This window comes from Marinobacter sp. L-46, assembly GCF_056859535.1.
Map to the genome: position 1 here is coordinate 1 of NZ_JBSXOP010000077.1, position 113,826 is coordinate 113,826.

The 113,826-nt window shown below is 59.4% G+C and carries 104 protein-coding genes, 1 tRNA gene, 1 other RNA gene and 1 pseudogene (1 of these 107 only partly in view); 78 read left to right on the plus strand and 29 right to left on the minus strand.

Translation table 11 applies throughout. The features are described 5' to 3' along the window. Window positions 1-270: 270 nt before the first annotated feature. A complete protein-coding gene (gene nadA / locus AC13DJ_RS13200) occupies window positions 271-1,332 on the plus strand; it encodes a quinolinate synthase NadA (RefSeq protein WP_199457925.1) in 1,062 nt (353 codons plus the stop codon). Window positions 1,333-1,350: 18 nt separating this feature from the next. Here the strand turns inward: nadA and AC13DJ_RS13205 are convergent, their stop codons facing one another. Further along, the gene (locus AC13DJ_RS13205) at window positions 1,351-2,820 is read right to left on the minus strand and encodes a M48 family metalloprotease (protein WP_199457926.1); all 1,470 of its coding nucleotides are present in this window, start codon (window positions 2,818-2,820) and stop codon (window positions 1,351-1,353) included. Window positions 2,821-2,976: 156 nt separating this feature from the next. Between AC13DJ_RS13205 and AC13DJ_RS13210 the strand changes: the two genes are divergently transcribed. Next, entirely contained in the window at window positions 2,977-3,204 is a 228-nt protein-coding gene (locus AC13DJ_RS13210; protein ID WP_022989098.1) for a sulfurtransferase TusA family protein, read from the plus strand. A gap of 15 nt (window positions 3,205-3,219) precedes the next feature. Further along, entirely contained in the window at window positions 3,220-4,296 is a 1,077-nt protein-coding gene (locus tag AC13DJ_RS13215; protein ID WP_199457927.1) for an AI-2E family transporter, read from the plus strand. A 1-nt stretch (window position 4,297) separates the two neighbouring features. Here AC13DJ_RS13215 and AC13DJ_RS13220 read toward each other — a convergent pair whose 3' ends face one another. Further along, window positions 4,298-4,765: a peroxiredoxin gene (locus tag AC13DJ_RS13220; RefSeq protein WP_286815749.1), complete on the minus strand. Its 468-nt coding sequence runs from the start codon at window positions 4,763-4,765 to the stop codon at window positions 4,298-4,300. Between the two features lie 74 nt (window positions 4,766-4,839). Here AC13DJ_RS13220 and dapA point away from each other — a divergent pair, with 74 nt between their 5' ends. From dapA to AC13DJ_RS13245, 5 genes are read left to right on the plus strand one after another with little or no spacing between them, the layout of a single operon-like run. Beyond that, complete coding sequence (gene dapA, locus AC13DJ_RS13225; protein ID WP_058340732.1) at window positions 4,840-5,718, plus strand: 4-hydroxy-tetrahydrodipicolinate synthase; 879 nt, start codon at window positions 4,840-4,842, stop codon at window positions 5,716-5,718. A gap of 34 nt (window positions 5,719-5,752) precedes the next feature. Then, complete coding sequence (gene bamC / locus AC13DJ_RS13230) at window positions 5,753-6,847, plus strand: outer membrane protein assembly factor BamC (protein WP_058340733.1); 1,095 nt, start codon at window positions 5,753-5,755, stop codon at window positions 6,845-6,847. Between the two features lie 42 nt (window positions 6,848-6,889). Then, window positions 6,890-7,603: a phosphoribosylaminoimidazolesuccinocarboxamide synthase gene (gene purC / locus AC13DJ_RS13235; protein WP_058340734.1), complete on the plus strand. Its 714-nt coding sequence runs from the start codon at window positions 6,890-6,892 to the stop codon at window positions 7,601-7,603. Between the two features lie 29 nt (window positions 7,604-7,632). Continuing rightward, window positions 7,633-8,367: a TIGR04219 family outer membrane beta-barrel protein gene (locus tag AC13DJ_RS13240; protein ID WP_058340735.1), complete on the plus strand. Its 735-nt coding sequence runs from the start codon at window positions 7,633-7,635 to the stop codon at window positions 8,365-8,367. Window positions 8,368-8,417: 50 nt separating this feature from the next. Next, entirely contained in the window at window positions 8,418-9,425 is a 1,008-nt protein-coding gene (locus AC13DJ_RS13245) for an NAD-dependent epimerase (protein WP_058340736.1), read from the plus strand. A gap of 48 nt (window positions 9,426-9,473) precedes the next feature. On the opposite strand, the gene AC13DJ_RS13250 is transcribed toward AC13DJ_RS13245, so the two are convergent. Continuing rightward, the gene (locus AC13DJ_RS13250; RefSeq protein ID WP_482933448.1) at window positions 9,474-10,277 is read right to left on the minus strand and encodes an RluA family pseudouridine synthase; all 804 of its coding nucleotides are present in this window, start codon (window positions 10,275-10,277) and stop codon (window positions 9,474-9,476) included. Between the two features lie 123 nt (window positions 10,278-10,400). On the opposite strand from AC13DJ_RS13250, the gene AC13DJ_RS13255 reads away from it, so the two are divergent. Both AC13DJ_RS13255 and AC13DJ_RS13260 read left to right on the plus strand, forming a co-directional pair. Next, window positions 10,401-10,574: a DUF2897 family protein gene (locus tag AC13DJ_RS13255; protein ID WP_022989089.1), complete on the plus strand. Its 174-nt coding sequence runs from the start codon at window positions 10,401-10,403 to the stop codon at window positions 10,572-10,574. Window positions 10,575-10,781: 207 nt separating this feature from the next. Beyond that, window positions 10,782-11,849 carry a BMP family ABC transporter substrate-binding protein gene (locus tag AC13DJ_RS13260; RefSeq protein ID WP_022989088.1) on the plus strand — a complete coding sequence of 356 codons (1,068 nt, stop codon included), beginning with the start codon at window positions 10,782-10,784 and terminating at the stop codon, window positions 11,847-11,849. 72 nt (window positions 11,850-11,921) lie between these two features. Here the strand turns inward: AC13DJ_RS13260 and AC13DJ_RS13265 are convergent, their stop codons facing one another. The 10 genes from AC13DJ_RS13265 to xdhA form a co-directional block, all read right to left on the minus strand. Further along, the gene (locus AC13DJ_RS13265; protein WP_022989087.1) at window positions 11,922-12,704 is read right to left on the minus strand and encodes an ABC transporter permease; all 783 of its coding nucleotides are present in this window, start codon (window positions 12,702-12,704) and stop codon (window positions 11,922-11,924) included. Beyond that, on the minus strand, window positions 12,704-13,486 hold the full coding sequence (locus tag AC13DJ_RS13270; RefSeq protein WP_286894606.1) for an ABC transporter ATP-binding protein: 783 nt from the start codon (window positions 13,484-13,486) through the stop codon (window positions 12,704-12,706). Before AC13DJ_RS13270 ends, AC13DJ_RS13265 begins: the two co-directional genes overlap by 1 nt. 55 nt (window positions 13,487-13,541) lie before the next feature. Beyond that, window positions 13,542-14,582, minus strand: a complete 1,041-nt coding sequence (locus AC13DJ_RS13275; protein ID WP_199453912.1) for an ABC transporter substrate-binding protein — start codon at window positions 14,580-14,582, stop codon at window positions 13,542-13,544. A gap of 215 nt (window positions 14,583-14,797) precedes the next feature. Further along, window positions 14,798-16,000, minus strand: a complete 1,203-nt coding sequence (locus tag AC13DJ_RS13280) for a urate hydroxylase PuuD (RefSeq protein ID WP_199457931.1) — start codon at window positions 15,998-16,000, stop codon at window positions 14,798-14,800. Between the two features lie 4 nt (window positions 16,001-16,004). Further along, the gene (gene guaD, locus AC13DJ_RS13285) at window positions 16,005-17,384 is read right to left on the minus strand and encodes a guanine deaminase (protein ID WP_482933449.1); all 1,380 of its coding nucleotides are present in this window, start codon (window positions 17,382-17,384) and stop codon (window positions 16,005-16,007) included. A 5-nt stretch (window positions 17,385-17,389) separates the two neighbouring features. Further along, entirely contained in the window at window positions 17,390-17,725 is a 336-nt protein-coding gene (gene uraH / locus AC13DJ_RS13290) for a hydroxyisourate hydrolase (RefSeq protein WP_022989082.1), read from the minus strand. Further along, the gene (uraD, locus tag AC13DJ_RS13295; protein ID WP_482933450.1) at window positions 17,722-18,222 is read right to left on the minus strand and encodes a 2-oxo-4-hydroxy-4-carboxy-5-ureidoimidazoline decarboxylase; all 501 of its coding nucleotides are present in this window, start codon (window positions 18,220-18,222) and stop codon (window positions 17,722-17,724) included. The genes uraH and uraD overlap by 4 nt, the downstream gene beginning before the upstream one ends. Continuing rightward, window positions 18,219-19,082, minus strand: a complete 864-nt coding sequence (xdhC, locus tag AC13DJ_RS13300) for a xanthine dehydrogenase accessory protein XdhC (RefSeq protein ID WP_482933451.1) — start codon at window positions 19,080-19,082, stop codon at window positions 18,219-18,221. Before xdhC ends, uraD begins: the two co-directional genes overlap by 4 nt. After that, entirely contained in the window at window positions 19,079-21,433 is a 2,355-nt protein-coding gene (xdhB, locus tag AC13DJ_RS13305) for a xanthine dehydrogenase molybdopterin binding subunit (protein ID WP_094624142.1), read from the minus strand. Before xdhB ends, xdhC begins: the two co-directional genes overlap by 4 nt. Further along, on the minus strand, window positions 21,426-22,901 hold the full coding sequence (gene xdhA, locus AC13DJ_RS13310) for a xanthine dehydrogenase small subunit (RefSeq protein WP_094624141.1): 1,476 nt from the start codon (window positions 22,899-22,901) through the stop codon (window positions 21,426-21,428). The genes xdhB and xdhA overlap by 8 nt, the downstream gene beginning before the upstream one ends. A gap of 235 nt (window positions 22,902-23,136) precedes the next feature. Here xdhA and AC13DJ_RS13315 point away from each other — a divergent pair, with 235 nt between their 5' ends. The 9 genes from AC13DJ_RS13315 (at window position 23,137) to AC13DJ_RS13355 (ending at window position 31,682) form a co-directional block, all read left to right on the plus strand. Then, entirely contained in the window at window positions 23,137-24,675 is a 1,539-nt protein-coding gene (locus AC13DJ_RS13315; protein ID WP_482933452.1) for an ABC transporter ATP-binding protein, read from the plus strand. Then, on the plus strand, window positions 24,659-25,768 hold the full coding sequence (locus AC13DJ_RS13320; protein ID WP_227548814.1) for an ABC transporter permease: 1,110 nt from the start codon (window positions 24,659-24,661) through the stop codon (window positions 25,766-25,768). The genes AC13DJ_RS13315 and AC13DJ_RS13320 overlap by 17 nt, the downstream gene beginning before the upstream one ends. 1 nt (window position 25,769) lies before the next feature. Then, window positions 25,770-26,690, plus strand: coding sequence for an ABC transporter permease (locus AC13DJ_RS13325; protein ID WP_199453898.1), 921 nt, complete (start codon window positions 25,770-25,772; stop codon window positions 26,688-26,690). Between the two features lie 59 nt (window positions 26,691-26,749). Further along, the gene (locus AC13DJ_RS13330) at window positions 26,750-27,526 is read left to right on the plus strand and encodes an outer membrane protein OmpK (protein ID WP_286815738.1); all 777 of its coding nucleotides are present in this window, start codon (window positions 26,750-26,752) and stop codon (window positions 27,524-27,526) included. Between the two features lie 69 nt (window positions 27,527-27,595). Then, window positions 27,596-28,267 (plus strand): TetR/AcrR family transcriptional regulator, encoded by a 672-nt coding sequence (locus AC13DJ_RS13335; protein ID WP_153739990.1) that lies wholly within the window; start codon window positions 27,596-27,598, stop codon window positions 28,265-28,267. After that, window positions 28,264-29,220, plus strand: coding sequence for an allantoinase PuuE (gene puuE, locus AC13DJ_RS13340; RefSeq protein WP_199457935.1), 957 nt, complete (start codon window positions 28,264-28,266; stop codon window positions 29,218-29,220). Before AC13DJ_RS13335 ends, puuE begins: the two co-directional genes overlap by 4 nt. Beyond that, window positions 29,213-30,235, plus strand: coding sequence for an allantoicase (alc, locus tag AC13DJ_RS13345; protein ID WP_286815737.1), 1,023 nt, complete (start codon window positions 29,213-29,215; stop codon window positions 30,233-30,235). The genes puuE and alc overlap by 8 nt, the downstream gene beginning before the upstream one ends. After that, window positions 30,232-30,741 carry an ureidoglycolate lyase gene (locus AC13DJ_RS13350; protein ID WP_286815736.1) on the plus strand — a complete coding sequence of 170 codons (510 nt, stop codon included), beginning with the start codon at window positions 30,232-30,234 and terminating at the stop codon, window positions 30,739-30,741. Before alc ends, AC13DJ_RS13350 begins: the two co-directional genes overlap by 4 nt. Beyond that, on the plus strand, window positions 30,738-31,682 hold the full coding sequence (locus AC13DJ_RS13355; protein ID WP_286815735.1) for an isopenicillin N synthase family dioxygenase: 945 nt from the start codon (window positions 30,738-30,740) through the stop codon (window positions 31,680-31,682). The genes AC13DJ_RS13350 and AC13DJ_RS13355 overlap by 4 nt, the downstream gene beginning before the upstream one ends. A 96-nt stretch (window positions 31,683-31,778) precedes the next feature. Here AC13DJ_RS13355 and AC13DJ_RS13360 read toward each other — a convergent pair. From AC13DJ_RS13360 to AC13DJ_RS13370, 3 genes are all read right to left on the minus strand, one after another. Then, window positions 31,779-31,855: transfer RNA gene (locus AC13DJ_RS13360), tRNA-Val, on the minus strand. Between the two features lie 43 nt (window positions 31,856-31,898). Further along, window positions 31,899-32,858, minus strand: coding sequence for a DMT family transporter (locus tag AC13DJ_RS13365; RefSeq protein WP_022989067.1), 960 nt, complete (start codon window positions 32,856-32,858; stop codon window positions 31,899-31,901). 101 nt (window positions 32,859-32,959) lie between these two features. Beyond that, on the minus strand, window positions 32,960-33,562 hold the full coding sequence (locus tag AC13DJ_RS13370) for a YceI family protein (protein ID WP_482933453.1): 603 nt from the start codon (window positions 33,560-33,562) through the stop codon (window positions 32,960-32,962). Between the two features lie 49 nt (window positions 33,563-33,611). On the opposite strand from AC13DJ_RS13370, the gene AC13DJ_RS13375 reads away from it, so the two are divergent. Together AC13DJ_RS13375 and AC13DJ_RS13380 are read left to right on the plus strand one after the other, a co-directional pair. Further along, complete coding sequence (locus tag AC13DJ_RS13375; protein ID WP_482933454.1) at window positions 33,612-34,520, plus strand: MDR/zinc-dependent alcohol dehydrogenase-like family protein; 909 nt, start codon at window positions 33,612-33,614, stop codon at window positions 34,518-34,520. Between the two features lie 80 nt (window positions 34,521-34,600). Then, complete coding sequence (locus AC13DJ_RS13380) at window positions 34,601-35,017, plus strand: helix-turn-helix domain-containing protein (RefSeq protein WP_273134653.1); 417 nt, start codon at window positions 34,601-34,603, stop codon at window positions 35,015-35,017. Window positions 35,018-35,035: 18 nt separating this feature from the next. On the opposite strand, the gene galU is transcribed toward AC13DJ_RS13380, so the two are convergent. Further along, complete coding sequence (galU, locus tag AC13DJ_RS13385; RefSeq protein ID WP_058340761.1) at window positions 35,036-35,872, minus strand: UTP--glucose-1-phosphate uridylyltransferase GalU; 837 nt, start codon at window positions 35,870-35,872, stop codon at window positions 35,036-35,038. Between the two features lie 231 nt (window positions 35,873-36,103). On the opposite strand from galU, the gene AC13DJ_RS13390 reads away from it, so the two are divergent. The 5 genes from AC13DJ_RS13390 to prpF are packed head-to-tail and all read left to right on the plus strand — an operon-like array spanning window position 36,104 to window position 42,683. Next, a complete protein-coding gene (locus AC13DJ_RS13390) occupies window positions 36,104-36,784 on the plus strand; it encodes a GntR family transcriptional regulator (RefSeq protein ID WP_482933455.1) in 681 nt (226 codons plus the stop codon). 17 nt (window positions 36,785-36,801) lie between these two features. Beyond that, entirely contained in the window at window positions 36,802-37,689 is an 888-nt protein-coding gene (gene prpB, locus AC13DJ_RS13395; protein ID WP_058340762.1) for a methylisocitrate lyase, read from the plus strand. Between the two features lie 47 nt (window positions 37,690-37,736). After that, a complete protein-coding gene (gene prpC, locus AC13DJ_RS13400) occupies window positions 37,737-38,870 on the plus strand; it encodes a bifunctional 2-methylcitrate synthase/citrate synthase (protein ID WP_482933456.1) in 1,134 nt (377 codons plus the stop codon). A gap of 13 nt (window positions 38,871-38,883) precedes the next feature. Then, window positions 38,884-41,508 carry a Fe/S-dependent 2-methylisocitrate dehydratase AcnD gene (gene acnD / locus AC13DJ_RS13405; RefSeq protein ID WP_482933457.1) on the plus strand — a complete coding sequence of 875 codons (2,625 nt, stop codon included), beginning with the start codon at window positions 38,884-38,886 and terminating at the stop codon, window positions 41,506-41,508. Beyond that, the gene (gene prpF, locus AC13DJ_RS13410; RefSeq protein ID WP_482933458.1) at window positions 41,505-42,683 is read left to right on the plus strand and encodes a 2-methylaconitate cis-trans isomerase PrpF; all 1,179 of its coding nucleotides are present in this window, start codon (window positions 41,505-41,507) and stop codon (window positions 42,681-42,683) included. Before acnD ends, prpF begins: the two co-directional genes overlap by 4 nt. A 21-nt stretch (window positions 42,684-42,704) precedes the next feature. Here the strand turns inward: prpF and AC13DJ_RS13415 are convergent, their stop codons facing one another. The 4 genes from AC13DJ_RS13415 to AC13DJ_RS13430 all read right to left on the minus strand — a co-directional run bounded on the left by AC13DJ_RS13415 (window position 42,705) and on the right by AC13DJ_RS13430 (window position 45,723). Continuing rightward, on the minus strand, window positions 42,705-42,887 hold the full coding sequence (locus AC13DJ_RS13415; RefSeq protein ID WP_482933459.1) for a hypothetical protein: 183 nt from the start codon (window positions 42,885-42,887) through the stop codon (window positions 42,705-42,707). Window positions 42,888-42,999: 112 nt separating this feature from the next. Then, window positions 43,000-43,947 carry an SDR family oxidoreductase gene (locus AC13DJ_RS13420; RefSeq protein WP_482933460.1) on the minus strand — a complete coding sequence of 316 codons (948 nt, stop codon included), beginning with the start codon at window positions 43,945-43,947 and terminating at the stop codon, window positions 43,000-43,002. Beyond that, the gene (locus tag AC13DJ_RS13425) at window positions 43,947-44,762 is read right to left on the minus strand and encodes a lysophospholipid acyltransferase family protein (protein WP_482933461.1); all 816 of its coding nucleotides are present in this window, start codon (window positions 44,760-44,762) and stop codon (window positions 43,947-43,949) included. The genes AC13DJ_RS13420 and AC13DJ_RS13425 overlap by 1 nt, the downstream gene beginning before the upstream one ends. Before the next feature lie 40 nt (window positions 44,763-44,802). Beyond that, window positions 44,803-45,723: a D-hexose-6-phosphate mutarotase gene (locus AC13DJ_RS13430; protein WP_482933462.1), complete on the minus strand. Its 921-nt coding sequence runs from the start codon at window positions 45,721-45,723 to the stop codon at window positions 44,803-44,805. A gap of 109 nt (window positions 45,724-45,832) precedes the next feature. On the opposite strand from AC13DJ_RS13430, the gene AC13DJ_RS13435 reads away from it, so the two are divergent. The 21 genes from AC13DJ_RS13435 (at window position 45,833) to AC13DJ_RS13535 (ending at window position 64,516) form a co-directional block, all read left to right on the plus strand. Continuing rightward, window positions 45,833-46,594 carry a 2OG-Fe(II) oxygenase gene (locus AC13DJ_RS13435; protein ID WP_482933463.1) on the plus strand — a complete coding sequence of 254 codons (762 nt, stop codon included), beginning with the start codon at window positions 45,833-45,835 and terminating at the stop codon, window positions 46,592-46,594. Between the two features lie 80 nt (window positions 46,595-46,674). After that, window positions 46,675-46,771: signal recognition particle sRNA small type (gene ffs / locus AC13DJ_RS13440), an RNA gene on the plus strand. Window positions 46,772-46,965: 194 nt separating this feature from the next. Continuing rightward, window positions 46,966-47,895, plus strand: coding sequence for an esterase/lipase family protein (locus AC13DJ_RS13445; RefSeq protein ID WP_482933464.1), 930 nt, complete (start codon window positions 46,966-46,968; stop codon window positions 47,893-47,895). 51 nt (window positions 47,896-47,946) lie between these two features. Beyond that, window positions 47,947-48,981 (plus strand): lipase secretion chaperone, encoded by a 1,035-nt coding sequence (locus AC13DJ_RS13450; protein WP_482933465.1) that lies wholly within the window; start codon window positions 47,947-47,949, stop codon window positions 48,979-48,981. Window positions 48,982-49,052: 71 nt separating this feature from the next. Beyond that, window positions 49,053-50,939 carry a DNA polymerase III subunit gamma/tau gene (gene dnaX / locus AC13DJ_RS13455; RefSeq protein WP_482933466.1) on the plus strand — a complete coding sequence of 629 codons (1,887 nt, stop codon included), beginning with the start codon at window positions 49,053-49,055 and terminating at the stop codon, window positions 50,937-50,939. A gap of 4 nt (window positions 50,940-50,943) precedes the next feature. Continuing rightward, a complete protein-coding gene (locus tag AC13DJ_RS13460) occupies window positions 50,944-51,267 on the plus strand; it encodes a YbaB/EbfC family nucleoid-associated protein (protein ID WP_022989044.1) in 324 nt (107 codons plus the stop codon). 32 nt (window positions 51,268-51,299) lie between these two features. Further along, window positions 51,300-51,902, plus strand: a complete 603-nt coding sequence (gene recR, locus AC13DJ_RS13465; RefSeq protein ID WP_022989043.1) for a recombination mediator RecR — start codon at window positions 51,300-51,302, stop codon at window positions 51,900-51,902. Between the two features lie 14 nt (window positions 51,903-51,916). Further along, window positions 51,917-53,068, plus strand: a complete 1,152-nt coding sequence (locus tag AC13DJ_RS13470; protein ID WP_289101765.1) for a ribonuclease D — start codon at window positions 51,917-51,919, stop codon at window positions 53,066-53,068. Further along, window positions 53,065-53,358, plus strand: a complete 294-nt coding sequence (locus AC13DJ_RS13475; RefSeq protein WP_094624090.1) for a YcgL domain-containing protein — start codon at window positions 53,065-53,067, stop codon at window positions 53,356-53,358. The genes AC13DJ_RS13470 and AC13DJ_RS13475 overlap by 4 nt, the downstream gene beginning before the upstream one ends. Next, complete coding sequence (locus AC13DJ_RS13480; protein WP_094624089.1) at window positions 53,355-53,801, plus strand: YcgN family cysteine cluster protein; 447 nt, start codon at window positions 53,355-53,357, stop codon at window positions 53,799-53,801. The genes AC13DJ_RS13475 and AC13DJ_RS13480 overlap by 4 nt, the downstream gene beginning before the upstream one ends. Then, the gene (locus tag AC13DJ_RS13485; RefSeq protein WP_094624088.1) at window positions 53,801-54,145 is read left to right on the plus strand and encodes a hypothetical protein; all 345 of its coding nucleotides are present in this window, start codon (window positions 53,801-53,803) and stop codon (window positions 54,143-54,145) included. The genes AC13DJ_RS13480 and AC13DJ_RS13485 overlap by 1 nt, the downstream gene beginning before the upstream one ends. A 31-nt stretch (window positions 54,146-54,176) precedes the next feature. Next, complete coding sequence (locus tag AC13DJ_RS13490; protein ID WP_058340807.1) at window positions 54,177-55,019, plus strand: AAA family ATPase; 843 nt, start codon at window positions 54,177-54,179, stop codon at window positions 55,017-55,019. A 22-nt stretch (window positions 55,020-55,041) separates the two neighbouring features. Next, window positions 55,042-56,220: a vWA domain-containing protein gene (locus tag AC13DJ_RS13495; protein ID WP_058340808.1), complete on the plus strand. Its 1,179-nt coding sequence runs from the start codon at window positions 55,042-55,044 to the stop codon at window positions 56,218-56,220. A 380-nt stretch (window positions 56,221-56,600) separates the two neighbouring features. Next, window positions 56,601-58,205, plus strand: a complete 1,605-nt coding sequence (locus tag AC13DJ_RS13500) for a hypothetical protein (RefSeq protein ID WP_482933467.1) — start codon at window positions 56,601-56,603, stop codon at window positions 58,203-58,205. Window positions 58,206-58,210: 5 nt separating this feature from the next. Continuing rightward, the gene (locus AC13DJ_RS13505; protein ID WP_482933468.1) at window positions 58,211-60,991 is read left to right on the plus strand and encodes a tetratricopeptide repeat protein; all 2,781 of its coding nucleotides are present in this window, start codon (window positions 58,211-58,213) and stop codon (window positions 60,989-60,991) included. Beyond that, window positions 60,984-61,472 carry a tetratricopeptide repeat protein gene (locus AC13DJ_RS13510; RefSeq protein ID WP_482933469.1) on the plus strand — a complete coding sequence of 163 codons (489 nt, stop codon included), beginning with the start codon at window positions 60,984-60,986 and terminating at the stop codon, window positions 61,470-61,472. Before AC13DJ_RS13505 ends, AC13DJ_RS13510 begins: the two co-directional genes overlap by 8 nt. After that, the gene (locus tag AC13DJ_RS13515; RefSeq protein ID WP_482933470.1) at window positions 61,469-61,819 is read left to right on the plus strand and encodes a hypothetical protein; all 351 of its coding nucleotides are present in this window, start codon (window positions 61,469-61,471) and stop codon (window positions 61,817-61,819) included. The genes AC13DJ_RS13510 and AC13DJ_RS13515 overlap by 4 nt, the downstream gene beginning before the upstream one ends. Before the next feature lie 26 nt (window positions 61,820-61,845). Further along, window positions 61,846-62,490: a MotA/TolQ/ExbB proton channel family protein gene (locus AC13DJ_RS13520; RefSeq protein WP_022989032.1), complete on the plus strand. Its 645-nt coding sequence runs from the start codon at window positions 61,846-61,848 to the stop codon at window positions 62,488-62,490. A gap of 40 nt (window positions 62,491-62,530) precedes the next feature. Further along, window positions 62,531-63,061, plus strand: a complete 531-nt coding sequence (locus AC13DJ_RS13525; protein ID WP_482933471.1) for an ExbD/TolR family protein — start codon at window positions 62,531-62,533, stop codon at window positions 63,059-63,061. Continuing rightward, complete coding sequence (locus AC13DJ_RS13530) at window positions 63,058-63,546, plus strand: ExbD/TolR family protein (RefSeq protein ID WP_036219463.1); 489 nt, start codon at window positions 63,058-63,060, stop codon at window positions 63,544-63,546. Before AC13DJ_RS13525 ends, AC13DJ_RS13530 begins: the two co-directional genes overlap by 4 nt. After that, window positions 63,539-64,516 (plus strand): AgmX/PglI C-terminal domain-containing protein, encoded by a 978-nt coding sequence (locus AC13DJ_RS13535; protein ID WP_482933472.1) that lies wholly within the window; start codon window positions 63,539-63,541, stop codon window positions 64,514-64,516. Before AC13DJ_RS13530 ends, AC13DJ_RS13535 begins: the two co-directional genes overlap by 8 nt. A gap of 11 nt (window positions 64,517-64,527) precedes the next feature. On the opposite strand, the gene AC13DJ_RS13540 is transcribed toward AC13DJ_RS13535, so the two are convergent. After that, window positions 64,528-65,013 carry a MaoC/PaaZ C-terminal domain-containing protein gene (locus AC13DJ_RS13540; protein WP_482933473.1) on the minus strand — a complete coding sequence of 162 codons (486 nt, stop codon included), beginning with the start codon at window positions 65,011-65,013 and terminating at the stop codon, window positions 64,528-64,530. A gap of 165 nt (window positions 65,014-65,178) precedes the next feature. Here AC13DJ_RS13540 and AC13DJ_RS13545 point away from each other — a divergent pair, with 165 nt between their 5' ends. The 3 genes from AC13DJ_RS13545 to AC13DJ_RS13555 all read left to right on the plus strand — a co-directional run bounded on the left by AC13DJ_RS13545 (window position 65,179) and on the right by AC13DJ_RS13555 (window position 72,164). After that, window positions 65,179-66,852, plus strand: coding sequence for an AMP-binding protein (locus tag AC13DJ_RS13545; RefSeq protein WP_482933474.1), 1,674 nt, complete (start codon window positions 65,179-65,181; stop codon window positions 66,850-66,852). Between the two features lie 140 nt (window positions 66,853-66,992). Further along, window positions 66,993-70,925 (plus strand): ATP-dependent RNA helicase HrpA, encoded by a 3,933-nt coding sequence (gene hrpA, locus AC13DJ_RS13550; RefSeq protein ID WP_482933475.1) that lies wholly within the window; start codon window positions 66,993-66,995, stop codon window positions 70,923-70,925. Window positions 70,926-71,042: 117 nt separating this feature from the next. Continuing rightward, window positions 71,043-72,164 (plus strand): beta-ketoacyl-ACP synthase III, encoded by a 1,122-nt coding sequence (locus AC13DJ_RS13555; RefSeq protein WP_058340816.1) that lies wholly within the window; start codon window positions 71,043-71,045, stop codon window positions 72,162-72,164. A gap of 6 nt (window positions 72,165-72,170) precedes the next feature. Here AC13DJ_RS13555 and AC13DJ_RS13560 read toward each other — a convergent pair whose 3' ends face one another. Then, on the minus strand, window positions 72,171-72,578 hold the full coding sequence (locus AC13DJ_RS13560; protein WP_482933476.1) for an acyl-CoA thioesterase: 408 nt from the start codon (window positions 72,576-72,578) through the stop codon (window positions 72,171-72,173). Between the two features lie 90 nt (window positions 72,579-72,668). Here AC13DJ_RS13560 and AC13DJ_RS13565 point away from each other — a divergent pair, with 90 nt between their 5' ends. From AC13DJ_RS13565 to dinG, 5 genes are read left to right on the plus strand one after another with little or no spacing between them, the layout of a single operon-like run. Beyond that, window positions 72,669-73,448 (plus strand): MlaA family lipoprotein, encoded by a 780-nt coding sequence (locus AC13DJ_RS13565; RefSeq protein WP_482933477.1) that lies wholly within the window; start codon window positions 72,669-72,671, stop codon window positions 73,446-73,448. 23 nt (window positions 73,449-73,471) lie between these two features. Further along, window positions 73,472-74,956 (plus strand): DUF3336 domain-containing protein, encoded by a 1,485-nt coding sequence (locus AC13DJ_RS13570; protein WP_288370750.1) that lies wholly within the window; start codon window positions 73,472-73,474, stop codon window positions 74,954-74,956. A 6-nt stretch (window positions 74,957-74,962) separates the two neighbouring features. Further along, window positions 74,963-76,651, plus strand: a complete 1,689-nt coding sequence (locus AC13DJ_RS13575; RefSeq protein ID WP_482933478.1) for an ExeA family protein — start codon at window positions 74,963-74,965, stop codon at window positions 76,649-76,651. A gap of 3 nt (window positions 76,652-76,654) precedes the next feature. After that, window positions 76,655-77,362, plus strand: a complete 708-nt coding sequence (locus tag AC13DJ_RS13580; protein ID WP_482933479.1) for a general secretion pathway protein GspB — start codon at window positions 76,655-76,657, stop codon at window positions 77,360-77,362. After that, a complete protein-coding gene (gene dinG / locus AC13DJ_RS13585; protein ID WP_482933480.1) occupies window positions 77,362-79,548 on the plus strand; it encodes an ATP-dependent DNA helicase DinG in 2,187 nt (728 codons plus the stop codon). Before AC13DJ_RS13580 ends, dinG begins: the two co-directional genes overlap by 1 nt. 248 nt (window positions 79,549-79,796) lie before the next feature. Here the strand turns inward: dinG and AC13DJ_RS13590 are convergent, their stop codons facing one another. Continuing rightward, window positions 79,797-82,541 carry a winged helix-turn-helix domain-containing protein gene (locus tag AC13DJ_RS13590; protein ID WP_482933481.1) on the minus strand — a complete coding sequence of 915 codons (2,745 nt, stop codon included), beginning with the start codon at window positions 82,539-82,541 and terminating at the stop codon, window positions 79,797-79,799. Between the two features lie 214 nt (window positions 82,542-82,755). On the opposite strand from AC13DJ_RS13590, the gene cysB reads away from it, so the two are divergent. Next, entirely contained in the window at window positions 82,756-83,733 is a 978-nt protein-coding gene (gene cysB / locus AC13DJ_RS13595; protein ID WP_022989017.1) for an HTH-type transcriptional regulator CysB, read from the plus strand. A 66-nt stretch (window positions 83,734-83,799) separates the two neighbouring features. On the opposite strand, the gene AC13DJ_RS13600 is transcribed toward cysB, so the two are convergent. Continuing rightward, complete coding sequence (locus AC13DJ_RS13600; protein WP_273134584.1) at window positions 83,800-84,525, minus strand: phosphoadenylyl-sulfate reductase; 726 nt, start codon at window positions 84,523-84,525, stop codon at window positions 83,800-83,802. 209 nt (window positions 84,526-84,734) lie between these two features. Between AC13DJ_RS13600 and thrH the strand changes: the two genes are divergently transcribed. Then, window positions 84,735-85,349, plus strand: a complete 615-nt coding sequence (thrH, locus tag AC13DJ_RS13605) for a bifunctional phosphoserine phosphatase/homoserine phosphotransferase ThrH (protein ID WP_094624072.1) — start codon at window positions 84,735-84,737, stop codon at window positions 85,347-85,349. Between the two features lie 59 nt (window positions 85,350-85,408). Here the strand turns inward: thrH and pabB are convergent, their stop codons facing one another. Continuing rightward, entirely contained in the window at window positions 85,409-86,770 is a 1,362-nt protein-coding gene (pabB, locus tag AC13DJ_RS13610; RefSeq protein WP_482933482.1) for an aminodeoxychorismate synthase component I, read from the minus strand. A gap of 159 nt (window positions 86,771-86,929) precedes the next feature. Here pabB and AC13DJ_RS13615 point away from each other — a divergent pair, with 159 nt between their 5' ends. Then, on the plus strand, window positions 86,930-87,499 hold the full coding sequence (locus AC13DJ_RS13615) for a hypothetical protein (RefSeq protein ID WP_094624071.1): 570 nt from the start codon (window positions 86,930-86,932) through the stop codon (window positions 87,497-87,499). A gap of 141 nt (window positions 87,500-87,640) precedes the next feature. Continuing rightward, window positions 87,641-88,666: a DUF6160 family protein gene (locus AC13DJ_RS13620; RefSeq protein WP_482933483.1), complete on the plus strand. Its 1,026-nt coding sequence runs from the start codon at window positions 87,641-87,643 to the stop codon at window positions 88,664-88,666. A 134-nt stretch (window positions 88,667-88,800) separates the two neighbouring features. On the opposite strand, the gene AC13DJ_RS13625 is transcribed toward AC13DJ_RS13620, so the two are convergent. After that, window positions 88,801-89,415, minus strand: coding sequence for a hypothetical protein (locus AC13DJ_RS13625; protein WP_022990102.1), 615 nt, complete (start codon window positions 89,413-89,415; stop codon window positions 88,801-88,803). A 251-nt stretch (window positions 89,416-89,666) separates the two neighbouring features. Between AC13DJ_RS13625 and AC13DJ_RS13630 the strand changes: the two genes are divergently transcribed. From AC13DJ_RS13630 to AC13DJ_RS13675, 10 genes are all read left to right on the plus strand, one after another. After that, window positions 89,667-90,695: a DUF58 domain-containing protein gene (locus AC13DJ_RS13630; RefSeq protein ID WP_482933516.1), complete on the plus strand. Its 1,029-nt coding sequence runs from the start codon at window positions 89,667-89,669 to the stop codon at window positions 90,693-90,695. Continuing rightward, the gene (locus AC13DJ_RS13635; RefSeq protein WP_482933484.1) at window positions 90,692-92,788 is read left to right on the plus strand and encodes a transglutaminase TgpA family protein; all 2,097 of its coding nucleotides are present in this window, start codon (window positions 90,692-90,694) and stop codon (window positions 92,786-92,788) included. The genes AC13DJ_RS13630 and AC13DJ_RS13635 overlap by 4 nt, the downstream gene beginning before the upstream one ends. After that, the gene (holB, locus tag AC13DJ_RS13640) at window positions 92,781-93,812 is read left to right on the plus strand and encodes a DNA polymerase III subunit delta' (RefSeq protein WP_482933485.1); all 1,032 of its coding nucleotides are present in this window, start codon (window positions 92,781-92,783) and stop codon (window positions 93,810-93,812) included. The genes AC13DJ_RS13635 and holB overlap by 8 nt, the downstream gene beginning before the upstream one ends. A gap of 59 nt (window positions 93,813-93,871) precedes the next feature. Continuing rightward, window positions 93,872-94,222 carry a PilZ domain-containing protein gene (locus AC13DJ_RS13645; protein ID WP_022990106.1) on the plus strand — a complete coding sequence of 117 codons (351 nt, stop codon included), beginning with the start codon at window positions 93,872-93,874 and terminating at the stop codon, window positions 94,220-94,222. Window positions 94,223-94,234: 12 nt separating this feature from the next. Continuing rightward, complete coding sequence (locus AC13DJ_RS13650) at window positions 94,235-95,155, plus strand: alpha/beta fold hydrolase (protein ID WP_482933486.1); 921 nt, start codon at window positions 94,235-94,237, stop codon at window positions 95,153-95,155. A 94-nt stretch (window positions 95,156-95,249) separates the two neighbouring features. Beyond that, window positions 95,250-96,059, plus strand: coding sequence for a DUF4892 domain-containing protein (locus AC13DJ_RS13655; protein WP_227508260.1), 810 nt, complete (start codon window positions 95,250-95,252; stop codon window positions 96,057-96,059). Between the two features lie 3 nt (window positions 96,060-96,062). Further along, entirely contained in the window at window positions 96,063-97,259 is a 1,197-nt protein-coding gene (locus tag AC13DJ_RS13660) for a patatin-like phospholipase family protein (RefSeq protein WP_094624065.1), read from the plus strand. A gap of 84 nt (window positions 97,260-97,343) precedes the next feature. Continuing rightward, window positions 97,344-98,249: a 50S ribosomal protein L3 N(5)-glutamine methyltransferase gene (prmB, locus tag AC13DJ_RS13665; protein WP_482933487.1), complete on the plus strand. Its 906-nt coding sequence runs from the start codon at window positions 97,344-97,346 to the stop codon at window positions 98,247-98,249. A 37-nt stretch (window positions 98,250-98,286) separates the two neighbouring features. After that, a complete protein-coding gene (aroC, locus tag AC13DJ_RS13670; RefSeq protein WP_474539095.1) occupies window positions 98,287-99,381 on the plus strand; it encodes a chorismate synthase in 1,095 nt (364 codons plus the stop codon). 18 nt (window positions 99,382-99,399) lie between these two features. Beyond that, window positions 99,400-100,542, plus strand: a complete 1,143-nt coding sequence (locus AC13DJ_RS13675) for an MFS transporter (protein WP_482933517.1) — start codon at window positions 99,400-99,402, stop codon at window positions 100,540-100,542. 8 nt (window positions 100,543-100,550) lie between these two features. On the opposite strand, the pseudogene AC13DJ_RS13680 reads toward AC13DJ_RS13675, so the two are convergent. Together AC13DJ_RS13680 and AC13DJ_RS13685 are read right to left on the minus strand one after the other, a co-directional pair. Continuing rightward, window positions 100,551-101,265 (minus strand): annotated as a pseudogene (locus AC13DJ_RS13680) (ATPase, T2SS/T4P/T4SS family). Window positions 101,266-101,289: 24 nt separating this feature from the next. Then, window positions 101,290-102,171: a LysR family transcriptional regulator gene (locus AC13DJ_RS13685; RefSeq protein ID WP_482933488.1), complete on the minus strand. Its 882-nt coding sequence runs from the start codon at window positions 102,169-102,171 to the stop codon at window positions 101,290-101,292. Between the two features lie 489 nt (window positions 102,172-102,660). Here AC13DJ_RS13685 and leuC point away from each other — a divergent pair, with 489 nt between their 5' ends. The 9 genes from leuC to trpA form a co-directional block, all read left to right on the plus strand. Further along, window positions 102,661-104,079, plus strand: coding sequence for a 3-isopropylmalate dehydratase large subunit (gene leuC, locus AC13DJ_RS13690; protein ID WP_199457586.1), 1,419 nt, complete (start codon window positions 102,661-102,663; stop codon window positions 104,077-104,079). A 17-nt stretch (window positions 104,080-104,096) separates the two neighbouring features. Continuing rightward, on the plus strand, window positions 104,097-104,744 hold the full coding sequence (leuD, locus tag AC13DJ_RS13695; protein WP_058340841.1) for a 3-isopropylmalate dehydratase small subunit: 648 nt from the start codon (window positions 104,097-104,099) through the stop codon (window positions 104,742-104,744). Between the two features lie 17 nt (window positions 104,745-104,761). Further along, on the plus strand, window positions 104,762-105,835 hold the full coding sequence (gene leuB / locus AC13DJ_RS13700; protein ID WP_022991172.1) for a 3-isopropylmalate dehydrogenase: 1,074 nt from the start codon (window positions 104,762-104,764) through the stop codon (window positions 105,833-105,835). Between the two features lie 126 nt (window positions 105,836-105,961). Next, a complete protein-coding gene (gene asd / locus AC13DJ_RS13705; RefSeq protein WP_289101738.1) occupies window positions 105,962-107,077 on the plus strand; it encodes an aspartate-semialdehyde dehydrogenase in 1,116 nt (371 codons plus the stop codon). A gap of 313 nt (window positions 107,078-107,390) precedes the next feature. Continuing rightward, the gene (locus tag AC13DJ_RS13710; protein WP_482933489.1) at window positions 107,391-110,351 is read left to right on the plus strand and encodes a FimV/HubP family polar landmark protein; all 2,961 of its coding nucleotides are present in this window, start codon (window positions 107,391-107,393) and stop codon (window positions 110,349-110,351) included. A gap of 87 nt (window positions 110,352-110,438) precedes the next feature. Then, window positions 110,439-111,347, plus strand: a complete 909-nt coding sequence (truA, locus tag AC13DJ_RS13715; RefSeq protein ID WP_482933490.1) for a tRNA pseudouridine(38-40) synthase TruA — start codon at window positions 110,439-110,441, stop codon at window positions 111,345-111,347. Next, window positions 111,344-111,973, plus strand: a complete 630-nt coding sequence (locus AC13DJ_RS13720; protein WP_474539104.1) for a phosphoribosylanthranilate isomerase — start codon at window positions 111,344-111,346, stop codon at window positions 111,971-111,973. The genes truA and AC13DJ_RS13720 overlap by 4 nt, the downstream gene beginning before the upstream one ends. Window positions 111,974-111,977: 4 nt before the next feature. After that, window positions 111,978-113,174 (plus strand): tryptophan synthase subunit beta, encoded by a 1,197-nt coding sequence (trpB, locus tag AC13DJ_RS13725; RefSeq protein ID WP_244177307.1) that lies wholly within the window; start codon window positions 111,978-111,980, stop codon window positions 113,172-113,174. A 17-nt stretch (window positions 113,175-113,191) separates the two neighbouring features. Continuing rightward, window positions 113,192-113,826, plus strand: partial view of a tryptophan synthase subunit alpha gene (gene trpA, locus AC13DJ_RS13730; protein WP_094624052.1) — the 5' portion only. 175 nt of this gene lie beyond the right edge of the window; only the first 635 of its 810 coding nucleotides appear in the window; it begins with the start codon at window positions 113,192-113,194; the stop codon falls past the right edge of the window.

Genomic DNA, 113,826 nt, shown 5'->3' on the forward strand with positions numbered 1-113,826 from the left:
GTTGATGGATCTTGCGAAGGTCAAAACCGGCATCACTGTCCCCGAGTTCGGGGTAAGTTAATGGCATGAGCCGTATACGTGGCCCGTATGTACGGTTCTGTGAGAGGGATGAGGCGGTAACGCCTCACCCTACTCGCTGCCTGTCGGGCCACCATCTTTCAATCAGCCCCGGCAGCCACTCAGGGCTTTATCACGGGTATATTGCAGGCCGATGAAATGCGGTGGGGAAGTGATATACTCTGGCGGTAAACGTATTTCAGAGATCCAGCGATGACACGAGCGCAAGACCGTATCCTTGTTCAGGAACACCTGGCCCACCAGGCCGAGCCCAAGCCTTTGAGCGACAGTGAAAAGGCCGACCTCGAGGCGCGCATCAAAGATGCCCTCAAGGCGAAGGATGCCGTGCTGGTTGCGCATTACTACACAGACCCGGACATCCAGCGACTGGCTGAGGAAACCGGCGGCTGTGTGGCAGACTCGCTGGAAATGGCCCGCTTTGGCAATCAGCATCCCGCGTCTACGGTTGTGGTGGCAGGCGTCCGCTTCATGGGCGAGACCGCCAAGATCCTTAACCCGGAAAAGCGTGTGCTTATGCCCACCCTGGAGGCGACCTGCTCGCTGGATGTGGGCTGCCCGGCGGACGAGTTCTCCGAGTTCTGCGACCAGCATCCGGACCGGACCGTGGTGGTCTACGCCAATACTTCGGCGGCCGTGAAGGCGAGGGCAGACTGGGTGGTTACCTCCAGCTGTGCCCAGGCTATTGTTGAGCACCTGGATGCCCGGGGCGAGAAAATCCTGTGGGCGCCAGACAAACACCTTGGCCACTACGTGCAGAAGACTACGGGCGCCGATGTGCTGCTGTGGGACGGCTCCTGCATTGTGCACGAGGAATTCAAGTTCCGCGGCCTGGAAGACCTCAAGGCCCTGTACCCGGATGCCGCCGTGCTGGTGCACCCGGAATCACCGGATGCCGTGGTGCAGATGGCGGATGTGGTGGGTTCAACGTCCCAGCTGATTCACGCGGTGCAGACCCTGCCGAATGAAGAGTTCATTGTCGCCACCGACAACGGTATCTTCTACAAGATGCAGCAGCTGGCGCCGAACAAGACTTTGATTGAAGCTCCGACTGCCGGAAACGGTGCTACCTGCCGCAGCTGTGCCCATTGCCCCTGGATGGCCATGAACGGGCTCGAGAACCTGCTGCATGTCCTGGAAACCGGTGACCAGGAAGTGCTGGTAGACGATGCATTGCGTGAGGATGCCTTGCGCCCCCTGCGCCGTATGCTGGACTTTACTGCCAATATGAACCTGAAGGCCGCAGGCAACGCCTGATTTCAGCCTTGCCCGTCCTTACTGGCGGGCCTCCTGAAGGCGGCTGGCAATTTCGCCCAGACGCTGGTTGATCACCTGCCGTTCGGTAGACCCGGCCGGCAGCAGTTCCTGGGCCTGGCGCAACTGGCGCTGGGCCGCACGCCAGTCTCCCATCAATACCTCATACTCTGCCCGTGCCCGATGCACGCCCACAATATTGCGGGCCATACCTTCCGCTTCTGCCAGTCGCAGCCAGACCTGTTCCTGGTGCGGATATTGTCGGCTCATATCCCTGAGTACAGACGCTGCTGCAGAGCCGTTACCGTCACCGATTTCGGCGCTGGCCAGCATCATGCTGATCGGGTAGTTGCCCGGATTGCGTGACAGCGCACCCTGCAACAGGTTTCTGGCCTCGGCAAAGCGCTGCTGGCTGATTTGTGTTTCGGCCAGGGAGACCTGAAACGTGATGCGCCCCGGATTGTCTTCCAGCAGCTCCCTCAGGATGTTTTCTGCCTTCTGGTACTGCCTGGCTTCGTGATAGGCCACGGCCAGGCCATAGCGGATAGCATCGTTGCGCTGGGCGTCGTCCCGGTTCAGGTAGGCCTCGAAGGTTTCGATCGCAATCTCCGGGGATTGGGCGTAGTGCACCTGCAGCCGGCTGCGCACAAGGTGGTATTCCTGGCCATCCCGCACTCGTTCGTCAGGGTATTGCTCGGCCCGGTTGCGGGTGTCGGCTACCCGGCTCTGGGTGAGCGGGTGCGTGGAAAGGTATTCCGGCAGCCGGTTACCTTGCAGACGGTTCTGGCGCATCATGATCTCGAACATTTCCGGCATGCCCCGCGGATCCATGCCGGCGCTGGCCAGGATGTCCAGGCCCACACGGTCAGCTTCCTGTTCGTGGGATCGGCTGTAGGCCAGCATGTTCTGCATGGAGATGGCCTGGGTGCCGGCAATGGCGGCGATGCCGATGTCTGACTGGGTCACTGCCGATAACACAATGCCGGCAATCATGCCGGCGAGGGTCAGCGGTGCGCTGGTTTCCTGCTGCTGCATGCGCCGGGCAAAGTGACGCTGGCTCAGGTGCGCCAGTTCGTGGGCGAGTACCGAAGCAAACTGCTGCTCGGTGGCGGCGTTCAAAAACAGGCCGCCATTCACGCCAACGATACCGCCGGGCACGGCAAAGGCGTTCAGGGCAGGGCTGTCGATCAGTACCAGGCTGAGATTGCGATCATCCAGCGGAGCCGAGGGCACCAGCCGGTAAATCATTGAACTGAGATAGTCGTAAACCAGCGGGTCCTGGATCTGCGGGGCCGAGCGCCGGATGGAGGTCATCACCTGCTGGCCGATGTCGGCCTCCTGCTGGCCGGAAATCAGGCCACCGCTGCCGCCAATGCTGGGCAGTGTGGAGTTGTCGGCGGTCAGCGCAGCCGGTGTGGCCAGCAGGCTGGCGGCCAGGGTCAGGGCCAGGCTTGAACGCGATCTGCTTCGGCGATTTTTGGAGTGCGTCATGGATTCCGATACTGCCCCGGTTTCAGATGGCCGTTAGACCAGTGGTGCCCTTCGAAGTTCTGGTTTGGATTACCAACTCTTGAGGTGCAATAGGGTAACACCACCGGCATAATGCGTGCCTGAATACTGACTGAATGTTAATGGTAACTTTTTCTTATGGCTGACCGAAGTCTGGACGCAAGCGGCCTGCGCTGCCCGATGCCGTTACTGAAGACCAAGCTTGAGCTCAACAGCATGTCGCCGGGTGAGCAGCTGGAAGTGCTGGCTACCGATGCCGGCTCTAACCGGGACATTCCCGCCTATGTTGCCATGTCGCCCCACCGGCTTGTCAGCCAATCGGAGAGTAATGGCGTCTATCGTTTCATGATAGAGTGCGGCGGTTAATTTCCGGAGATTTTCATGGTCAGAATTTTACGGGGCCTGGCCCACAAGTATTTCTCGGACGAAGAAGCGGTCATCCTTTTTTTGCTGCTGGTGACAGGAACAATTTTCGTCATCTGGTTCGGTGCCATGCTGGCGCCGGCCATTGCATCACTGATCGTCGCTTTTATCCTGCAAGGGCTGGTGTCCAAGCTGAATCGCATGGGGGTTCCCCAGACGGTTGCGGTTATTTCGGTGTTCCTGATGTTTATGGGTGTGCTGATCGGGTTTATCTTCGGCCTGCTGCCGCTTATCTGGACGCAGGTGAGCACCCTGGCCGGCGAAGCGCCCCGGATTATCCGCGAGCTGCAGTCGTATCTTTCACTGTTGCCGCAGGAATATCCCCATCTGGTCTCCGAAGAGGCGGTGAACCTGATCTACGCGGAAATCTCTGCGGAAGTAGGGCACGCAACCCAGTGGCTGGTGTCTTTCTCGCTTTCCAGTATTCCGGACCTGGTGGCCCTGCTGATTTATATGGTGCTGGTGCCGATCCTGGTGTTTTTCTTCCTGAAAGACCGGGAGCTCATCGTCAATTCCATTGGCCGCCTGCTGCCGCCGCAACGCCCGATGATGGTTCGTATCTGGCACGAAGTTAACCTGCAATGTGCCAACTATGTGCGCGGTAAAGCCGTGGAAATCCTGATCGTTGGCGGGACCACCTACGTGGCGTTCAAGTTGCTGGGCATGCCCTATGCTGCGCTGCTCTCTTTGCTGGTGGGGCTGAGCGTGGTGATTCCCTATATCGGTGCCGCCGTGGTGACCGTGCCGGTCGCCGTGATCGGCTTGTTCGCCTTTGGCTGGAGCAGCCAGTTTATCTGGATCATGGTGGTTTACGGCATTATCCAGGCGTTGGATGGCAACGTGCTTGTTCCGGTACTGTTTTCAGAGGTTAACAACCTGCACCCGGTGGCCATTATCGTGGCGGTACTGTTCTTCGGAGGTATCTGGGGCTTGTGGGGTGTGTTCTTTGCGATTCCGCTGGCAACCATGCTGAAAGCCGTGTTTGCCGCGTGGCCGGTGCAGGAAGACATACCCGCACCGGCACAGGAAACCTGATTCAGAGCGCCTTGACGGCCTCGAGCACTTCGTCAACGTGGCCGGGTACTTTTACGCCCCGCCACTCCTGGCGCAGCACACCTTTCTTGTCGAACAGGAAGGTGCTGCGTTCGATGCCAAGATGCTCCTTGCCATAGAGCTTTTTCAGTTTGATGACGTCAAACAGCTTGCACAGGGTTTCATCTTTGTCTGAGATCAGGTGAAAGGGGAAATCGTATTTCGCCCGAAAGTTCTCGTGAGCCTTCAGGCCATCCCGGGAAACACCAAAGATTTCGGTGTCCAGCTCCGCGAACTGTGACATGCGATCGCGGAAGTCCTGGCCCTCGGTGGTGCAGCCGGGTGTATTGTCTTTCGGGTAGAAATAGATAACGATGTTTTTGCCCTTGAGGTCGGCTGGCCGGATGACCTGTTCACCGGTGGCCGAGGCTTCAAAATCAGGGATGGGTTGGTTCAATGCTACAGATGACATGAGTTCTCCTTGAATTCCCTTGTGTCGTTACGAGCCCAACATTACCATATCGGTTTTATTCGGACGGAGCTTTTATGATTACGGGTAGCCTTGTCGCACTGGTCACGCCCATGCATCCAGACGGTGAGATTCACTGGGAGGATTTGGACAAACTGGTGGACTTTCACATCGAAAACGGCACTCACGGTATTGTTGCTGTGGGTACCACCGGCGAATCCGCAACCCTGGACCCGAAAGAGCATTGTCGGGTTATCGGGCATATCATAAAACGGGTGGCCGGCCGGATTCCTGTGATTGCCGGTACCGGTGGTAATAGTACGCGCGAAGCGATCGAACTGACCACTGAAGCCCATAAACTGGGTGCCGATGCCTGTCTGCTTGTGGTGCCTTACTACAACAAGCCGACCCAGGAAGGCCTGTACCAGCACTTCAAGACCATCGCCGAAGCTGTACCGGGCATGAACCAGATTCTGTACAACGTGCCGGGCCGTACCGCCTGCGACATGTTGAACGAGACCGTTGAACGCCTGGCTGACATTCCCAATATTGTCGGTATTAAAGACGCTACCGGTAACATTCCCCGCGGCAGCGAACTGATCGAGGCTGTTAAAGGCCGCCTGGCGGTTTACTCCGGTGACGACGCCACAGCCGCAGACCTGATGCTGGCCGGCGCCAAGGGTAACGTTTCGGTAACCGCGAACGTGGCTCCGAAAGCCATGTCCCAGCTGTGTGAAGCGGCGGTTGCCGGTGATCAGGGCGAAACCGCTCGCCTTAACGAGCTGCTGATGCCGCTGAACCGCAAGCTGTTCCTGGAAGCCAATCCGATTCCGGTGAAATGGGCCTTGCAGCGCATGGGCATGATTGGTGAAGGCATCCGATTGCCGCTGACACCGCTCAGCGAGAAGTTCCACGGCGAGGTGGAAGACGCCCTCAGAGCCGCTGGTGTTCTCTGAAGCCGTAAGAATCACCCGCTAACCGGAGTTGCCGATGCAGTTTCTTGCACGAGCCCGCAGTAAAACCCCGCAGATGTCCCGGCCAGTGGCCGGGATTCTGCTTGTAACCAGCCTGGCTGGTTGCAGCTTGCTGGAAGACCGTTCCCAGCGCTACGTGGATGCGCCCGAAGGGCAGCCCATTGAAATCCCGGAGAGCGCAGACCAGTCCCGTTTTTCTGAAATCATGCCGGTACGGAGCATCAATACCGATGATTCCCGCCGGATGTATCCGTCGTCGATTCCCAAACCCCCGGACATGACCTCCGAAATTCTCGATCAGAACTATGTGATCGAAGAGCTGGATGGTCGGGCCTGGCTGCTGGTGAACGAAGTGCCGGGCCGGCTGTGGCCTGTGGTCAGCGCCTGGATGAACCAGTCAGGCCTGGGCATGGCCCACGACAGCCCCCAGCTGGGCGTTATGCAGAGTGAGCTGGCCAACTTCAGCAAGCGCAGCCGTGAGCTTCTCGGCCTGGATAACACCCCGGCCGCCGACGAGCCGCGGGTGCTGGTACAGACCCGCCTGGCTCCGGGTATCCGCCGCAAGACCACCGAGATTCGTGTCCGCACGGTTGAACTGGCAGAGAACCCTGAGGGCCTGGTCAGCTGGGATGACGGTGCTGCCGGTTCTGAATCGGCCCTGGAGCGCCAGAAAGCCCTGCTGGGTGAACTGGGCGAGTTCCTGAAAGCCCGTGAAGACAACAAGTCCTTCTCCCGGGCAGCGTCTGGCATGGTAGCCGAGCCTTTGGTGCGACTGTTGTCGGAAGGCGACGTTGCCACTGCGGTGAGGGTAGAGCTGGATTACGGCCGGACCTGGGCTGAGGTAAACCGTTCCCTGACCGAGATCGACGCTGAGGTAATGGATCTTAACCGCAGTGCCGGTTGGTTCCAGGTGGATTTCCGCACCGAAGACGAGCGCTCGCCCGGCTGGTTCTCCTGGTTCAGCAGTAAAGACGAACCCACTCACACCCATACTGTGCGGGTTGAGCAGCAAGACGACGCCGTGTTTGTAACGGCCGAGCAGCAGGACAACTACACGGGTGAGTACAGCGCATCTGACTTGCTCACCCGTTTGTTTGAACAACTGTATTGATCAACGGGGCGGCTGACAGGTCGCCCGCGTTTGGAGACCCCAATGGAAAAGCGTGAAGAACTCTACGCCGGCAAGGCAAAATCCGTATATCGCACTGACGACCCCGAGCGTTTTGTTCTGGTATTCCGGGATGACACCTCGGCCTTTGACGGCGAGAAGAAAGAACAGCTGAACCGCAAAGGCATGGTGAACAACAAGTTCAACGCCTTCATCATGGAGAAGCTGGAAGCAGCCGGTGTACCGACTCACTTCGAGGGCCTGCTGTCGGACACCGAATCGCTGGTCAAGAAGCTGGACATGATTCCGGTGGAGTGTGTGGTTCGCAATATTTCCGCCGGCAGCCTGTGCCGTCGCCTGGGTGTAGAAGAAGGCCAGGAGCTGAATCCGCCTACGTTCGAACTGTTCCTGAAGAACGATGCCCTGCACGATCCGATGGTAAACGAATCCCTGGCGGTCAGCTTCGGCTGGGCCGGCGAGCAGGAACTGGCCAGGATGAAAGAGCTCACCTACAAGGTGAACGACGTACTGAAGGCCCTGTTTGATGACGCCGGCATGCTGCTGGTGGACTACAAGCTGGAATTCGGCCGCAGCGGTGGCGAGATTGTACTGGGTGACGAGTTCAGCCCCGACGGCTGCCGTATCTGGGACAAGGAAACCCGCAAGAAGATGGACAAGGACCGTTTCCGTCAAGGGCTTGGTGATGTCATCGAAACCTATGAGGAAGTTGGTCGCCGTCTTGGCATCAACTTTGACTGAATAAAGCACAACAAGCAGAAAGGTGATGTATGCGTAAGTTGATGATTGCTGTAGGTGGTTCGCTGGTACTGGCGGCCCCGTTGGCCAATGCCGACATTCTGGGCGTGGGCGCAAACGTAAGCTACTGGGATTCCGATTTCTCCGGTGAGGTGGTGAACAAAGGCTCTGCCGTTGATATCGAGAATGATCTCAATATGGACAGCGACAGCAACGCCAACTTCACGGCTTACTTCGAGCATCCGGTGCCGCTGCTGCCGAACGTGCGGGTGAACTACACCAGCATTTCCGAGAGTGGGAGCGGTAAGATTGGTCCCGAAGGCTTTGATGACATCATCAACGCCGACGTTAACTCCGATCTGGATCTCGACCAACTGGACGCCACCTTCTACTACGAAGTGCTGGATAACTGGGTAAACCTGGATCTCGGCCTGACCGCTCGCAAGTTTGATGGTGAGCTGATCGTTCGGGACCAGACCAATACCGCCAACGTCAGTAAAACCACCGTCGATGCCGTGGTACCCATGGGCTACCTGGCCGCCCGCTTCGACCTGCCGTTCACCGGTGTATCTGTGGGCGCTGACGGTAACTTTGTAAGCTACAGCGGCGACTCCCTGCACGATGTGAACGTGTACGGCCAGTTCGAGATTGCCATGCTGCAGCTGCGTGCAGGCTACCGCGAAATGGCGATTGATTACGAAGATGACGACGACAAGCTGGACGTGGAGCTCTCCGGCCCCTTCGCCAGCGTCGGCTTCACCTTCTGAGCGAGCATTAAAAGGCGCCTCCGGGCGCCATTTTTCATGGAGAACAGATCTTGAAAATCCTCGTTACGGGAACCGCCGGTTTTATCGGCTCACACCTGGCCCATCGACTGCTGGATCGCGGTGATGAAGTCATCGGCGTGGACAACGTAAACGACTATTACGATGTGAACCTGAAAGAGGCTCGCCTGGCCCGGCTAACCGGCAAGGTGGGGTTCACCGAAGTGCGCCAGGACGTAGCAGACCGGGCCGCTATGGAAGCCCTGTTCCGGGAACACAAGCCCGAGCGGGTGGTGCACCTGGCCGCCCAGGCCGGCGTACGCTATTCCCTGGAGAACCCCCACGCCTACGTAGAGGCCAACCTGGTTGGCTTTATGAACATCCTGGAAGGCTGCCGCCATAACGACGTGAAGCACCTGGTGTACGCCTCCAGCAGTTCGGTATACGGCGCTAACGAGACCATGCCGTTCTCCGTGCATGACAACGTAGACCACCCCCTGAGCCTGTACGCGGCCTCCAAGAAGGCCAATGAGCTGATGGCTCACACCTACAGCCACCTGTACAACCTGCCCACCACCGGCCTGCGGTTCTTTACCGTATACGGTCCCTGGGGCCGGCCGGATATGGCGCTGTTTATCTTCACCAAGAAGATCCTGGCGGGCGAGCCGATTGATGTGTTCAACCACGGCCATCACAAGCGGGATTTCACCTACATCGACGATATCGTAGAGGGTGTCATCCGTACGCTGGACAACGTCGCCCAGCCCAACGAAGACTGGAGCGGTGCCCAGCCGGACCCGGGTACCAGCAAGGCGCCGTACCGCATCTACAACATCGGCAGCAATAACCCGGTGGAGCTGTCCCGGTTTATCGAGATCATCGAAGAGCGGGTCGGCAAAAAGGCCGAGAAGAACCTGTTGCCCATGCAGCCCGGTGACGTGCCGGCGACCTACGCCAATGTGGATGACCTGATCAATGATGTGGACTACAAGCCGTCTACCACCGTGGAAGAGGGCATAGCCAACTTCGTGGACTGGTACCGGGATTTCTACAAGGTCTGATCGCCACTGCACAGAAAGAAGGCCAGCATCGTTGCTGGCCTTCTTTGTTTATGAGACCTGGTTGGTTAGCGCAAAAGATACCGGTCTGCCGGTGACCGGGCAGTGGAAGGCCAGTTCAACTGCGGTCAGTTGCAGCCCGGCAGAATCTGCTGTTCCGTAAAGCCTGTCTCCGACAATCGGGTGATCAATACCGGACAGGTGTCGCCGTATCTGGTGTTTCCGGCCAGTTTCGATGCGGACTTCCAACTCGGTGGTATCGGAATCTGCATCATAGCTGAGGGTAGTCACGCGACTGACCGAGGCTTTGCCGTCCAGGGGCGTGTCGATCCGCAGGTCGTCTGCAACCAGGTTGCCGGTTACCCGGGCCCGGTAGATCTTGGTCATGGTTCGTCCGGAGAAAAGTTGGGACAGCGCTGCCGCGGCTTTACCATCGTGGGCGATCAACATGATGCCCGCGGCATCCCCGTCCAGCCGGTGCACCAGAAAACAGGGTTTGTTCAGTTCGGTTTCAGCCAGACGCAGCAAGCAGCAGTGGTCGCCCCACTGCGAACCCTGGGACAGCAACCCGTGCGGCTTGAACCAGACAGTGTAACGGCCTTTGTTCTCCAGCAATTCGGGTTCTTCCGGTTGGCGCGCCAGAACCTGGTCATCATAGAACAGCTGGATACGAGTGCCCGGTTTCAGCTCCCGCTTGGCCTTCCGCAACCGCACCTGCTTGCCTTTCTGGGTCCACCAGCAGGCGCCCTTGGCCATGGCATCCTTGATGCGCTGCTTGGGCAGGCCGGATGCTTCCGCCAGCGCATCTACCGCAAGCCGGGAGCTTTCAACAGTCAGGTCGATGGTCTGGCGCATGGTGGCTGGAGTACTCCGGTTTCAGGTAAGCAGGCCGGGCATTATAGCGGAAACGGCTACGGGAGCGCGCCTTTACCGGCTGTGCTACTGTTCGTAAAGGCCGATATTCAAGGAGACCGTATTATGCCGCTCATTGGCTGGCTATTTCTTTTCGCTGCATTCGCATTGGTTGTCGGCAGCCTGCTGTTTTTGCGTGATAGCGCCAATATGAAGATTCCCAAGGAAAAGCTGGAGAAGATTCGGGAGCGTAAGGCGGAGCAGGAGAAGGCAGACGAGGAGGAAAGGGATCGCTGGTGATTATTGCCCCGGGGCTTGCCTGTCGGTGTGGCGTTGCGCACCGGTGTAGTGCAGGCCTTTTAAATTCTGGCAAAGCGACAATGGAAAATGCATTAAAAACAATGCATTGAAAAACCTGAACAATTGGCCAGCTTTTTGCTCCATCTGAAGTTGTTACCCGCTTAGGGCGGTGCAACACAACTTCAGAATGGTTCAGGAGAACGATGCATGAGCATGAAACGCAGTCTGGCAGCGGCCATTGCCCTGACTTTATCTTCTTCCGTAATGGCAGAAGACCCGATGAAAATCGGATTTGTCTACGTTGGCCCCATCGGGGATCACGGCTGGAGTTACCAGCACGATCTGGGCCGCAAAGCCGTTGAGGCGCACTTCGGTGACCAGGTTCAAACCACCTATGTGGAAAACGTGGCCGAAGGTGCCGACGCCGAGCGCACCATCCGCATGCTGGCCCAGGCCGGCAACGACGTTATCTTCACCACGTCGTTCGGTTTTATGAACCCCACCATCCGGGTTGCCGAACAGTTCCCTGATATCACCTTCATGCATGCCACCGGCTATAAGCAGGCGGATAACGTGGGTACCTATCTGTCCAAGACCTACGAGGGGCGTTATGTAACGGGAGTGGCGGCCGGGTTGGTGACCGAGTCGAATGTGCTGGGTTACATTGCCTCGTTCCCGATTCCGGAAGTCATTCGCGATATCAACGCGGTGTATCTGGGGGCTAAGTCGGTGAACCCCGATATCGAGATCAAGGTGGTGTGGGCCAACACCTGGTTTGATCCGGCCAAAGAGGCCGATGCTGCCAACGCCATGATGGATCAGGGGGCCGATGTGGTGATTCAGCACACCGACAGCCCTGCGCCTCTGATGTCCGCCTTGCGCCGGGGTAACTGGGGTGTCGGGCAGGCATCTGATATGCGGGAGTTTGGCAAGGAGGCCCACCTGTTATCCGTCGCCAATAACTGGGGGCCTTATTACGTTGAGCAGGTTCAGAAGGTCATGGATGACAGCTGGGTGCCAGAGGATCACTGGGGTGGCATTGACGAGGATATGATCCAGATTATCGGCCTGAGCGACCGCCTGAGCGAGGAGCAGTCGGCGGCCGTGAACCAGGTGATTGAGGCTATTGGTGCCGGTGAGTTGCATCCGTTTACCGGTCCTTTGAAAGACCAGGCCGGCGAGCTGAAAGTGGCAGACGGGGTGACCATGACCGAGCAGGAACTGGCGGGTATGAACTGGTTCGTGGAAGGCGTCGGGGCAACACTGCCGCAGTAACGATTCTGATCAGACACTGACAAAAGAGCCCCGATCAATGGGGCTCTTTATTGGCTGACTGGCGGGTGTGTTTCAGAACGCAGGGTCGGAACCGCGCGTGGCCCAGCCGGTCATCCGTCGCTCGACCAGTGCGAAGAGTTCGTACATCACCACGCCCATGACGCCGATCACCACCAGGCCTGCAAACACCAGCCCCATATCCATCGTCGAGCTTGCCGACAGCATCAGGTACCCGATGCCAACGTTGGACGCTACGGTTTCAGAGATGACCGAACCGACAAAGGCCAGAGTGATAGCAACCTTGAGTGAAGCGAAGAAGTATGGCATGGAGCGGGGCAGGGCGACTTTCTTCAGGATATCGATGCGGCTGGCGCCGAGCGAACGCATAACGTCCTGCAGCTCTGGCTCCAGCGTCGCCAGGCCGGTGGCCATATTCACCACCACCGGGAAGAACGAGATCAGAAATGCGGTGAGTATGGCGGGCACTGTGCCAATGCCAAACCAGACTACCAGCACTGGCACGAAAGCCACTTTCGGGATGCTGTTGAAGCCCACCATCAACGGATAGACGGCCTTGTAGATTACCGGTGAGGAACCCACCAGCATGCCCAGAACCAGCCCGAATACCACGGCAAGGGCGAATCCGACAACGGTGGTGAACAGTGTCTGGGTGGCATGCTCAATGATTTGTGGCCGGTATTCCAGCCAGGAGCGCCAGATATCGGTGGGGGCGGGAAACAGGTAGTCAGGAATCTGGAAAGCAAAGCAAAGCAGCTCCCAGAACAGCCCCAGAAACAGGAGCAATAGCCAGGGCGAGGCTTTCATCAACAGGCGTTTGCGCTGAGCCAGGGTCATCAGGATCCCTCCCGGATTCGGCCAATGTGGTCACGTAATTCGAACACCAGGTCGGCAAAGGGATCGGTGTAGGTGACGGAAAGCTCTCTGGGCCGGGGCAGGTTTACCGGCTTGCGAACCAGTATCCGGCCCGGGCCCTTGCTCATGACGTATACGGTATCGGCCAGAAAAACCGCTTCGCGAAGGTCGTGGGTTACCAGAACCACGGTAAAGGGCTCTTCCTGCCATAAATCCCGGACCATGCACCAGAGTTCCTCACGGGTGAAGGCATCCAGTGCGCCAAACGGTTCGTCCAGCATCAGCAGGGAGGGGCGGTGGATCAGTGCGCGGCAGATTGACGCCCGCTGCTGCATGCCGCCGGACAGCTCCCAGGGATATTTGTGTTCGCAGCCGGCAAGGCCAACCCGCTTGAGCAGGGCGCGCCCCAGTTCTTCGAACTGTGTTTTTTCCCGGCGGAACTTGTGGCGGTACTCCGCCACTATCTCAAGTGGCAGCAGCACGTTTTCAAGGGTCGTGCGCCACGGCAGCAGGTTGGAGGCCTGGAACGCCATGCCAACACCCTTCTGCGGGCCCGCCACTTGCTTGCCCCCCAGATAGACATAGCCATCGCTCGGTGGCGCAAGCCCGGTGACCAGCTTCATCAGGGTGGACTTGCCACAGCCCGAAGGGCCCACCACCGCCACAAACTCATTTTCTTTCACGCTCAGGGAGATGTTTTCGATCGCCAGCGGGCCATCCTCTCCGTAACGCATGCTTACATTCTCAAACTCGACAAGGTTCATCTGGTACTCCGGTAGGCCAGGGAGCCCGGGTGCGCGGTACCCGGGCACAGGTGCGTCAATCGATCGAGCGCTCTGCCTGTGATGGCAGGTAGCTGCTGTCGAACAACTGCGTGAGTTGGTCTGACGGTTCCAGGTTATAGGAGGCCACCATGTCCGCCACGGCCCGCTCCATGCGCGCTTCGGTGATGGCGCCCAGACCTTCCGCGCGGGTTTCTTCGGTGATCACGTGGTTGTCCATGGCCAGTTTAAGGCGGCGCAGCTCCAGGTCCTGTTTGATCAGGCCATCCCGTTTTTTTACATAGGTAATCGCGGTTTCAGGATCTTCGATGGTTTCTTTCAGGGCTTTGTTGAAGGCTCTCAGAAACCCTTTGACCGCCTCCGGGTTCTGTTCGAGCAAGGCATCCTGGGCAATGATGGTGTTGCCGTAGAACTCCACTCCGTAATCCGGGTATTTCAGCGCCACGATGTTGTCCGGCGCAACGCCGCGGGCTTCTAGGTTCAGCAGGCTGGTGAAGTAGAAACCGGTAATGGCGTCTACCTCACCCCGGGCCAGCAGGGTTTCCCGGATGGCAGGATCGGCTGATTGCCACTCAACGGAGTCCACGGCCAGGTTGTTATGCCGGGCAAACGACGGCCAGGCTTTGCGGCCGCCATCGAACACGGGGGCGCCCAGAGTCTTGCCTGCCAGGTCTTCGGGTTTTTCAATGCCGGATTCTTTCAGGGCAAACACCGCTGCAGGCATGGTGTTGTAGACCATATAAACGGCGGTTACACCGGTTTCCGGGTTTTTGGAGGTGGTTTCTGTCAGCGCGCTGAAGTCGGCAAAGCCCATGTCGTAGGCGTTGGTGGCTACGCGGGTAACCGCACCTGCCGAGCCATTGCCGGCATCAATGGTGACGTTGAGCCCCTCACTCTTGAAATAGCCCTTATCGAGAGCCATCAGGAAAGGCGCAGAGGGCCCTTCAAAACGCCAGTCCAGGGTAAACCGAATGTTGGTGTCAGCCTGGGCTAAGGTGCTCGCGGCCAAGGCGCCTGCCAGAGTGACGGCTTTTGACAGCCCCCTGAACAGGCCGGGCTTTTGCTGTTTTGCTTTCATGGAGGTGTTCCTCGCTGTGTTTGGAATAGAGGTTTTGCGTACTCACAGGGAAAGTGCAATTGCCGTACCAGAGTCCCGGAACACCGGCCCGAGTGGCGTAAAACCTGACCACATGGTCTATTTTGTTGGCTTCCGGGCTCCACCGGGTGTTAAGAGAGTGCCCTGAAATGGCGCTCCGGCCTGGCCCTGTGGACCAAACCGGTGCCGCCAGGGCGTTATTGGCCAGCGTTATCCAGCCAGCCCCCCAGTGCGGTGCGTTCCTGCTCGGTCATGCCGCTGGCATTGCCCAGGGGCATGTAATGGGTGCGGACGGCTGCTTGCTGCACCCGGGCGGAATGGGCCAGCAGGTCAGTCAGCTGTTCCAGTACGATGCCGGCAGGCGGTGCCTGAAAGCCCGGATGCGCCGGCTCCCGGGCATGGCAGGCGGTACAGTGCTGGCGGAGCAGACCGGAAACCTCGGTATCGGTAGCCACAACGCGTTCAACAGCGGCGTCAGAATTGCGGTTGTCAGGGGCGAGGGCCCATACCAGAGCCAGGGTCAGCAAGGCAGAAAGCACCAGTATTCCGGGCTTATGGATGCCCCGGTGTTTCAGGTTGAAATAGTGACGGGCAAAGGCGGTGATAAAACCGATGGCCGCCAGAATGGCCCAGCCTTCGGGGTGGCCATACAACATGGGGTAGTGGTTGCTGATCATGATGAACAGCACCGGCAGGGTCAGGTAATTGTTGTGAGTGGAACGCAGCTTGGCGAGGCCTGCCAGCCGGGCAACCTCCGGCCCCGGTGTTTTGCCCTCGCGAACCGCGCTCACCAGGGCGCGCTGTGAGGGCATGATGCCCAGAAACACGTTGGCTACCATCAGGGTGCCGATCATCGCTCCGATATGAATGAACGCGCCCCGGCCACTGAAGATCTGGAACAGGCCCCAGGCAGCAAACACCAGGAGTGCGTAGAGCAGGGCGCCGAACAGCTTGCCATTGCCGGCCAGCGGGCTGCGGATCATCAGCTCATAAATGCCAAGCATCGCGGCGATACTGGCCAGCCCGAGGGCGGCGCCGGTGCCGGCGCCGAGACCGGCTTTGGCCGGGTCCAGCAGGTAGCCGGGGCTGCCTAGATAGTAAACCAACAGCAGCAGGGCCATGCCGCTGAGCCAGGTGCTGTAGGCTTCCCATTTGAACCAGTGCAGTTCCCTGGGCATCTGCTCCGGGCCCAGGTGGTATTTGGCCACTTCGTAAAAGCCACCGCCGTGTATGGCCCAAAGGTCACCCTTGATGCCCCTGGCTTGCTTCCATTCCGGCGGCTCGCGCAGGTGGTTGTCCAGCCAGATAAAATAGAAAGATGCGCCAATCCAGGCGACGCCGGCAATCACATGAAACCAGCGAATAATCAGCCCAAGCCATTCGGTGAGATACGCCTCCATAGGGTCAGGCTCCTGTTGCCGTCAAAGAAAGGGGGGCAGGTTGTTCGTCTGCGTCAGGGCGCTGCCAGAGAAGCTGGCCGGCGACGGCAGTTGCGGCAATGGCCCGGTCATCGCCCAGAATCATCAGGTCAAAGAGCAATTCCTGCAGACTTTGGCCGGCACGGTGTTTCATCGCCGTGATGGGTGCGCCAAGCGGGTCCAGAACCACAAAATCGGCCTGGTTACCGGGGCGGAAATTACCGGTCTGGTCTTCCTGCTGCAGAACCCTGGCATTGCCCAATGTGGCCAGATAGAAGGCCAGCCAGGGTGTCAGTGTCTGGCCCCTGAGCCGGCACACCTTGTAGGCCTCTGCCATGGTGGCCAGCATGGACAGGCTGGTGCCGCCGCCGACGTCTGACGCCAGCCCGACCTGGACACCGGCAGCGCGGGCGGCGCCCAGATCGAACAGGCCGCTGCCCAGAAAGGTGTTAGAGGTGGGGCAGAAAGCGATAGACGCGCCGGTTTGCGCCAGCCGGTGGCGGTCCTGGTCGCCAATGTGGATGCCGTGGGCAAGCACCGTATTCCGGCCCAGCAAACCATAGTGGTCGTACACATCCAGGTAGCTGTGGCGCTCCGGGAACAGTTGCCGGGTGAGCTCGATTTCACCGGTATTCTCAGCCCAGTGGGTCTGGATCAGGGCGTCCGGGAATGCCTGTGCCAGTTCACCAGCCAGCTGCAGTTGTGCCGGGCTTGAGGTAATGGCAAATCTGGGGGTGATGGCGTAGCGAAGGCGACCGCGGTTGTGCCAGCGTTTGGCCAGTTCGCAGCTGTCCCGATAACTTTCCCGGGCTGTGTCGGTCAGGTTCGCCGGCGCGTTCCGGTCCATCATGACCTTGCCGGCAGTCAGGGCCATGCCCCGGCTTTGTGCGCCCTCAAACACCGCATTAACCGAGGCCGGGTGCGAGGTGCAGAACACCAGGGCAGAGGTGGTGCCATGGCGCAACAGCAAATCCAGAAACCGGTCGGCTTCGCCCCTGGCCCAGCCGGCCTCACAGAACCTTGCTTCATGAGGGAAGGTATAGGTCTCCAGCCAGTCCAGAAGCTGGGTGCCGTAACTGGCCATCACCGCCAGTTGCGGCATATGCACGTGGGTGTCGATAAAGCCCGGCATAATCAGGCGGTCGGGCCAGTGCCGGATATCGGTTCCGCCGGGCAGGAGTGACATGAGTTCGGGGGCCGGCCCCGTGGCCAGTACCCGGCCCTGGTGAACGATCAGCAGGCCATCAGGGTAGTACTCGTAACTGTCAGGTTCGGGCTGCAGGGCGTTGCCCGGGTCGTCGAGAAAATGGAGGATGTTGCCTCGGTAAGCCTGGCATCCGGCCGGAAACGCAAGTTGTTGTTCCACCCTCATCAGCTCCCCCGGTACGTGGAATAGCCCCACTGGTTCAACAGCAGGGGCACGTGGTAGTGGCTATCGGTATCAGCAATGGTGAAGTCGATAGCCACTTCCGGGTAGAAGCAGTCCAGTTTGCGCTTGTGATACCAGTCGCCGGTGGCAAAGCGCAGCCGGTAATGACCGGAATCGACCGGGCCGGATAGCCATGAGGTGATCCGGCCATCCTGGTCGGTAGCGCCTTCGGCCATGAGTTCGGGGCCGCCTTCGATGATCCGTTCCAGCACAACCAGAACCCCTGCGGCCGGTTTGCCGCTGCCGATATCGAGAACGTGGGTGGTGATCGGGCTCATAGCAGTTTCTCCAGTCGTAATTCGGTAATTTTTGCCTGCTCGTGCGCGGCGTTCTGCAGCTCTTCAGCCCGTGTGTTAGTGAGACGCTGTTCCAGCAAGGCCAGCATCTCCTGGGCAGTTTTGCCGGTGGCGCAGACAATGAAAATGAACCCGAACTTGTCCAGATAAGCCTGGTTGCCGGTGCTCAGTCTTTGCAGGGTGTCTTCATCCGCCTGCCGGGTGCCGGCTTGTTCGTCGCCGGCCAGGGTGCGGGTGCTGGCGTATTTTTTTCGAAGGCTGTCAAGGTTGCCGATTCTGGGATGGGCCTCGAACGCCTGCAGCCAGTCGGCTTCCGTCAACTGCGGCCAGAGTTGCCGGCACGCGGCGTAGAGGCTGTCGCGATCCATGAAAGGGCGGGCGTTAAGCATGCCTTGCACCCAGGTCTCTGCTGCGCAGCAGTTCCGCAGCAGTGGTTCCGCCTCGGCTGCTGGCAGTTGATTGAAATCGCCAAGGTTCATGAAGGGAGGTCTCCGGTTTCTTTTTCGGGCAGCAGGCCTTTGAGTTGTTGCCAGGAAATGCCCCGTTTGGACGCAGGGTTATCGGGCTGTGCTGTCAGGGTGAGCAGTTCAGCCATGATGGAAACTGCTACTTCCATAGGGCGTTTGCCCGGCACGTCGGACCGCCCCACAGGACAGCGGATGCGGGCAATGTCGGTATGCGAAAAGCCGCGATGGGCCAGGCGCTGACGAAAACGTTCGGCCTTGGTGGCAGAGCCGATCAGGCCGATACCGGCGGGGGTACCGGCCGTGAGCAGAGCCCGGCAAAGCTCGAAATCCAGGTGGTGATTGTGGGTGACAATCAACACCTGTTGCTGGTTGCACAGTTCAGGCGCATCGCCGGCGGGGTCATCGGTGTGGTGAATCCGGACATTGGCCGGTGGTCCGGCTGGAAACTGTTCTGGTCGCGGGTCAACCCAGGTAACGCGCCAGGGCAGTTCCGCCAGGATGGTCACCAGGGCCCTGGCCACGTGGCCGGCGCCAAAGACCACCAGTTGTTGCTGGCTGCCCGGATGGGTTTCCAGAAGCACCGACACACTGCCGCCGCAGCACTGGCCAAGGCTTGCGCCCAGGGGAAAATGCGCCAGTTCGCTCTGGTAAAGCCCCTTGGCCAGACGCTCCCGGGCCTGCTGGCAGATGCGGTGCTCCAGATGGCCGCCGCCAATGGTGTCGTAACAGTGTTCACCGGTGATCACCATTTTGGTGGCGGGCTCCCGCGGTACCGAGCCGGTCACACCCAGCACGGTCACCAGGGCATAGGGCTCACCACGCTGCTCACAGAGGGCGACCGCCTGGTGCCAGTTAAGGGGCGTTGCCATCATTGTCCGTTCTCCTGTTGGTTTACCCAGCGCCGGGTTTCGGTAACGGCATTCAGTACACGTTCCGGTGTGGCCGGCGTGTCCAGTGGCGGGCTGAAGCGGTAGTCGCTGAGGCTGGATACCGCGTCGCGAAGCGCGCTCCACACTGAAATGCCAAGCATGAACGGGGGTTCGCCCACGGCTTTGGAGTGGAATACCGTGGCTTCGTGGTTGGGGCTGTCTTTCAGTAACGCTACCCGCAGGTCTGGCGGGCAATCGGAAACGGCGGGAATTTTGTAGGTGGCTGGGCCGGTGGTCAGTAACCGGCCTTCGGCGCTGTACACCAGCTCTTCCGTGGTGAGCCAGCCCATGCCCTGAATGAAGCCGCCTTCAATCTGACCCATGTCGATGGCCGGGTTCAGGGAGCGCCCGGCATCGTGCAGAATGTCGGTACGCAGCACCCGGTATTCACCAGTCAAGGTGTCGACTACGACCTCGGAGCAGGCGGCACTGTTGGTGTAGTACAGAAACGGCCGGCCCTGACCGGCGTCGTGGTCATAGTGGATCTTCGGTGTGGCATAGAAGCCGCTGGAGGACAGGGATATCCGGTGCATGTAGGCGGTCTGGATAAAGTCTTCCCAACTCAGGCAGTGGTCTCCGATATGAACCTGGTTAGCATGGAACCGCACGTGCTCTTCCGGCACATTCCAGTGGGATGAAGCAAAGGCGGTCAGGCCACCCAGTATCTTTTCGCAGGCATCAAGCGCAGCCATGCCATTGAGGTCGGAACCGGAAGAGGCCGCCGTGGGGGAGGTGTTCGGTACCTTATCGGTGCGGGTAGCGGAAACCTTGACCCGCGCCACGTCCACCTGAAAGGCGGTTGCGACCACCTGCGCTACCTTGATGTACAGGCCCTGGCCCATCTCGGTACCACCGTGATTTACCTGAATGCTGCCATCGGTGTAGATGTGCACCAGTGCACCGGCCTGGTTCAGGTGTTTTGCGGTAAAGGAGATGCCGAACTGCACCGGGGTCAGCGCCAGCCCGCGTTTCAGCACCGGGTTGCGGGCATTCAGGGCAATGATTTCCTGGCGCCGCTGGCGGTAAGCGGAGCTGCGTTCCAGTTGTGCGATCAGTTCCGGCAGCACCTGTTGTTCGATGGTCTGGCCATAGTGGCTGACATCGCGGCCGGGGCCGAACAGGTTGAGTTTGCGGATATCCAGGGGGTCTTTGCCCAGATGGCGGGCAATGTCGTCCATGGCCTGTTCGATGATCATCATGCCCTGGGGGCCACCAAAGCCCCGGAACGCGGTGTTCGATACCGTGTGGGTCTTGCACCGGTGGCCAACCACCCGGGCCTGGTCCAGGTAGTAGGCGTTGCAGGCATGGAACATGGCCCGGTCGACAATGGCATCTGAAAGGTCCGGAGAATAACCGCAGCGCCCGGCCACCATGAGGTCCGCGCCTTTGATCAGCCCCGAGTCGTCAAAACCGATGTGGTAGGTGTTGAAGAAATCATGGCGTTTGCCGGTTTGCACCATGTCGTCTGAGCGCGACAAGCGGTATTTGACCGGGCAGCCGGTCACCCGGGCCAGCAGTGCCGCCACGCAGGCCAGCGGTGCTGCCTGGGTTTCCTTGCCACCAAAGCCGCCCCCCATGCGGCGTACTTCGGCCTGCACGCAATGGATGGGCAGGCCCAGCACTTCAGCCACCAGCTTCTGCACCTCACTGGGGTGCTGGCTGGAGGTATGGACGAACATGCCGCCATCTTCGGTGGGCTCCACCAGGCAGGCCTGGCTCTCCAGATAAAAGTGCTCCTGACCGCCGATGTGTTGCTGGCCTTTAAGCTGGTGGCAGGCGCCGGCGATGGCCTGGTCCGGGTCGCCCCGTTGCTGGCGCCGGCCCGGCCGCACAAACAGCTGCTGCTCCAGGGCATCCTGAACGGTGATGACGGCTTCCAGTGGCTGATACTTCACGATGGCTTTGCGGGCCGCTTTGCGAGCCGCCTCGTGACTGGTGGCGGCAACGGCGAACAGGGGTTGGCCAATGTGTTCAACCGTGTCCTGGGCCAGCACCGGATCGCCGGGGAACACCGGGCCGATATCCAGGTGGCCGGGTACATCGGCTGCGGTAATCACGGCGACAACGCCAGGGGACGCATGAACCCGGGACAGGTCCAGCTCCAGAATCCAGGCATGGGCCTGTTCGCTATGGCCCACGGCCGCGTGCAACAGGCCTTCCGGTGCTGGCAGGTCATCGATATACCGGGCCTGGCCACTGGTATGCAGCCAGGCACTGTCGTGTTCGACGCCGGTGCCCACTACGCCCAGAGCGCTGTGGGCCGGGGTGGGGGTATTGAGCGGAAGTTTACGCATAGTCGGTCACCATGAGCGGGGTATCCAGGTGATGCAGGTCGGAGTTTTCGAGTAGTGCCCTGTAAAGCAGATTGCCCGCGACCTGTAACCGGTAAGCGGAAGAAGCCCGCACGTCGGTCAACGGCGAGAAGTCGTCGCTCAGCGCTGTTATAGCCTGCTCAACCGAACGCTGATTCCAGGGTTTGCCCAGCAGCGCGGCTTCTGTAAGGCGTGCGCGGGCAGGGGTTGCGGCCATACCGCCGTAGGCGAGCCGGCAATCCTGAACCACACCGTTCCGAAGGGTCAGCCGGAAAGCTCCGAGCACCGCGGAGATATCGTCATCGAGCCGTTTTGAAACCTTATAGATGAACAGGCGCTGGTTGGGCTCGGGAACGGGGATGTGGATGGAATGGATAAACTCGCCGGGCTGCAGGTCGGTTTGCCGGTAGCCCTTGAAGAACTGTTCTGCCGGGAGTTCCCTGGCCCCCTCCGGGCCTTCCAGTTCCAGGGTGGCATCGAGCGCTATCAAGGCGGGCGGCATATCGCCAATGGGGGAGGCGTTGGCAATGTTGCCGCCGAGGGTGCCCCGGTTGCGCACCTGCAATGAGCCCAGCCGTTCCAGCAGATGGTCAAAGGCCGGCCAGAGCCCGGACAGCTGGCTGTGGAACTGCCGGTAGGGGGTGGCTGCACCGACCACCAGGTGGTTTTCTTCCAGCTGGCAGCCATTCAGTTCCCGCACCCGCTCCAGGCTGATCAGCTTGGGCAGGGTTTTCAGCTGTTGGGTGATCTCCAGCACAAGGTCCGTACCTCCAGCAATCAGCCGGGCATCCGGGTGAGCGCGCAACAGGCGTTTGAGCTGAGGCAGGGTTGCCGGGGCGTAGTATTGATTGCCGTTCCGGGCTTCCAGACTGGTCATCGAGGTGTCGTCAGCTGTAGCGAGCCCATCCGCTTGATCGGCCCTGGCCAGATACCGGGCAGGGTGGTTATCGGACCCTGGTTGCCAGCTTTGCACCAGCGCCTGCCGGCCGGCTTCCATGATCGGCCGGTAGCCGGTACAGCGACACAGGTTTCCGGCCAGGGCCTCCATCAGTTTGTGGTCGTCGGCGTCGCCCGGTGCAGATTCGCTGTGCAGGGCAATCAATGACATGACAATGCCGGGGGTGCAAAAACCGCACTGTGCACCGTGGCAGTCCATCAGGCTCTGCTGAACCGGGTGTGCCGGCTGTTCCCGAAAGGCTTCAATGGTCAGCAGGTGTTTGCCCTGCAGGCTGCCAATCAGGGTGATGCAACTGTTAATGGCTTCATAGCGAATTTGACCGTTATTGTCTGGCGCCCCGGTAATCACGGTGCAGGCGCCGCAATCTCCGGAGCCGCAACCTTCCTTGGTGCCGGTAAGCCGCTTTTTGGTGCGTAGCCACTCCAGAATGCTCTGGTTTGGGTCGGCCTGGTCAATTTTTTCGGCACGGCCGTTGAGAACAAATTCGATCACCTTGGTCTCCGCTTCTGCTGTCTGGAAAGGGGATTCCGGGGCCTTGCACTTATAAGGCGGGCGCCCGGATCAGGTTCTTTTCCAGAGCTTCTGCAAAAAGCTGACCAACTGGTTAGCTCTGCTCAAATCGAGCACCAATTCATTTTTGGCAAGGTTATTGCTCAGCTACCAAATGTTGATTGGTTGGTCAGATTCTTTATGGCCGGACCTGACCCAGACTACGAGGAGACCGGGAATGGCAGTTTCTGCTCAGAGGTTAAAGCTGCAGGGGATCGTGAAAGATTACCCGGGGTGTCGGGCTAACGACGGCGTAGACCTTACTGTGGGCGCCGGCGAGATCCACGCCCTGCTGGGGGAGAATGGCGCGGGCAAAAGCACGCTGATGAAAATCATCTATGGCGTGGTTCAGCCGGATGCCGGTCGTATTGTCTGGAATGGCCACCCGGTGACAGTGGAGAATCCGGCCCGAGCCCGGCAACTGGGCATAGGCATGGTCTTTCAGCACTTCTCTCTGTTTGAAACCCTGACTGTGGCGGAAAACATTGCGCTGGGCCTGCCGGCAGACGAGGTTCGCGACCGGGGCGCACTGGAGCAGCGTATCCGGGAGGTGTCCGAACACTATGGGATGGCCCTGGACCCCCGGCGCTTTGTCAGCACCTTGTCTATGGGGGAGCGGCAACGGGTGGAGATTGTCCGCTGCCTGGTTCAGGAAAGTACCCTGCTGATTCTGGACGAACCCACCTCGGTACTCACCCCCCAGGAAGTGGCCACACTGTTCAAAACGTTGCGCAAACTGGCAAGGGACGGCTGCAGCATTCTGTTTATCAGTCACAAGCTGGAGGAAGTCAGGAGCCTGTGCGATCAGGCCACGGTGTTGCGCCAGGGCCGGGTGAGCGGACATTGCCAGCCGAAAGACTTATCTGCCTCAGACATCGCCCGCCTGATGGTGGGCGACGATACCCCGATTGCAACCCAGGTCAGCGCTGCCGAACCCGGTGACACCCTGCTGCAGGTGCAGGAGCTGAGCTGGCAAACGGATGACCCTTTCGGCACCAGCCTGAAGAACATCGGTTTTTCCTTGCGCGCTGGCGAGATCGTCGGCATTGCCGGGGTGGCCGGAAACGGCCAGGAGGAACTGCTCAAGGTTTTGTCCGGAGAGATCACCCTCAAGGGCGAGGCCATTCGTTTCACCGGCGAGGCGATTGACCGCCTGCCTCCCGGGGCACGGCGAGCCCGGGGGCTGGCTGTGGTGCCCGAGGAGCGGCTGGGCCGGGGTGCAGTGCCGGTGATGTCGCTGGCCGACAATGCGTTGCTGACCGCTGCAGGGCAGGGCCTGGTGCGGAGTGGTGTGATTCGGCGGCAACGGGTTCGGGAGTTTGCCAGAGACGTCATTTCACGCTTTGGCGTGCGCTGCTCTGGCGAGCAAAGCAGCGCCTCGAGCTTATCCGGCGGCAACCTGCAGAAATACATCCTCGGCCGCGAAGCCTGTCAGTCACCAAGGCTTCTGGTGGCCTCCCACCCAACCTGGGGTGTGGATGTGGGCTCGGCGGTGGCTATTCATCAGGCGCTGGTAAAACTGCGCGATGAGGGCGCCGCCATCCTGCTGATATCCGAAGACCTGGATGAGCTCTATCAGCTCTGTCACCGGATGGGCGCCATCTGTAATGGCCGGCTGTCACCATTGGCCCCGGCTTCTGAGTTGAGCATAAATCAACTCGGGCAGTGGATGGCGGGAAACTTCAAGGCGGAGGAGTTTGCTGATGCTGCAGCTTGAGCGCCGCCCTGAAGCCTCTACCACCCTGCGCTGGTTATCGCCTCTGCTGGCCCTGGCCCTGACGGTCGCAACCGGCTTCCTGTTATTCCTCGGCATGGGTAAAGACCCGATCCAGGCCCTGACCTTCTTCTTTATCACGCCGATCAGTGACCTCACCGGACTTGCCGAGCTGGGCCTGAAAACCGCGCCTTTGTTGCTGTGTGCCGCCGGGCTGACGGTCTGCTTCCGGGCCAGAATCTGGAATATCGGTGCCGAGGGCCATTTCCTGATTGGCGCGGTGGCGGCCAGTGCTGTTGCGGTTTCGGTGGGGGAGGCCGGTGGATTCCTGGTTTTGCCGGCGGTTCTGCTGGCGGGCATTGCCGGTGGTATGGCATGGGCGGCGATTGCGGCGTTTCTCAAGACTCACCTGAACTGCAACGAAATCCTCACCACCATCATGCTCAATTACATCGCCCTGAACCTGCTGCTCTATGCGGTGCACGGGCCCCTGAAAGATCCCTACGGGTTTGGCTTTCCCCAGTCGGTGATGTTTGCCGATGCGGCTTTGTTGCCAGCGCTGATTAACGGCACGCGGCTGCACATCGGCCTGGCCTTCGGGTTGCTGGCGGCTGTCGCAGTATGGGTGCTGTTTGCCCGCAGCTTCATCGGCTACCAGTTGAACGTGGTGGGTGAGGATCATCGGGCGGCGGCGTTTGCCGGGTTCAGTGCCAGACGGCTGACCTGGTTTGCGCTGCTGGTTGGTGGCGCAACTGCGGGGCTGGCTGGCGCCGCGGAAGTGACCGGGCCGATCGGACAGCTGGTGCCCCAGGTGTCGCCGGGCTATGGCTACACCGCGATCATTGTGGTGTTTCTGGGCCGGATGCATGCCCTGGGCATTATTGCCGCCAGTGCCTTGCTGGCTCTGACCTTTATTGGCGGCGAGATGTTGCAGATTGCCATGAACATGCCCAAGGCGGTGACCGCCATGTTCCAGGGAATGCTGCTGTTCTACCTGCTCACCTGCGATGCCTTTATTCACTACCGGATTCGTTTTCGCCGGCCTTTACCGGCAGGCCTGTCCCAACCCGCCGCCCCGGCCGGCCAGGAGCTCTGATATGGACCTGTTGACCAACATTCTTGCCGCCACGATGGTGGCCGGCACCCCGCTGCTGCTGGTGGCCCTGGGCGAACTGATCTGTGAGCGCTCCGGCGTTCTCAACCTGGGGCAGGAGGGCATGATGCTGATGGGCGCGGTGGCCGGGTTCATCGCGACCTTGTCTACCGGCAGCCTGGCCGCCGGGGTTGTTGTCGCCATGCTGACCGGGCTGGCGATGTCGATGTTGTTCGCCGTTATGGCAGTGACCCTCTCCGCCAACCAGTACGCCGCCGGGCTGGCGTTAACCATCTTCGGCACGGGCCTGAGCGCCTTCGTGGGTGCCGGCTTTGTCGGCCAGTCCATCGAGGGTTTTGAAAAAATTGCGATCCCCCTGTTGAGTGATCTTCCAGTGCTGGGTCGGGCGCTTTTCACCCAGGATTTGCTGGTGTATTTTTCCTGGCTGGTGTTTGCAGGTGTTGCTCTGTTCCTGCGCTTCAGCCGCGGCGGCCTGGTTCTGAGGGCCGTTGGGGAGTCGCCAGGTGCGGCCAACGCCAATGGCTTGCGGGTACTCACCGTGCGTTACCTTGCGGTGGCCTTTGGCGGGGCCATGGCCGGCCTTGCCGGTGCCTATCTGTCGCTGGCCTACACCCCAATGTGGACCGAGAACATGACCTCAGGCCGGGGCTGGATAGCGCTGGCGCTGGTGGTGTTTGCCAGCTGGCGCCCCGGGCGCTTGCTGTTGGGTGCTTACCTGTTCGGGGCGGCCTCCATTCTTCACCTGGTGCTCCAGGGGCTGGGCTGGCGCAGCCCCACCGAGTTGCTGGCGATGCTGCCCTACGTGGTCACCATCCTGATGCTGATTCTTTTGTCGTTCGACCCGGTACGCACCCGGTTGAACACCCCGCTGTCTCTTGGCCAGCCCTACCGGCCGGGACATTAACTAAAACGATGTACTGCTAACAACCGATGACCCAAAAAAGTAACCAGAGAGGCTATGCCATGAAAGCACTTCGTAAAATCCTGATCGCAAGCTGCGTTGCTGCAGCCTGTTTTGCGCCTGCTGCCCATGCCGAGAAGTTCTTCGGTGGCTCCAGTATCTCCATCCTGCACAGTGCCGATTACCAGGGCGTTCAGTTCGACGCCGGTGGTAACGGGGGAGTGGAATACGAGGCGACCTACTTTACGTTCGAGAACGTGACCGCCCACAACTGGGGTGGCACCTTCTTCTTTATCGACCGGGAGCAGCCTCAGGGAGACCTTGAAGGTACCGACAACGTATACGGTGAATTCGCGCCCAATATCAGCGGCAGCTGGCTGACAGGCCAGGATTTGTCGTTCGGGCCGGTGAAAGACATCACCCTGGCCGGGCAGTACGAATTTGGCGGCGGTACCGAGGCAAACAACTACATGTACGGTTTCGGCCTGGCGTGGGACGTGCCTGCGTTCCGTTACTTCGCTACATCTTTCTACTACGTTGATAACAGCGAGATCAGTGATGACTGGCAGATGACGGTCACCTGGGGCCTGCCGTTTGATGTGGGTGCGGCGAAATTCCTGGTGGATGGTTACATCGACTGGTCCACCTCGGCCAGTGATCACGAGTCCGAGTTCCAGTTCACGCCCCAGATCAAGCTGGACGTGGGTAACTTCATGGGCAACCCGGGCGTGCTCTACGCCGGTATTGAGTACCAGTACTGGAACAACAAGTTTGGCCTGAACGAGACGCTGGTAGACACCCAGAGTTCAGTCAGCGCACTGGTGAAATTCCACTTTTGATCCATTTCAGGAGTCCATCGGAATGGAAAGTGTGGACTCCTGAATCACCGGACAACAAGTGAGTGAACCATGACCAGATCACTGTCAGTGCAGCAGAACACATCTGAAGCGGGCCGGAGCTACCGGCCTGGCCGGATCCGGGAGCGGAACCGGGAAGCCATTCTGCAGGCGGCCGAGCAGGAGTTTGCCCTGCACGGCTACAAGGGCACCACCATCCAGAATATTGCTGAACGGGCCGGCTTGCCGAAGTCCAACGTGCTTTATTACTTCAGCAACAAAAAACGCATGTACAGCGCCATGTTCGACGACATTCTGCTGCGCTGGAACAAAGTATTCTCGGAAATAAAACCGGACGACGATCCGGCTACTGCACTGGAAACCTTTATTCGCACCAAGGTGAACATGTCGCAGCAATACCCGCTAGCGTCACGATTGTTTGCCATGGAAATCATTCAGGGCGCGCCCTTCTTGCTCGACCACCTGCGCACCAACATGCGCGAGTGGGTGCGGGGCAGGGCGTCGGTAATCCAGCACTGGATTGATGAGGGCAGGATGGCGCCGGTGGATCCGGTACAGCTGATTTTCCTGATCTGGTCGTCGACCCAGCATTATGCCGATTTTCAGGTGCAAATCCTGATGGTGGAAAACAAGGCAGAGTACGAGCCAAGGGACTTCGGGCATGCCGCGGATTTTCTTGTTGACGTTATTCTCAGAGGCTGTGGCCTGGAGCGACCTGGATGAATGAAGGTAAAACCTACCCAAGGGATATGCGCGGTTACGGTGAACATCCGCCCCACGCGCAGTGGCCCGGTAACGCCCGTATCGCGGTGCAGTTTGTGTTGAATTACGAAGAAGGCGGTGAGAACTGCGTGCTGCACGGCGACGAGCACTCGGAAACCTTTCTGTCCGACATCATCGGCGCCGCACCCTATCGTGACCGGCACCTGAGCATGGAATCGCTCTATGAGTACGGCTCCCGGGCCGGGGTCTGGCGGGTATTGCGGGAGTTTCGTCGCCGCGGGCTGCCGCTGACCGTATTCGGTGTGACCATGGCCATGGCCCGCAACCCGGAGGTGGTCAGAGCGTTTATTGAAGACGGCCACGAAATCGCCTGCCATGGCATGCGCTGGATTCACTATCAGGAGATGAGCGAGTCCGAAGAGCGGTGCTATATGCAGCTGGCCATAGAGCAGCACCAGGCACTCACCGGTGAGCGCCCGCAAGGCTGGTATACCGGCCGCGACAGCCCCAATACCCGGCGGCTGGTGGTCGAGGAGGGCGGCTTTCTGTACGACAGCGATTATTACGGTGATGACCTGCCGTTCTGGACACAGGTGATCGACTCCGCTGGCACACAGCAGCCCCACCTGGTGGTTCCCTACACCCTTGAAGCCAATGATATGCGCTTTGCCTCGCCCCAGGGCTTCAATACCGGCGAGCAGTTCTTCCAGTATTTAAAAGACAGTTTCGATGTGCTGTACGCCGAAGGCCTGGAAGCCCCGAAGATGCTGTCGGTGGGGCTGCATTGCCGGTTAATCGGACGGCCGGGAAAATTCCGCGCCCTGCAGCGATTTCTGGATTACCTGGAACAGCACGACCGGGTGTGGGTGTGCCGCCGGGTCGACATTGCCCGGCACTGGCGCACGCACCATCCCTTTGAGTCTCAACCTACCTCGAGTATCTGCCATGACTGATGTAGTGATTGCCCCGGTACCGGAAGGCCCGGAGTTTGCCCGGCTGGGACTGAACCTGGCGGACAGTTCTCTGGGAGCCGAAGTACTGGAAGTCACCGACGAGTTTTTTGCACCCCGGGCGCGAATGCTGGCACCTGGGCCGGCCGCTTTCTACCCTGACCGCTACGATGACCACGGCAAGTGGATGGACGGCTGGGAAACCCGCCGGCGCCGGACCACCGGCCACGACTGGTGCATTGTGCGGCTGGCCATGCCGGGGGTACTGACCGGCGTGGACTTTGACACCAGTTTCTTTACCGGCAACTTCCCACCGGCGGCATCATTGGAAGCCTGTTACAGCCCGGCAGCTGTGCCTGATGGCAACAGCGAGTGGGTTCCCCTGGTGCCGGCTACCAAGCTTGCCGGCAATGATCATCGGTTCTGCGCCATCACTTCTGACCGGCCCTGGACCCATGTGCGTTTGCATATCTACCCGGACGGCGGGCTTGCGCGCCTGCGGGTTTATGGCAGGCCGTGGATGGACTGGCGCCGGGCAGCCCCCAACCAATCCATCAACTTGCTGGCGCTGGAATGCGGTGCCGACCAGGTGGCCTGGAGCGACGCCCACTATGGTGAACCCAGAAAGCTGCTGCGCCCCGGGCGAGGCATCAATATGGGCGACGGCTGGGAAACACGGCGTAGGAGAGAGCCAGGCAACGACTGGTGCATTCTGGCCCTCGGCCACAAAGGTATTCCGGAAAGCATCGAGGTAGATACTGCTCACTTCAAGGGCAACTTCCCGGCCGCCTGCTCGGTACAGGCCGCCTGTGTGGAAGCCGGGGCGGGCACGGCGGCGTCGCTGATCACCCAGAGCATGTTCTGGCCGACCTTGCTGGAGCCCCAACCCCTTGAGGCCGACGCCATACTTAAGTTCACGGATCTCAAGGAGCTTGGAGCCATTACCCACATTCGCTTCAACATGATTCCTGACGGCGGGGTGAGTCGGGTGCGGTTATTCGGGGAGCCGGTTCTGTGAGCGTGTTACGACTGATAGCGGTTGAGCGGCTTACCCGCGAAGCTTTCGAACCCTTCGGTGATGTCATTGACACTCACGGCCCGGCACCTTTGTTGATTAATCAGGGGCGCACCGAGCGTTTCCACCAGCTGGCAGGTGCTGAGTGCCTGGGCGAGGGCGCCCGGGCTATCCTCTCCATTTTCCGGGGCCAGCCGCTTTTACCGTTGGAGATCCACATGATGGAACGACACCCCCTCGGGAGCCAGGCATTTGTGCCAATGAACGGTAGAGATTTCCTGGCGGTGGTGGCGCCCCCCGGCGACTTTAATGAAACGGAGGTTCGGGCTTTTTGGGCCAGGGGCGGGCAAGGCGTGAACTACCGGCCGGGCACCTGGCACGCGCCGCTACTGCCGCTGGCGGCTGACTCCGATTACCTGGTGGTGGATCGCGCCGGCCCGGGCGTTAACTGCGACGAAGTGCTGCTGAACACCCCCATACAACCGGTTTTGCCTGAGGAAGGTTCATGAATGAGTTACCTGTGATTTCACTACAAGGTTTGCGGAGCCCGTACCTGACCGAGCGCCAGGCAACGGCGGCAGAACTGGGGCGGGCCTGCAGGGATATCGGCTTTTTTTACGTCAGTGACCACGGCATCCCGGCGGAGGTCTGTGAGGGCGTATTTGATCTGGCCAGGCAGTTATTCCAGTTGCCAGCCGAGCAGAAGCAGCAGATGTCGATCAAGCGGTCGCCACACAATCGCGGCTATGTGGCGCTGGCGGATGAAAGATTGAACCCGCAAGCCGGCGCAGACCGGAAAGAGGCCTTTAATATAGGCACTGATTTCCCTGAAGATCACCCGGATGTACTGGCAGGAAAGCCGTTCCGGGGTGTTAATTTCTGGCCACCGATTGAGGGCTGGAAGGCCGGGGCGCTGGATTACTTTGCGGAATGCTTGGCGCTTGGCCGGTTGATCCATCGCGGCTTCAGCCTGGATCTCGGGCTGGCTGAAGACTTTTTCGAACCCCACCTGAAGCAGCCAATTGCAACCCTGAGAATGCTGCGTTATCCGCCGGGTTCGGATGTGCATGCCCGGGAAGATGCGGGGGCAGGCACTCATACCGATTATGGCAACATCACCATTCTGGCGACGGACGGTGTAGCGGGGCTTCAGGTGCGCAGCCGACAAGGGCACTGGCTGGAAGCTCCCCATGTTCCAGGCGCGTTTGTCTGTAACATTGGTGATTGCCTGATGCGCTGGACCAACGATACCTATCTTTCGACACCACACAGGGTGAAGGCGCCAGAGCGGGAACGCTATTCAGTGGCCTTCTTTCTGGAAGTGGACCCGGATGCGGTGGTGGACCCCCGGGATGTAAAGCCGAACGAAGCGCCCAAATATGAGCCGATCACCTGTTCGGACTATCTTGCGGGAAGGTTGAATGCCACCTATGAACACAGGAAGGGGTGATGTTTACTTTTTGGTGACCAAGCCGGGGAGTTGCTGCAGAAACAAAAAAAGCCAGTGCTTACGGGAATCGTAAGTGACTGACTTTTCAGGCAAGATTGGTAGGACCACGCGGATTCGAACCGCGGACCTCTACCATGTCAAGGTAGCGCTCTAACCAACTGAGCTATGGTCCTGTCTCGCAACGGAGACGAAATATACGGATTTCGCGGGGGTTGGTCAACCTCTTTGAGGCTGATTTTTGGCTTTCAGCAGGCCTTTGATGGCGCGGCTCAGGGCACCCCAACGGTTCACCAGCAGTGCTGCGAAGATCAGGCCGCAACCGGCCATTTGCAGGGCGGTCATGCTTTCGCCAAACCAGGCGGTGGCGAACAGTGCTACCCACACCGGTTCCAGTACCAGTATCACCACTCCGTGGCTGTGTATCGAAAGGCTCTGGGCATAGGTTTGCAGCAGAAAGCGCCCCGCAGTGGCGACGACTGCGCTGGCCAGTACCCATACATAAAGCATGGGGGGCGGGTTGGTCAGGGTGGGCGCCCAGGGCTCACTGATGGCGGATTCAGCCAGGGTAACCAATCCCACGGTCAGCAACGCCATGGCCGTTAGCGGTAATGCCGGTACCTTTTGTTTCTGGATGGTTTCGCCGCGCTTGTTGACCACGGTGCGCTGGTTGGCGGCCCGGGTATTCAGGGTGAAATACAGCGCGAAGATGAACGCTGCGGCCACGAAATAGAGTTGCCCGGGGTCTGGCCGGAAGCCGTTTTCCAGGGAAAGCAATGCCAGGCCGGAGACGGCGATGGGGATGGCCAGCCAGGTGCTGATGGGTTGTGGTTCGCCGAATACCAGTCGCGCCAGTACCGGCACAATCACCACACCCAGGCTGGTCAGAAAGGCACCTTCGCCCATGCTCTCGGCGTGGAACAGGCCCATAATCCAGCAAGTCATCGCGATGCCGAACACGGCGCCCACGCCAACGGCGCGGCCAAGCTGGTCTGCGCTCAGGCGCAGGAGTGACGGCAGGGCGATAAGGGCCAGCACACTGCCTGCTATAAGAAACCGGGCTGCCATGAACATTAACGGTGGCATCATCAGCACGGCTTCTTTGGAGAACATCCAGCCGAATGCTGCGAACAGGGTAACGACAACAAGCAGCAGATCGGATTTGTGGGCGTCAGACATGATCGAACCAGGCCAGCTGTATGGGAAAGGTTGATCAATCTATCGTTAGGGTACTAAAAAATAAAGCAGCGAAAACCGAGGGGTAGCAATTCGCACAATGATCAAAACCAGCCACCGTCTTTAATAGCTTCAAAACCGAACCGCAGCGTTACTTCATCGCCCACCATGCCGTTGTCGACACCGTAGGTCATACCCCAGTCGCTGCGTTTGATGACGGTTTCTGCGCTGATACCCAGTGTGTACTCCTCATGGCCGAAGGGGTATTCGGCCGCTTTGTTCAGGGTGACGTCTATATCCACGGGGCGGGTCTGGCCCAGGAGGGTCAGGTCGCCGGTTACGGTGCCGGTGTTGTCTCCGGTTTTTTCAAAGCCGGTGACCACAAAGGTGATGTCGGGATGAGCTCCGGCGTTCAGGAAGTCCTTGTTACGCACGTGGTCATCACGTTTTTCGTGGTTGGTGAACACGCTGGCGGCTTTGAACATCAGTTTGCCTGAGCTGAGCTCTCCGGTTTCCTCGTCGTATTCAAACTCTCCTTCAACGTCCCGGAACATGCCCATAACCGGGGCATAGCCCACGTGCATGATTTCGAAACTCATGGAGAAATGCTCTTCATCCACGACAAATTTAGCGGGCTCCGCTTGCAGGGCCAGCGGCAGGAGCAGAAGGGCAGAGGCGGTGATTGCTTTAAGGTTTGGCAGAGTCATGATTGTGTCTCCGTTGATAGAGCCAGCACACGTCCACAAAAAACGACCCATGCAACTAAATAAGAACGAAGGCTTCTGGATAACCGGGTTTCAGGCATCGGAACTGCGGCCGGCTCCGGAGCCGGAGCGCTCTCAACCAGGCTCCGGGCAGGTGGTGGTTCAGGCCCTTTATTCGGCGATCAGCCGGGGGACGGAATCTCTGGTATACAACCAGCGGGTGCCGGTCACCGAGCACCAGCGGCGTTATTCTGTGCCGGCCGTGGCCGTTATTCCGGTGCCTCCCACAGTGCCGCCGGCCAGGGCGATACTGGCCGCCAATATGGAAACGGCGGTCAACGGCGTTTGGGATGCCCAGCCGGCGGTCGGGGACCGCGTTGCCGTGGTTGGCCTGGGTGTGGTGGGGCTACTGGCTGCATGGCTGGTTAGCCGGATTCCCGGTGTGGAACTGCTGGCCATCGACCCGAACGGGCAACGGCAGGCAGTGGCCGAACGGCTGGGCTTTGCTTTCTCTGCTGAACCGGATATTGCCGATTGTGACCTTGTGATTCACGCGTCTGGCCAACCCGGCGGGCTGGCGACGGCATTGGCCCTGGCTGGGCCAGAGGCGCGGGTGATTGAACTCAGCTGGTATGGAGACCAGCCCGTTCAGGTACCCTTGGGGCAGGCCTTCCATCCCGGGCGCCTGACGCTGAAATCCAGCCAGGTTGGCCAGCTGCCGGCAGAACGCCGCCCCCGCTGGGACCATCGCAGGCGCCTGGCGCTGGTGGTTCACCGCCCGCCGGCTCGGGGTTTCTCTGAGCTATCCGGTGGCAGTGCTGGCGATGGCGGTGCCTGTCACCATTTCCGGTTGGGGTGTTCGCGAGGGCGCCGCCGAGAATCAGCTGCCATGCGATGTCGGTGTCCAGTGCGTTCCTGCCATGAGCTACCTGCGAATCTGTTTATTGTGTTTTCAGTATAGGAACATTGTGTGCAAAGCTATAGGTACGTTACATTTTCCAATTGATTCACTTTTCCTCAATTTTTCAGGGGCATTCAGCCATGCGCTACCTGCAATCGTTCAACAGGCGCCTGCGGCACGTACGGGAGCAGGGGCAGCTGTCTTTGGCCGATATCGCTGAAATCTGCGGTGTAGACGAGGCGCGGGTACGCAGCTGGGAGGCGGAAGATGGCCGCCAGCGGGGCTTTCCCGGGGTTACCGAATTGCTGGATCTGTGCCTCAGGACGGAGACGCCCCTTGAACAGCTGCTCGATATGGAAGAGGCCGGAGACAGTGACCAGCTGGAGCTGCCAGGCCTGGCCTTCAGTAACAGTGATGATCTTTCGGTAGCGCTGCAGGAGCTGGAGCAGGAAATCAGCCGGGTTCAGCTGACAGACGGCGAGGCGGAACTGCTGCGCCGGTTCCGCAAGACAACAGACGATAACCGGCGCATGGTTCTGCAGTTGCTGGGGCGCTAGGCGCCCCGGATTCCGCTTTTAGTTCTCTTTCTTGTAGATGTTCTCGTAAACGTAGTTGGTGGCCTCTACAAAGCCATCAATGCTGCCGCAGTCAAAACGCTGGCCCTTGAACTGGTACGCCAGCACACAGCCATTCTTCGCCTGCTCCAGCAGGGCATCGGTAATCTGGACTTCGCCGTTCTTGCCCGGAGGCGTGCGCTCCAGGATGTCGAAAATGTCCGGAGTCAGGATGTAACGGCCAATGATCGCCAGGTTACTGGGCGCATCTTCCGGGGCCGGCTTTTCCACCATGTCGGTAATGCGGTACAGGCCGTCTTTCATGGACTCACCGGCAATCACGCCGTATTTGTGAGTCTCGTCCTGCGGTACTTCTTCGATCGCCACGATGGAGCAGCGGAACTGGTTATACAGTTTCACCATCTGGGTCAGCACGCCCTCGCCATCTTCCGGGCCCACGCAAAAGTCATCCGCGAGCACCACGGCAAACGGGTTGTCGCCCACCAGGTTGCGGCCGGTGAGGATGGCGTGGCCCAACCCCTTCATCTCGTTCTGGCGGGTGAAGGCAAAGGTGTTGTTGTCGATCAGGTCCCGGATCGAGGTGAGCAGGCCTTCTTTGCCGGAGCCGGCAATCTGGTGCTCCAGCTCGTAGCTGATATCGAAATGGTCTTCGATCGCACGCTTGCCCCGGCCGGTTACAAATCCGAATTCGTGGATTCCGGCATCAGCCGCTTCTTCTACCCCGTACTGCACCAGCGGTTTGTTAACAACCGGCAGGATTTCCTTGGGCATGGCCTTGGTGGCCGGAAGAAAGCGGGTGCCGTAGCCGGCAACGGGGAACAGGCACTTCCTGATCATGTGGGCGTCCTTAGTATTGATCCGGTGATACACAGAAAATGATTCACAAGTCCGAGAGTTTACCGGACTTGTCGGGCAAGGGGGAGGGCGCGTGGGTGTTCCGGTAGCCCTGTGTAATAAAGGTCGCAGTCATTGTTAGCAAATAGTCTAACCAGAAAATCAGTATTGTTGACAATCCGGGGTTTGATGCGTAAATTCCAGAACAATTCAACAGATATTGTTAACAAACCTATGAGCCAGCCTGCGATTCAATCGTTAACCCGCGCCGATGAGGCTTTTGATTGTCTGCAAACTGCTATTGTTACCGGAGACCTTGCGCCCGGTGAGAAGATCGGTGAGGTAGAGCTGTGCTCCCGCTTTAACCTGACCCGAGGCCCGCTGCGTGAAGCACTGGGCCGGCTGGAGTCTCGCGGCCTGCTGGTTCGCCGGCCCCATGCCGGGGTTAAGGTGGTGTCTGTCAGCGCTGATGAGCTGATTGAACTCTACCGGATTCGCGAAGTGATGGAAGGGCTGGCGGCGCGCCAGGCTGCCGAGCGGATGACCGATGAAGAAATCCGTGACTTGAAAGCGACCCTGGACAGTCATGAAAAGATGATAGAAGAAGCTCAGGGGCAAGCTTATTACCAGGCTGAAGGTGACTACGATTTCCACCACCGGATCGCCACCGGCAGCCGCAATGCCAAGCTGGCCCAGATGCTGCTGGGCGATCTGTATTACATGGTGCGCATGTACCGTTACCGGTTAAGCACCTCCGCCGGGCGCCCGCACATGGCGCTGGGTGAACACCGCCGTATCGTCGAAGCCATTGCCCAGCGCGATGGGGAACTCGCCGAATTCCTGATGAAAAGACACATCAACGCCGCCCGCAAGAATATTGAGAAAAAGATTCAAGAAGGCGTTCTAACTATCTGAACAAAGAGGTAAATGACATGGCTAACAAACTATCCCCCGGTGCCCGTTTCCGCAAGGCCCTGAAAGAAAACCAGCCGCTGCAAATTGTTGGTACTATCAATGCCTACGCCGCCATGATGGCAGAGCGGGTAGGGCACCAGGCCATTTACCTTTCCGGTGGTGGTGTGGCTAACGCCTCCTACGGCCTGCCGGACCTGGGCATGACCACCATGAACGATGTGGTGGAAGATGTGCGCCGCATTACGGCTGCCACAGACGTACCGCTGCTGGTGGATATCGACACCGGTTGGGGCGGAGCCTTCAACATCGGCCGTACCATCCGTGAAATGGAACGCGCCGGTGCTGCTGCGGTTCATATCGAAGACCAGGTTGCCCAGAAACGCTGTGGCCACCGTCCGAACAAGGAAATCGTTTCCAAAGAGGAAATGGTTGACCGCATCAAGGCTGCTGCCGATGCCCGGGAAGACAAAGATTTCTTCATCATGGCCCGTACCGATGCCTTCCAGAAAGAAGGTCTGGAAGCTGCGATTGACCGCGCCAAGGCCTGCATTGAAGCCGGTGCAGACGGTATCTTCGCCGAAGCAGTACACGAGCTGAGCGACTACAAAGCCTTCGCCGAAGCCATTGATGCGCCGATCCTGGCTAACATCACTGAGTTCGGTGCCACGCCGCTTTACAACAAGTCGGAACTGGCCGAAGCCGGCGCCGCCATGGTGCTGTACCCGCTGAGCGCCTTCCGCGCCATGAACAAGGCCGCGCTGACGGTGTACCAGAACATCCTCGAGAAAGGCGATCAGAAAGACGTGGTAGACCTGATGCAGACCCGCATGGAGCTGTACGATTTCCTGAACTACCACGATTTCGAGCAGAAGCTGGACCAGCTGTTTGCTCAGAAAAAGGACTGATTGCGTTAAACTGAACAAAATATAAACAGAAAATCTGGGAGACCAACATGGCTGAAGCAAAGAAACTAGGTGGAGCAGGCCTGCGCGGCCAGGTGGCTGGCGAAACCGCCCTGTGTACCGTTGGCAAAACCGGTACCGGCCTGACCTACCGCGGCTATGACATCACTGATCTGGCTGACAATGCCCAGTTCGAAGAAGTGGCCTACCTGCTGCTGCGTGGCAAGCTGCCGAACCAGGCCGAGCTGGATGCCTACAAGACCAAGCTCAAGAGCCTGCGCACCCTGCCGGATGCCCTGAAACTGGTGCTGGAGCAGATCCCCAAAGACGCCCACCCGATGGACGTGATGCGTACCGGTTGCTCCATGCTGGGTAACCTGGAAACCGAGCAGGACTTCAGCGAGCAGGACGACAAGATCGACCGTATGCTGGCGGTGTTCCCGGCCATCATCACCTACTGGTACCGCTTCGCCCACGAAGGCGTACGTATCGATACCGCCAACACCGAAAGCGATTCCATCGGCGGCGTGTTCCTGGAGCTGCTGCACGGCAAGAAGCCCAGCGAGCTGCACGAGCAGGTGATGAACGTTTCCCTGATTCTGTACGCCGAGCACGAATTCAACGCATCGACCTTCACCGCTCGCGTTTGTGCCTCCACGCTGTCTGACATCCACAGCTGCGTAACCGGCGCCATCGGTTCCCTGCGCGGCCCGCTGCACGGCGGTGCCAACGAAGCGGCCATGGAGCTGATCCAGAAGTTCCAGGCTCCGGAAGAAGCCGAAGCCGGCCTGATGGGCATGCTGGAGCGCAAAGAGAAGATCATGGGCTTCGGGCACGCTATCTACAGCGAATCCGACCCGCGCAACGCCATTATCAAGAAGTGGTCCGAGAAGCTGGCCAAGGAAGTGGGCGACACCGTGCTGTACCCGGTATCTGTTCGCTGCGAAGAAGTTATGTGGCGCGAGAAGAAGCTGTTCTGTAACGCCGACTTCTTCCACGCATCTGCCTATCACTTCATGGGCATCCCGACCGAGCTGTTCACCCCGATCTTCGTAATGTCCCGGGTTTCCGGCTGGACCGCCCACGTAAAAGAGCAACGCGCCAACAACCGAATCATCCGCCCGAGTGCCGAATACACTGGCCCTGAGCACCAGGATTGGTTGCCGATTGGCGAGCGTTCTTAAGAGGTTTTAAACCATGAATACCGAATTCAGAAAAGCCCTTCCAGGCACCGACCTGGAATACTACGACACCCGCCAGGCGGTAGAGGCCATTCAGCCGGGCTCCTATGCCAAGCTGCCGTACACCTCCAAGATCCTGGCCGAGCAGCTGGTGCGTCGTTGTGACAAGGAATCCCTGACCGATTCCCTCAAGCAGCTGATCGAGCGCCGCCGTGACCTGGATTTCCCCTGGTACCCGGCCCGTGTGGTGTGCCACGACATCCTGGGCCAGACCGCCCTGGTAGACCTGGCCGGCCTGCGTGATGCCATCGCGGAGAAGGGCGGTGATCCTTCTAAAGTTAACCCGGTGGTGCCCACCCAGCTGATCGTGGATCACTCCCTGGCGGTGGAAGCACCGGGCTTTGATCCGGACGCTTTCGAAAAGAACCGTGCCATCGAAGACCGCCGCAACGAAGACCGTTTCCACTTTATCAACTGGACCCGCACCGCGTTCCGTAACGTGGATGTGATTCCGGCCGGTAACGGCATCATGCACCAGATCAACCTGGAGAAAATGTCTCCGGTGATCCAGAACCGCCCGGACGAAGATGGCCATCCGATCGCCTTCCCGGACACCTGCGTAGGTACTGATAGCCACACCCCGCACATTGATGCCCTGGGTGTTATTGCTGTGGGCGTGGGTGGTCTGGAAGCCGAAACTGTTATGCTGGGCCAGCCTTCCATGATGCGCCTTCCGGATATCGTGGGTGTGAAGCTCACTGGCAAGCGTCAGCCGGGCATCACCGCCACCGATATCGTTCTGGCGATTACCGAGTTCCTGCGTAAGGAACGCGTTGTTGGTGCCTATCTGGAATTCTTCGGTGAAGGCGCTTCCAGCCTGACCATCGGCGACCGTGCCACCATTTCCAACATGACTCCGGAATACGGTGCCACCGCCGCGATGTTCTACATCGACGAGCAGACCATCGACTACCTGAAACTGACCGGCCGTGAGCCCGAGCAGGTAGACCTGGTTGAGAAGTACGCTAAAGAAACCGGCCTGTGGGCGACCGAAATGACCGAAGCCCAGTACGAGCGTGTGCTGGAATTTGATCTTTCAACCGTTGTGCGTAACGTGGCTGGCCCGTCTAACCCGCACCGCCGTGTGGCGACTTCCGACCTGCACGATCGCGGCATTGCCGTGAATCTGGACAAGGCCCTGGAAGAAGAGAAAAAGGGCCTGATGCCCGATGGCGCGGTGATTATCGCGGCGATCACTTCCTGCACCAACACCTCCAACCCCCGCAACGTGGTGGCGGCCGGCTTGTTGGCCAAGAAAGCCAACGAGCTGGGCCTGGTCCGCAAGCCGTGGGTGAAGTCGTCCTTCGCACCGGGCTCCAAGGTTGCCCGACTGTACCTGGAAGAAGCCGGACTGCTGCCGGAGCTGGAAAAGCTGGGCTTCGGCATCGTGGCCTACGCCTGCACCACCTGTAACGGTATGTCTGGCGCCCTGGACCCGAAAATCCAGCAGGAAATTATCGACCGCGACCTGTACTCCACTGCGGTGTTGTCTGGTAACCGTAACTTCGACGGCCGGATTCACCCCTACGCCAAGCAGGCGTTCCTGGCGTCTCCGCCACTGGTTGTGGCCTACGCCATCGCCGGTACTGTGCGTTTCGACATCGAACAGGACGCCCTGGGCTACGACAAGGATGGCAAGCCGGTCACCCTGAAAGACCTGTGGCCGTCTGACGAAGAAATCGACCGCATTGTTGGCGAGTTCGTTAAGCCGGAGCAGTTCAAGCAGGTATACATCCCGATGTTCAACCTGGATGAAGCCGAGCAGGCCAAGAGCCCGCTGTATGAGTGGCGCCCGCAGTCCACCTACATTCGCCGCCCGCCTTATTGGGAAGGCACCATGGCGGCCGAGCGCCAGCTCAAGGGCATGCGCCCGCTGGCGATCCTGCCGGACAACATCACCACCGACCACCTGTCGCCGTCCAACGCCATCATGATGGACTCCGCCGCCGGTGAGTACCTGCATAAGATGGGCCTGCCGGAGGAAGACTTTAACTCCTACGCTACCCACCGGGGTGATCACCTGACCGCCCAGCGTGCCACCCTGGCCAACCCGAAACTGTTCAACGAAATGGTTCGGGACGAAAACGGCGAAGTGGTGCAGGGCTCCCTGGCCCGTGTGGAGCCGGAAGGCAAGACCATGCGCATGTGGGAAGCCATCGAAACCTACATGGAGCGCAAGCAGCCGCTGATCATCATCGCTGGCGCTGACTATGGTCAGGGTTCTTCCCGTGACTGGGCCGCCAAGGGTGTAGCCCTGGCGGGTGTGGAAGCCATCGTTGCTGAAGGCTTCGAGCGCATTCACCGTACCAACCTGATCGGCATGGGTGTGATGCCCCTGCAGTTCGAAGAAGGCACCACACGCCAGACCCTGCATCTGGACGGTACCGAAACCTACGACGTAGAAGGTGCCGCAGCTCCGGGTACGAAGCTGGAACTGGTCATCCACCGCAAGACCGGTGAAGAAGACCGGGTACCGGTAATCTGCCGACTGGATACCGCGGAAGAAGTCACCGTGTACTCCGCCGGCGGCGTACTGCAGCGCTTCGCCCAGAACTTCCTGGCGTCTGAGGGGGCGGCATGAGCTTCCCCCCACAGATAAAGGTTCCAGCCACCTACATGCGTGGCGGTACCAGTAAAGGCGTGTTTTTCCGGCTGCAAGACCTGCCGGAAGCGTGTCAGGTGCCCGGCGAGGCCCGCGATAAGCTGCTGCTTCGGGTGATCGGCAGTCCCGATCCCTATGAAAAGCAGATCGACGGTCTGGGTAACGCCACCTCCAGTACCAGTAAAACGGTGATTCTGGCCGCACCGACGCAGCCGGACCACGATGTTGACTACCTGTTCGGTCAGGTAGCGATCGACAAGCCGTTTGTGGACTGGAGCGGTAACTGCGGCAACCTGACCGCAGCCGTCGGTGCCTTTGCTATCAACGGTGGCTTTGTCTCTAAAGACCGCATCCCGGAAAACGGCACCTGCGTGGTCCGCATCTGGCAGGCCAACATCAAGAAAACCATCGTGGCCCATGTACCCATCACCAATGGTGAAGTGCAGGAGACCGGTGATTTCGAACTGGATGGCGTGACCTTCCCGGCCGCGGAAGTGAAGATCGAATTCATGGATCCGGCCGATGGTGAAGGTTCCATGTTCCCCACCGGCAACCTGGTGGATGACCTGGACGTGCCGGGTATCGGAACCCTGAAAGCGACCATGATCAACGCCGGAATACCGACCATCTTCCTGAATGCGGAAGACATCGGTTATAAAGGCACGGAGCTGCAGAACGACATCAACAGCGACCCGAAAGCGCTGGCCATGTTCGAGACCATCCGTGCCCATGGCGCAGTGAAAATGGGCTTGATCAAGGATGTTGCCGAGGCGGCTAACCGTCAACACACGCCGAAGGTGGCGTTTGTGGCCAGGCCGGCGGATTATGTGTCTTCCAGCGGCAAGCAGATCAATGCGGCCGACATCGACGTGCTGGTTCGCGCCTTGTCTATGGGCAAGCTTCACCACGCCATGATGGGTACCGCAGCCGTCGCTATCGCAACGGCTTCCGCGATTCCCGGAACACTGGTGAACCTGGCCGCCGGCGGCGGTGACCGTACCGAAGTGACGTTCGGCCACCCCTCCGGAACTCTGGGTGTGGGAGCTGAAGCGAAAGAAGTGAACGGCGAATGGACTGCCACCAAGGCCATCATGAGCCGCAGTGCGCGGGTTATCATGGAAGGCTGGGTGAGGGTGCCCGGCGATACCTTCTGATGTGCTATAGCCCGGGCCTGATCAGGCCCGGGTTCTTCGACGACTATCGATCGCTTCAAGGGCCGTGAGCCCCTCGAGGTGGAAAAACAGTTTCACCCTTTGGGCCAACTGCGGAATTGATGTTATGGCCTGTCTCAGTTCCGGCTGGCCGAGCAGGATGACCCGCATGGATGGCCCGCCCATACTTTCCATGCCGGTGAGCATGCGGATATCTTCCAGGTTCTCACGGGTCAGGTTCTAGTAGTTTGTACAGAGTATCCCTGTTCACCGCTTTCGCCACGGGATTCCGAAAAACGGCGCCCGTTCACCGTCAAGGCTACACCGGGCGCTTGTTGTTGCGATAGTAGCGGAAGATTTCTTTCAGGGGGCGCCTGGGCTTGAAGCCGAACTCCCTGGCAAAGGTTCGCCCGTCAATCACCACCGGGTACTTGAAGAAAGCCAGCAGGTAGTGTGGGAAGCTTTTCAGGTTCAACAGCCGGGCAATGGTTTTCGGCACAATGGGCGGCACAGACAGAATCGGAATACGCTTGCAGCCGCACATTTTCAGGGCTTGCTGATAGGCTACCCAATCGTGGGGCGCCACGTTGAACACGCCTTTGACCGGCTTTTGCCAGGCCAGCACGATGGCATCGGCCATGTCGTCAATATGGATGAACTGCATCATCGGCGAAAAACCTGCCAGCACCGGCGCCCGTTCGCTGGAGAGCAGGGCGCTCATGGTGTTGCGTACACCCGGGCCGACGATGTTGCAGGGCCGCAGAATGGTGATGTTCAGCTCCGGATACCGCCATAGGTAAATGTTGGCCAGGTTTTCCAGCTCCACGGAATCCACCAGGTCTGCGCTCAGCCCGGCACTTTTCAGGGGGGCTGCTTCGTCAATCAGCGCCGGGTTGTAGGCCATGGCGCCATACACGTGGAAGGTAGAGAGGATAATCACCCGTTTGATGCCGTATTTGTGGGAGAGGTCCAGGAGCCTCTGGGTGCCCAGTACGTTGGCGTTGTAGCGGCGCATCCGGGTCAGCTCACTGGTCATCAGCCGGCCCAGGTGGATAACGCCGTCAAACCGGTATTGCCGGAACAGGTCTTCAAAGCCCCGCTTGTTCAGGTCGATGCAGTAGCTGGGAATGTCATCGCTGAGGTACACCTGCTGTCGGAAGTCCACCGCCACAATGTCGCAGTTATCGCTCAGGCGGTTGATTACTTGCTGGGTGAGGGCGCCGGCTGCACCGGTCACCAGGATTCTGGGCTTGCGTTGTTCAGACATCAGAACAGCCCCTCCCGCTCGCTCAGGCCCTTGTCGATCAGTTTGCGGATTTCTGCCTTGACCGCTTCAACCCGTTCAGTCACCTGTTCTTCCGGGATCTCGCTGTTGTCGAAGTACATGGGTTCGCCAAAGTTCAGGCGCACTTTCACCGGGAAGATCACTGGTAGCGCCACCGGTACGTAGGGCACGCCCAACGCCCTGGCCAGGGGTTTGATGTTGGCGATGGCCGGAATGGTTTCTTCGCAGCCGACAACACCCACCGGCACAATCGGAGTGTTGTATTTCATCGCCAGGTGCATGAATCCGTTGCCAAAGCGTTTGAGCTGGTAGCGGTCCCGGTAGAGTTTGCCGGAGCCCCGAACCCCTTCAGGAAACACGATGACGGCTTCATCGTTCTCCAGCATCTTGGCGCAGTTGATGGGGTCGCCCAGCACAGCGCCCACATCGTTGAGCAGGTTGCCCAGCCATGGGACGGTCGGGAAGAAGCGCTCGATCATGGCTCTGGGTATGCGAGGCTGGTCCGGGCGGGAAGCCAGTGCATAGCCGATCAGCAGGCCGTCCAGGGGCAGCTGGCCGGAATGGTTGGCGATCAGCAATACCGGGCCTTCCGCTGGAACCTTCTCCACGCCGGAGGCCTCTACTCGAAAGTATTTCTCGTAGATTTGCCGGGTGAGGGTGAAGCCGTACTTAACGGCATCGTTGTTGAATCCCCAGGGGTCGTAGCCAAGGCTGCCGATGGGTTTGCGAATTCGGTTCAACTGCGCTTCCAGCTCCGCCGGAACCAGTCGGGATTTCAGATAAGATGCCAGGCCCATACCCATACCCGCTCCCTGTGTTGACGATTGCTTCAGGCCGTCAGCCGCGACCAATTACAACGCCAAGCGTGTGGCTTTGGCCCTCATTTAATACCCGGTAGTCCGTGGCTGCATTGGCCGTTTCGACACACACCATTTTTTGCCAGCCTGTGCCCGGAAAGTCAGAAAGTCTTAAGGCTTTCTCGGGGCCGGGGTTCCACACTACCGTGGAATCACTGCCAACAGATGTCAGTTTGCGTTTTCCCGCGGGGGTGACCAGGGTCAGTGGCTCTGCCGATTCGTAGATGCGATCAGTTTCACCGTCGAAATAAACCGGGCCTTCCTGTTCAAAGTAGTCCCAGTCTTTCAGGGTATCCATATATTGGCTGTGGCCCAGCCCCAGCAGCCGGGTGCGGCTGATGTCCGAGGTTGGCAGATAGGTGTGCAGGGCCTGGCTCAGCGCCAGCGGGTCTTTGGATAGATTGGTGGTGGTCAGGGCGATCTGGCAGCCGCGGACTGAAAAGCTGAAGGTCATCAGCGCCAGCACGTGGCCATCCCACTGGTCTGCAAAGTCTTCATTGGCATTTAGCGACAGGCTGATTTCCACTTTATGGGCACTTTCCCGGACATCTTCCAGCCGCCAAAGGGCAGTGCGGGCGAAGCCATGGGCTGAGGGGGTATGCACCCGTTTGCGGATCTCCGGCGGGTTGCGGGCCGGGTCGCCAAACCAGGGCCAGCACACAGGAATGCCGCCACGGATGGCACGGCCCGGTTCAAATCGGGCGGTATCACTCAGCCACAGCCAGTTGGTGTCGTCGTTTACGGCAAAGTGGGTGAGGTGCGCGCCCTGCAGAAATACCGTAGCGCTGAATACCGGATGATGAACCTCCAGGGCTTCCAGCTGGCCAATGGTCTTCCAGCGGGTGAACGACCATTGGCCCGGGGTGACGGAGACCGGCGGAGTGTGACTGCTTTCAGGCATGGCGGGTGGCTTCTCCTTAAGTGTATCTTCTTATCCGTAGATTAAATTAAATACGGCTTGCCGGCGAGTTTGACCCTACAATAGCCGGAAAATTCCGCGAGGCCCCACCATGCATTCAGACAGCGACCAGGCCATTATCATTCCGTTTCCGGACCCTGTGCTGGAACGTGCTGCCGATCAGCTCGAACAGGTTGCCGGTGACGAACTAATAAGCACCGTTACCGGGGCAGATGTTCAGCCAGCGATTGATGACTTCTGGCTGGATGAGCTGGCGGATGGTTTGAGTGAATCGGCCTGGATGGAGCTGGACCTTACCCCCCGGTTGCCGGCTGGTTTGCTGGCGGCGTTGCGCAACGAAGTAGCCATCCTGGATAAAACCGAGGCCATGAGCCGCGCCGGTATCGGCCGGGGTAGGGACCTGGTGAAAGACCGCAGTGTGCGTCGCGACAAGATTGCCTGGATGGATGGTAACAGTGAACCGCAGCGCCTGTTGTTCGAATGCCTGGAACAGATAAGGGAAGGTCTGAACCGGCGCCTGTATCTGGGGCTCAAGCGGTTTGAGGCCCATTACGCCACCTATCACCCCGGCGATTTCTATAAGCGCCACCTGGACAGCTTTCGTGGCCGTGCCTCCCGGGTGGTCAGCCTGGTGTTGTACCTGAACGAGGATTGGGGGCTGGAAGATGGCGGAGAACTGCGGGTGTTCTCTGCAGCTGATTCCGGGCAGATGGTCGGGCAGGTGCGTCCGGAAGCAGGCAGGGCGGTGCTGTTCCTGAGCGAGCAGGTGCCCCATGAGGTTCTGCCGGCAAGGCGCACCCGTTACAGCATTGCCTGCTGGTTCCGGCAGGATGAAGTGCCATTACCGCTATAGGCCGTTGTAGTCCTGAAACCCTTCTGATACTATTCGCGCCGCTTTCGGGGAAATGTCCCGAAACGCCGTTATGGTGGCCCCATTGGTGCCTCCGCAACATGAAACCGTGAACCCGGTCAGGCCCGGAAGGGAGCAGCCGAAGCGGTGGATGTGTGTGCCGGGGGATTGCTGGTGGGGTCACCCCCAGATTTTCCCCTCGTTGTTCTTTCTTTCCGATTTTCTCTGTTTTCCTGTATCGCTTTGTGATCCGTTTCACAATTGAGCGTTATGTGGCCCTGTTGGCACTTATCCCTGTCTATAGTGTTTTTGGCATGCTGCCCATTGGGTATTGTGCCGTTGCCCGAACACAACAAAGACAAAAAGGGAAACACATGAAAAGTGCCAAAACAAAAGCAGTTGTAACGGCGGGTGTACTGGCGGCAGCAATGACTGCCCAGCCGGCTTCCGCATGGTGGTTCAGTAAGCAGGATACCTATACCCAGACCGAGCATCCGATTGTCCTGGTGCACGGGTTGTCAGGCTTCAATAAGCTGTTTGGCCTGGTCTCCTATTTCAACGGAGTGCCGGATGAACTGGCGGAAAGCGGGGCGGAAGTCTTTGTTCCCCAGGTGTCTGCTGCCAACTCTACCGAGATCCGTGGTGAGCAGTTGCTGGCCCAGATTGAAGAATATATAGCAGTAACCGGGGCCGAGAAGGTGCACCTGATTGGCCACAGCCATGGCGGCCCAACCATTCGCTATGTGGCGGGCGTTCGACCAGACCTGGTGGCTTCGGTATCCAGTGTCGGTGGCGTTAACTGGGGCACCCCGCTGGCAGATACCATGAATAATGGCAGCCTGGACGGCCTGGGAGACTGGTTCTTCGGCTTGATCGATACCTTCTCCGGTGGTGGCGGCCTGCCGCAAGACACCGCCGCTGCCATCCAGTCACTGAGCACGGAAGGCAGTATTGCCTTCAACGCAGACTTCCCGGCAGGCCTTCCTTCTTCTTATTGCGGTAATGATGGCGCACAAGTGGCCAACGGCATCCGCTACTACTCCTGGGGCGGCAACAAAGCGATCACCAATGTTCTGGACCCGAGCGACCTGCTGCTGGGTGCCCTGACTCCCGTCTTTGACGAACCCTCCGACGGCATGGTGCCGTCCTGCAGCATGAAGCTTGGCAAGGTGCTGGGTGTGGATTACCGCCACAACCACCTGGACGAAGTGAACCAGGTGTTGGGGCTGGTAGGGCCGTTTGTGACAGATCCGGTTCAGCTGTACCGGCAACAGGCAAACCGTCTTAAGAATCTTGGCCTCTGACACTGCCGATAACCGAAGGCGGGCCCCTGCGGCCCGCCACGGATCGATTTTATGAACCATAAACGATTTGCTGTATTGGCCGGCCTGCTGCTTGTATGCGGAGCGGCCGGCTGGTGGCTTATGCCGGGTCCTGTCAAGACGGCCCCGAAGCCAGTCTCATCGGTCGTGGAGCAGGAGCAGGAGCAACCGGCAGCTACTGCTGGTTCATCGGGTTCCGCGCTGGTGCCTGGTAATGTGAATCATCCTGCCTTACCCCGTGATGAACGCGTTTCTGACATTGAAGTGGACGGACAGGTGCGCCTTGATATGAATGGCAACCTGGTGCTGGACCGCCAGCTGCGCCGTTACCTGGATTTCTTTATCGGGCTGACGGGGGGCGCCTCCCATTACGAAACCCTGAAGGCCCGCCTGGCGTCTGAGCTCAAGGCACAGGATTTACCTCCGGAGATTCAGCGACAGGTGCTCGCCATTCTTGATGACTACCTGTCGTACCGGAAAGCAGCGGAAGCGATGGCCAGTAACGAACACCACAGCGTTGACGACGTTCGCCAGGCCCTGGGCCAGATTCATGACCTGCGCCGGGAGCATCTCGGCCCGGATGTGGCGGAAGGCTTTTTTGGTGAAGAAGAGCGCCGGTTGCAGGTGATGCTCGACCGCCAGAAGATTCTCAGCGACGAAAGCCTGACAGCTTCCGAGCGTGACCGCGCCCTGGCGCAGCTGGGCCAGCTGTTGCCAGAGTATTCCCGTGAACTCCGTCGCCGGTCCCGAACCGTGGTCGAAACGGCTATGCAGGTGCAGCAACTGCGGGAGCAGGGAGCTTCGGAAGCCGAAGTGCGGGAGTTGCGTTTAAAGGCCTATGGTGCGGAAGCTACCGAACGCCTGGCACGGCTCGACCAGCAGCGGAATCAGTGGCAGAACCGGCTGGGTGAATACCGGCAGCAAAAGGCCCTGATCGACAATAACGAAGGCCTGGCTCCGGCCGACCGGCAGGCTGCGGTGGAAGCCCTGCGGGAACGGATCTTCACCGAAGAGCATGAACGCCGGCGAATTCGCGCCCTGGAGCGCACGGCCGGCATGGATTCATAGCCACGTCATCCTTCTTCTGAAACCGGGTCCATGCTAGAGTTAAGCGCATTTTTCACAGCAGTTGACGGAACATGAGCTATCAGGTTTTAGCCCGGAAATGGCGCCCCCGTACGTTTGAAGACATGGTTGGGCAGGAACACGTGCTGCAGGCACTTGTTCACGCACTGGAACACCAGCGCCTGCACCATGCGTATCTGTTCACCGGTACCCGGGGTGTGGGTAAAACCACCATTGGCCGCCTGCTGGCCCGGTGCCTTAACTGTGAAACCGGCATTACCCCGAACCCTTGCGGCGAATGTGACAGCTGTAAGGAGATCCTGGAAGGCCGGTTTGTCGATCTTATCGAAATCGACGCCGCATCCCGCACCGGCGTGGATGACATGCGCGAACTGACCGATAACGTTCAGTACGCACCCAGTCGTGGCCGCTTCAAGGTGTACCTCATCGACGAGGTGCACATGCTCACCAACCAGTCCTTCAACGCGTTTCTGAAAACCCTGGAAGAGCCGCCGGAGCACGTGAAGTTCCTGCTGGCCACCACCGATCCCCAGAAACTGCCGGTTACCGTGCTGTCCCGCTGTTTGCAGTTCAACCTCAAACGGATGACGCCGGAACACATTGTCGGCCACCTGAAACACGTGCTGACAGAAGAAACCATTCCTTTTGAAGAGCCGGCCCTGTGGCTGCTGGCCCGGGCAGCCGACGGCAGTATGCGGGATGCCCTGAGCCTGACCGACCAGGCCATCGCCTTTGGCAATGAGAACCTCAGCGCCAGCGATGTCAGTAATATGCTGGGCACCATCGACCAGCGGGACATTGAACGGATAGTCAGTACCCTGGTAGAGCGGGACGGCCCCGGGTTGCTGGCGGAAATCAGCCGGATTTCGGAATTTGCGCCGGATTACGGGGTCATCCTGGCAGACCTGCTTTCCCTGTTCCATCGCGTGACTATGGAGCAGGTAGTGCCGGGCAGTGCCGATAACGCGCTGGGTGATGCCGCCCAGGTGCAGGCCCTGGCCAGGCAGCTGAGTGCCGAGGATGCTCAGTTGTTTTACCAGACCGCCCTGATCGGCCGCAAAGACCTCGCGGTAACGCCAGACGCCCGCATGGGTTTTGAAATGACCATGCTGCGCATGCTCGCGTTCCGGCCCGGGGCTGACCGTCGCGAGCCGCCGGCAGTGACTTCCGGTAACGCTGAAAGCACCGCCCGCGCCGAACCGGAGCCCGACCCCGACCCTGGCCCGGTATCGCCCCCGGTTGCGGAACATCCGCAACCTGAGCCGCCGCCTGTAGCGCCATCACCGCAACCGGAGCCGGAACCTGCGCCTGTGCCCGCACCGGAGCCAGCGGCAGAATCCATGCCGGAACCACCGGTTATGGATACCCCGCCCTGGGAGGATGAGCCAGAGCCCCCGTATTATGATGAGGTGGCGCCGGAGCCACCGGTCGCGCAGGAGCCGGTAAGCGAACCGGAACCCCGTAGCCCGCAGCCTGTCGAAATACCGCAGGCTGTAATCGAGCCGGATCCGGAGCCCGAAGCCGTAGCGCCGGCCGAACCGGTTAACCCGGACGGCTTTGTCTGGGAACGTGACTACCGGCAACTGGAAATTACCGGCATGCCCGGCAACCTGGCCAGCTACAGCGCCATGGCCATGGACGGGCAAACCGTTGTGCTTACCCTGGATGAAGGCCATGCCCGGCTGCTGAACGCGCGACACGAAGAAAAAATTGTGGCGGCCTTGAGATCCTACTTTGGCGACGCCACACAGTTAAAGATAGAGCAGGGCATTCCCGGGCCCCATACTCCGGCGGCATTTGAAGAGCGCCAGCGGGTCGCCCGGCAGAAAGCCGCAGAAGCTGCCATCCGGCAAGATCCGGTGGTGCAGAGCATCGTTGAACGATTTGAAGGACGGGTGGTAGAAGAATCCATCCGCCCCGCAGAGACAGGCAGGAGATAAGCAGATGATGAACAATATGGGCGACCTGATGAAAAAGGCCCAGCAGATGCAAGAGCAGATGCAGAAGGCCCAGGAAGAAATCGCCAAGGCGGAAGTGACTGGAGAATCCGGCGCCGGGCTGGTGAAAGTCACCATGAACGGTCGACACGACGTCAAAAAGGTAGAGATCGATCCTTCCTTGCTGTCCGAAGACAAGGAAATCCTGGAAGACCTGCTGGCAGCCGCAGTGAACGATGCCGTTCGCCGGGTAGAGGCCAACCAGAAGGACAAAATGTCCGGCATGATGTCTGGCATGGGCATGCCGCCCGGCTTCAAGATGCCGTTCTGACGCCAGCCTGCCATCGGAATTGAGGAGTATTCATGGCATTCAGCCCCCTGGTTGATGAATTGGTGGAATCACTCCGGTGTTTACCCGGAGTAGGCCAGAAAACCGCCCAGCGTATGGCCTTTCATCTGCTGGAACGGGGACGTTCCGGCGGCACCCGGCTGGCCGGCGCCCTGAGCCAGGCTATGGACGGTGTGCGCCGCTGTGACAGCTGCCAGAACTTTTCCGATACCGACATCTGCCAGATCTGCGAAAAGCCCGAACGCCGCACCGGTACCCTGTGTGTGGTAGAGAGCCCGTCAGATCTGCTGGCTATCGAGCAGGCCGGTGACTACCGGGGCAGCTACTTTGTGTTGATGGGACACTTGTCGCCCATCGATGGCGTTGGCCCGGAAGAAATCGGCATTGAACGTTTGCTCCGGCGGGTGCGCGAAGAAGGCGTTACCGAGCTGATCCTGGCCACCAACCCCACGGTGGAAGGTGAAGCCACAGCCCACTATATTGCCGACCGACTGGATGGCCAGAATATCCTCATTACCCGGCTGGCCCACGGTATTCCGGTGGGTGGTGAGCTGGGTTACGTCGACGGTTTTACCCTCACACACGCCTTCCGGGGCCGTAAACCCCTTTCCGAATAACTCCAGGTTTTCCTATGACAGATAGCCCATTGGCCGCACCGGTTCCCCCGGCCCCCGAGACTGTCCGCTGGCTCAGCAGCCCGGCGGAGCTTGATCAGTGGCTGGAGCAGCTGGCGCCCGGCGCGCCGGTGGCGCTGGATACTGAATTTGAACGGGTCTCCACCTTTTACCCCATCCCCGGCCTGGTGCAATTGGGCGGGCAAGGGGAGTACTGGCTGATTGACCCGGACGTAGCCGAAGGCTCGGCTGGGTTCCGCACTATGCTGGCAGATCCGGCTCGCCCGAAGCTGCTGTACGCCATGAGCGAAGACCTGGAACTGTTCCGCCACTGGCTGAACGTGGCACCGGCCGGGCTGCTGGACCTGCAGATTGGCGCCGCCATGGCCGGTGCCGGGTTCTCGCTCGGTTACGCCAAACTGGTGGAAACCCTGTTCGGAGAAGCTCTCGATAAATCCGTTACCCGCTCAGACTGGGTGTCCCGCCCGCTGTCACCGGAGCAACAGCGGTATGCCATAGACGACATCCGTTTCCTGGAGCCCCTGTGGAACTGGGTGATTGAAAAGCTGAAGCAGCGGAACCTGGAACAGGCCCTGGCCGAGGAATCCCAGCGCTTTGCCGATGAAGCCGCAGGCCAGGAAGATCCGGAGCAGCATTACCTGAAACTTCGCGGTGGCTGGACTCTCACCCGGGAGCAACAGGCCGTTTTGCGGTTGCTGGTGGCCTGGCGAGAGCGGGAATGCCAGAAGGTCGACCGCCCCCGAAACCGGGTGCTGAACGATGGCCTGCTGATTGCCATCGCTGAACGCCTGCCGGGTTCACTGAGAACGCTGAACGACATCCAGGGCGTTCCCGGCGGTATCGTAAAACGCTATGGCGAGCACCTGCTGGAACTTGTCCGCGAAGGTCGGGAAGCCGATAATGCCAACCTCGAGCCAATCCCCCGGCCCCTGAGCCGGGACCAGCAAGCTGTCTATAAAAAGGTAAAGCGTTGCTTTAATAAAGTGGCGGAAGATCTTGATATTCCAATAGAACTTATGGCTCCCAGGAAGCGTATCGAGAAGGTGTTGCAAGACGGCACCCTGGCCGGAAACGAATTTTTTCAAGGCTGGCGAGGCGAATTGCTGAAGCCGGTAGAAACAGACATCGAGGAACTTCTCAGACCATGACAGACCGTGAATTCGTTTCGGTGTTTCGTAGCAGCAAGAAGATGGACACCTATATCTACGTACGCCGCGGCCAGGTTTGGGACGATCTGCCGGAAGCATTGCGGAGCATCTTCGGAAAGCCGGTCCATTCGATGGACCTGCTGCTGACACCGGACAAGAAACTGGCCCGCACGACCGGGAAAGAAGTCCTTGAAGCTATCCACGATAAATCCTTTTTCCTTCAGATGCCGGAAGAGCAGGAAACCTATATCGTCGATTTCAAGCGCAAGATCGAGCAGCGTCAAAAATGATTGCCGAGATTCCCTTCTGGCAGCGCAAGCGCCTGGATGAAATGACGCCGGCCGAATGGGAATCCCTGTGCGATGGCTGCGGCCTGTGCTGCCTGCAGAAGCTGGAAGATGAAGACACCGGCGAGGTGTACCATACCGACCTCGCGTGCCGGTATATGGACCTGGAAACCTGCCGCTGCACGGTTTACAGCGAGCGCCTGAAAAAGGTACCGGCGTGCACGGTGCTGACGCCGGACACGGTGAACGAGTACCACTGGATGCCGCAAACCTGTGCTTATCGCACCCTGGCAGAAGGCCGGCCGCTGGCGGACTGGCACCCGCTGCGAAGCGGCGATCCGGATTCCGTGCACAGGGCCGGTGTTTCAGTACGGGGCAAGGTGGTCTCTGAAGACGACGTTGCCGAACAAGACTGGGAAGAACATATCATTCACTGGATTTTGTAATGATGGATACTGACGCCTCACTGGCATACGGGATTTTCTGGGCGGCCTACGCCGTTGCGTTTGTCGTGTTTTTCTACATGATGAAAGCGCTGTTCCGCCTGCTGCCACTTTACGGGCTGCGCACCTTGCTGCTGGCAGCACTGGTTGTGTTGCTGCTGACGCCCGTGGAATCACCGGAAGTGGCAGGCTGGTATATCCCGGCCTGGTTGTTCGCCGGCTACGAGCTGATCCTTGGCGACATCAGCGCGGCCGGTTCCGCCATATTCAACTTCACCGTGGCATCGCTGGTGATGCTGCTGGTGTGGATACTGGATCTCGTTCGCTACCGCCTGGTACGCAAATAATTTTCAAAGAAACCAAACAGGACACAGACCCATGAAGTTTACCGGTACCGAAAAATACGTAGCCACCGATGACCTGCAGATGGCTGTTAACGCAGCGATCGCGCTTCAGCGCCCGTTGCTGATCAAAGGCGAGCCCGGCACCGGCAAAACCCTGCTGGCGGAAGAAATGGCGGCGGCCCTGGGCATGCGCCTGATTCCCTGGCACATCAAGTCCACCACCAAGGCCCAGCAGGGCCTGTACGAGTACGACGCGGTCTCCCGCCTGCGGGATTCCCAGCTGGGCGATGAGAAGGTCAAAGACATTCGTAATTACATCGTTAAAGGCAAGCTGTGGGAAGCCTTTGAGGCCGACGACCAGGTGGTGCTGCTGATCGACGAAATCGACAAGGCCGACATCGAATTCCCGAACGACCTGCTGCTGGAACTCGACCGGATGGAGTTCTTCGTTTACGAAACCCAGGAGTTCGTCAAAGCGAAGAAACGCCCCATCGTGGTCATCACCAGTAACAACGAAAAAGAACTGCCAGACGCTTTCCTGCGCCGTTGCTTCTTCCACTACATCAGCTTCCCGGACCACGACACCATGCAGGAAATCGTGGACGTGCATTTCCCAGGGCTGCAGCAGCAAGTGGTGCGGGACGCGCTGGAAGTGTTCTTTGACGTGCGCAAGGTGCCCGGCCTGAAGAAAAAACCGTCTACCTCCGAGCTGATCGACTGGCTGAAGCTGCTGATGGCCGATGAACTGTCTGCCAAGGCACTGCAGGAAAAAGACAGCAGCTCGGCACTGCCGCCGCTGTACGGCGCGCTGGTGAAGAACGAGCAAGACGTGCACCTGCTGCAGAAGCTGGCGTTCATGGCGCGCCGCCGCAACTGATCTCTGGCAAGAGTTTCGCTTTATGTTGATCGACTTTTTTCTCGAAGTGCGCCGGGCCAAGGTTCCGGCCAGCCTGCGGGAATTCCTGGACCTGCTGGAAGCCCTCCAGCAGCGCCTGGCCTTTGCTGATATGGAAGAATTCTACTACCTTGCGCGAGTGTGCCTGGTGAAAGACGAGCGCCATTTCGACAAGTTCGACCGGGCGTTCAAGGCGTATTTCGAAGGCATCGAAAACCTGGATGACCTGCTCGAGGCACTGATTCCGGACGACTGGCTGCGGGCCGAGTTCGAGAAGCATTTGTCCGAGGAAGAGAAGGCGAAAATCGAATCCCTGGGCGGCCTCGAGGAGCTGATCGAAACCTTCAAGAAACGCATGGAAGAGCAGAAAGAACGCCATGCCGGTGGCAACAAGTGGATTGGAACGGGTGGCACCTCGCCATTCGGCGCCAACGGCTACAACCCCGAGGGTTTCCGCATCGGCCAGAAAGACGGTCGTCAGGGCAGGGCGGTTAAGGTCTGGGAAAAACGCGAATTCAAAGACCTGGACGACAGCATCACCCTGGGCATTCGCAACATCAAAGTGGCCCTGCGCCGGTTGCGTAAATTTGCTCGACAGGGGGCGGCCGATCAGCTGGATATGGACGACACCATCCGCTCTACCGCCCGTAACGCCGGTTACCTCGACCTGAAGATGGTTCCGGAGCGGCATAATGCCGTTAAAGTGCTGATTTTCTTCGATGTGGGTGGTTCCATGGACCCGCACATCCGGGTCTGCGAGGAGCTGTTCTCGGCGGCGCGGCTGGAATTCAAGCACATGGAGTATTTCTACTTTCACAACTTCGTGTACGAGAGTGTGTGGAAGAACAATATTCGCCGCATGAATGAAACCAGTAGCACCTGGGACATCCTTCACAAGTACACGCCGGACTACAAAGTGATCTTTGTGGGTGATGCCACCATGGCACCCTATGAGATTACCCACCCGGGCGGCTCCATCGAGCACTGGAACGAAGAAGCCGGTGCCACATGGATGCAGCGGATTACCGAGCACTTCAACAAGGTGGTCTGGCTGAATCCGCTACCGGAGAGCTATTGGGGTACCGGAGGGTCGCTGGGGATTACCCGGCAGCTGGTGGAAGACCACATGTACCCGCTTACCATTGAAGGCCTGGAATCGGCCATGAAGCAGCTGAGCAAATAAAAAAAGCCGATGCGCGGTTAACGCATCGGCAAAAGCTCGGCATATTCAAGCGGGGGTTGCCCATTCAGCGCTCCCGCCCCTTCCGTTAAAGCAAGTCAGGGGCCAACCCTTTCCCTTCTGAAGCAAGATCAATAAGTTAACCGGAAAATCGCTGTCTGGTTACTCCCTCTGGCCCCGTCATCTGTCAAATAAACCGACACTTTTGCTGTCTGACCCAAAATGCCATTTGGTGAATTGGATACCGTTCTTGGTTTGTAGCCGGTGTTACTCTTCCTTTCGAATTGTTACACAGCAGGATCAGCATGTTCGGCAGACAAAAATCACAACAGTGCCGGATACCCCCACGGAGCAGGGGGCTTTGGATATCCGGTCTTCCTGTTATGTTGATGATTGCAGCCATGGCCCAGGCCAGTGCTGCGGCCATCGACAATGCCATCAGTGGCCTGGAGGCTGAGGTCTCACGCCACGCTGCCAGCGTGCACACCCTTGAGAAACAGCTGCGCAAGACCATCGATACCCGCGTTGCGGTATCCCTCTCCCTCGCCAATCCGGAAGCACTGGACCTGGATTCTGTCGAACTGTTCCTGAATGGCCGGCCGGTTGGTAATCACCTCTTTACCCTTTCCGAGAGGGAATCCCTTGAAGCCGGCCGCAGCTACCCCCTGTTTACTGGCTATATGGCGGATGGCAACCATCAGCTGACCGCCGTTATCAATGCCAGGGCGGTGAACAAGCGGTTTGTCCGTCGTGAGGTGGTACACCCGTTCCGCAAAGTGTCGGGTGCGATGCAGCTGCAGATGAGCATCGACGCGACCGGGCCGGATTACGAGCCCCGGGTTAGCCTGGACAAACAGCCCTGGGCCGGGGCGGCGACCTCTGAAGCCGGGAACGCGGCTATTGCCCGGCCCAACCGGCAAAAGGAATTACTGCAGGATGCCGAGCAGGCCCGGCAGCAGGGCAGGCTCGATAAGGCCGGTCAGGTTCTGGCCGGGATGAAGGAAGGTTACCTGGCCGCAGTGGGTTACATGAACCTGGCGGCTGACTTTGCCGAGACCGACCTTGATCCGTCCCGGGCGCTGGTTGCCCTGCGGGTGGCTATGTCGATGGCGGCCCATGATACCGAGTCGGCACGCAGCCGTGATCTACTCGACCAGCTGCATCTGCGCGCCGGTTACCTGGCCCTGAATAACGAGGAATACGACAAGGCGTTGGGGTTTCTGGAAAAGGTCTCGCTCGACAGTTACCACGCTCCAAGGGCGCTTTACCTGCATGGCCTCGCTCTTTCCGGCAAGGAAAACCACCGGGGCGCCATGCAGAGCTGGCACCGGGCCAAGAAATTCCCCCTGGCGTTTCCCGGTGTGGCGGAAGCCTGGATTGGCATGGGGCGGGGCTACGACATTGCCGGTTATCCCGGCCAGGCCGGGGAGTCCTGGCTGGCCGCCAACGTGGCCTTTGAAGGAGAGCGGACAACCCTTTCAAAGCTGGCAGGTGGCATCAAAAGCGATGGCGCCTATAAAACCCTGGTAACCGATGCCCGCGGCCCGCAGACACAGTGGTTCCTTTCGGACAGCCGAACCCTGACCCAGCCACGCATGGCCTATTTGCTTCGTTTCCTGGAAAAAGCCGACACCCAGATCGGGGTACGCCGGGTAGCCGGGCTGGACGAGATGTCGGCAATACTTGAAGAGAACCGGCACAACCTTGAAGTATTTGCGCAGGTCATCGAACACCACGGTGGCATGAACGATCTGTTGGTAGCAGCCCGGGAACTGGCCACCACTGGCCGGGCGCTTGGCCAGCAGGTTCTGCAAGCCCGGCAGCAGGCGTCCGGCCAGCTGGATGAACTGGCCCTGGCCTTTGTGGCCAACGAAGACAGGCGCATGGAACACGCCATAGACAGAACCGAACAACAAGTGGCGCACCTGTACGAATACCTGGCACTGGAAAAGCTGGCTTATGAAGCCGGCGGGGAGGGCGCCCAGTGACCCCGATGGCCCCAATGAAAAGCACCGCCCGGCTGAAGTTACGTACCTGCTTGCTGATGGCAGCGCTGGTATCGGCACCGGCTCTGGGCCAGGAATCCTTCCGGGTGGAGCTTGGTCGCGACGGGGAAACCCTGGGCGATATGCGCCCGGTGTTCCTGAAATTCGAAAGCCGGCCATTACCGGCCATTTCGCCTGCCGAAGTTGCTCGCCGCTACCAGAAGTTGTTCGAGAGTTCTGACGAACCTGAAGTGCGCATCGATGCCCTCAACCGCCTGAACAACATCCGTGACCGCTCCGGCCAGGAGGTGGGTTTTTCCGCCGAACAGGAGGCGGGTATCTACGAGGACGTGCTGGAGAGCTATGAAGACATCCTGGCCAGGGGGTCTTTCTCCGGCCGGCTGGATGAACTCCTGTACCAGATGGCGAAAGCCCACGCGCTGACCGGCCAGCACCAGCAATCCATCGACCGGCTTGAGCAGCTGATTGGCCTGTATCCGAAATCCCCGCTGGTGCCGGAAGCCCGGTTCCGGGTTGCTGAAGCCGACTTTTCCGCCGGTCGTTACCGGGAAGCCGAAGCGGGGTATCGCCAACTGCTTGATGGTGATGGTAAACAGGATATCGCCTCAAAAGCCCGCTACATGATGGGCTGGAGCCAGTTCAAGCAGGGGGCAGGTGCCTGGGGTCGCTCGGTGGAATCGTTCATGGCGTTGCTGGATCAGCACCTGCCGGAGCCCGAACGGCTGAAGTCACCGCCGGCCGAGAGCCGGGACATGATCGAAGACAGCTTCCGTATCCTGGCGGTGATGGCGGCCCGCTCCGATAACGCCCGATCACTGGACCGCTGGCTTGCCGGGCGCAATCCGTCACCCTGGGTTCCGATTCTCTATGACCGGCTGGCGGATCTGCACGCCCATGAGGGCCGCTACCAGCAGGCAGTGGCGGTGAATGAAGCCTTTGCGGCAGCCTATCCGGACAACGCCGCAGCATCGGATATGCTGGCTCAGAGCGTTGAGTTCTGGCAGATGGCCGGAGATGTCGGGGCCGCCAGAGTCGCACGTTCCGATTATGTTGCGCGCTTCGCTTCGGATGCGCGTTATACCGCCCTGAACGGCAACCAGAAGGCAAACTGGCGCGATTACAGCCGGTTCCTGGCCGACTATCACTACGCCGGCAAGCGCTGGAGCCGGTCGGCTGATTATTACGAATCCCTGGCGTTGCGAGCCGATAACACCGGCGAAATCCTGCACCTGGCGGGCGATGCAAGATTGCAGATGGGGCGCCTCGACCAGGCCCTGGCCAATTTCGAGAAAGCGGCCTACACGTATTCCCATGACCGCTCTGCGGAATCTGCCTGGGCGGCGATCAGCATTCTGCGGGGCAGGCTGGGCAACCGCTCCGAACCTGTTACCGGGGCACTGGCCAGCCTGAGTTCCGCCGAACAACGCTACACCAATGCCTTTGGGCCGGATGCCAGGCTGTCCGCTTTACGTGCCGATCTCGCCAATCGCTGGCTGGAAGCCGGCGACGGCCAGCAGGCGCTTCGGTATGCCCGCGCCACGCTGGACTGGCCACAAGCCAGCCCTCGGGAACAGTACGCCGCCTGGCTGGTTACGGCCCGGGTACGGCAGGGTGATGGCGACTATCCGCAGGCGGAGGCAGCCTGGCGCCAGGCGCTGCAACTGGTGCAGGCAACTCCGCAGGTGGCCGAGGCCCGGGATGATGAGCAAAAAATCCAGAACCAGTTGGCCACTGCAATATACCGGCAAGCAGAAACCGCAGCGGGCGCTGGCAAGACGGCACTGGCCGTTGCCAATTTCCAGCGAGTGGAAACCATCCTCCCGGGCTCGGAAATCGCCATCAAGGCCCGCTTCGACGCTGCCAACACCCTGCTGAAGGCTGCAGACTGGCAAACCGCCATTAATGAATTGCGCCGGTTCCGCCTCGATTTCCCGGAAGATGCCCTTACGGCTGAAACCAGCGAAAAGCTGGTCTACGCCTATCAACAATCCGGTCAGCCGGTGAAAGCCGCGGGCGAACTCATGGCCGCTGCCGGTTCTGCGCCGGAGCCCTGGCCCATAAAGCTGCGTGCCGCAGCGCTGTACCACGAGGCGGGTGCTGAGCCGGAACGTAACGATCTTTACCAGCAGTGGCTGGCCGTTGCGCCTGAGCCCACCGATGCGGGGGATCACCTGCAGCAGCAGAGTATGCGTCAGCGCCTGATTGAGTCCGGCATCGATGTTTCCAATCAGCAGAACACCCTGCTGGCCCGGGAAGACGCCAGTGAGTGGCACTCGGAAGAGACCCTGCAATGGGCCGCAGACGCTGCGTTGGCGCTGGGTTCCGATGCTGCTGAACGTTTCGCAGCCATTGCGTTGACTGCGCCCCTCGAAACCACCCTGGCCAGAAAACAGCAAGCCATGGAGCAGGCACAAACCTACCTGCTGCAAGCGGAGTCCTTTGCCGGTGAGGCCGTGCAGTCCGAAGTCCTTTACCGGCGCGCAGAGCTCTACCGAACCCTGGCCAGTGACTTGATGGCATCAGAGGTGCCGGCCGAACTGAACGATATGGAAACCATGCAATACCAGATGCTGCTGGAGGAAGAAGCCTTCCCGCTGGAAGAAAGGGCCATGGCACTGCATGCCCGTAACCATCAGCGCATTACCGGGCAGGGCTATGACCAGTGGATCGCCCGCAGCCTGGAAGCGCTGGCAGGTATGCATCCGGGCCGTTACCAGAGGGAACTGCGATGGATGAGCTGGAACATGGAGGGTAACGACGATGCCTGAGTTCAGTATGCGCTGCCGCACGGTCGGTGTGCTGATCGGACTGGTTGTGCTGGCTGGGTGTGCCGTTAATGGGCCGGTCTCCAAGCAAGCGGAGCCGGAGCCTGTACGTTCGCCGGAGCAGGCCCGGGAACTGGCCCGGCAGGGCATGCTCGCGCACCAGCAAGGCCAGACATCGGTTGCCATTGAAGCATTACAAAAAGCCGTGGCGCTGGACCCGACCGACGCTGCGGCGGCCAACAACCTGGCCCTGCTGCTGAAGCAGCAAAACCGGTTTGAAGAAGCCGCCGGCGTGCTCAAAACCGCCATCCAGGCTAGCCCGGATGTGGCTGATCTCCATTACAACCTGGCAGTTATTTCAGAAATTTACCTGCTCGATCTTTCCGCTGCGCTTAGCCATTACCAGCGCTATACCGAGTTGGCCGCGGAGGAAGACAAGGCTGTCACCGGCTGGATGGCCGACCTTCAGAGGAGATTGCAATGAGCCCGGTACTTCGTGCTGTCGCAACCGCCCTGATGCTGGTTTTTGCCCAAGCCGCGTTGGCGCAAAGTGCCGACGCAACCGAGGCCGAATCGCCGGAGCAGCCTGGCTTTGAGGTGGCTGGGATTTCCGCCAGTGGCGGCGAAGACGACCCCCGGGTGCTTTACATATTGCCCTGGCAGGCACCTAGCCTGCCGCGCCGGCCCCGGGCCGAACTGAACCGGGAAGCCCCGGAACTGGATCAACCGCTTTCAATCCGGACGCTGGAAAGCCACCGCCAGTTCCGGCAGACCCTGAACCCGCTGGTGCTGCAGCCATTAACCGCAGCACCCGGCCAGACCCAACCGTGACACAGCAGTAGACGGAGAAACGCAACATGCTCGACACCATCATCCGATTCTTTCAGGAAGGCGGCCCATTCATGTACCCCATCGCGCTGGTTCTGGCGCTTGGGCTGGCCATAACACTGGAACGCTTCATCTACCTGGGAGCGGTGCGGCGCAGAAACCGGCTCGCGTTTGAGCGGGGCATTCTGCCGGCCCTGCAAAAGCGGGATTTCAAGCGGGCCATGAAAGCGGCCTCTACCTCCGACAGCGCCATTGCGGCCGTGATGGGGGCCGGGATTTCCCGCCTGCTGTCAAACAGCCGCCGTGAAGACATCGAATACGCCATGGAAGAAGGCTTGATGGAAGTCTTGCCACGGCTGGAAAAGCGCACCCAGTACCTGGCAACCCTGGCGAATGTCGCCACGCTGCTTGGCCTGCTTGGCACCATCATCGGCCTGATCGCCGCCTTTACCGCGGTTGCCGCCGCGGATCCGGCCCAGAAAGCCACTTTGCTGTCGGAAAGTATTTCCGTAGCCATGAACACCACCGCGTTTGGCCTGATCTCTGCCATTCCGCTGCTGCTGTTCCACGCCTTGCTGCAAACCCGCACCAATGAAATTGTCGACAGCTTCGAAATGGCCGGCGTGAAACTGCTGAATATCGTGTCCGACCCGGATGCACCGGTCGCTGCGTGAGCCCGCATCATAAAGCCAGGACAAACAGGAGTATGGCGATATGAGACGTCGACATCGCAGGCTTGAGGCCTCGGCGGACCTGGACATTACCGCGTTTCTGAACCTGATGATTGTTCTGGTTCCGGTATTGCTGCTGGGCATGGTGTTCACCCAGATCCGCATGATCGAGCTCAACTTCCCGGGCATGGAAGCGGGAGAGGCTCCGCCGGCAGACCAGTTCCGGCTGGTGGTTACCGTGATTCCTGATGGGCTGGAAGTAGCCGACAGCGATCGCGGGCTGATCGAGGTGCTGCCGGCGAAAGAGCAGAATCAGGACTACGAGGGCTTGCGCACAGTGCTGCAGCAGATCAAATCCCGGGTGCCGGATAAAACCGATGTGATCCTGGAAGTGGGGCCGGAGGTGGATTACCAGACCCTGGTGACCGTCATGGATACGGTGCGTTCCTATTCGGCGGTGGTGGCCGCCAGCGTGGTGGAAGCGGAGCTGTTTCCGGACGTTTCCCTGATGGATGCTGAAGAGGGCCGGACACTGGCCGCACGGGCAGATGCGGCAAATGGGGAGGGCGCATGAAAACCTCCCGCAGAGCAAGGCTGCGCCAGCGTCATTACCGCAGGATGCACCGGGCCGGAGGCCTGAACCTGGTGTCGCTGATGGATATCTTCACCATCCTCGTGTTCTTCCTGATGGTGAATTCCTCTGATGTAAAAGTGATGCAGAACACCGCCGATGTGCCTTTACCGGTTTCCACCTCGGAGAAGGATGCCGTTGAGAACCTGACCATTCAGGTCAGCGGCCAGTCCATTCTGGTGCAGGGCCGGGAAGTCGCCCGGGTGGATAGCATCGGTGCCGATGACCTGCACGTGGCCGGCTTGTCGGAAGAGCTGGCCTATCGCCGAAATCGCTGGGCGGAGATACCGGAACAGGGCCTGGAAGTCACCATTATGGCAGGCCGGGAGACCGACTATCGCCTGTTACGAAAGATCATGAAAACCTGCGTAGACGAGCAGTTCCGCCAGGTGCGGCTGGCCGTGGAAGCGGAGGTTCGCAATGGCTGAGCGTCAGGAGGTCGGAAGCACCCGTTTACCCTGGAGCCATGACCGGGCAGAAAGCATTCGCTTTGGCGTAATTGTGATCGTGATGCTGGCGGCATTCCTGGTGCCTGCGGTGATCATTCCGGGGCTGATCGTGCCCGAGCCGGAACGGTCCGAGGCCGAAAAGGTTCCGCCCAGACTGGCCCGGCTGGTCGAAACCCCGGCGCCGGTAGAACCGCCTGAGCCGGTCAAACCGGAACCCGAGCCAGAGCCGGAGCCGGAGCCAGAACCGGTCGCAAACGTCGAAGAAGTGACGCCGCCGGAACCGGCTCCGGAGCCTCAGCCCGAACCTGCAAAACCGGCTGCAACCGTCGCGGATAAGCCTGCCCAGACTACCGAGCAAGCGAGGGAAACCGCCGCACGCTCGGGCCTTTTTGCCATGAAAGACCGGCTGGCCGCCTTGACCCGGACAGAACAAACGCCGGTACCGGTGGCACGGCAGGCCAATATCACGGGTGATGAATCTGATGTGGCGGAACCCGAGGTGAACCGGGAGCAAGCGTTAGCCGGCAGTGGTGGCGTGCAGGACAGTGACGCGCCAGTCAGGGAGGTAGCGGTTGCCGAACACCAGGTGAGTCAGGTGCAGGCACCGAAAGAAGAGGTGCAGGTGGCCCGGGCGAAACCTGCTGCCAGGCCTTCGGTTGGCCAGCGCGCCATGAGCAATATCCGGCAGGTATTCGATGCCCAGAAGAGTGTGCTGTATTCGCTGTACCAGCGGGAACTGCGGCAGGATCCGACCCTGGAAGGCAAGGTTACCCTGGAGCTGGTGATCGAACCGGACGGCAGCGTCTCGGCCTGTCAGGTGGTTAGCTCAGAACTTGGTAATCCGGGCCTTGAGCAGCGCATCGCCATGCGGGTGCGGATGTTCAACTTCGGATCGGCGCAGGTAGAAACCCGGAAGGTTCAATTCCCGATTGAATTCCTTCCGGGCTGATCAGCGCCGGTTCAGCCTTCGATGGTAATCTTCGGCAGGCGGGGTTTCTGCAGGGAGATTTTCTCGGTAGGGGCGATTACCCTGGCTTCGCCGCTGACCACTTGCTGGTCGTTCTGGTTGCGTACATCGCAAACGAACACCACCCGGTTCTTCGGTTCCTTGGCCAGCACAGTGAGGGTGACGGTCAGGGTATCGTCCAGCTTCACCGGCCGTTTGAATGCCAGGCTTTGTTCCAGGTAGATCGTGCCCGGGCCCGGCATCACGGTCGCCAGTGCGGCAGAAATCAGCGAGCCACTCCACATGCCATGGGCAATGCGTTCCTTGAACATGGATTCAGCGGCAAATTCGGAGTCCAGGTGCACCGGGTTAACGTCTCCGGACACGGCCGCAAACAGCACCAGCTCGTCTTCGGTCAGGGTTCGGGTGAAGGTGGCAGAATCGCCTTCGTTCAGCTCGCTGTAGGTAATATTTTCCAGGGTATCGAGGGTGTCGCTCATCACAGGCTCCGGTGATTGGTTTTTCCGGCAAGGGGAGTGCTTTCGTTGTCCTGAAACCTACCTCATCGTTAACAAAACTGCTATTCTCTTCACCACTTTTTGAGGCTGATACTTTTGTAGGGTTGATTTTTTAATCAATTCGCGCCGTTCAGACAGGAGATGGTGATGGATTTCGAGCAGTTCTATCAAGACAAATACCCCGCCGGCATTCCCCGGGAGGTAGACCTTAAGAAATACAAGAACATGGTGGATGTCTTTGAGCAGGCCGTTAAGAAATACGGTGACCGCCCCGCATTCTCCGCAGTCGGCGCTACGCTGACCTACAAGGATCTTGATACCCAGAGCCGCAACTTTGCTGCATGGCTTCAGAACAAAACCGACCTGAAACCCGGCGACCGCATCGCGGTACAGATGCCCAACGTTTCCCAGTACCCGGTTGTGGTTTTCGGTGCCATGCGTGCGGGCATGATCGTGGTGAACACCAACCCGCTGTATACCACCCGTGAAATGGAGCACCAGTTCAACGACTCCGGCGCCAAGGCCCTGGTGGTACTGGCTAACATGGCGGAAAACGCGGAGAAGGTGCTGCCTCATACCGGTATCGAGCATGTCATCATTACCGAAGTGGCCGACATGCATTCACCGCTCAAGCGTACCCTGATGAACGCTGCGGTTAAGTACCTGAAGAAAATGGTACCGCCGTTCAACATCCCCGGTGCCCACAAGCTGCCAGCCGTGCTTAACGCCGGTGCTCGCGAGAAGTTCACCCCGGTCGACATCAAGCTGGATGACCTGGCTGCACTGCAGTATACCGGCGGTACCACAGGCGTAGCCAAGGGTGCCATGCTGACCCACGCCAACCTGGTGGCTAACCTGACCCAGGTTCGCCCGATGCTGGAAGACCAGATTGAAGAAGGCAAGGAAGTGGTGATCGCACCGCTGCCCCTGTACCACATTTATTCCTTCACCCTGAACTGCGGCATCATGCTGGAAGCCGGTGCCCACAACATCCTGATCCCGAACCCCCGTGATATCCCGGGCTTTGTGAAGGAGCTGCAGAAGCAGAAGTTCTCCGCCTTTATCGGCCTGAACACCCTGTTTGTCGCCCTGTGCAACAACGAAGAATTCCAGGACCTGGACTTCTCCGGCCTGAAGCTGACCGCCTCCGGTGGTATGGCCCTGACCAGCGACACGGCCAAGATGTGGGAGCGTGTGACCGGTTGTGAAATCAGCGAAGGTTACGGCATGACCGAAACCTCCCCGGTGGTTACCTTCAACCCCCGCAGCGCCATCCAGATTGGCACCATCGGCCTGCCGATTCCGTCTACCGTGATCAAGACCATTGATGACGACGGCAATGAAACCCCGGTTGGCGAACCCGGTGAGCTGTGCGTGAAAGGCCCGCAGGTAATGCGTGGTTACTGGCAGCGCCCGGATGACACCCAGAAGTCCTTCACTGAAGACGGTTACCTGAAAACCGGCGACATCGCGCTGATCCAGGAAGACGGCTACATCCGTATCGTCGACCGTAAAAAAGACATGATTATCGTGTCCGGCTTCAACGTGTTCCCGAACGAAATCGAAGACGTGGTAACCAGCCATCCGAAAGTGGTGGAGTGTGCTGCGGTTGGTATCCCGGATGCCAAGAGCGGCGAAGCCGTGAAGGTTTACGTGGTGCCCACCAAGGAAGGCGTTACCGCCAACGAGATCAAGGAATTCTGCCGCGAGCGCCTGACCGCGTACAAGGTGCCCAAGCACTTTGAATTCCGCGACGAACTGCCCAAGAGCAACGTGGGCAAGATCCTGCGCCGCGAACTGCGGGATGAAGCCAACGCCTGATTCCTGGTGTTGCCTGCTCTCCCGGGAGAGCCCAGAGACCCTGCTTCGGCGGGGTCTTTGTGTTTCTGCAGGGGCGATTTCCCGTTAGACTGTGGCGTCTGAACAGATCCAGCCCCCAGCAAGAGCCCGTAAACCGAGCAATGACAGAACCGACCCGCAGTAACGCACCCGATACCATCACCGCTGACCCGCAAGCAGCCGTGAAGGCCTTTATGAGCCAGCTGGATGCCTGTAACCAGCAGGAAGCGGCGCGCATTATTCGTCAGGTCAGCCGGAGCAAGGGCAAGCCCGGGCAGAAGGATCTGGAGAAAATAGCACGCTGGCTGGACCAGGGGCTGGAGAAGGTGCAGAAGCGACAAGCCCTGCACAAGCCTGCCAGTTTTCCGGACAGCCTGCCGGTCAGTGCCCGGGTAGAGGACATCAGCCGGGCCATCGAGCAAAACCAGGTGGTCATCATTGCCGGTGAAACCGGCTCCGGTAAAACCACCCAGATTCCCAAAATCTGCCTGAACCTGGGCCGGGGCATCCGCGGGCTGGTGGGCCATACCCAGCCCCGGCGGATTGCGGCACGCAGTGTGTCGGCCCGGATTGCGGAGGAGCTGGGCGAGCAGGTCGGGCAGCAGGTGGGTTATCAGGTGCGCTTCACCGATAACACCTCCGAGTCGTCCCGGATCAAGGTGATGACAGACGGTATCCTGCTGGCGGAAATCCAGCACGACCGCTTTCTCGACAAGTACGACACCCTGATTATCGATGAAGCCCACGAGCGCAGCCTGAATATTGACTTCCTGCTGGGCTACCTGCGCCAGTTGCTGCCCAAGCGGCCGGACCTGAAAATCATCATCACCTCCGCCACCATTGAGGTAGAGCGCTTCAGCGAGTTCTTTGACAAGGCTCCGGTGATCGAAGTCAGCGGCCGTACCTATCCGGTGGATGTTCGCTACCGCCCGCTGGCGGGCGATGAAGACGACCGGGATCAGGGCTGGACCGATGGGGTGCTTTCGGCCCTCGAAGAAATCGAACAGCACGAGCGTAGGGAAAAACAGCCTCCGGGGGATGTTCTGGTGTTCCTGCCCGGCGAGCGGGAAATCCGCGCCCTGAGCAAGGTGCTGCGCCATGCCGAGCTGCGGCACACCGAAGTGCTGCCGCTGTATTCCCGGCTCAGCAACCAGGAACAGAACCGCGTTTTCCAGGCCCACAAGGGCCGGCGTATTGTGCTCTCTACCAACGTGGCGGAAACCTCCCTGACGGTGCCTGGCATCCGCTATGTGATCGACACTGGTGTTGCCCGCATCAGCCGTTACAGTGTGCGCTCAAAGATCCAGCGCCTGCCTATCGAGCCCATCTCCCAGGCCAGTGCCAACCAGCGGGCAGGGCGCTGTGGCCGGGTGGCACCGGGTATCTGTTTTCGCCTGTACGATGAAACCGATTTTCTGAATCGCCCGGAGTTCACCGATCCGGAGATTCTGCGTACCAACCTGGCGTCCGTTATTCTGCAGATGGCTACCTCCGGGCTGGGCGAGATTCGCCATTTCCCGTTCCTGGAAGCACCGGACCGCCGGCAGGTTAACGATGGCTACAAACTGCTGGAAGAGCTGAGCGCGGTTGACGACAAGCGCCGTGTTACCAAACTCGGCCGTACCATGGCCCGCCTGCCGCTGGACCCGCGCCTGTCCCGGATGCTGGTCACTGCGGCAGACCACGGCAGCCTGGCAGAGGTGCTGATTGTGATTGCCGGCCTCAGCATCCAGGACCCGAGGGAGCGACCCCAGGACAAGCAACAGGCGGCAGACCAGGCGCACGCCCCGTTCAACGACAAGGAATCCGACTTTGCGACCTTGTTGAATATCTGGAACTGGTTCGAGGAGCAGCGCCAGGAGTTGTCCCAGAACCAGCTGAAAAAGCTGTGCCAGAAAACTTTCCTGAGCTGGATGCGTATGCGGGAGTGGCGCGATATCCATCGCCAGCTGACCCTGATTTGCCGTGAGCAAAAGCTCAGCATGAACCGGGACCCCGCCAACTACGACCGGATCCACAAGGCTATCCTGGCCGGGTTGCTGGGCCAGATTGCAGTGAAAGTCGAAAAGCGGGAATACCTGGCCACCCGTAACCGCAAGGTGATGATCTTTCCCGGATCGAAAGTGGCCAAGTCCGGCCCCAAGTGGATTGTGGCGGCGGAAATTGTCGAAACCAGCAAGGTGTTCGCCCGCATGGTGGCGGGCATACAGCCGGAGTGGGTGGAACCGCTGGCTGGTCATATTGTGAAGCACCACTATTTCGAGCCTCACTGGGAACAGAAGCGAGCCCAGGTCATGGGGTATGAAAAGGTCACCCTCTACGGCCTGGATGTGGTGCCCAAACGCCGCATTCCCTACGCCAAGGTTGATCCGGCAGAATGCCGAAACCTGTTTATCCGGCGGGCTCTGGTGGAAGGCGATTATCAGTCCAGAGCCCCCTTCATTGCCCGCAACCGGGAAATGCTCGACACCGTCGAGAACCTGGAGAAGAAAACCCGCCGGCGGGACCTGCTGGTCGATGACGAAGTGCTGGTGGCCTTCTACGACGAGCGCCTGCCTTCGGAAATTGTCAGTGGCCGGCATTTTGAGAGCTGGTGGAAAGGCCTGTCCGCAGAAGAACTGAAAAAGCTGGAACTGACCGAAGCTGATGTGCTGCAACGCCCGCTGGACCAGGGCGCGGCGGAGCAGTATCCCGACTACCTGGAGTGGGAAGGGGTGAAATACCCCCTGAGCTACGAATTCGAACCCACCAGCGAGCGTGACGGGGTGACCCTGAAAGTGCCGCTGATGGCCCTGAAGCAGATTCCTTCCCGCCGGCTGGAGTGGCTGGTGCCGGGTCTTTTGCGAGAGAAATGCATCGCACTGGTTAAAGGCTTGCCCAAATCCCTGCGCCGGAACTTTGTGCCGGTGCCGGATTTTGTCGATGCCGCGCTCGCCAACATGCAGCCGGGTAACGAGCCGCTGGCCCTGAAGCTGGGCGAGCAGCTGCGCCGGATGACCGGTGTGCAGATTGACCCCCAGGCCTGGCCGGAAGACGAATTACCCAGACACCTGCGGATGAACCTTCGGGTAACCGGCAACAAGGATAAAACCATTGCCGAAAGCCGGGACACCGACGAGCTTCAGGCCAGGCTTGAGGGCAGGGCAACTGAAGCCCTGGCCTCGGCGACCAGCCAGGACACTGGCGAGCATAAAGTAAAGGAATACCCGGACTGGCAGTTCGGCAGCCTGCCGGAGCAGGTCCAGACCGAAAAGGGCGGCATGCAGGTAACCGTGTACCCGGCCCTGGAAGACCTGGGCAAACAGGTTCGGGAAATCCGCTGCCTGGACCGGCTGACCGCCGGTGACACTACCCGCTGTGGTATCGCCCGCCTGATCATCAATCGTTTCGGAAACACCCTGTCAGACCTGGAGCGCAAGCTGCCCCGGTTCAAGCAGTCTGCACTGATGTTTGCCCCGGTCGGGCAGGCGAAGGCACTGCTGGATGACCTGTTGTTGTCTGCGGTGATGCAGCACTTCCTGGCCGGCGACCTGCCCAGGGATGAAAACGCCTTCAACCGGGTTTACGAGCAGCACCGGGGTGATTTCATTCCAGCCCTGGAAGCGGCTGATGAGCGACTGTTCCAGGCCATGAGTGGCTACCAGAAGGTGGCAAAGCAACTCAAAGGCAAGATCAACCTGGCCCTCGCCAACAGCATGGCAGACCTGAAATTCCAGCTACAGCACCTGGTGTATCCCGGTTTCCTGGTGGCTACGCCGGCAAAGTGGCTGGATCGGTTCGGGGTGTATTTTGAGGCGGCCTTGATACGGCTGGAGAAAATGCCCCGGGAAATGGGCCGGGAGCGGGAGTTTCTGCACACCATCGAGCCGCTCTGGGCCCGTTATGCCACCAGGCAGGAACAGCAGAAACGCCAGGGCGTTCGTGACCCGGAACTGGAACTGTACCGGTGGATGCTCGAAGAGTACCGGGTCTCCTTCTTCGCCCAGCAACTGGGCACCGCCATGACGGTGTCGGTCAAGCGGCTGGATAAGCAGTGGGAAAACACCCGGATATAAATTGCACCAGCCTGGTGCCCGAGGATGATAGTCCAGCGGGCAAATCCGGCGGACTGTGTTAGTATTTCTGACAGTTAATTGTCAAAAACTGTTTTATAACCATGACGTGGGGTTATTGTGATTAAAGCCGTCATCAGCGGAACCGGCCTGTTTACGCCGCCCGCCATCATCGAGAACGACGAACTGGTCGAAGCCTTCAACCAGTATGTAGAGCTGTACAACAACGAACACGCGGAAGAGATAGCCCGCGGCGAGCTGACAGCCCTGCAACCCTCGTCATCTGCTTTTATCGAAAAGGCGTCTGGCATCAAGCGCCGGCACGTGATCGACCGGGAAGGAATCCTGGACCCGAAGCGGATGAAACCGTACATTCCCGAGCGCAGCAACGACGAGCCATCGGTGCAGTGCGACATGGCAGTTGCAGCCTGTAAAGAAGCCCTTGAGCAGGCAGGTAAAACCGCCGCCGATGTAGACGCGGTGATTGTGGCCTGCTCCAACATGCAGCGCGCCTATCCCGCCGTGGCCATTGAGGTGCAGGAAGCCCTGGGTATTAACGGCTTCGCCTATGACATGAACGTAGCCTGCAGTTCCGCCACTTTCGGCTTGCAGGCTGCGGTGAACTCGGTGGAAAACGGCGCTGCCCGCGCCGTGCTGGTGGTCAGCCCGGAAATCTGCTCCGGCCACCTGAACTTCCGTGACCGCGACAGCCACTTTATCTTCGGTGACGCCTGCACCGCCATCCTGGTGGAGCGTGAAGAGAACACCCAGCCGGGGCAGGGCTTCGAGATCCTGGGGACTCGTCTGAAGACCCAGTTCTCCAACAACATCCGTAACAACTTCGGTTTCCTGAACCGGGCGGATGACAGTGGCGTGGGCAAAGCGGACAAGCTGTTTATCCAGCAGGGCCGGAAAGTATTCAAGGAAGTGTCACCGCTGGTGGCTTCCACCATTCAGGATCACCTGGCTTCCCTGAATCTGGAACCGGACAACCTGGACCGCATGTGGCTGCACCAGGCCAACCTGAACATGAACCAGTTGATTGCCCGCAAAGTTCTTGGCCGGGATGCCACCGAGCAGGAAGCACCGGTGATTCTGGACGAATACGCCAACACCAGTTCAGCCGGCTCCATTATTGCCTTCCACAAGCACAAGGATGACCTGAAAGCCGGCGACCTGGGAGTGATCTGCTCCTTCGGTGCCGGCTATTCCATCGGCAGCGTGGTGGTTCGCCACCGCTAATCCGGTTTACCTCGCTGCCAGGGCCTTCAGGGTGTCTGGCAGCGGGGTGGATTTGCGGGTTGTCCGGTCTACCCACACGATCTTTGCATAGCCTTCCGCGTATACATCGCCGGTGTCGGCATCTTTCAGCAGATGGTAGGTGTCGAGGCTGGTCGTTCCCGCTTTGTCTGCATAGGTTTCAACAACGACACTGGCAGGGTGCGTCAGTTCCTTCAGAAAGGTGGCGCTGGTCTTTATAATGACCGGTCCGGTCGGGTCTTCTGTTTTACCCAGACCCAGTTCCGCCAGCCAGACAATGCGGGCTTCCTTGTAAAAACGGAAGTAAACTGTATTATTGGCGTGGCCGTATGCATCCATATCGCCCCAGCGCAGGGCCATGGACAGGGAACTGACGGGATTACCCGGTACAGACATCTGAGTTTCCTCCGGAACAGTGACACAAGAATAATAAAACGCCGGTATTGTCGACGAACTGAAACAGGTTAAACAACCCGAGAGTGCAAAATGAGAGAGTTTGACATCCGGCGTTGGGCGCCCGGCGTGCTGCTGTTTACGGCACTGGCCCTTGGTGCAACAGCCGTGCAGGCCCAGAATCTGCAAGAGCCGCCCATGGAAGGCGAGGCGATGCCTGCCAATACCGACGACCCCTACGAGAACTGGAACCGCAAGGTTTACGCCTTCAACGATGCCATCGACCGCTGGTTCCTGCGCCCGGTAGCCAGTGGTTACCGGACCGTGACCCCGGACATCGTAGACCGCGGGGTAACCAATTTCTTCAACAACCTCACCGAAATCCGCAACTTCACCAACAGCCTGTTTCAGCTGAAAGGGGAATCGGCAGTGGTGGCCTTTGGCCGGTTTACCTTCAATACCGTGTTCGGTCTGGGCGGTATCTTTGATGTAGCCACGGCGTGGGATCTGCCCGAGCGGCCGGAAGATTTCGGCCAGACCCTCGGCCACTGGGGCGTAGGTTCCGGCCCTTACCTGATGCTTCCGCTGCTGGGCCCGTCCACGCCACGGCATTTTAGCGGCCTGGCCTCAGACGGTTTTATGCTGCCGTCAGCCTGGGATGCGGTCGACACCCGGGAATGGTATTACCTGCGCACCCTGCAGATTGTTGATAAGCGGGCAGACCTGATTCCGGCAGAAAGCGTTATTTCCGGGGACCAGTACACGTTTGTGCGCAATGCCTTCCTGCAGCGTCGTGAATTCCTGATTAACGATGGTAAAATCACGGAAGATCCCTTCGCGGACGACGATGATTTCATGCTCGAGGACTTCTGAGCAGTAAAGCCGGGAGGCAACAGGTGATCAAGGACCCCAGAATTTCCCGTTTTCGCAAAGCCCTGGCCGACGCCACGACCTATGAGCAGTGGATGGAAGCCGGGCTGGAGCTGGATTTTCTGGAAGGTAATGCCGAGTGGAAGGAAGAGTTCGTTTCTGACCTTTACCACTACGAGCTGATCTACGATCGCCTGAGCAACCTCAAACAGTATCGCCAGCAAAATGACTTCGAGCGCCTCAAGCGGGCGCTGCGTGAAGGCCTGCACCACGATCTGGGCAATATGGGGAACCCGGCGCTGTACACCCGTTCCCGGGTGGGCACCAAGCACCTGATCGAAGAATACATCAGCCAGGTGTGTGAAGCCCTGGATTATCTGTGCGATCACCCGGTGCCGGGCTTTCCGGTTTACGACAAGCTGCAGTTCTTCCGCGATACCCTGACCAGCTTCGGCCGGCCCACCCTGTTGCTCAGCGGTGGCGCATCGCTGGGCATGTTCCATTTCGGAGTCATCAAGGCACTGTGGGAAAAGGGACTGCTGCCCCAGGTGATCGCCGGCTCCAGTATCGGCGCTATTATCGCGGGTATTCTCGGGGTGCACACCGATGCCGAGATACCGGAAATGCTGGTGCCGGAGAACCACAACCTCAAGGCCTGGAAATGGCGCGGGCTGATCAGCGCCACGCGCGGCGAAGGCCTGATGGACCAGCAAACCCTGCAGCAATGTCTGCGCGCGAATATTGGCGAATACACCTTCGAAGAAGCCTATCAGCGCACTGGCCGCAGCATTAACATCAGCGTGTCGCCGGTGCAGTCCAATCAGAAAGCCCGATTGCTGTGCGGTTATACCTCGCCGTACCTGATGGTGTGGAGCGCCGCCCTGGCCAGTGCTGCGGTGCCCGGGGTGTTCCCGCCGGTTACCCTGATGAAGAAAGACCTTTACGGCAATGCACTGCCGTACATGCCCAGAATTCAGTTTGTGGACGGTTCCGTGGTCAGTGACCTGCCCATCGAGCGCCTGATGCATTTGTACGATGCCAATTTCAGCATTGTCAGCCAGACCAACCCCCATGTGGTACCGTTCCTGGCGGAACAGACAGACGAAAAACTCTCGCTGCCGCGCCTGCCAATGCATTTCCTGAAGTCGGAAGTGCAGTTCCATGGCCGTGGCGTGTTCGACTACCTGCGCAAGCGGGTTCGCCCAGAACTGCTCAGGCAGGCCTCCGGGCAACTGTATACCATCATGGCCCAGCGTTACTCCGGCGACGTAACCATTGCCCCGGAGTATTCCTTGCAGCACTATCGCGGCATGTTGTCGAACCCGAGCCCGGAGTATGTTCGCGAGATGATCCTGGCTGGCGAGCGGGCCACCTGGCCGAAGATTTCGATGATCCGGACCCATGCCCGGATTTCCAAGACCCTCGAACGTTGTGTGCGCCGCCTTAAGCAGCAGAACCGGCGGGCGGTAGAATTGAAACTGGTCAGCGGTACTGCGCCGGCCAGGTCCTGAGGAAACATGTACTACGATTTTTTTGGCTTTCGGGAACCGCCTTTCTCCATTGCGCCGGACCCCCGCTACCTGTACCTGAGTGACCGCCACAAAGAAGCCCTGGCGCACCTGATGTATGGCGTGCAGGGGCAGGGCGGTTTTATCGTGATTACCGGTGAGGTAGGAACCGGCAAAACCACGGTCTGCCGCTGTTTTATCGAGAACGCACCGGAACACGTCGACATAGCGCTTATCCTGAATCCCCGGCTCTCGGCCCGGGAGTTGCTGTCGGCTATCTGCGACGAACTGGGCATTGCCCACGCAGCCAACGCCACCATCAAGATCCTGGTGGATGCCATCAACCAGGACCTGCTCAAGGCCCACGCCGCCGGCCGGCACAAGGTACTGATTATCGACGAGGCCCAGAACCTCTCCGCAGAAGTGCTGGAGCAGCTGCGCCTGCTGACCAACCTGGAAACTGCCGAGAAAAAGCTGTTGCAGATAGTGCTGCTGGGCCAGCCGGAACTGCAGGACATCCTGGCCCTGCCGGAACTGCGCCAGCTGAACCAGCGGGTAACCGCCCGTTACCACCTGGATGCCATTGACCAGGCGGAACTGCCCGCCTACCTGCAATACCGGCTGAGCGTCGCAGGCCTGCGCGGTGACCTCTTTTCCGCCGGTGCGGTCAAAAACCTGTATCGCGCCAGCGAGGGTGTGCCCCGGTTGATCAACCTTATCAGCGACCGTGCACTGCTGGGCGCCTACGCCGAGGGCGAACACCAGATAACCCGCGCCCATATCAAGCGGGCCGCGAAAGAAGTGACCGGTGGTATCCGTAATCGCAGCCTGCGGACCGGCTCCGGCGGGCCGGCAAAAAGCCAGCTGGCCCTGGTGGCGGCGAGTATTCTGCTGGCCATTATTGCCACCCTGTGGCTGCTGGACAGCCCGGATTCGGTGAACAAGGCCCTGGCCGATAGCAACCCGGAAGTTCAGGCCGGAGGCACCATCGAGCGGGACGAGACTACAGATCCCGTTTCTGCCGAACAAAGCCCCGAGCCGGCAGAACCCGCTGCCAGCCAGCCGGCTTCGTTTGTTCTCGACAGCCACGCCATGCCCCGCGCCCAGGCCTTTGTGGAACTGTTTGATATCTGGGGCAAGGACTACAATCCTACCGCTTTTCCCAACGCCTGTGACCACGCCCAGAACTCAGGGTTACGTTGCCTGGAGCGCCAGGGCAGCCGCCGCAGCCTGGAATTTATTGATCGCCCGGCACTGTTGGTGCTCAAGCCGGAAAATGGCGAGGCCCGCTATGCGGTACTGCGTTCACTGGATGGCGACACCGCCACACTGGCCGTTCCGGGGGGCACCGAAACGGTTCCGTTCCGGGAACTGGAACGCTATTGGTTTGGCGATTTCCAGGTACTCTGGCGGGTACCGGAATTCATGACCGGTGACGGCTTCTACGGCGATGAATCCGGACAGGAGCTTTGGATCGCGGCCCGCATGATGGAAATCGCAGATCGGCTGGCCGGTTCGGGGCCTGAAAGTACCCGGGTCAAACGCCTGGCCATGGAGCAGCAGGTGCGCTGGTACCAGGAGCAGAAAGGTTTGACGGTAGACGGTATTCCCGGCGCCATGACCATCATTCAGATGAACAACGACCTTAAAGTGCGGGTGCCGCGCCTGGTAACAGCCCCGGCGGGAGGCACCCGGTAGGTTATGTCGTACATTCTTGATGCCCTCAGAAAGTCCGAAGCCGAGCGCCGGCAAGGCAAGGATCCGGATCTCGGCCACCAGGTACAGATGGTGTACCGGCCGAAGAAAAAGCGGGTACCCGCGGTGGTGTGGGTTGTGGTGCTGGCCTTGCTGGTAAATGCCGGGGTGATGGCCTATGTGTTCTGGCCGGAAACCGGCCCGGCTGCCACCGCCATGCAGGCCGAACCTGACCCGGCACAACCGGTACCGACCGAACAGCCTGTTGCAGAAGCCCCGAAAGCGAAGCCCGAACCGGAAGCGGTTGCAACTGTACAGCCGGAGCCAGCTCCAGTGCCGGCGGTACCGATTCCGGATGTCCCGGAAGCCCACTCCGGCACCGAAGAGCTCTGGGCAGAACCGGTGGTGATCGTGCCCAGCCAGTCAAAATCCAATCCGGGCTTGACCCAGCCCCGGCCAGAGGGCAGGGTGCCGCATCTGGTAGAATTGCCCCTGTCCTTTCAGAAGAGCGTGCCCGACTTGACCTTCAACAGCCATATCTATTCCTCGGACCCGTCCGCCAGCCGCGTGATGATCAATAATCGTTACCTGCGCATCGGCGACCGGTTCGAACAGCTCACCATTGAACGCATTACCGAAGACGGCGTGGTGCTCAGCAAGAACGGCCAGTACTTCCGTGTTGGTACCGTGAGGGACTGGGTGAGCCCGAGATAATGGCCCTGACAGAAGACGTAAAGCAGCAAATCCAGCAGGCCTACCGTGACTTGCTGGCCGGCAAGGACATCCGTGCCCGTTATGGCCAGCGCCTGATGATTGCCGAGATTGCCCGATACATGGGCGATATCACCGACAACGATGGTCAGCGCACCTCGCCGCCGGCCACCTGCGTGGTGGAGGCCGGTACCGGTACCGGTAAAACCCTGGCGTACCTGATTGCGGCCATCCCTGTGGCCAGGGCGCTGGGCAAAACCCTGGTGATTTCCACCGCCACCGTTGCCCTGCAGGACCAGATTGTCCTGAAAGACCTGCCGGACCTGCGCAAGCACAGCAAGCTGGATTTCAGCTGGACCCTGGCCAAGGGCCGTGGCCGTTATCTGTGTATGTCCCGCCTGGAATCCCGGCTGCACGACGAAGGCCATGGCGACAGCGACACCATGCCGCTGTTCCTGCTGGACCAGCCGGCAGACGATGACGCGGCCAGCCGAATTACCTTTGAAAAAATGCTGGCCAGCTACGGCTCCCGGGAATGGGATGGCGACCGGGACCATTGGCCGGAACAGATCCCCGATGGAATCTGGCGCCAGGTGACCACCGACCACCGCCAGTGCACCAATCGCCACTGCGCCTATTTCGACAGCTGTGCCTTTTTCGATGCCCGCAAAGACCTGGACGATGCCGATGTGGTGGTGGCCAACCATGACCTCGTCCTGGCAGACCTGGCCCTGGGCGGCGGTGCGATCCTGCCGGAGCCGGAAAATGCCCTGTTTATCTTCGACGAAGCCCACCACCTGCCAGACAAGGCCCTGAACCACTTTGCCGCCTCGGTTCCCCTGAACTCCACCCGCCAGTGGCTGAAGCAGCTGTCCCAGGCCCTGGTGAAAATGCAGCCCTGGTTGCCCGGTGGTTCGCAGGCTGCCAAGGCAGTGGACAAGATCAGCCTGTCTGGTCGGGATCTCGACCTTGCCCTTGCCAAGGTGTACGACGAGGTGGAGCTTAATACCGCTTGGGAATTCAACGACGAGCGCCGCAGCGCCCAGTGGCGCTATCCGGATGGCGAGCTGCCGGATACCCTGGCGGAACTGGCGGCCGAAACGCGCATTGTGACCGCCGGCCTGTGCCGGCAATTGGGCACCCTGGTTGAAGAGCTGCAGAATGCCTTCGACGAACGCAAAGATCCGGAACTGGACCGGGACACCGCCGATTCCTGGTACCCGGTGATCGGTGCTTTCCACAGCAGGGCGGAAGAGCAGTTGCGCCTGTGGGCAGCCTGGTGTGAAGGGGCGACCGGTTCCGATGGCACCACTCAAACTGAAAGTACAGACGCGGCCCCGGTTATCCGCAAAGGCCCACCCGCGGCCCGGTGGGCGGTTCGCCAGCGCTGGGACCACGCTGAAGACATTACCCTGTACAGCTCGCCGGTGCTGGCCGACAACCTGTTGTATTCACGGCTTTGGTCCCGGGCCTATGGTGCGGTGCTCACCAGTGCCACCCTGACGGCGCTGGGCAAGTTCGATCGCCTGCGGTCCCGGGCCGGCCTGCCGGAAGCCAGCCGTTACCTGGTGGTGCCCAGCTCGTTTCGTTATGGCGAAATGGCCACGGTGGAAGTGCCGGCCATGAATGCCATGCCCACCGATGACGGTTTTGGCGATGCCCTGATCAAGCGCCTGCCGGAACTCTGGGCCGGCGAAAAAGCCACCCTGGTGTTGTTTACCTCCCGCCGGCAGATGCAGCAGGTGAGGGATGCCTTGGCTCCGGAATACCCGGAATTGATCCGGACCCAGGACGACATGGCCAAGAACGAAGTGCTCAAGCAGCATTGCGCCCGCATTGATGAAGGCAAGCCCAGCGTGCTGTTCGGCGTTGCCAGCTTTGCCGAAGGGATCGATTTGCCGGGCAAGTACCTGCACCACGTAGTGATTACGCGCCTGCCGTTCTCCGTGCCGGATGATCCCATCGACGCCAGCCTGGCTGAGTGGGTTACCCAGCGTGGGGGTAACCCGTTCATGGAAATTACCGTGCCGGATGCCTCGGTGAAGCTGGTTCAGGCCGTGGGCCGTTTGTTGCGTACCGAACAGGATACCGGCCGGGTGACCATCCTGGACCGGCGCATTGTCGCCCGCCGCTATGGCCAGCTGCTGCTGGATGCCCTGCCGCCGTTCCGCCGTGTAATCGAATACTGAGCCTTTCCTTCTGCCCATAAAAAAAGAGCCATCCCAATCGGGTGGCTCTTATCAAGGGGTTCTGACGAACCCGGGCGTCGAAATAACGCGGAACAAGAAATCTGAAGGCCTGAATTTCAGAATTCGCGGTAAGGCGCTAACCTCACCATGGTTAAATGATAGGGCGTAAGGGGGCGTAAACGGATCGTCCAAAGGGCGTAGTGAGGGGGCTTAATTCGGGCAAAGTGTGAACTGCGTCACGTTCCGGCCTAGTCTCCCAACAGCCCAAGCTCCCGGGCCCGGGCCAGAGCCTCGGTGCGCCGGCCCACGCCCAGCTTGCCGTAGAGGTTACGGATGTGGGCTTTCACCGTCGCCGGTGCCACCGACATCTTGCCGGCGATGTCCTTGTTGGCCAGGCCCTGGTTGATCAGCTCCAGCACTTCCTGTTCCCGTTGGCTTAAAGGTTCGGCCAGTTCGCTGACTGCGGATCTCGGCGCCGGGGTTGCGGCGCCCGCTTCCGGCTCCGCCGGTTCTGAACCGGCAGCCATGGGTGGCTCCAGCAGTTGATCCTTCAGCATGGTCAGCAATTCCCGGTTCCAGCGCCCCGGTGTTCTCAGCCGCGGCAGCTCCAGCATCTTCTCTCGCAGTGCCGGGCTTTCTTCAGCAAACAGACGCAGGAAGCCGGCATGTTCCGCCCTGTCCATGGCACGTTCCAGCATGCGGTTGGCTTCCTCCTCATATCCCTGGCCGAACAGGGCTTCGGCGTACACCAGCAGAATCTCTACCAGGTGACGGGTATGGGCGTTGCGCTCGGCAGCTGGAATCAGTGCAGACAAAATCTCCTGGGCCTTCTGGCTGTCATTTCGGGCAATCAATACCCGGGCCAGGGCGATCTGGTTCTGCTCCCGGTTCAGGGGGTTGGTGGCTGGTTCTTCAAGGGCCGGCTGCAGGCAGTCCATGGCCTTGTCAGCCTGGCCTGTGGCCAGGTAACAGCGCGCCAGCAGCGCAGCAGCAGCGGGCGGATCAAACAGGATGTGATCTCGGCGTTTTCGGCCAACGGCAACGGCATCTTTCAGGGCATCGATGGCGGCATCCAGCTTGCCTTCACTGAACGCCAGGTGGCCCCGAACGAACTGGATGACCACATGCTGGCCGGGCTCGGTGCCTTTTTCCACGTGTTCGAGCAATGGCGACAGGTAGCCGGCTGCCGTCTGGGGCTGGTTCTGTTCCCGGTAGATCTCAATCAGGGCGCTGTTCTGCCAACAGGAGATCAGCCGCGGCTGGCTGGGGTCGGCATAGTGTTCGTCTACCCATTGCCGTACCCGGCTGGTGGTTTCCAGGGCAAGGTCGGTGTCGCCCCGGTTGTACTGGATCCACGCCAGCAACCCGCCGGAAGACAGCACAGTACTGGGTTTGCGCTCCACCTGGCCGTAATACACGGCGCTTTCCAGGGCTTCTTCAGCCTCGTTCAGCTCGCCCTTGCCGAAATAATCCATGCCCAGGCCGTAGTAGGTGACGGATTTCAGGGGAATGCTGATCTTGTCGATGTCCTTGAGCACCTGCCGGGTCAGGTCCGAGGCGTTCTTCTCGTCGTTTCGGCTGCGGGCAAGGTACGAACGCACCAGCGATACTTCACTGTGAATGGCCAGGGCGCCTTCGGCATCGGGGTGCGAGTCCGCCACCCGGCGGTCCAGCAGGTCTTCCACCCGGGTCAGCAGCGGTTCCAGCCCTTCTACCCGGTTGGCGAAGAACAGACCCCAGACCTTGAGCATTTGCAGCTGCGGGCTGTCGTTGATGATATCCGCAGGGATTTTCTCCAGCCATTCCAGTACCGGCAAATGGAAACCGCCGTGGATGAGGTTGTTGCCGTGCTCCGAGAGCACCCGGGCCAGGCGCTCGGTGTCTTTGCGCTGGACAATCTGGCCGATGGCTTCCTGCACCTGGCCATGGCTGAGCAGCCAGTCGATGGTGCGGGATTGCATCAGCCCTGCCCGGGCCGGGTCTTTGCTTTGAATGCGTTGCAACAGGGCTTCCCGGAACAGGTCGTGGTAGCGGAACCACTCGTTACGGGTGTCCAGCGGAATCAGGAACAGGTTCTGGGCCAGTAGCCGGGTCAACGCATCCTGGCTGTCGCTGCGTTCCCGGATGGCATCGCACAGGGCGCCGGACAGGCGAGGACAGCAGGCGGTATCCAGCAGGAAGTCCATCAGTTCCCGGGGCAACTGGCGCAGCACCTCGGTGAGCACGTAATCGCTGATCAGCCGGCCGTCCGGGTTCAGGCTTGGGGTGGCAGCGGTCTGGTCCAGGTTGAGCTGGCCGGACTTGGCCGACAGCGCCGACAACTGCATGGCAGCCACCCAGCCTTCGGTACGCTGGCATACCGAGCGGATTTCCTGCTCCGATAACTCCATGGCCATGGTGTCCCGGAAGAATGCCCGGCATTCGTCTTCAGAGAACGCCAGCAGCCCCGGATGAATATCCTGCACCTGCCGCCGTACCCGCCAGCGGGCAAGGGGCAAGGGTGGTTCGGTGCGTGAAGCAAGGGTCACCAGCATGCCCGGGGGCAGGTAGTCGATAAACCAGCCCAGCTGGCGGTGAATGCTGTCGCTGGTGATCTCGTGGTAGTCGTCCAGCACCAGGAACCAGGCCGTGTTGTCCTGGCTCAGGGTGTTGATCAAACCGGTGATGGCGGCGGTCTGATCCTCGCCGTCACTGCGGGCGAGTTGTTTGCGGATATCTTCCAGCCCCATCAGTCCGGCGTGTTCAAAGGCACCTACCACGTATTGCCAGAACTGGCGTGGCTGGTTGTCGTGTTCGTCCAGCGATAACCAGGCGGTGCGGTGGCTGTTCAGCGCACACCACTGGCTTACCAGGGTGGTTTTACCGAAGCCCGCCGGCGCAACCACCATATTCAGCCGCTTGCCGGTTTCCGGCTCCAGCAGCGAGTCGAGCCGTTGCCGGCGCACGGCTCTCGGGTCGGGTGTTGGCCTCAGAAACTTGGTGGTCAGCAGCATGGTTGTCCGGTTAACCGAAATGTAGGTCTTGGATTGTGTGCTTTGCTGCCGGCAAGTCAAGGGCTGCGATGACGCAAGGCTTTGGCCGGGCTGCGAAAGCACGGAATTGGTCTACACTGAATACAGTTACCTTTTGTATATCAAAAAAGAATGAAAATAACCGTTCTTATGCGTATTATCAGGCGGTAGACTCATCCAGGGAGCGACAGATTCAATGAAATTACAACAACTGCGGTATATCTGGGAAGTTGCGCACCACGATTTGAATGTGTCCGCCACCGCCCAGAGCCTGTTTACCTCACAGCCGGGTATTTCCAAGCAGATCCGCCTGCTGGAAGACGAGCTGGGGCTGGAAGTGTTTGCCCGCAGCGGCAAGCACCTGACCCGCATCACCCCGGGCGGCGAGATTATCATCCGCGAGGCCGGAGAAATCCTGCGCCGGGTAGAAGGTATCAAGAAAATTGCCCAGGAGTTCAGCAACCAGCGCAAGGGCGACCTCAGTATTGCCACTACCCACACCCAGGCACGCTACGCCTTGCCGCCGGTGATCAGTGGCTTTATTGAAGAGTATCCGGATGTGTCGCTGCATATGCACCAGGGTACGCCCATGCAGATCTCCGAGATGGCGGCCAACGGCGCCGTGGACTTTGCCATCGCCACCGAGGGTATGGACCTGTTCAACGACCTGCTGATGATGCCCTGCTATCGCTGGAACCGCTGCGTGGTGGTGCCGAAAGACCATCCACTGGCCAGGGGGCAGGAGCTGACGCTGGAAGAGCTGGCCGAGTACCAGCTGGTGACCTACGTATTCGGCTTTACCGGCCGCTCCAAGCTGGACGAAGCCTTCCAGTCCAAGGGCCTGACCCCGAAAGTGGTGTTCACGGCGGCGGATGCCGACGTTATCAAAACCTACGTGCGCCTGGGACTGGGTGTGGGCATTATCGCCAGCATGGCGTTCGACCCGAAAACCGACAGCGACCTGGTGGCACTGGATGCCAGCAAGTTGTTCCGCCCGTCGGTTACCCGGATCGGCTTCCGCAAGGGTACGTTCCTGCGGGGCTATATGTACGACTTCATGCAACGCTTTGCGCCGCACCTGACCAAGGAAATGGTGGATCGCGTAGTCGCCCACCAGGGCAGCCGTACCGAGATTCAGGAACTGTTCAAGGACGTCGAACTGCCGGTTTACTGAGTGCCCTGAACCTAAAAAGCCCGCCGTCAGCGATGACAAGCGGGCTTTTTTGATTTCGTGCTGAGGTCAGCCGGATTTGCCAATCAGGTTGCCGGCATGCAGACCACACTCTTTATGGGTGGCTTCCTCCCACCACCAGCGGCCTTCGCGCTCGTGCTGGCCGGGCAGCACCGGGCGGGTGCAGGGTTGGCAGCCGATGCTGACAAAACCCTTTTCGTGCAAGCTGTTGTAGGGGGCTTCTGCCATGCGGATGTAGTCCCAGACTTCTTTAGAGGTCCAGTTCGCCAGCGGGTTGAACTTCACCAGGGTTTTATCATCGGTAGAGAACGCCGTATCGACCTGCACCACCGGCACCTCGTTCCGGGTGCCCGGGCTCTGGTCCCGGCGCTGGCCGGTAATCCAGGCATCCACCGTGGCCAGTTTCTTGCGCAGCGGGTTCACCTTGCGGATGCCGCAGCATTCCGAATGGCCGTCTTCATAGAAACTGAACAAGCCCTTCTTGCCCACCAGGGCCTGAACTTCCCCGGAATCCGGAAACAGCACTTCAATCTCAATGCCGTAATGCTGGCGCACTTTCTCGATAAACTCGTAGGTTTCCGGGTGCAGCCGGCCGGTGTCCAGGGTGAACACCTGCAGATTATCCGTCAGCTTGTGGGCCATCTCGATCAACACCACATCTTCCGCGCCACTGAAGGAAATGGCGATGTTGTCATAGCGGGCAAGGGCGGCTTTCAGGATGGCCCGTGGGCTCTGGCCGTCCAGTTCGGTGCGCAGAGAATCGATGTCAGTCATATTGTTCCAGCAATCGTTATCGTGTTGCCGCAAGGCTATCATCAAACCGCTCATAACCTGAAGGAATGACAAACTATATATTTATAACTCGCCGGCAGGTTAAAGGCCGGGATTCCCGATGCATTCCCGCCTCGTTTTTCATATCATACGCGGCAGCAAGTCGGGCGCCTGTTGTGCCTGCCACCTTATCATTTATTCAGGAGACCGTTGTGGAACTCGCATGTCTTGACCTTGAGGGCGTACTGATCCCGGAAATCTGGATCGCCTTTGCAGAAAAAACCGGTATTGAAGAACTCAAGGCAACCACCCGGGATATTCCTGACTACGACGTACTGATGAAGCAGCGCCTGCGCATTCTGGACGAACACGGCTACGGCCTGCCGGAAATCCAGGAAGTGATCGGCACCCTGGACCCGCTGCCCGGCGCCCGGGAGTTTCTGGACTGGTTGCGCGAGCGTTTTCAGGTGGTGATCCTGTCGGACACCTTCTACGAATTCGCCATGCCGCTGATGAAGAAACTGGGCTACCCGGCGCTGTTGTGCCACAAGCTGGAAGTGGCCGACAACGGCCAGATCACCAACTATCTGCTGCGTCAGCGCGACCCCAAGCGCCAGTCTGTGCGGGCCTTCCAGTTGCTGAACTACCGGGTGATTGCCGCCGGTGATTCCTACAACGACACCACCATGCTGGGCCAGGCCGAAGCCGGTATTCTGTTCCACGCGCCCCAGAATGTGATCGACGAATTCCCGCAGTTCCCGGCGGTACACAATTTTGACGACCTGAGGCAGGAATTCCTGAAAGCCAGCGCCATTCACAGCGCCTGATTTTCCGGTATTCCGGTCTGTGCCGCTGCGGGAAACCTGGCGGCACAGATCGTTCGCGCTTACCGCTTTAGTTGTTCCAGAAAGTCCATCAGCGGCTTCACCTTGGTCAGGGTTTCCTGATATTCCGCCTCCGGGTCGGAATCCGCCACAATTCCGCCGCCACCCCAGCACTGTATCCTTCCGCTCGCCTCACACAGCAGGGTACGAATGGCAATGTTGCTGTCCAGCCGCCCATCCAGCCCGTAATAGAACACCGACCCGCAATAGGGCCCGCGCCAGTGGGGTTCCAGCTCGTGGATAATCTCCATGGCCCGGATTTTCGGGGCGCCGGTAATGGACCCTCCCGGGAAAGCGTCAAACAGGGCTTGTAGCGGGCTTACATCCGGTTTCAATTGGGCGCGGATGTGGCTCACCAGATGGTGCACATTCTGGTAGCTTTCCAGCGCAAACAACTCGTCCACCTTCACCGAGCCGGGCAGGGCGTTCACGCTCAGGTCGTTGCGCAGCAAATCCACAATCATCAGGTTTTCCGCACGGTCTTTTTCCGAGGCCAGCAGCTCATCGGCCAGGGCCTTGTCCTGCTCCGGCGTGGCACCACGCCGCCGAGTACCTTTGATCGGGCTGGTTTCGATCACCCCGTCGCGGATTGCGAGAAACCGCTCCGGTGACACCGACACCACCGCGCTGCCTTCGTGGCGCAGAAACGCCGCGTAGGGTGTGGGGTTGGTATGGCTCAGTTCCGTGAACGCCAGCCAGGGATCGCCACTGTAGTGGCCTTCAAAAGACTGGGACAGATTGGCCTGATAGCAATCGCCGGCCTGGATGTAATCCTGTACCTGTTGCACGCGATTGCGGAAATCGGCCGGGGCTTGAGTCGGCTTGAACGGCTGTTGCAAAGCCCAGTGCCTTGGCTGTGGCTCAGCGGGGGTAGCCAGCCAGTTCTCCAGTTGTTTCTGCTGAGCCTGCGGCAAGTCCGGGTGCACCCACAGGTAACAGTCACCTGTTTCCAGGTCTTCACTCGCAAACCACAGATACAACCCGGCAAACATCAGCGGTAACGGCAGCTCCGGCACCAGCCCTTGCAGCTTCGCCTCCCGGGCGTATCCGAACTCATAGGCCAGGCTGCCGACCCAGCCGCCGATCAGCGGGCAGGGCGCTTCCTTTAACGAACTGAATGCAGGCTGGTAAGGCGCTGCCAGCTGTTCCATCTCCCGGGCCAAAGCCTGAGTGTCCACGCCCATGCCTGCATTGGCTGGCAACGAGACCCGTTCCACCGCATGGCAGGAGAACCCCCGCGCAGCCCCGCGCCCACCCGCAATTGCCTGGCCGCCCAGAAATACAAAGTCCGGCTCTGCGGCCGAATAGCTGCAAAGCTGATCAAACTGCTGGCGGGAAATGGACTGGCAGACAGGAAAGGCCAAGTTACCTCCGTTAAAAATTGGAAGAATGCTACACGCTGCACAAAACGGGCGTTGTCCGATTGGGACAGGCGCTGATCTAATGATCGTGCCGCCAGCGGATCATTCTAACGGAGATCCGCTTTGTTCGTGCTCTAAAAAAACAAATGTTGGGTTAAGAAAATGCATAAATTTCTCTCGCTGAATCTCATACTTACACTAACACTGGCCGGTATGTGGGCTCCATTGAGCTGTGCTCAAGAAAAGGAATACGAAGACCATGTGCTAGCTGATGGGAAGCTTACGGCCGAAGAGCTGTCGTTAGTTGTGCGACAGGCGCAAGGAGATTTGAAGGCGATGACGGAGGCTTCGATTGCCCAGGTGAAAGACGAACTTGAATCCTCTGGTGTTTTTGAACCAAACGCTTGGATGTTGATGAAGAACGGTGAGCTGAAGAAAATTCAGCTAGGAGAAGATGCGAAGGGAGCTCCTCCAGAAATCAAGGTACTAATGTATCGCGCAAGTCTGAAGTCAGTAGCTCGCCACGGGCGGATCGATGCTGGCTTAGTTGCTTACCCTGGAACTATAGAAAAGAACGGTATGAAGCGCCGAGTTGTTGCGATTGAACACGAGCACCGTTTGGGTGTATCCGGAATAAAATTAGTGCCGGTAACTCTGAACTCTGGTACCGCAGAGTTCAGAGCTGCGGTATCGCAGGATAAGAGTTTCGAATTTTTCTATGATGGAAAGTGAACAAGTTTAGTGGTGTTTAGAAGTGTGAGGGTAGTCACGGAATAAGACTGTAAAACAATCTTAAATGGGTTGTGGGATAGCTAAGCCCACACCTAAACCAAAACTCAGATAACAACAAAATGAGTTTATGAGGAGATAAGAATGAAAGGCCTGAAAAAAATTGCATTGGTTACCGCGATCGCCGCAGCTCCGTTTGCTGCAAATGCTGATCTGAAAGCCCTGGATGACTCCACGATGGGAAATGTCACCGGCCAGGCTGGTGTGACCATTGAACTTGAAACCCGGGTGAGCATTGGTGAGTTTACGTACACAGATACTGATGGTCATGCTGGCTCCGGGGATGATGGAACTGCTGGAGGTACTTTCGCTGTTAGTGGTATCGATCTTGGTGGTGCAACCGTTAGTGCTTCTGAAAGCGCTGCCCAGTATGCCGCTGCGACGGGTGCCGGTGGCCTGTTGGATAACCTGAAGATTGATATTGATGTTGCGGATGACGGTGACGCTGTTATTCACGTTGGGTCACTTCAGCCAAAACTTGATCCCGACACGGGAGAGCCGGTGAAAAACCCTGATGGTTCAACATCTTACATGCCAATTGACTGGGGTATGACTGCGGACTCCATGGAACTTCGCGGCAACGCGGGTGAGCAAACCACTCTGGTTTCCAATATGGATGCATGGGGTCTGTTGGGTGCCTTGGATATCCGTGTGGACACCGACGACGTTAATGGCGTAGCCGGTACCGGAACGCTGAACTTGGACGTTGCTTTCACTGTTGAGCAAATGGACTTTGACGTTGAGTTCATGGGTGTTGGTATCAAGGGTATGAGCATCCGTGGTGTGAATGATGAAGGTGGTGAGAATCTTACTCCGGAGCAGCTTGCTGGCCTGCTGCGTGACCCGGCTGGCGAAGACGCGGATCTTGAGGATCGTTTGGTAGGACTTGCATCTGGTGCTCTTGGTAAGTCGTTCGCGATTGCTCGCGTAGATGTTTACAAGGGCGACAATCTCAACGGCACCAAGCAGGATGTCCTGCGTGTAGATATTGATGATGTCTTGATGGATATCAACATCGCTGAAACCCATATCGGCGGCGCCAATATCGGTACCATCGGCATTGATAACCTGCACGTCTCCGACACCCGTCTGGCAGTCTACGGTCGCTAATCCGACCTGACACCAAAACTGGTGCAACGCCCCGCCTCGGCGGGGCGTTTTTGGTTCTGCAGAACACGCAGGCACAAAAAACGGCAGCTCATCGGCTGCCGTTTTTCATTAGTCGTAAGAGTTGCTATCAGGCCTTACTGGTCCGGCACCTGAATAGAAAGATCAAACCCACCCCCAGGTCGCGGCGTCAGGTTAATTGGCCCTTCGTTAATTCCCTGCGGAATATTAATCCGGTCTATCCCCGGCGGGTTGCCAATGCTGAAATTCAGGTTCTGGCCGTCGAAGCCAATGCCCAGCTGGTCGTTCAGGAAGGTCTGGGTAAAGGGTTCGTCCGGGATTTCCGGTTGCTGGCCGAAGATCAGCTGGGGGATGTCCGGGCGGAATTCGGCTGGTGGCTGGACCCTTGCCAGTTCGTCGACTGGCAGCAGCAGGGCACGGCGCAGGAACTCTTCTTCGGCGTCGGTTAAGGAATCTTTGCGGTCATCTTCCAGGTAGCGTTGCAGGGCTTCCCGGTAGGCTTCTTCTTCTGCCTCGGTGACAACCGGCTCGCCCGGGGAAATGGTCAGGGCCTGGATGATGCGCTGGCGGTCCGCCTCGGACTTCTGCTGGTCTTTGGGTACCACGATAACGGCGGAGTCTTCTACGTAGGTTTCCACCATTTCGTCAGACGTCATGGTTTGTACGCCCGCGGTGGCGGGAGCAGCGATGGCGGCCGTTATGGCAGCGGCAAGCAGTTTGCGACGTATCATGAGTTGCCTCTTGGGTAACCGGTGTGTGCAGAGGCGCTGCTGAGACTGCGAGGACTGCCGAACTCAGGGCATTCAGGCTATGCGCTTCATTTTGTCAGTATTCGGTTTGTCTGACACGATTTCAACCGGAAAGTGCCGGTATTGTGATCAGAATCTTCCCCTACGGAGTACAGTTATAAAAACACTGTGGATATGGTTTCATAGTCCGTAAACTGCATTGAACTTTTCAGGAGTCTTCCGGCCTGATGGGCATGATAAAACAATCTGTTGGCCGTCGTTTCAGCCGCTGGATCAACCGCCGTATTCCCCGTGCAGACAGCGTTCTGTTCAGCCAGAAAAACATCTTCATTCTGCCCACCGGCGCCGGCGTGGTGTTCGGCATTCTGTTGCTGATCATACTGATTACCGGCATCAATTATCAGAACAGCCTGATTTACCTGCTTGCTTTCATGCTGGGCGCCCTGTTTGTGGGGGCCATGCATCAGACCCATCGCAATCTGTCCGGCTTGACGCTTGCCCTCATTCAGGTGGGGGAAGGTGTGGCCGGTGAAGAGATTCCATTCCGGTTCCGGCTCAGCAGTGGCAAGGACGATGCCTTGTCGATCAGCCTGTCGGTGGAGGACTCGCGGGTTGAGGGTATTCATGTGCCAGCCGGGGAGTCGAAAGACGTCACCCTGCCAGTCCCTTCCGCCTGGCGTGGCTATCTGCGCCCGGACCGGGTGCGTATTGAAACCCGGTTTCCGTTTGGTTTGCTGAAGGCCTGGTCCTGGGTGCGGCCGTCATCGGCCGGGTTGGTGTTTCCCCGGCCATTAGCGGCGCCGGAAGCACTCAGTACCCTGGAGGATGGCCCGGAGAACGCGGCGGCCGCGAAAACAGCCGGGCAGGACGAAGCGGACTTGCGGCCCTGGCGGGAAGGGGACTTAAGCCCCCGGGTGATGTGGAAGCGCTTTGCCCGTTCCGGCCAAATGGTGGTGGCAGACTGGGAGGCGAAGCAGGGCAGCCCGCACTGGCTGGATTTTGCCGCGTTTCCCGGCGTGGATAACGAACTGCGCTTGAGTTACCTGGCCTGGCTGGTGCAGGACCGGGCAGCCAAGGGCGCCCGTTTTGGCCTGAACCTGCCCGGTGAGGTGATCGAGCCGGATTCCGGCAAGGTGCATGTGGAACGTTGCCTGCGGGCGCTGGCTATCTGGGGCGAGGAAAAGCCCCGGGATGAGAATGCCAGGGCCTTTGGTACCCGCAGGAAACTGGATCGGGCAGCACGGGGAGGCAGTGCGGCATGAAGCTTTCCCTGCCTTTTGGCCTGTTCAGTGGCCGCGAAGACCCGCCGAAAGAAACCATTCCCGGTAAGGCCCTGCTGTGGCTGATTGCGGCCTTTGCGGTATTGCTTGTGCCCCAGTGGGATCGACTGCCGGTGTGGTTGATTGCCGCGTGTGTGGTGCTGGCCGGCTGGCGCTGGCTGGCGCAGATTGGGCGGGTGCGTTTGCCCGGGCGCTGGTTGCGCACCGGTATCATGCTGATCCTGATGGCGGTGTACATTGCCACGGTTCAGGGGCGCTTTACGGTGGATACCGCCGCCTCGTTCTTTGTGCTGGCGGTGGGGCTGAAATGGCTGGAAACCCGCAGTGCCCGGGATTTCTATGTGCTGTTCTTCATCCTGGTGTACCTGGCCACGGTGAACTTCCTGTTCCGGCAGGACATTCTCTGGGCGTTGGTGAACTTTGTGGCGATTGCGTTGTTGCTGGTGGGGCTGCAAACCATCAACGCCCCGGACCTGCCCAATGCCATCGGCCGGGGCTGGAAGCGCCTTGGCCTTCTGATGCTGAAAACCCTGCCGGTGGTGATCCTGCTGTTTGTGTTCTTCCCCCGCATGGCGCCGCTGTGGAGTGTGCCCATGGTGTCTGGCCAGGCCCGGAGCGGGATTTCGGACACCATGCGCCCGGGCGATATCTCCAACCTGGCCCAGAGCAGCGAACGGGCCTTTCGGGTGACCTTCGGTGGTGATGCCCCGGATTACCGTGACCGATACTGGCGCGGGCTGATCCTGGATCGGCTGGACGGCGAAACCTGGCGCCAGGGCGATTCCGAGCGTTTCTTCCGGCCGGGCCGCGTAGCCATTGATGGCGGCGTGGGGGCGCTGGAACCGAACCAGTACGATGTGCTGCTGGAGCCTACCGACCAGCGCTGGGCGTTCGCCCTGGATGGCTCCGAAGCTGTCTCGGATAACGTGGTAGAGGCAGAGCAAAACCTGTTCCGTTTCCGGCGCCCGGCAGACAGCTCTGTGCGCTATCGGATGGCTCTGGGCAATGTGGCGGCGAGCAGCGCAGTGCAGGGGTTGTCACCGCTGGAACAACGCCGATACCTGCAGCTGCCAGCTCAGGGCAACCCCCGGGCACGGGAACTGGCGCAGCAGTTGGGTTCGCAGTTAAGCCCGGAACAAACGGTGATGGAGTTGATGCGCCGGTTCCGGGAGCAGGAGTATTTCTACACGCTGCGGCCACCCGCCATGCCGGAAGATGGCATTGATGCACTGCTGTTCGATGAAAAGCGGGGGTTCTGTGCCCACTATGCCGGTGCAGCTACTTTTGTGTTCCGGGCAGCGGGTATTCCGGCAAGGGTGGTTGTGGGTTACCAGGGCGGCGACGCCGGTGCCAACAACGAGTATTACATTGTTCGCCAGTACGATGCCCACGCCTGGGTGGAAGTGTGGCTTGAAGGGCGCGGTTGGGTGAGGGTTGATCCTACTGCCGCCATCGCCCCTAGCCGGATTGAATCCGGGCTGCGGGACGCCATGGCAGACGAAGGTTCATTCCTGGAGAACGAACTGATCTCGCCTCAGCGTTACAGCGATCTGCAGGTGTTGCAGTGGGCCTCACTACAGCTGGACCGCATCAACTACCAATGGCAGCGCTGGGTGGTGGGTTATCAGGGCCAGAGCCAGATGGATCTGATGTCCCGGTTGCCCGGTGGCGTGGGTATGAAGGAACTGGGCTACCTGACTGCAGGTATTGTGGGCCTGGCGTTGCTGGTGGCCGGCCTGGTGTCTGCCCTGGGCGTGAAGCGGGGCGCACGGCAGGATGCGTTCCGCCGGGTGGTCAGCAGCTGGCACCGGTTCTGTGAGCAGGTGGGTGTTCCGGTGCGGGCTGGTGAAACTCCGGAGGCGCTGGCGCAAAGGCTGTCCCGGGCGGTTCCCGCTGTGTCTGAATCGGCGCGGGTCTTTGCCCGGGCCGTGAACAATCATTACTATAGTGCTTCATCTGCGCCGGCCTCTGCCGACGATACCCGCCGTTTGAAGCGGTTGCTGCGCACCATGAAGCGGCAACGGCGCAATGGCCCGGAACCAGTACCCGAAATACGGACTCCACCCAATGAGTGATATCGCCCAAGACATGCCCTGGCTGACCAAGGCCTGGCACGCGGTTCAGCACCGGCTTGCGGAAGACCGGCTGCCCCACGCCTTGCTGGTGGCCGGCGAACGGGGTGTGGGCAAGCGTGCCTGGGCCGAGGCTGTTGCCGGGTTGTTGCTGTGCGATCGCCGGGAAGACCTGGGCAATGGCAACCTGGTGGCTTGCGGCCACTGCAAGCAGTGTGAGTTGCTGCGTGCGGGCAGTCATCCGGATTTGCGAATCTACGCGCCGGAGAAATCCCGCATGGTAAAGGTGGACCAGGTGAGGGCACTGTCGACCTTTGCCGTGGGTTCGCCCCAGGTGGCCCATCACAAGGTGGCCATTGTCGACCGGGCAGACCTGCTGAACATCAATGCCGCCAACGCCCTGCTGAAAACCCTGGAAGAACCGCTGCCGGATGTCACCCTGCTGCTGTTGCAGGAAAGTGGCCGGCCGGTGCTGCCCACCATTCGCTCCCGGTGCCAGGCGTTGACCATTCCGGTGCCGGCGGAAGAACAGGCCCAGAACTGGCTGGCGGCGCAGGTATCCGGGCTGGAGGAAGATCAGCGCCCCGGAGCCGAGGTGCTGGCCAAGAGCCTGATGCTGGCGGGTAATGCGCCGAGGTTGGCGCTGGACTATGCCACCGGAGAGTTTCCGGGGTTGCGGGACAAGGCGTTCGAGGCCTTCAAGCAGTTTATGAAAGGCCAGGTCACCGTGGGTGATGCGGCGAAGTGCTTCAAGACCATCGGCCTGGAAGACACGCTCTGGCTGTTCGAAAGCTGGGCCGCCGACCTGGCCCGGTGCAGCGCCGGCGGTCAGCCCAATGATACCGAAGCGGCAGACATGCTGATGTTCCTGGCCCGCAGCAATCCGCCCTGGCGGGCCCATGAATTGCTGGATCGGGTCCGGCAGAGCCGGGAGGCCGCCGTGTATAATGCCAGCCCGGAACTGGAGGCCAGCCAGCTGTTGATTGCCTGGCGTGATTTGATGCCCAGAAAGCGCGCCGCAGGTTGAGCTTTAGCGGTTAACAGCTGCTATGATTGCGAAATATCAGAAAAAAGAAGGTGTTTGATATGGGGCCCGGATTCGGAGCACGCAGTGGTATTCTGACCCAGACTATCAACGACAAAGCCGCGCTGTACGCAGCCTATATGCCGTACATAAAGCAGGGTGGCCTGTTCATTCCCACCCACAAGCAGTACCAGCTGGGCGACGAGGTTTTCCTGCTGCTGACCTTGATGGATGAGCCGGAGAAAATCCCGGTGGCCGGCAAGGTTGTATGGATTACCCCGAAAGGTGCCCAGGGCAACCGGGCTGCCGGTATTGGTGTGCAGTTCAACGGTGATGATGAAACCGCCCGCACCAAGATTGAATCTTACCTGGCCGGCTCCCTGAGCTCTGATCGCCCCACCCACACCATGTAGGACCTGCCTTGCATGAATGACACAGTGTTACCCGACAGTGGGCACGAAGTTCCGGCCGACTGCCGGGAGGCGCACTGGCCACTCGAGAACATCACCCTTGCCGGCCTGAGCTGGCATCCGCCCCGCGAAGCAGCCACCCGGCAACCTGTGCTGATGGTGCACGGCTGGCTGGATAACGCCATGAGCTTTGCCCGCCTTGCGCCGGAAATTGCCGCCCATGCGCCGGTCCACGCCATCGACATGGCAGGCCACGGCCAGTCCGGCCACCGGCCGTCGGGGTACAGCTACTGGCTGATGGACTATGTGGCCGACCTTTCCGAACTGATCGACAGCCATTTTCCGCACAGCGAAAAAGAACCGATAGACCTGGTCGGCCATTCTCTGGGCGGCATCGTATGTGCTTTGTACGCAGCGGCCTTTCCGGAGCGGGTTCGGCGGCTGGTGATGATCGACAGCCTGGGGGCGCTTAGCCGCCCGGCGGAAGAAGCCATTCCCCAGCTGCGCCGGGCATTGCAGAAAAAGCGTAACGGTTCGGCACCGCCGGCGATCTATCCGGATGTGGAAACCGCAGCACGAATTCGCGAGGGAGGCCTCAGCCCCCTGAGTGCCGAGGCGGCCAGCTTGCTGGTGCCCCGGAACATGCGCAGTTACGGGGTGGGGTATGTCTGGCAGACCGATGCAAGGTTGCGGCACCCCACGGCTTTGATGATGACAGAGCAACAGGTGGAAGCCTCTTTGGCGGCCATTAAAACCCCGGCGCTGTTTGTGCGTGCCGAGGAAGGCCTGCTGACTTACCGGAAGGGGCTGGACCAGCGCGCGGCGCTGATTCCGGAGCTGACCACGGTGGATGTTCCCGGCGGCCACCACTGTCACCTGGATGGCGATACCACGCCAGTCAGTGATGCCATAAAAAGGTTTCTTTTTGATGTTTAACCGATCCAGCAGTGGCTTTTTGAGATATTTGGCGGCCGTAGTTCTGTTTGCGTCTGCCGGTGCTGTCCAGGCAAACGCTCTTGCGCAGGCCCCTGTGCAGTTCTCGCAATCGTCGCTGCAGAACACCGCAGCGATTGAATCCAGCGGCCACTTGGTGCTGTTCAGCCCGGTGCGGGAGATTCGCAACGAAATCCGTTCCGATGTAATGGCGCGCCTGCCGGTGTCTGGCCAGGGGCAGCTGTTCGAGATCAACCGCGATGCCAGTCGCGAGGCTGCACTGGACCATTACCTGACGGAACTCCGGGCCAGGGGCGCCAGCGTTCTGTACCAGTGTTCCGGTATCCAGTGCGGTCGCAACAACGTCTGGGCCAACCAGATTTTCCAGCAATCCCGCCTGTTGGGCCGTGACGGCAGCCAGGATTACGTGGCCGCTGCAGTGGAAGACGAGAACGGCACCCAGTGGCTCACGCTGGTGTATACCGTCACTCGCGGTAACCTGCGGGAGTATGTGTGGGTGGAGCAGCTGGAGGTAGGCGCAGGTGCGTCCATTCCGGGCTTTGAAGCGTCAAACGGGCGAATGAAGGGGCCGGTGGTGGTGCCCTGGAGCGGTGGCGTTACCTATCGGTTTGATTTCAGTGCCGATGACCGGCGCAGGCTGACCGACTGGGCGGCTGATGAGGGCGCCGAGGTGGTGTTGGCCGCGTTCTCCTCCCTGCAGGACGGCGAGCGTCTGGAGGCGGCCCTGGAGCGCGCCCGGCAGGCAGGTGATGCCCTGGCCGAGGTGCTGGGCAAAACCGGAATCTCCCGCAGCCAGATTCGAATTGTCACGGTAGGGCCCGTGGTGCAGGTGGAAGACCCGGATCGTCGTGGTGATCGTGTCGAAGTATTGGTGATCAAGAGGTAAGCCATGGCACAGAAGGATAAACCGGTTGATAACGGCGCCAGTGCGGTCATAAAAAGCTCTGATGTTTCTCCTGCAAGTGCGCCTGCCAGCAGCAATGTTCGCAAGACCGGAAAGGGCAAGACCGTTGCCTTGACCCTGGGTAGCGGTGGCGCCCGGGGCTATGCCCACATTGGCGCAATCGAGGTGCTGGTAGAGCGTGGTTACAAGATTGCTGCGATTTCCGGCTGCTCCATGGGCGCCCTGATTGGCGGTATGTATGCCGCCGGCAAGCTGAAAGAGTACAAAGACTGGGTAACCGGGTTAGGGCAGTTTGATGTGATCAAGCTGCTGGACCTTACCTTCAGCTCCATCGGTGCCATCCGGGGCGAGAAGGTGTTTTCCATCGTGCGGGAAATTCTGGGTGATACCCGCATTGAAGACCTCCCGATTCCCTTTACCGCCGTAGCGACCGACCTGCTGGCACATAAGGAGATCTGGTTCCAGGAAGGGCCCCTGGACAAGGCCATTCGCGCGTCCATCGCGATTCCCAGCGTCGTAACCCCGCTGGTGCTGGACGGCCGTGTGCTGGTGGACGGTGCGGTGCTGAATCCCTTACCGATTATTCCCACCATCTCTGCCCACGCAGACCTGATTATGGCGGTCAACCTGGCGGGCGAGGAAGAGCAACTCCAGCGAATTCCGGACGCAGCGCTGACGCCTGCAGAAGATACCGGCGGCGATATGGAAGAGTGGATGGATGCGCTCCGGGACAAAGCTTCCCGCTGGTTCGACTGGGATGCCCTGAAAGCGCTCACCAACCGCAAGGGCAGTGAGGACGAAACACCGGAACAGAAGATCAGCCGGGAGATTGCCAAAAAGTCGCAGGAAAAAGCGATTGAGGCCAAGGCCAAGGCTCCGGTGCCTGCCGACCACCCGGATGCGGAAAAGCGGGAAGAGCACGACACCATCGACTGGGACAAGCTGGGCATTGGCAAGTTTGATGTGATGAACCTGACCATCGAAACCATGCAGAGCGCCCTGGTGCAGTACAAGATTGCCGGTTATCCGCCGGACTTGCTGATCAACATTCCCAAGAACGCGTCCCGTAGCTATGACTTCCACAAAGCGCCGGAGCTGATCCAGCTGGGGCGTGAGCGTATGACCGCGGCCCTGGACCGCTTTGAGGCCAGTCGCAGCAGTTCCGGCCCGCTGGCGCTGTGATGGCAGGCGGGCGGAAAGCTGCAGCCATCGGCCTAATCAGCGTATAATGCCGCGCTGAAACTTACCGACCAGGAAACCGACTTTGTGACCAGCCCCGTAGATGACCTGCAGACTATTCGCGACCTGTTGCGCTATGCCGCCTCACGGTTTGCTGCCTCGCCCCTGTACTTTGGCCATGGCACCGATAACGTGTGGGACGAAGCCGTGCAACTGGTGCTTCGCAGCGTTCACCTGCCGCTGGAAAACAACAACCTGTTCCTGGATGCGCGCCTGACCCGCAGCGAGCGGGAGGTGATCATCGAGCGTATCGAGCGGCGCATTAACGAGCGTGTGCCCATTGCCTATTTACTGGGCGAAGGCTGGTTCATGGGCATGCCCTTTAACGTAGATGAGCGGGTACTGGTGCCCCGGTCACCACTGGGAGAGCTGCTGGAAAACGGCTTGCAGCCCTGGCTTGGCGGCACGCACGTTCAGCGCATTCTGGACCTGTGCACGGGCAGCGGTTGTATCGGAATTGGCGCCGCGACGGTGTTTGACGAGGCAGAAGTAGACCTGTCGGATATCTCTGAAGATGCGCTGGCAGTTGCCGAATCCAACATCGAGATGCACGGCCTGGAAGGGCGGGTACAAACGGTTCGCTCGGATGTGTTCGACAACATCGAGGGCCGCTATGATGTCATCCTCAGCAATCCGCCGTATGTGGATGCGGAAGACCTGGCGGACATGCCGGAAGAATACCAGCATGAGCCGGCACTGGGCCTTGCCGCAGGCGACGACGGCCTGGATATTGCCCACCGCATCATTGCCGGTGCCGCCGATCACCTGACCGAAGACGGCCTGCTGATTGTGGAAGTGGGTAACTCCTGGGGCGCGATGGACGATGCCTATCCGGACCTGCCGCTGACCTGGCTGGAGTTCGAGAATGGCGGCGACGGTGTGTTCCTGGTCACGGCCCGGGACCTGCGTGAATGGCAGGCCAGAAACAGCTGAAGTAATTTATTATAAAACCTTTATAAAGTGCTGAATTATGTCCGGAAATACTTTTGGAAAACTGTTTACCGTAACCACCTTCGGTGAAAGCCACGGGGCGGCTCTGGGCTGCATTATTGACGGTTGCCCTCCCGGGCTGGAGCTGTCTGAAGCGGATATGCAGAAGGACCTGGACCTGCGCAAGCCGGGCACATCCCGCCATACCACCCAGCGCCGGGAGCCGGATGAGGTGCGGATTCTGTCCGGTGTGTTCGAGGGTAAAACCACCGGTACGCCCATTGGCCTGATCATCGAGAACACCGATCAGCGTTCCAAGGACTATTCCAAGATTTCCGAACAGTTCCGCCCGGCCCACGCCGATTACACCTACACCCACAAATACGGCGTGCGTGATTATCGTGGCGGCGGTCGCTCCTCGGCCCGGGAAACCGCCATGCGGGTGGCTGCTGGCGCCGTGGCTCGCAAGTTCCTGGAGCAGCGTCTGGGTATTCGTATTCGGGGTTACTTGTCACAGCTGGGCCCCATCAAGATCGAGAAGCTGGATTGGGACCAGGTACACCAGAACCCGTTCTTCTGCCCGGATGCCGACAAGGTGCCTGAAATGGAAGCCTACATGGACGCGCTGCGTAAAGAGGGCGACTCCATTGGTGCCCGCATCAACGTGGTGGCCGACGGTGTTCCGCCCGGGCTGGGCGAGCCTATTTTTGACCGGCTGGATGCCGACCTGGCCCATGCCCTGATGAGCATTAACGCTGTTAAGGGTGTGGAAATCGGCGCCGGTTTTGGCTGCGTGGAGCAGAAGGGTACGGAGCACCGGGACGAGATGACCCCAGAAGGTTTTCTGTCTAACCACGCCGGCGGCGTGCTGGGTGGCATTTCCTCCGGTCAGCCCATTGTCGCGAGTATTGCGCTGAAACCCACATCCAGCTTGCGCCTGCCGGGCCGCAGTATCGATGTGAATGGCAACCCGGTGGAAGTGATCACCACTGGCCGGCACGACCCCTGTGTGGGTATCCGGGCCACGCCGATTGCCGAAGCCATGATGGCCATTGTGCTGATGGATCATTACCTGCGCCATCGCGGCCAGAATGGTGATGTAAGCGTCGATACGCCGGTACTCGGCCAGCGCTGATAACCGGGAGGCGCTACCATCTACTGGCGGCTGTCTAACCTTTACTTCTGGTTCTTCGCCCTCCTTGGAGGGCTTTTGCCTTATTGGTCCCTCTACCTGGAGGGGCAGGGCTTTTCCTATCTGCAGATCGCCACCCTGATGGCGACCATTCAGCTGACCAAGGTAGTGGCCCCCAGCGTGTGGGGCTGGCTGGGCGACCGCACAGGCCAGCGGGTAAGGCTGGTACGCTTCGGTGCCATCACCGGTTCCCTGTTTTTTGCCGGAGTGTTTCTGGAGCCCGGCTTTTACGGCCTGCTGTTGGTTATGTTCGCGTTTACCTTTTTCTGGAACGCGATTCTTCCGCTGTATGAAGTGATCACCCTGCGGGTGCTGGGTTCAAAAAAAGAACGTTACGGCAAGGTTCGGCTGTGGGGCTCGGTGGGCTTTATCGGTGCGGTGGCGCTGGTAGGCGGCTTGCTGGAACTGGTGCCGATTCGCTATTTGCCCTGGCTGTTGCTGCCGGTCTTCGCCGGCATTGCCGTGTCGGCCTTCCTGGTGCCGTCCGAACGGGGTGAACGCAAAGAGTCTGCTCCCAAAGGCAGCCTGAAAGCCATCGTTACCCATCCGGCGGTGGTGGCCTTCTTCCTGATGAACTTCCTGCTGCAGGTGTCCCACGGCGCTTACTACACGTTTTTCAGTATTCACCTGGAACAACACGGCTACGGCAAGCTGTCGATCGGCCTGTTGTGGTCACTGGGGGTGATTGCCGAAATAGGGCTGTTCCTGGTCATGCACCGGCTGTCGACGCGGTTTACCGTGCGCCAGATTGTGATCGGCTCGCTGGTGTTGACCATGATTCGCTGGGGGCTGATTGCCGAACTCACCGGGCTTGTGCCGGTGCTGATCTTTGCCCAGCTGTTGCACGCGGCGTCTTACGGCGCCTTGCATGCGGTTTCGGTGCAGTACATTCAGGGCTTCTTCGGCAAACATCACCACGGGCAGGGGCAGGCGCTGTACAGCGGGTTGACCTTCGGCGCCGGTGGCGCGCTCGGGGCCTGGATGTCTGGGTTCCTGGTGGATGGCTACAGCACCTCGGCCGCGTTCTGGGGCGGTGCCGTCGCAATGGCCGTTGCCATCCTGGTTACCTGGCGGGGGCTGCAGCCCCCGCCGAAAGAAGCCTGACCCGGGGTTTATTGATCCGGATCTTCCTCGTCGTCTTCCAGTTGCAATGACAGCCCGCTGCCGCTGGGGCCGCCGGAACTGGCGCTGTCTTTCGCCGACGAGCCATCCTGGCCGTACAGCTTGATGCGCAGGCGCAGGTTGTTGGCGGAATCTGCGTTCTTCAGGGCTTCTTCTTCACTGATCTTGCCTTCCTGCCAGAGCTTGAACAGGGCCAGGTCGAATGTCTGCATACCCAGGTTGGCAGACTTCTCCATGATCTCCTTGATGCCGTCGATCTCGCCCCGCAGGATCAGTTCGCTGATAGTGGGAGTGCCCAGCAGGATCACATCCGGCGCCTGGCGCAGGGTGTTCTTCAGGGCTTTCTGGAAACTGCGGGTATCCACGCCTACTTCCCGCTGGTTCACGATGCTCTTCTTGTGCCGGTGAATGTATTCCACCGGATCTTCAATGGTGATGATATGGCCGGCAGAATTGCTGTTACGGTGGTCGATCAGCGCCGCCAGGGAGGTGGACTTACCGGAGCCGGTCGCCCCTACAAACAGCACCAGCCCCGCTTGGCCATCACCACGTCTTTCAGGATCGGCGGCAGGCCGAGGGCATCGGCATTCGGTCAATCGGCTTCAGGGTACCGTGGAACTTGGCGCAGGGCGGAGCACCGGTGCTCAGGTAAAGGTCTGAGCCATCGTGCTTGGCCAGGATTTTCAGGTAATCATCAAAGCCCATCTTGTCTCCCGTTGTTTATCCGGATCAGGTTGTTTGGTTTGCTTCTTCGTCATGAACAATACCGAGCAGGGCGGTCGCCGCCGGGCTCAGATGCCGGCCTGACAGGCCCACCGCCCCCAGCACCCGGCTGACCGGAAACCCGGTATCCAGCTGGTGCAGGCTTTCATCCACCATACTCACCGGCAACACGCTCCAGCCAAGGCCTACACTGGCCATCATCTTGATGGTCTCAAGGTAGTTGGTGGGGATCTGCTGTTTGAGCGGAAGGTTGGCTTCCAGAAACAAACGGCTGACCGCCCGGTACGTTGCCGTGGTGGTGTCTGGCAGTAGCGCGGGATACTGGGCCAGGTCTTCAAGACTGGCGTTTTTACCCACTGCAAGCTCATGGCCGGCGCCCACCACAAAGGCCATAGGATCAGACCACTGTTCGTATACCACGAACTCGCTTCCCATGCTGTCACTGAGTGTGACAAACGCCAGCTCTGCGTTACGTTTGAGCATCTGACTGTAAGCGGCATCGGATTCCATAAACTGCAGGCTGACCGTTACTTCCGGATAGTCACTGACGAACCGTCGCAGCCAGTTCGGGAGGTGGTGCAGGCCAATGTGGTGGCTGGCGATGATTTCGAGTTCTCCGCTGATGATGCCGTCGTCGGCTGATAACGCCATACGCGCGTTATGGATTTCGTCTAGGATGCGTCTGGCGTGGGGGAGCAGCCTGGCGCCGGCTTCGGTGACACGGATTTCCCGGTGGCCGCGTTCTATCAGCTTGGTGCCCAGCTGGTTTTCCAGGGCCGCAAGGCGTTTACTGATAGCCGGCTGTGTCAGGTGCAGCGCTTCTGCGGCTTCCGAGAAGGAACCCTGGTCTACGATTGTCAGGAATGCCTTCAGTGCGTTTGGATCCACTATGTACCCCCTTGCTTCTTACCTCTTGTTGGGGAGCTGGGAGCGGCTTCAGGGCCCCCTCCCAAAAAACGCTCCTTCGGCACGTCCGTGTGACGCTTGGGCTCCGCCATCCATGGCTCCGCACATTTTTGGGAGGGGGCCCTGAAGCCGCTCCGCGGACAATTGAATAGGCCGTCTGGTGTGGGCATTTGCACGGCGTTTCGAGCGCGTTGGTGGGGTCCGCTTCCCAAAAGTTTCGGAGGCCATGGATGGCCGGAGACAAGCGCCCATGGATGGCTTGAGCGCCTTTTGGGAAGCGGACCCCACCAACGTGCGCCCGGCACGGAGTTGGATCGAAGTTAACGCCAAACTCCGGATTACCTGGAATATAGAGCATAACCAAAGGGAATGCGATGGATGAAAAAGATGAATTGAGGTTATGTCAGGCGGAAGAGTAAGATAGATCCATCCAAGGTAGAAACAGAAACCCCCAGAGAGTGAGAGAGAACCATGGCGGGCAAGACTTTATACGACAAATTGTGGGACGACCATTTGGTCAAACAGCGGGACGACGGCTCCGCGTTGATTTACATCGACCGTCAGTTGCTGCACGAAGTAACCTCACCGCAGGCATTCGAAGGCCTTCGCATTGCCGGCCGCAAGCCCTGGCGGATTGATGCCAACATCGCGACACCGGATCATAACGTGCCGACCACCGATCGTGATCGGGGCATCGACGGCATTGTGGACCCGGTTTCCCGCACCCAGGTGGAAACCCTGGACAAGAACTGCGACGAATTCGGGATCCTGGAATTCAAGATCAAGGACCAGCGCCAGGGCATCGTGCACGTGATCGGGCCGGAGCAGGGTGCGACCTTGCCGGGTATGAGCATTGTGTGTGGTGATTCCCATACTTCTACTCACGGCGCCTTTGGTTGCCTGGCCCACGGTATCGGTACCTCTGAAGTTGAGCATGTCCTGGCCACCCAGTGCCTGGTTCAGAAGAAGATGAAGAACATGCTAGTGAAGGTGAACGGCAAGCTTGGCGCGGGTGTGACCGGCAAGGATGTGGTTCTGGCCATCATTGGTAAGATCGGCACCGCTGGCGGTACCGGTTACGCCATCGAGTTTGGTGGTGAGGCGATCCGTGGTTTGAGTATGGAAGGCCGTATGACCATCTGCAACATGGCCATCGAGGGCGGTGCCCGTGTGGGTATGGTGGCGGTGGATGACACCACCATCGAGTATGTGAAAGGCCGTCCGTTCTCTCCGAAAGGCGAGACCTGGGACAAGGCCGTTGAATACTGGCGCACTCTGCACAGCGACGACGATGCCGTTTTCGACAAGGTGGTTGAGCTGGACGGCACGGCTATCCAGCCGCAGGTGAGCTGGGGTACATCTCCGGAGATGGTAACCGGAGTCGACGGCAATGTGCCGGACCCGGCGAAGGAAGACGATCCCATCAAGCGTGAAGGCATTGTGCGCGCGCTTAAGTACATGGGCTTGCAGCCGAACCAGAAGATTACCGATATCCAGCTGGATCGCGTGTTTATCGGTTCCTGCACCAACAGCCGGATTGAAGACCTGCGTGAAGCCGCCGCTGTGGTGAAAGGCCGCAAGGTGGCGCCGAGCCTGAAGCAGGCCATGGTGGTTCCGGGTTCTGGACTGGTGAAAGCGCAGGCGGAGCAGGAGGGTCTGGACAAGATCTTTATCGAGGCGGGTCTGGAATGGCGTGACCCGGGTTGCTCCATGTGTCTGGCCATGAACGCCGACAAGCTGGGGCAGGGCGAGCATTGTGCGTCTACCTCCAACCGGAACTTCGAAGGTCGTCAGGGCTTTGGTGGGCGTACCCACCTGGTGAGCCCGGCCATGGCTGCCGCAGCGGCGGTAACCGGCCACTTCGTCGATGTCCGTGAATTGATGCACTGAGCCACAGGAGAGAGACCATGCGCGCATTTACGCAACACCAGGGCATTGTAGCCCCCATGGACCGTTCCAATGTGGACACGGACATGATCATTCCCAAGCAGTTTCTGAAGTCCATCAAGCGCACGGGCTTTGGCCCGAACCTGTTTGATGAACTGCGCTACCTGGACGAAGGCAAGCCGGACCAGGATTGTGCTGGCCGTCCGCTGAATCCGGATTTTGTGCTGAACCAGGACCGTTACAAGAACGCCAGTGTACTGCTGGCCCGGGCCAACTTCGGTTGCGGTTCCAGCCGTGAGCACGCGCCTTGGGCGCTGGATGATTTCGGTTTCCGGGTGATCATTGCCCCGAGCTTTGCCGATATCTTCTACAACAACTGCTTTAAGAACGGCCTGTTACCCATTGTTTTGGATGAAGAAGTTGTCGACAAGCTGTTCAAGGAAGCCGAAGCGAACGAGGGCTACCAGCTGACCGTTGACCTGGAAGCCAAGACCGTGACCACGCCGTCTGGCGAGTCGTTTGGTTTTGATGTGGATGACTTCCGTCGCCACTGTCTGCTGAATGGTCTGGACGACATTGGTGTAACGCTGGAAGATGCCGATACCATTCGCGCCTACGAAGAGGCTCGCCGCAAGACGGCTCCCTGGCTGTTTAACGCTGGAAACTGATTAACAAGGATTTGGATATGTCCCGTAATGTATTGCTTCTGCCGGGTGACGGCATTGGTCCGGAAATTGTTGCCGAGGCAGAAAAGGTTCTGCACAAGGTTAATGAGCAGTTTGGTCTTGGTCTGAGTTTTGACAGCGCGTTGGTCGGTGGTGCGGCCATCGATGCTAATGATACTCCGCTGCCGGACGAGACCCTGGAGAAGGCCCGCAAGGCCGATGCCATTCTGCTGGGCGCCGTAGGTGGCCCCCAGTGGGACAGCTTGCCGATGGCCAAGCGCCCGGAGAAGGGGTTGCTGGGTTTGCGTTCTAACCTGCAGCTGTTTGCCAACCTGCGCCCGGCCATTCTGTACCCGCAGCTGGCGTCTGCGTCTTCCCTGAAGCCGGAAGTGGTTTCCGGGCTGGATATCCTGATCGTGCGCGAGTTGACCGGTGGTATCTATTTCGGCCAGCCCCGTGGTGTGCGTGAGCTGGAGAACGGCGAGCGTCAGGGTTACAACACCTATCAATATACAGAATCCGAGATTCGCCGGATTGGCCGGGTTGCTTTTGAAGCGGCCCAGCAACGGGGCAAGAAACTGTGTTCCGTAGACAAAGCCAACGTGCTGGAAGTGACCGTGCTGTGGCGGGAAATCATGGAAGACCTGAAGCGGGAATATCCCGATGTGGAGCTGTCCCACATGTACGTGGACAACGCCGCCATGCAGCTGGTTCGTGCGCCGAAGCAATTCGACGTGATTGTGACTGGCAACATGTTTGGTGATATTCTTTCTGACGAAGCGGCTATGCTCACCGGCTCTATCGGCATGTTGCCGTCTGCGTCGCTGAACTCTGAAAAGCAGGGCATGTACGAGCCTTGCCACGGTTCGGCACCGGATATCGCCGGTAAGGGCATTGCCAATCCGCTGGCCACCATCATCAGTGCAGCCATGATGCTGCGTTACAGCCTGAATGAGGAAGAAGCCGCAGCAGCGATTGAAGCGGCGGTCAGCAAGGTGCTGGATCAGGGCCTGCGTACCGCAGACATCATGTCTGACGGCGGCCAGAAGGTCTCCACCCGCGAAATGGGTGAGGCGGTACTGAACGCACTTTAAGCCAGGCTTGATCCGGCAAACCGAGACCCGACAGCGGCGCGATGCTGCCGCTGCGGGATCATCCATCCTGTCCCTGCCAGCGATAACGGTAATGGGCGGGCATAATGTGAGGTTCAAAGGTCGCACATGAAGCGAGTTGGACTTGTAGGTTGGCGTGGCATGGTAGGCTCAGTCCTCATGCAGCGCATGCGTGAAGAAAACGATTTTGCCGATATCGATCCGGTGTTTTTCACCACTTCCCAAACAGGGAAGCCGGCCCCGGACGTAGGCAAGGAAGGTGTTCCTCCTCTGCAGGACGCCTTTGATATCGATACCCTGAAAGGCATGGATGTGATCGTGACCTGTCAGGGCGGCGATTACACCACCGAGGTTTACCAGAAGCTGCGTGATGCGGGCTGGGAAGGCTACTGGATTGATGCCGCATCCACCCTGCGGATGGTGGATCATTCCGTGATCGTGCTGGACCCGGTTAACCGTAACGTGATCGACTCCGCCCTTGATAAAGGCGTGAAGGACTACGTTGGTGGTAACTGCACCGTGAGCCTGATGATGCTGGCCCTGGGTGGCCTGCTGGAGCAGGACCTGATCGAGTGGGTTTCCCCGATGACATACCAGGCGGCTTCCGGCTCTGGTGCCCAGAACATGCGTGAACTGCTGAACCAGATGGGCGCCCTGAACGAGAGCGTGAAATCTGAACTGGCCGATCCGTCATCCGCCATCCTGGAAATCGACCGCAAGGTGACCGACACCATGCGTTCCGGCGATTTCCCCACCGAGCACTTTGGTGTGCCTTTGGCGGGCAGCCTGATTCCGTTTATCGACAAGCAACTCGATAACGGCATGAGCAAGGAAGAGTGGAAAGCGGGCGTTGAGACCAACAAGATTCTGGGTCGCAGCGATAATCCGATTCCGATTGATGGAATCTGCGTGCGCATTGGCGCCATGCGTTCTCACAGCCAGGCGCTGACCATCAAGCTCAAGAAGGACCTTTCGGTTTCTGAGATCGAAGGCATCCTGGCCAAGGGCAATGACTGGGTGAAGGTGATCCCGAACGATCGTGACGCCACCATGCAGGAACTGACCCCGACCAAGGTGACCGGTACCCTGAGTATTCCCATCGGGCGCATCCGGAAACTGGCTATGGGGCCGGAATACATTTCAGCGTTCACTGTGGGTGACCAGCTGCTCTGGGGCGCCGCTGAACCGCTGCGCCGCATGCTGCGGATTCTGCAAGAGCGTTAAGAAATGTTACGCAGGGGCAATTAATGCCAACTGTGTCCGGTTTTCAGCAAACCGGTCGGGGGCGGAGGCTGATTTCAGCGTCCGCCCCTGTTATTTTCAAGGGCAGTAAGGAGTTCCGCCCGACAGGTCAGGAATCAGTGCAAGGATTGCAGCTGATTGATTGATAAAAGGGGACTTATCATCAATACTTTCCCCACCATAGTTAGACTTACGATATAAAAACGAGAAATAACAAGACGAAACGTCATCCAACCTCGTCCGATTCTGTTGAAAGTCAGCAGTAACGAATAACGGAGACTGGAAAGGAAAAAGCATGAAGGTACGCAAGCTTGCGGTTGCCCTGGCGCTGGCGGGAGGGCTTGGCTCCGGCATGGCACAGGCCCTGGGACTCGGTGAAATCGAACTGCAGTCCTGGCTGAATGAGCCCCTGGACGCAGAAATCTCACTCAGACAGAGTGCGGGTGTAGATCCGGGTGATGTATTCGTCAATGTGGCACCGGAGTCTGCTTATCAACGGGTAGGCCTGGAGCGGAACCAGTTTCTGAGCAAACTGAAGTTCGAGGTGGTAACGGGCTCCGATGGCAACCTTGCCATCAACGTGTCGTCCCGTGAACCGGTGCGTGAACCATACCTGAATTTCCTGCTGGAGCTGACCTGGCCCAACGGTCGCCTGATGCGGGAATACGCGGTTCTGGTTGATCCCCCGGTTTATGCCGAGGAATCCGGTGTGCGGGAGCAGGTGAGCGCGCCTGTATCGTCGGCGGCATCTGCGCCGGCACGTCAAACCACCACTCGCAGTGCGGAATCGATTCGTCGTGAGGCGGCTGTTCAGCGAGCGCCGGCCCGGGGCTATCAGCCTGACAGCTTTGGCCCGACGGGACCGTCTGACACGCTTTGGACGATTGCCCAGCGCATGAGGCCGGATAGTTCTGTGTCCATGCAGCAAATGATGCTGGCCATCCAGGATCTCAATCCGGATGCGTTTATCGACGGCAATATCAACAAGCTAAAGCGCGGTCAGGTACTTCGTGCACCGACCCTCGATCAGATTCAGCGCCGCACCAAGGCCGAGGCCAATCGTGTTGTTGCCCGACAGAACGAGGAATTCCAGTCTCCGCGCCCTGTTGATGCAACCCGTACCGCCCAGGCTGAAACGGCCCCGGCACAGACTGCTGAAAATGCCGGCACCGACGAACTGAAACTGCTGGTAGCCGAGGAAGAAACCTCTCCCCGTACCGATGACGAAGGCGGTTCAGCCGGTGGAGATGGCGAACAGGCTGGTGGTGCAGACGCCGGTAATGCCGTTGCCATGGAAGAGCTGGATGCGACTCGTCGTGAAAACGAAGAACTGTCCAGTCGCCTGCAGGATATGCAGGAACAGGTTCAGACCCTGCAACGCCTGCTCGAGTTGAAGAATAGCCAGTTGGCGGAACTTCAGGGTATGACCCAGGAAGAAGCTGCTGCTGCGGCGCTCGCGGCCGAGGGTGACAGTGCCCAGGCCGGTGCCGCAGGTGCGGATGCCAATGCTGATGGTGAAACCGCCGCGGCCACGGAGTCTGCTGCCGCAGAAGAACCGGCGACTCAGGCCGGCGAGAGTGCTGTGGCTCAGAAAGGTGAAAGTGCTGATACTGAGGCTGGTATGGCTGAAGGGAGCGCGGACACGACTGCCGCAGTGGCTGGTGCCGCTGAGCAAGCGGAAGCCAGTGCTGCTGAAGGCGATAGTGAAAGCGCCGAGGCGCCCGCGACCGGCGGCGATGCATCTGGTTCTGGCCAGCCTGACGTAACGGGTGCTGATACAGCTGAACAGTCTGGTGCTGACGCCGAGTCTGCAGAAGCGACAGAATCTGCTGAAGCTGTCGCCCCTGCAGCGGCTGTAGCCCCGGCTCAGAAAGAAACCAAGCCTCAGCCCAAGCCGTCCCAGACTGCACCTGCCAAAGAGAAAGGCTTCTTTGGTCAGTTGATGGACACCATTCTGGGCAACCCGATGTACCAGATTGCGCTGGGTGGTGGCCTGATTCTGTTGCTCCTGCTTCTGCTTCTGGTGGCTCGCAAAAACGCCAAGCGCGAGCAGGATTTCTATGATGAGTTCAATCGTGGTGAAGACGATTCAGCAGATGATTCGGTAGACCTTGGCCCCGCAGCGGCTGGTGCCGGCAGCGACCAGGAAGAAACTGCCGATGCGCTGACAGAAGCCGAGACCTACATTGCCTACGGTCGTAACGATCAGGCCATCGAAGTCCTGGAAACCGCAATTTCCCGCGAGCCCAGCCGTGCAGACCTGCGACTGAAGCTGTTGTCTGTCTATGCAGATAACCAGGACCGTGATGCCTTCGAGAAGCAGTACGGTGAAGTAGCGGCGCTGGAAGACGAGTCCGCCCTGCAGGAAGCGGAAGCCATTCGCAGCCGTCTGGACGAAGCGGAGTCCATGCCCAGCATTGATGACCTGGAGTCCCAGCTGCGTTCTGATTCCTTCAGTCTGGCGGATAACGAACCGGGGCAGGCGCTTTCTTTCGAGACACCGGAGCAGGAGCCGGAAGAAGACTGGTCCCTGTCTGATGAGCTCAAGGCGGATGAATTTGAAGCCGCTGCAGACGACAATTCCGTTGAATTCGATCTCTCCGATTTCGAACTGGACGCTGAAGATGCCGGCCTGGACCAGTTGGATTCCGAGCAGCCTGCTGAAGAAGAGATCGACCTCGGCCTCGAGGGTGAGTCGCTGGACGAATCCTTCCTGGACGAGCTGGATGCCGAGCTGGAGAAAGTATCCAGCGAGGATGACTCCCTGGAAGAGCTGGACCTTGAAGATTCTTCCCTTGATGAGCTGGAGCTGGACGTTTCCGACGAAGACCTGGCCCTGATGGAAGAATTCTCCGAAGACAGCGAGAGCCCGGAGGTCGACGAAGAACTGGGTCTTGAAGACGCCCTGCAGGAACTGGAGACCGAAGAAGAGCCTCTTGGCGACTTGCCGGATGTTGAGCCTGAGGCTGAGGCGTCCGACACTGACGCAGAAGTTCCGGAAATGCCGGAAGAGGGCGCGTCAGACGAGGCGATTACTCCCGCTACCGGGCTGGATATCGACGAAAGCGATCTTGAAGACGACGACTTCGATTTCCTGGCCGGCACCGATGAGGCTGCCACCAAGCTCGACCTGGCCCGTGCCTACATCGAGATGGGTGACAGCGACGGTGCCCGTGACATCCTGGAGGAAGTTGCACTGGAAGGTAACGATGATCAGAAAGCCGAGGCGCAGGAGCTCCTTAAAAATCTTTCCTGATCCGTTATAATCAGTTCCATCGTGGCAACAGCGCCGGCCTTTGTGCCGGCGCTTTGTTTTTCAGAAGACATCATTCCGGGCTGACCCTTGTTTCTTACTCCACAACCCCTGACCACAGACAACGCCATCGGTAACGGCCGTGTTGCCATTGCCTTTGAGTACGACGGCCGGCACTTCCATGGCTGGCAGTTCCAGAAAAGCGGCGTGCGATCAGTGCAGGCCGAACTGGAAAAGGCTGTGGCAAAGGTGGCTGATCATCCGGTGGACCTGGTATGTGCCGGCCGGACCGATGCCGGGGTGCATGCCAGTTTTCAGATTGCCCATTTTGATACTCCCTCGGTACGCAACCTCAGGTCCTGGGTGATGGGTATGAACACAGCCTTGCCCGACGACATTGCCGTGCACTGGGCCGGCAACGGGGTCGATGACTTCCATGCCCGTTTTTCTGCGGTTTACCGCCGCTACCGGTATATCATCTACAACCACGCGGTCAGGCCGGGAATCCAGCGAGGGCAGGTGAGCTGGAACTTTCGCCCGCTGGACGAGCACAGAATGCACCAGGCCGCCCAGGCGCTTATTGGCGAGCACGATTTCACCTCATTCCGGGCAGCCGGCTGCCAGTCCCGTACGCCGGTTCGTTACATGGAGCGGATTTCGGTAACCCGAAGCGGCAGTTATGTCGTAATTGATGTGCAGGCCAATGCGTTTTTGCACCATATGGTTCGGAATATAGCCGGTGCCCTGATGGATGTGGGCACAGGAAAGGAATCGGTGGAGTGGGTTGGCGACGTGCTTGAGGCAAGGGATCGCAAGCTTGCCGGGGTCACTGCACCGCCACACGGGCTTTATCTGGTGGATGTGGGGTATCCTGACGGGTATGGTATTCCGAAAGCCCTGTGCGGGCCCGGTTTCGCCAGTCCCTGGTTTTCAGTCGAGGCGAATCAGCCCATTCCGCCAAGCCATATTCACCCGAAACAGCCGGTAACGGAATCATGACAACCCGCGTTAAGATCTGCGGCCTGACCCGGCCAGAGGATGTGGAAGCGGCCATTCGCGCCGGTGCAGATGCCATTGGCCTGGTGTTTTTCGACAAGAGCCCCCGGGCTGTCTCTGCAGAGCAGGCAAAACAACTTGCGGCCAGCGTTCCGGCCTTTGTCACGCTGACCGGGCTATTCGTTAATCCGGAGCCAGCGTTCGTCAAACAGGTGCTTGAACAGGTGCCGCTGGACTTGCTGCAGTTTCACGGCGACGAAACGCCGGAATTCTGCGCCTCTTTCGGCCGGCGCTGGATTAAAGCGGTCCGGGTTCAGGAAGCCGGCCAGATCGAACAGGCCTTCGTGGACTACCAGAATGCCTGTGGTCTGCTGGTGGATGCCTGGGATCCGGACCGTTACGGCGGTACAGGTCATTCCTTCAACTGGCAGCTGATTCCGGAACAACGGCCGCTGCCCCTGATATTGGCCGGTGGTTTGTCATCTGCTAACGTAGCCAGCGCTATCGAGCAGGTACGGCCATGGGCTGTCGATGTGAGTGGTGGGGTAGAGCAGAGTAAAGGCAGGAAAGACGCCACCAAACTATCCGAATTCATTAAAGAGGTTCACCGTGTCTGTAAAACTGACTGAAGAAATGCTCAAGGCGCTTCCCGATGCGAAAGGCCACTTCGGTGCCTTTGGTGGCCGGTTTGTATCGGAAACCCTGATGGACTCCCTGATGACGCTCGAGCGGGAGTATCTGCGCCTGAAAGACGACCCTGAGTTTCAGGCAACGTTCGACAAGGATCTCGCGGACTATGTTGGCCGTCCAAGCCCTCTTTACTTTGCCGAGCGCCTGACCCGGGAAACCGGTGGTGCCCAGATCTGGCTGAAACGGGAAGACCTGAACCACACCGGCGCCCACAAGGTAAACAACACAATCGGCCAGGCGTTGCTGGCCAGCTTCCTGGGCAAGAAACGCATTATTGCGGAAACCGGCGCCGGCCAGCACGGTGTGGCCACGGCTACCGTGTGTGCCCGTCTGGGTCTCGAATGCCACGTGTTTATGGGCTCTGAAGACGTCAAGCGCCAGTCCCTTAACGTGTACCGGATGAAACTGCTGGGTGCCACGGTACATGCCGTTGAGAGTGGCACCAAGACCCTGAAAGACGCCATGAACGATGCCATGCGTGACTGGGTAGCGAACGTGGATGAGACGTTCTACATCATCGGCACCGTGGCTGGCCCGCATCCGTACCCGCTGCTGGTTCGCGATTTCCAGTCTGTAATCGGCCGTGAAACCCGTCGCCAGTCGCTGGAGAAAACCGGCAAACTGCCGGATGCCCTGGTAGCCTGCGTGGGTGGGGGTTCCAACGCAATCGGAATGTTCTACCCGTTCCTGACCGACGAATCTGTTGAGCTTTACGGCGTGGAAGCCGGTGGCCTGGGCATTGAAACCGGCCAGCATGCCGCACCCCTGTGTGCCGGCCGCCCGGGCGTACTGCACGGTAACCGTACTTATCTGATGGAAGACGAAAATGGCCAGATTGCCGGCACCCATTCGGTCAGCGCAGGCCTGGACTATCCGGGCGTAGGGCCCGAGCATTCCTGGTTGAAGGATATTGGCCGCGCCAACTACGTTTCGGTAACCGATGAAGAAGCACTGGACGGTTTCCGCAAACTGACCCGTATTGAAGGTATCATGCCGGCACTGGAGTCTGCCCATGCGGTGGCCTACGCACTCAAGCTGGCTGCTACTATGGATAAAGACCAAATGCTGGTCATCAATGTCTCCGGTCGTGGCGACAAAGATATTCACACCATTGCCCAATTGGATGGCATCGAGATCTGAAGGTATCAGGAGCAGGCATGAGCCGAATTGAAGGTGTACTGAAATCACTGAAAGAGCAGGGCCGGAAGGCCCTGATCCCCTATATCACGGCCGGTGATCCGCACCCGGATCAGACCGTGGGCCTGATGCACACACTGGTGGCGGCCGGTGCCGATATCATCGAGCTGGGCGTGCCGTTCTCTGACCCGATGGCAGACGGCCCGGTTATCCAGCTGGCCTGTGAACGGGCGCTGAAGTTCAACACGTCGCTGCGCGATGTGCTGGGTATGGTGAAAGAGTTCAGGAAAACCGATAGTGACACGCCGGTCGTGTTGATGGGCTACCTCAACCCCATGGAAGCCATGGGTTATGAGGCGTTCGCCGATGCAGCTGCCGATGCGGGCCTTGATGGCGTGCTGACGGTAGACCTGCCGCCGGAAGAAGCGGATCAGGTGGCCCCGCTGTTCGCCGAGCGCAAGCTGGATCCGATCTTCCTGCTGGCGCCGACCACCACGGATGAACGAATCAGGGCAATCAGTGAGCACTCTTCCGGCTATGTGTACTATGTTTCTATCAAGGGTGTGACCGGCTCTGCCACCATCGACGTCGACGAAGTGGCCCGGAAAGTAGCACATGTGCACGAACTGACCGCTCTGCCGGTGGGTGTCGGCTT

Bases quoted from the DNA above. Each gene is read 5' to 3' on its own strand.
- nadA (WP_199457925.1), top strand. From the start codon at position 271: ATGACACGAGCGCAAGACCGTATCCTTGTTCAGGAACACCTGGCCCAC.
- AC13DJ_RS13205 (WP_199457926.1), bottom strand. From the start codon at position 2,820: ATGACGCACTCCAAAAATCGCCGAAGCAGATCGCGTTCAAGCCTGGCC.
- AC13DJ_RS13210 (WP_022989098.1), top strand. From the start codon at position 2,977: ATGGCTGACCGAAGTCTGGACGCAAGCGGCCTGCGCTGCCCGATGCCG.
- AC13DJ_RS13215 (WP_199457927.1), top strand. From the start codon at position 3,220: ATGGTCAGAATTTTACGGGGCCTGGCCCACAAGTATTTCTCGGACGAA.
- AC13DJ_RS13220 (WP_286815749.1), bottom strand. From the start codon at position 4,765: ATGTCATCTGTAGCATTGAACCAACCCATCCCTGATTTTGAAGCCTCG.
- dapA (WP_058340732.1), top strand. From the start codon at position 4,840: ATGATTACGGGTAGCCTTGTCGCACTGGTCACGCCCATGCATCCAGAC.
- bamC (WP_058340733.1), top strand. From the start codon at position 5,753: ATGCAGTTTCTTGCACGAGCCCGCAGTAAAACCCCGCAGATGTCCCGG.
- purC (WP_058340734.1), top strand. From the start codon at position 6,890: ATGGAAAAGCGTGAAGAACTCTACGCCGGCAAGGCAAAATCCGTATAT.
- AC13DJ_RS13240 (WP_058340735.1), top strand. From the start codon at position 7,633: ATGCGTAAGTTGATGATTGCTGTAGGTGGTTCGCTGGTACTGGCGGCC.
- AC13DJ_RS13250 (WP_482933448.1), bottom strand. From the start codon at position 10,277: ATGCGCCAGACCATCGACCTGACTGTTGAAAGCTCCCGGCTTGCGGTA.
- AC13DJ_RS13255 (WP_022989089.1), top strand. From the start codon at position 10,401: ATGCCGCTCATTGGCTGGCTATTTCTTTTCGCTGCATTCGCATTGGTT.
- AC13DJ_RS13260 (WP_022989088.1), top strand. From the start codon at position 10,782: ATGAGCATGAAACGCAGTCTGGCAGCGGCCATTGCCCTGACTTTATCT.
- AC13DJ_RS13265 (WP_022989087.1), bottom strand. From the start codon at position 12,704: ATGACCCTGGCTCAGCGCAAACGCCTGTTGATGAAAGCCTCGCCCTGG.
- AC13DJ_RS13270 (WP_286894606.1), bottom strand. From the start codon at position 13,486: ATGAACCTTGTCGAGTTTGAGAATGTAAGCATGCGTTACGGAGAGGAT.
- AC13DJ_RS13275 (WP_199453912.1), bottom strand. From the start codon at position 14,582: ATGAAAGCAAAACAGCAAAAGCCCGGCCTGTTCAGGGGGCTGTCAAAA.
- AC13DJ_RS13280 (WP_199457931.1), bottom strand. From the start codon at position 16,000: ATGGAGGCGTATCTCACCGAATGGCTTGGGCTGATTATTCGCTGGTTT.
- uraH (WP_022989082.1), bottom strand. From the start codon at position 17,725: ATGAGCCCGATCACCACCCACGTTCTCGATATCGGCAGCGGCAAACCG.
- uraD (WP_482933450.1), bottom strand. From the start codon at position 18,222: ATGAACCTTGGCGATTTCAATCAACTGCCAGCAGCCGAGGCGGAACCA.
- xdhC (WP_482933451.1), bottom strand. From the start codon at position 19,082: ATGATGGCAACGCCCCTTAACTGGCACCAGGCGGTCGCCCTCTGTGAG.
- xdhB (WP_094624142.1), bottom strand. From the start codon at position 21,433: ATGCGTAAACTTCCGCTCAATACCCCCACCCCGGCCCACAGCGCTCTG.
- AC13DJ_RS13315 (WP_482933452.1), top strand. From the start codon at position 23,137: ATGGCAGTTTCTGCTCAGAGGTTAAAGCTGCAGGGGATCGTGAAAGAT.
- AC13DJ_RS13325 (WP_199453898.1), top strand. From the start codon at position 25,770: ATGGACCTGTTGACCAACATTCTTGCCGCCACGATGGTGGCCGGCACC.
- AC13DJ_RS13330 (WP_286815738.1), top strand. From the start codon at position 26,750: ATGAAAGCACTTCGTAAAATCCTGATCGCAAGCTGCGTTGCTGCAGCC.
- AC13DJ_RS13335 (WP_153739990.1), top strand. From the start codon at position 27,596: ATGACCAGATCACTGTCAGTGCAGCAGAACACATCTGAAGCGGGCCGG.
- puuE (WP_199457935.1), top strand. From the start codon at position 28,264: ATGAATGAAGGTAAAACCTACCCAAGGGATATGCGCGGTTACGGTGAA.
- alc (WP_286815737.1), top strand. From the start codon at position 29,213: ATGACTGATGTAGTGATTGCCCCGGTACCGGAAGGCCCGGAGTTTGCC.
- AC13DJ_RS13355 (WP_286815735.1), top strand. From the start codon at position 30,738: ATGAATGAGTTACCTGTGATTTCACTACAAGGTTTGCGGAGCCCGTAC.
- AC13DJ_RS13365 (WP_022989067.1), bottom strand. From the start codon at position 32,858: ATGTCTGACGCCCACAAATCCGATCTGCTGCTTGTTGTCGTTACCCTG.
- AC13DJ_RS13370 (WP_482933453.1), bottom strand. From the start codon at position 33,562: ATGACTCTGCCAAACCTTAAAGCAATCACCGCCTCTGCCCTTCTGCTC.
- AC13DJ_RS13375 (WP_482933454.1), top strand. From the start codon at position 33,612: ATGCAACTAAATAAGAACGAAGGCTTCTGGATAACCGGGTTTCAGGCA.
- AC13DJ_RS13380 (WP_273134653.1), top strand. From the start codon at position 34,601: ATGCGCTACCTGCAATCGTTCAACAGGCGCCTGCGGCACGTACGGGAG.
- galU (WP_058340761.1), bottom strand. From the start codon at position 35,872: ATGATCAGGAAGTGCCTGTTCCCCGTTGCCGGCTACGGCACCCGCTTT.
- AC13DJ_RS13390 (WP_482933455.1), top strand. From the start codon at position 36,104: ATGAGCCAGCCTGCGATTCAATCGTTAACCCGCGCCGATGAGGCTTTT.
- prpB (WP_058340762.1), top strand. From the start codon at position 36,802: ATGGCTAACAAACTATCCCCCGGTGCCCGTTTCCGCAAGGCCCTGAAA.
- prpC (WP_482933456.1), top strand. From the start codon at position 37,737: ATGGCTGAAGCAAAGAAACTAGGTGGAGCAGGCCTGCGCGGCCAGGTG.
- acnD (WP_482933457.1), top strand. From the start codon at position 38,884: ATGAATACCGAATTCAGAAAAGCCCTTCCAGGCACCGACCTGGAATAC.
- prpF (WP_482933458.1), top strand. From the start codon at position 41,505: ATGAGCTTCCCCCCACAGATAAAGGTTCCAGCCACCTACATGCGTGGC.
- AC13DJ_RS13415 (WP_482933459.1), bottom strand. From the start codon at position 42,887: ATGCTCACCGGCATGGAAAGTATGGGCGGGCCATCCATGCGGGTCATC.
- AC13DJ_RS13420 (WP_482933460.1), bottom strand. From the start codon at position 43,947: ATGTCTGAACAACGCAAGCCCAGAATCCTGGTGACCGGTGCAGCCGGC.
- AC13DJ_RS13425 (WP_482933461.1), bottom strand. From the start codon at position 44,762: ATGGGCCTGGCATCTTATCTGAAATCCCGACTGGTTCCGGCGGAGCTG.
- AC13DJ_RS13430 (WP_482933462.1), bottom strand. From the start codon at position 45,723: ATGCCTGAAAGCAGTCACACTCCGCCGGTCTCCGTCACCCCGGGCCAA.
- AC13DJ_RS13435 (WP_482933463.1), top strand. From the start codon at position 45,833: ATGCATTCAGACAGCGACCAGGCCATTATCATTCCGTTTCCGGACCCT.
- AC13DJ_RS13445 (WP_482933464.1), top strand. From the start codon at position 46,966: ATGAAAAGTGCCAAAACAAAAGCAGTTGTAACGGCGGGTGTACTGGCG.
- AC13DJ_RS13450 (WP_482933465.1), top strand. From the start codon at position 47,947: ATGAACCATAAACGATTTGCTGTATTGGCCGGCCTGCTGCTTGTATGC.
- dnaX (WP_482933466.1), top strand. From the start codon at position 49,053: ATGAGCTATCAGGTTTTAGCCCGGAAATGGCGCCCCCGTACGTTTGAA.
- AC13DJ_RS13460 (WP_022989044.1), top strand. From the start codon at position 50,944: ATGATGAACAATATGGGCGACCTGATGAAAAAGGCCCAGCAGATGCAA.
- recR (WP_022989043.1), top strand. From the start codon at position 51,300: ATGGCATTCAGCCCCCTGGTTGATGAATTGGTGGAATCACTCCGGTGT.
- AC13DJ_RS13470 (WP_289101765.1), top strand. From the start codon at position 51,917: ATGACAGATAGCCCATTGGCCGCACCGGTTCCCCCGGCCCCCGAGACT.
- AC13DJ_RS13475 (WP_094624090.1), top strand. From the start codon at position 53,065: ATGACAGACCGTGAATTCGTTTCGGTGTTTCGTAGCAGCAAGAAGATG.
- AC13DJ_RS13480 (WP_094624089.1), top strand. From the start codon at position 53,355: ATGATTGCCGAGATTCCCTTCTGGCAGCGCAAGCGCCTGGATGAAATG.
- AC13DJ_RS13485 (WP_094624088.1), top strand. From the start codon at position 53,801: ATGATGGATACTGACGCCTCACTGGCATACGGGATTTTCTGGGCGGCC.
- AC13DJ_RS13490 (WP_058340807.1), top strand. From the start codon at position 54,177: ATGAAGTTTACCGGTACCGAAAAATACGTAGCCACCGATGACCTGCAG.
- AC13DJ_RS13495 (WP_058340808.1), top strand. From the start codon at position 55,042: ATGTTGATCGACTTTTTTCTCGAAGTGCGCCGGGCCAAGGTTCCGGCC.
- AC13DJ_RS13500 (WP_482933467.1), top strand. From the start codon at position 56,601: ATGTTGATGATTGCAGCCATGGCCCAGGCCAGTGCTGCGGCCATCGAC.
- AC13DJ_RS13505 (WP_482933468.1), top strand. From the start codon at position 58,211: ATGGCCCCAATGAAAAGCACCGCCCGGCTGAAGTTACGTACCTGCTTG.
- AC13DJ_RS13510 (WP_482933469.1), top strand. From the start codon at position 60,984: ATGCCTGAGTTCAGTATGCGCTGCCGCACGGTCGGTGTGCTGATCGGA.
- AC13DJ_RS13515 (WP_482933470.1), top strand. From the start codon at position 61,469: ATGAGCCCGGTACTTCGTGCTGTCGCAACCGCCCTGATGCTGGTTTTT.
- AC13DJ_RS13520 (WP_022989032.1), top strand. From the start codon at position 61,846: ATGCTCGACACCATCATCCGATTCTTTCAGGAAGGCGGCCCATTCATG.
- AC13DJ_RS13525 (WP_482933471.1), top strand. From the start codon at position 62,531: ATGAGACGTCGACATCGCAGGCTTGAGGCCTCGGCGGACCTGGACATT.
- AC13DJ_RS13530 (WP_036219463.1), top strand. From the start codon at position 63,058: ATGAAAACCTCCCGCAGAGCAAGGCTGCGCCAGCGTCATTACCGCAGG.
- AC13DJ_RS13535 (WP_482933472.1), top strand. From the start codon at position 63,539: ATGGCTGAGCGTCAGGAGGTCGGAAGCACCCGTTTACCCTGGAGCCAT.
- AC13DJ_RS13540 (WP_482933473.1), bottom strand. From the start codon at position 65,013: ATGAGCGACACCCTCGATACCCTGGAAAATATTACCTACAGCGAGCTG.
- AC13DJ_RS13545 (WP_482933474.1), top strand. From the start codon at position 65,179: ATGGATTTCGAGCAGTTCTATCAAGACAAATACCCCGCCGGCATTCCC.
- hrpA (WP_482933475.1), top strand. From the start codon at position 66,993: ATGACAGAACCGACCCGCAGTAACGCACCCGATACCATCACCGCTGAC.
- AC13DJ_RS13560 (WP_482933476.1), bottom strand. From the start codon at position 72,578: ATGTCTGTACCGGGTAATCCCGTCAGTTCCCTGTCCATGGCCCTGCGC.
- AC13DJ_RS13565 (WP_482933477.1), top strand. From the start codon at position 72,669: ATGAGAGAGTTTGACATCCGGCGTTGGGCGCCCGGCGTGCTGCTGTTT.
- AC13DJ_RS13575 (WP_482933478.1), top strand. From the start codon at position 74,963: ATGTACTACGATTTTTTTGGCTTTCGGGAACCGCCTTTCTCCATTGCG.
- AC13DJ_RS13580 (WP_482933479.1), top strand. From the start codon at position 76,655: ATGTCGTACATTCTTGATGCCCTCAGAAAGTCCGAAGCCGAGCGCCGG.
- dinG (WP_482933480.1), top strand. From the start codon at position 77,362: ATGGCCCTGACAGAAGACGTAAAGCAGCAAATCCAGCAGGCCTACCGT.
- AC13DJ_RS13590 (WP_482933481.1), bottom strand. From the start codon at position 82,541: ATGCTGCTGACCACCAAGTTTCTGAGGCCAACACCCGACCCGAGAGCC.
- cysB (WP_022989017.1), top strand. From the start codon at position 82,756: ATGAAATTACAACAACTGCGGTATATCTGGGAAGTTGCGCACCACGAT.
- AC13DJ_RS13600 (WP_273134584.1), bottom strand. From the start codon at position 84,525: ATGACTGACATCGATTCTCTGCGCACCGAACTGGACGGCCAGAGCCCA.
- AC13DJ_RS13615 (WP_094624071.1), top strand. From the start codon at position 86,930: ATGCATAAATTTCTCTCGCTGAATCTCATACTTACACTAACACTGGCC.
- AC13DJ_RS13620 (WP_482933483.1), top strand. From the start codon at position 87,641: ATGAAAGGCCTGAAAAAAATTGCATTGGTTACCGCGATCGCCGCAGCT.
- AC13DJ_RS13625 (WP_022990102.1), bottom strand. From the start codon at position 89,415: ATGATACGTCGCAAACTGCTTGCCGCTGCCATAACGGCCGCCATCGCT.
- AC13DJ_RS13630 (WP_482933516.1), top strand. From the start codon at position 89,667: ATGATAAAACAATCTGTTGGCCGTCGTTTCAGCCGCTGGATCAACCGC.
- AC13DJ_RS13635 (WP_482933484.1), top strand. From the start codon at position 90,692: ATGAAGCTTTCCCTGCCTTTTGGCCTGTTCAGTGGCCGCGAAGACCCG.
- holB (WP_482933485.1), top strand. From the start codon at position 92,781: ATGAGTGATATCGCCCAAGACATGCCCTGGCTGACCAAGGCCTGGCAC.
- AC13DJ_RS13645 (WP_022990106.1), top strand. From the start codon at position 93,872: ATGGGGCCCGGATTCGGAGCACGCAGTGGTATTCTGACCCAGACTATC.
- AC13DJ_RS13650 (WP_482933486.1), top strand. From the start codon at position 94,235: ATGAATGACACAGTGTTACCCGACAGTGGGCACGAAGTTCCGGCCGAC.
- AC13DJ_RS13660 (WP_094624065.1), top strand. From the start codon at position 96,063: ATGGCACAGAAGGATAAACCGGTTGATAACGGCGCCAGTGCGGTCATA.
- aroC (WP_474539095.1), top strand. From the start codon at position 98,287: ATGTCCGGAAATACTTTTGGAAAACTGTTTACCGTAACCACCTTCGGT.
- leuC (WP_199457586.1), top strand. From the start codon at position 102,661: ATGGCGGGCAAGACTTTATACGACAAATTGTGGGACGACCATTTGGTC.
- leuD (WP_058340841.1), top strand. From the start codon at position 104,097: ATGCGCGCATTTACGCAACACCAGGGCATTGTAGCCCCCATGGACCGT.
- leuB (WP_022991172.1), top strand. From the start codon at position 104,762: ATGTCCCGTAATGTATTGCTTCTGCCGGGTGACGGCATTGGTCCGGAA.
- asd (WP_289101738.1), top strand. From the start codon at position 105,962: ATGAAGCGAGTTGGACTTGTAGGTTGGCGTGGCATGGTAGGCTCAGTC.
- AC13DJ_RS13710 (WP_482933489.1), top strand. From the start codon at position 107,391: ATGAAGGTACGCAAGCTTGCGGTTGCCCTGGCGCTGGCGGGAGGGCTT.
- AC13DJ_RS13720 (WP_474539104.1), top strand. From the start codon at position 111,344: ATGACAACCCGCGTTAAGATCTGCGGCCTGACCCGGCCAGAGGATGTG.
- trpB (WP_244177307.1), top strand. From the start codon at position 111,978: ATGCTCAAGGCGCTTCCCGATGCGAAAGGCCACTTCGGTGCCTTTGGT.